Consider the following 86,182-nt stretch of genomic DNA (forward strand, 5'->3'; position numbering starts at 1 on the left):
CCCGCCTTCAGTCCGCGCTCGTGTGGCTGGTTCAACTCGATCCAAGCAGTCCCCCTGCAATTTGGCGGCTGACAAAGACCAAATGTGGGAGCCGTCGAGCTTCAGCGAGGCCGCGATAGCGGTGGGTCAGGCACCATAAATGTCGACTGTGCCGACGCCATCGCAGCCTCGCTGAAGCTCGACAGCTGCTACGGCTACGATGCCAGGGCCACGCCACGCTCTTCCAGCAACTGCACAAAACTGTTCAGACTCTGCGACACCGTACCCCGGCGCCAGATCAGCCAGGTATTCAGAATCCGGAACGTATCGGTCAGCGGCCACACACTCACCGCCGTAAACCCCGGCATGCTCTCCAGCATGCTCCGCGGCATCAGCGCCAACCCGGCACCGGCACTCACACACGCGAGCATCCCGTGGTAGGACTCCATCTCAAAGATCTTCCCCGGCACCGCGCCATCCTGTGAAAACCAACGCTCGAAGTGATGCCGGTACGAACAGTTAGAACGAAACGTGTAGATGCTCTCCCCGCTCACATCCCGCCCCCGGGTGATCGGCGCGTGATGCAACGGCGCGATCACCACCATTTCCTCCTCAAACACCGCCACGCCCTCCAGCGTCGCGTGCAACACCGGCCCATCGACAAACGCCGCTGCCAGCCGCCCCGACAACACACCCTCGATCATCGTGCCGGACGGCCCGGTGGTCAGGTCCAGCTCGACCTTGGCGTGCTTCTGGTTATACGCCGCGAGCAATGCCGGGATGCGCACCGCCGCCGTACTCTCCAGCGAGCCCAACGCAAACGCGCCCTGGGGTTCCTCCCCCGCCACCGTCGCCCGGGCCTCTTGCACCAGATCCAGAATGCGCCGCGCATACCCGAGGAAATTCCACCCGGCCGGTGACAAACGCAATCGGCTCTTCTCGCGAATAAACAAGTCCACGCCCAGGTCCTGCTCCAATTGCTTGATCCGCGTGGTCAGGTTCGACGGCACGCGATGGATCAATTGCGCTGCAGCGCTGATGCTGCCTTGCTCGGCAACGGCTTTGAAAATTTCCAGCTGGACCAGATCCAAGTCATTCTCCAAACGTGAACGTATTGCTTAATATTATTCAGTTTCCGAAAAAGATACAGCCCCGTACGCTGGCCTCCATCCCATTCACTGCGCAGGACGGTGCCATGAACTCCATTTCCTCCCAGACCCACGCGTTGTCGATCAACCCCGCCAACGGTGAAACGGTCGCCAGCTACCCGTACGAAACCGAGGCGCAGCTGGATGCCGCCCTCACCCGCTCGATCAACGCCTTCCGCAACGGGCGCAATACCCCCGCCGCCCAGCGCGCCGAATTGCTGCTGGCCCTGGCCAGCACCCTGCGCGACCAGGCCGAAGAAATGGCCCAGATGATCACCCTGGAAATGGGCAAACCCATCGCCCAGGCCCGTGGCGAAATCGAAAAATGCGCGCAACTCGCCGAGTGGTACGCCGCCCACGGCCCGGCCATGCTGGCCCCGGAAGCCACCCTGGTGGACAACGGCACCGCCCAGATCGAATACCGCCCGCTGGGCCCGATCCTCGCTGTAATGCCGTGGAACTTCCCGGTGTGGCAAGTGCTGCGCGGCGCGGTGCCAACCATGCTCAGCGGCAACACCTACGTGCTCAAGCACGCGCCTAACGTGATGGGCAGCGCGTACCTGATGAAACAAGCCTTCCAGCGCGCCGGCTTTGCCGATGGCCTGTTCGAAGTGATCAACGTCACCCAGGACGGCGTGTCCAAAGCCATCGCCGACCCGCGCATCGCCGCCGTGACCCTCACCGGCAGCGTGCGCGCCGGCATGGCCATCGGTTCCCAGGCCGGGGCCGCGCTGAAAAAATGCGTACTGGAGCTGGGCGGTTCCGACCCGTTCATTGTGCTCAACGACGCCAACCTCGACGAAGCCGTGCAAGCCGCCCTGATCGGCCGCTTCCAGAACTCCGGCCAGGTGTGCGCCGCCGCCAAGCGCCTGATCATCGAAGAAGGCGTGGTGGAAGCCTTCACCGCCAAATTCCTCGAAGCCAGCCGCAACCTGGTGATGGGCGACCCGACCGCCAGCGAGACCTACATCGGGCCGATGGCCCGCTTCGACCTGCGGGACGAACTCGACGGCCAGGTCCAGGCCACCCTGGCCGAAGGCGCCACCCTGCTGCTGGGCGGCAGCAAAGTCGAAGGCGCGGGCAACTACTACGCCCCCACCGTGCTGGCCAACGTCACCGACCAGATGACCTCGTTCAAACAGGAACTGTTTGGCCCGGTCGCCTCCATCATCACCGCCCGCGATGCGGACCACGCCGTGGCCCTGGCCAACGACAGTGAGTTCGGCCTGACCGCCAGTGTGTTCACCACCGACCCAGAAAAGGCACGCAGCATCGCCAACCAACTGGAAACCGGCGGGATCTTTATCAACGCCTACAGCGTGTCCGATCCCCGGGTCTCGTTTGGTGGTGTGAAAAAGAGCGGCTTCGGGCGGGAGTTGTCGCACTTTGGTGTGCGGGAATTCTGCAACGCGCAGACCGTGTGGCTGAACCGCCGCTAAGCAAGCGCTGCAAACGATGGCCCGCCCTGCGGGTCATCGTGTTGTCTGGTTCAGCACCGTCACGTACGCACCGAACATATCCGCCATGGCGTCCGCATAGGCGGTGATTTGCGCCTCGGTGCGCGGGCTTCCCGAGAATTCCTTCGCCACCGAACTGAAGGTGGTGGCGATCAAATCGCAGGCCAGGGCGCGGGTGGCTTCAGGCACCTGCGGCAGCAGTTCCAGCATGAACGCCTGGAAAATCTGTTGCCCTTCTGCGCGAACCTCATGGGCTTCGGGCGCATCACGGTACAGCGGCGCGGCGTCGCTCAGGGCGACGCGCATCTGCGCCTCCTCACACTCCGAACGAATAAACGCATGCACCAACGCCCGCAACCGCTCAAGGGCCGGCTGGCTTACGTCCTGCAGAATGCGGCTGAGCATCTGCGAGGTTTGCTGCCACTCATCGGTCTGCAGCCGAAACAGGATGGCCGCCTTGTTGGGAAAGTACTGGTACACCGACCCCACGCTGACACCGGCCTTTTCCGCGACCCGTGCGGTGGTGAAACGGCTGGCGCCTTCCTTGGCCAAAACCTGAATAGCCGCTTCGAGAATGGCCGTCACCAACCCGGTGGATCGCGCCTGTTTGGGCTCTTTGCGTGAGGAAATCTGCGAGGTCTGGCGATCGGTCATGGGGCGTTCCTGCTGCCGTTGGAATGCGAATAGCGAATGTGACGAATTGTTCGCATACTTTAAATGCGACGAATCATTCGCATACTAGCCCGGCGCCTCACGGCGCTCAACCTGCAGCAGGACATCCCCATGAATACGCTTACCTCGGCCCCGATGGCGGCCCTGATTGAACGGCTGTACACACAGGCCGATGCCGCCACCAGCCCCGTCATCAACACAGTGACCCACGAAGAACGCGACCGCCTGATGCGCAGCAAGACCGACTACCTGGCACTCTACGGAATGCTGAAAGACCTGTGGTTGCCCGTCTCCCGCGACACCGGCACCCTGCTGTACATGCTCGCACGCAGCAGCAAAGCGCAGGCCATCGTCGAGTTCGGTACTTCGTTCGGCCTGTCCACCCTGCACCTGGCGGCCGCCCTGCGGGACAACGGCGGCGGCACGCTGATCAGCAGCGAGTTCGAGCCCTCGAAGATCGCTCTCGCCCGGCAACACCTGGAGCAAGGCGGCGTGAGCGACCTTGTGGAGATCCGCCAAGGCGATGCCCTGGTCACCCTGGCCACCGGCCTGCCCGACAGCGTCGACCTGCTGCTGCTCGACGGCGCCAAGGCGCTGTATGGCGACGTGCTGAACCTGGTGGAAAGCCGCCTCAAGCCTGGCGCGCTGATCATCGCCGACAACACCGACTACTGCCCCGACTACCTGGCCCGGGTGCGTTCGCCGGCAAATGGCTACCTGTCGGTGCCGATCGGTGACGACGTCGAGCTTTCCGTTCGCCTGGGCTGATGCCCGTCAGAGGATTCAACTCATGTCTGGATTGGTAAGCCCAGTGGTACTGAAATTACTGCCCATCACCCTGGCGGTGTTTGTCGGGTTCCTGATCATCGGCATGCAACTGCCGGTGCTGCCGCTGCACCTGCACAACACCTTGGGCATGGACACGCTGGTGGTGGGCGTGGTGATCGGTGCGCAGTTTGCCGGGGCACTGTTGTCGCGGTCCTGGGCCGGCAATTTTGCCGATATGCGCGGCCCCAAGCGCGCCATGCTCGCGGGCATGCTGGTGGCGGCCAGCTCCGGCTTGATCTACCTCGCGTCCCTGGCGTTTGTGGCGTCGCCGGTGGTCTCGGTGTGGGTGTTGCTCGCCGGGCGCGTGGTGCTGGCGCTGGGGGAAAGCCTGATCGTGACCGGCTCGATGGGCTGGGGTGTCGGGTTGGTGGGGCCGCAAAATACCGGCAAGGTCATGGCCTGGATCGGCATCGCAATCTACGCCGCGTTTGCCCTGGGCGCGCCCCTCGGGGTGGCGGTGAATAGCCAGTGGGGTTTCAGCGGGATCGCCGTCGGGACCATGGTGATTCCGCTGCTGGCACTGGCCATCGTCGCCGGAGCGCAAGGCGTTGCGCCCACCAGCCAGCGGCGCACCTCGTTTTTCAAGGTGCTGCGCTCGGTGTGGGTACCGGGGTTGGGCCTGGCCTTTGCAAGCGTCGGGTTTGGCGTGATTACCGCGTTTATCGCGCTGCTGTTTGCCACCAAGGCCTGGGGCAATGCGTCATTGGCGTTTACCGCCTTTGGCCTGGCGTTTATCGGCGCGCGGATTTTCTTTGGGCACCTGCCCGACAAGATCGGCGGTGCCAAGGTCGCGCTGGTGTGCGTGATAATCGAAGCCGCCGGTCAGCTGTTGATCTGGGGCGCGGACAGCGCCTTGACCGCCTACCTGGGCGCGGCGCTGACCGGTTTCGGCTACTCCCTGGCGTTTCCCGGCTTTGGGGTGGAGGCGATAAAGCGCGCGCCGCCCCAATCCCGCAGCCTGGCGATGGGTGCGTATGTGGCGTTCCTGGATATTTCGCTGGGGGTCAGCACCCCGCTGATCGGCGCCTTGGCCGGCGTGGCCGGAGTGGCATCGGTGTACCTGGCGGGCGCGGTGGCCGTGGCGCTGTCGGTGATCGTGGCGCTGGCGTTGCTTTTCAAGGCGCCAGTGGCAGAGCGCGAGGTTTATACTTCGCCACCTCGCCCTTAACCCACATCACCCGAGATACCCGATGAGCCTTTCCCTCTCTACAACCCCTGCGCGCAAGCCGCTCGCGCCCCTGCTGGCGTTTGCCATCCTGCTGTTCGGCGCCGTCTTCCTGCAAAACAGCGTCGGCTCGCGCCAGGTGCTGTTGCTGGTGGTCGGCGCCGCACTGGGTTTGACGCTGTACCACGCCGCTTTCGGCTTCACCTCGGCCTGGCGAGTGTTCATCACCGACCGGCGTGGCGCGGGCTTGCGTGCGCAGATGGTGATGCTGGCGATTGCCGTGGTGCTGTTCTTCCCCGCGCTGGGGGCCGGCACCCTGTTCGGCCAACCCGTGGTCGGGCTGGTGGCGCCGGCCGGGGTTTCGGTGGTGTTCGGGGCATTCATCTTCGGCATCGGCATGCAACTGGGCGGCGGTTGTGCGTCCGGCACCCTGTTCACCGTGGGCGGTGGTAACGCGCGCATGCTGGTGACGCTGTTCTTCTTTATCTGTGGTTCGTTGATCGCGACTCACCACGTCGACTGGTGGTTCTCGCTGCCTTCGTTCCCGGCGGTTTCCATCGTCAAAAGCTTCGGCGTGGTGCCGGCCTTGCTGCTGAGCCTGGCCGTATTTGGCATCATCGCAGCAGTCACCGTGCGCCTGGAAAAAGGTCGTCACGGGCAACTCGAAGCCGGCGTCACCAGCGAACACCAGGGCCTGCGCCGCTTCCTGCGCGGGCCATGGCCATTGGTGTGGGGCGCGATTGGCCTGGCCCTGCTCAACTACGCCACCCTGGCACTGGCCGGGCGGCCATGGGGTATCACTTCGGCGTTCGCCCTGTGGGGCGCCAAGGTTGCCGGCGGGTTGGGCCTGGACGTAGGCAGCTGGGCGTTCTGGCAAATGCCGGGCAATGCCAAGGCCCTGGCGGCGCCGGTGTGGGAAGACGTCACCAGTGTGATGGACGTCGGCATCATCCTCGGTGCGCTGTTGGCTGCGGGATTGGCCGGGCGTTTCGCTCCAAGCCTGAAGATTCCGGCACGCTCGCTGTTCGCCGCGGTGATCGGTGGGTTGCTGCTGGGTTATGGCTCGCGACTGGCGTACGGCTGCAACATCGGCGCGTACTTCAGCGGGATTGCCTCGGGCAGCCTGCATGGCTGGGTGTGGTTGGTGGCGGCGTTTATCGGCAATAGCGTGGGCGTGCGGTTGCGGCCGTTCTTCTTTGCAGGTGAGCGTCCGCAAGTAGCGTTGAGCGGTTGCTGACTCGTTCCCACGCGCAGCAAAGGAATGCCGCCGGGGACGCTCTGCGTCCCGCACTGGGTGACGCGGAGCGTCACGGGATGCATTCCCACGCAGAGCGTGGGAACGAGCAGCATCATCGGCTTTTTGAAATCACTCCGCTCATGTACTGATTCAAGTCGCGGAAGTCCTGAACTTTCCAGGTGAACGGTGACAACTTCACACCGTTCTCCCGCAACGTTCTGGGAATCAGGTCGCCATTTGGACGAAGAATGACGGACGACACGATAACGCCCGGATAATCACTCAAGCGTTTTTTGAAAGTAGCCGTTGTCAGGTCAGGCGTAGGCGGATTGCTTTTATTCGCCAAGGGTCCCGTGCCTTTGATATCCGCGCCGTGGCACATGGCGCATCGCTGCAGATAAATGTTTTTCCCGTTAGCGTTGTCCGCAAAGGACAGTGACGTTTGAACCAGCGATAAAATCCCCAGCGACGCGATGAACGACTTTCTTATTTTCATCTTTCCATGTGGCCTTGTTGTAAAAATCCAATATCAACCAACCGAGCGTAAACGACCCGTTATCCACTCGCGACTGTAAGCCAGCACGCGGCCCGACATCGCCGTCGGAAAATGAATAAACCCATGAGCCGCCTGCGGTAACAAAAACACCTCGGACCCCGCCCATCGCTCGGCCATCTGCAGCGTGTCGTCCAGCAACGGGTCCAGCTCCCCCACAAACATCAGCGCTGGCGGCAGCCCGGCTAGGTCGCCATACAACGGTGACAACGGCGGCTGCCGGCGCTGCTCGTCACTCAGGCCCGGCGTCAGCAAACGCAGCGCCTCCACCATGCCCGGCCCGTCCAGCAGCAGCGTTTCGCGTCCTGCCGTGCGCACGCTCGGCGTACCGGTCAAATCGTAGACGCCGTAATACAGCACCGCCCCGCTCACCCGCGCCAGCAATTCGGGCGATTGCTTCAGCGCCAGCAGCGTGGCCGCCGCCAGATGCCCACCGGCAGACTCGCCGACAACGATCACCGGCAGGCCGGCGAACTCCTCACAGTCCGCCAGCAACCAGCGCGCCGTGGCCAGGCAGTCTTCCAGAATCCCTTCGACCGGCGTATTCACCGCCAGCCGGTAATCCACCGACACCACCGCCACCTCGCACGCATTCACCATGGCCACGTTGAGGTCGTCATTCATCTGCGCATTGCCGATCACCCAGCCGCCGCCATGGATATCCAGCACCACGCCTTTGGCCTTGCCCTTCGGCCGGATGATGCGCACCGGCACCGAGCCCACCCGCCGGCTTTCAGCCTGCAGGCCATGCTTGAGCAACTTGTTGCCGGCCACCATCTGGCTGGAGCGCAACAGCGCCTGGATCACCCGGGGCGTCACGCGGTTGCGGATGCGAAAGCGCGGCATCCAGGCGAGCTTCTGGTTAAAGCGCTGCATTTGCGCCAGTTCATGTTCTTCAGCAGGCCACAGCGTGTGAGTTCCCAATTCGATATTCCCTCTATCTCTGAAAGAGATGTTCACCTTGGCCAGTGTGCGTGGGCATCATGGCAATGATGTTTCCGCCCTCTGCCCACGTCGCCAGGCTCAGCGGTTATTGCGCAGGATGGAGAAATTCAACGCTGCCGCAACGCTCAGCCACACCAGGTACGGGAACAGGATCAGCCCGGTGATCAAATCCAGCCGCACCGTCAGCAGCACCATGGCGGCCACTACCAGCCACAGCAGCGTGATGATCACCATCCCGGCGAAAATCCGGTGGGCACCGAAGAACACGGGCGTCCACAGGGTGTTGAGTGCGATCTGCGCAGCCCATAGAGCCAGCACGATTTCGCTGCCGGGGATCAGAGTCAGGCGGTAGCCGGCCCAGGCGAGCAGCAGGTAGATGATCGTCCAGGCAACCGGGAACAGCCAGTTGGGTGGGGTGAAGCTGGGTTTGACCAGGGTGGCGTACCAGTCGCCCGGTTTGAAGATGATGCCGGTGCTCGCAGCGGCACCGCAGGCCAGAAGAAAAATAAACAACGTCACCATAATCGGTCCTTAGCTGAGAGCAGCTGCCTGGAGATAAAAGCCTTGACGGCGGTTTCAGGGTTGGACGCCCCGCGCAGCAAAAAGTGTATTTTTCTTTGCTCCGTGCCCCGCCACAGATGCCCTAGCTGAACGCGATGTAAACAGGCTCCTGCTCCACCGCCGACTGCTCACAAGCACGCACCAGATCCCGTACACAATAAAGTCGCCAGCCCTTGCCCACGCCCCACTTGGCAGCCACATCATCAAGGGATGCCGCTTCATCCCGCGTGGCCCGCTCCCAATCATCGTGGCCGATCTCGGCGATCAAGCGTGTTTGGTAGCCCTTCAAAAAGGGAAGCAAGCCCTGCGCATGATCAACCTCCAGCAGCACAACGTCAGCCGAGTCCAGTTGCTGCCTGGCCGCCTCGACCCAGTCCCGCGCCTGCAACGGCAGCGCGTCCAGCACCGCCTCAAAGGCCGACCCCGACTTGTCGCTGCCCTGAAACGAACCACACCCAATCTCGCCACCCGCCATGTCGCTCTCCTTGATAGTGATTCATACGCGCTGGGTTACTGCCGGCGACTACTTTTCCGGACAGGGATTGAACACTTCCGTCGCCGCCACCGCAGACACATACGGAATTTTCGTACCTGGAATGATCCCGACGGAGTAGGCATTTTTGCCGGTTTCACGCACATAGGTCTTGTCGGTGGTCAGATCGCCCGGCTGGTTCTCACCGAGCAGGTAATCCAGAAACTGGATTTTCACCGGCGTATTGAACTGCCCCTCGGCCGTCAGCGGAATGATCTGAGCAGCCCCCGCCCGAGTGAACGCGAAAAACGCCGCGGCGGCTTCACGGCTGCGGAAGGTTTTCACGCACAGCACATCGCGGGTACGCAGTGTGATAAAGCGCTGATAACGGCCACCGGAATAGGTGCTCAGAATCAAGCCATCGTCCACCAGAACGCCCAGCCCCTGAGTGGCACGGCACTGGCCATCGCCGCCATTCTCCGAGCCGTAGGGCAAGTAGCACCAGTTGGTCTGGCTCAGGGCCCGCACCGAACCGGGGGCAATCTGTAGGTCGTGCTCGATTTGCTGCCGGGCTTCGGGTGTTTGATACGGAATGCTGCAGCCGCTGAGGATCAGGGCCAGTAACACGTACAACAGGCGATAAGAGCGCATAGGTTTTCCATAACGGGCACGGCAGGTCGTTGCGCGCGTTGCCAGGGGGTCATTCCTTTGAAAGCTGCGCAGGTTTTGTCACATTCTACGACAAGTACCTTTCGGCGAAACTTTATGGAAATACAGATTTCGGAAACGTCCGACTGGCAATTGTTCGCGGCCACCGCCGAAGTGTTGGAGCACGGTTTGAAAGGTGAATGGACCGTAAAGGCCGATGGGCTGGTGGTTGCATTTGCGGGATAAAGGAGACTTTGCGTAGGCCGTAGCACCTTGCTCCTTTGCCTACGCTTGCGTCAGAATCCGCCGGCTTGTGCACCTGGTTGGTCATCTCTAAGGTTGCTCGGTCGCTGAAAACTCAGTGATCGGGTTTAGTAGCCCTAGGGTCAATTACACATAGTGCATGAGCTGCATCTATCAGACGTTCCTGTCTGTGCTTGATGGTGGCTGTGCGTAGGGCGCCTTCGGGTGCGCCGGCTTTGTGTAATTCCCCGGTCTACTAACCTGCGTACAGCTGCCACCCTCTTGTGTAGTAGCGAAAGGGTGTCGGCCCCATTCAGGAATTGCACCATGTTCAAAGTAACGCCGAATCCTCCGAATAAACCGGATCTAAAACTCCACCAGGCTGCCCAGCGCGCCATTGATCACTACCTCAATCCCGGCACCGAGACAGTCCCAGAGACAACCGCCCTCTTCAGCGTCACCTCCGGCGTCAGCAGCGAAATCCTGATCGCCAACAGCTACGAAACCGTTTCCTCCGTCAGCGCCCTGCTGCTCGACCTGTCCGACGAACTGACCGGCAAAGACCGCGACGTGGCATTGGCCATTCACCAACTGAGCGAATTGAGCGTACTGCTGATCGGCAAACTGATGGATCGCGAAACACCTCGGGCATAGAGCCCAACGCAGTCCAGCGGGACTAGCCCTTCAACTCACCCAACCGATTACTCGCCGCGTCGTCGTATGTCATATACAGCGACGCGGCGAGAGGCGCACGGTGCATTCAGCCATTGCTGAACCCCGCCTGGTTCGTTGTAATGGGCCTAGTCGAAACCCAACAGGTGATTCATGGACGCGGATCCGCTATGCCTAGTATTTGTACCAGCCCTCGTAGCCGTTCTCACCGCCGCTGAAGACAGAAAGGGTTCACCTCTTACCGAGGCTGAGGTCTGCAATATTCGAGACCAGGCGGTTTGTATTACCCTGCCATTCAGCGTGGCGCTTGATATGGAAAGGGAACGCGGCTATCCGGATATAGTTGCGGAGAACTGCTGGAGTGAATGGCAAAGCCGCAAATGTCATTGATTGATGTGGTCAGAATCACTTCACGTCTTTTCTAAAAGACTGTATGTGATGGTTGCCTAACTCAATTTTAGCGAGCGTGCTATGCCTGAATTAAAATGTTTCTTTCTTGATCATGACGTTGATATTGATCCAGATCCTCAGGCATATGCTGAGTTCTTCTTGAACTATCAATCTTCAAAGTGGCAGAAAGGGTCCGGTGATGGAGTATTTAGCTATATTAGTGACGAAGGTGACAAGTCCGAGCTATCAGTGCTAGAGAATAAAGAGTTAGGTATTTCAGTTAGATACAACATCCGAATATCCGGAGAACGAACAGGCGCTGAGTTTTATTCAGTGGGTACACTGAATAAAATTAATGTCGTTAAGAATTGTGGTGATGATCAGTTCGTACCTGAAGGCTCATTTTTAAAGCCCGATGTAGCATGGTTAGCGGTGGAAGATTTTTTAAAGAATCCGAGAGTTAAATCAGCTCGGATAACATGGTTGAATTCTGATGATATTTCCTGGCCCGACAGGTAATGAAATGACTTGATATGCCTGGATAACCCGGCACCACGCTGAACAGAAAGGGGCTTTATTTTTTCGATTAAAAAACCAGACTTCTTTTCCTTCTTGATCACGGCCTGAATCCCGCTACCGTCCCAGAGACGACCGCCCTTTTCAGCGCACTCTCCGGCGTCAGCAGCGAAATTCTGATAGCCAACAAACACAAAACCGTTTGCTCAGTCGGTGCCCTGCTGCTCGAGCTGTCCGACGAACTGACCGGACAGACCGCGATGCGGCACTGACCATCCACCAACTGAACGAATTGAGCGAATTGCTGATCGCAAACTGATGGACCGCGAAACACCTCGAAGCTAAAGCCGAACGCGGTCCAGCGGGACTAGCCCTTCAACTCACTCAACCGATTACTCGCCGCGTCGTCGTATGCCACATACAGCGACTCGGCGATTTGGCTTTTGATAGCCTTGGCGCTTTCCAGACCCAATACAAAACCTTCAGCCTTCCCGCCTGCGCGGTTGAGGTCTTCTTTGGTGTCAGCACCGGTGATGGCGTCGAGGAGCTTGATGGCGTGAGGGCCTACGCCTTTTGGGAGGCTGATTTGGTCGATGCTCATTGGGATGCCTCGGATGAGGTGCGGGATGGGGTGATGCGGGGTGAAGAGGTCATGGGCGATACCTTGAGATTGAGGTCGGTAGCGCGTGGAACCACTGCCGGGGGGGCCATGGTAGACCGGTATGGGAATTAAAGGGCTGGTTTCGGCCAAAAGCTGCCTGTCGGTTGCCCACGCTTTGACCGATGGGGTAGATGAAATTTTGAGTATCGCTAGAGTCTCATCGTCATTGCCTAACTGTGCCATCCAGGGGCGACGGATCGACTGTATGCAATAAGCGTCTGATCGGTACACCCTCGGGCAATTGCACGGAGCTGAAGATAATCCGGCCCTTGACCTCGGTGCTCAGCTTCGCCAGTCGCCGCTCCGGCACGTCGTAGATAAAGGCTTGCCGGATCAAGGGATGGTCCATACAAAACGCCAACAGATTGAATCGAAAGCTTGTCGCCAAGCTAGCATTTATCATTACCAAGTCGAAAACGCTGTCGCCGTACTCCAGTAGATTTAGCATTTCTTCCAAGCTCGATACAGGTGCTATGGCGTAGTAGCCCTGGTAGTTGAAGTCTCGCTCCAACCGCAAACGTTGAAAGTGTTGCGGATCGGCAATCATGATACGCAAGGCTTTATTGGTCATGGGAGGCTCCTAGCGACCTGCGCCGTTCGCTGTAGCCAACGTAGCAGGTCGGCGCCGTCCATTGGCCGGGCGTGCCAGTAACCCTGACCCTGGGTGCAGCCAAGCTCCAAAAGCTCTCGATGTTGCTCGGCGGTTTCAATGCCCTCGACTACCACGGACATGCCCAGGGTGCTCCCCAAGGCTAGGGTGCTCCCGATCACAGCTCGGCAACGGGGCTCATCATTGAGGCCACGGACGAACTCAGCGTCGAGCTTGATTTCGTTAAACGGTAACTGACACAGGCGCTGCAACGAGGAAAAGCCTGCACCGAAATCATCGATCGACAAGCGACACCCCATCATGCGCAGCCGTATCAGGTTTTCCAGGCACATCGCCGGTACTTCGAGTAATCCGCTCTCGGTCAATTCGAAGGTTAAGCTTGAGCCCGGAGTCTGGTTTGACGCCAATATCCGCTTGATCTGCGACGTCAGCTCAACACTGGCAAGTTGGCTCGCTTGAAGGTTGAACGCAAGGTCCAGAGCCGCGCCCTGGCTCCTGATCTGCCACTGCAAGCTCAGCGCCTGACGCATCAGGCTGAACAGCAGTTCATCGATCAAGCCACAACGCTCAACCGTCGACAGAAACACAGCGGGCGCGAGCAGGCCCTTGGTGGGGTGATTCCAGCGCGCTAGGACTTCCACCCCCAATACCTCGCCGGTCCGCAAATCGAATTTGGGTTGATAATAGGGCTCCAGTTGCTGATCGATAAAAGCATGTCGTACCTGCTCTTCGCTCGCCTCCTCTACACACGCCGGGATGGACTGCGCGGACCGCCGCCCGCTCAGATACGCCTCTAGAAACTGACGCAAAATATCTGCGTGCAAAGGCTTGGCAACATCACCGAGCATATTCAGCCCCAACAGTGAGCCCATCTGCCTCACTGCGCGACGCACATCACTTGGCATGCAACTGCTGATCAAGACGGCGCCCAGTTGCCCGGCGGTACCAGCACGCTGAATGAACTCAAGGCCATCCATACCTTCCATTTGCAGGTCGCACAACACTACATCTACAGAGCCAACCGCTTGCAAGAGGGTCAATGCTTCCACACCATTGCCGGCCTCCAGTACCTCGGCGCAGCCCAATTGTTTCAGCAAGCTGACCGCTACGGAGCGCTGGAACAGGTGGTCTTCAAGCACCAGGACACGAAGTGGCAGGCTAGGCATTTTGGTTCACTCGGCTACAAAGGAATACGCCCATTTTCGAGGATTGACCTCTAGGATTAGCGTGGAAAATGGCCGAGCTTTTGTAGGAATTTTCCCAAAGGATCTTCTGCTCCAGACACAAAAAACCGCGCAGAACACAGTCCGGCGCGGTTGACCTGATGAACTACTTGTAGGTAATCGTGAAATTCGCGGTAGCGTTGGCTACGCCTGGTTCAGGGCCAATGGTGCTGCCGGCGGTCTGAATATATCGAGCCCCGAACTGCAGGGTGGTAACACCGTCGCGTACTGGCATTACCGGTGTATCCACACCCAATGGCAACGGCGTGCCATCTTGCTTGAGCACTTGTACGGCAACCCCCTTGGCGGTCGATTCTGCGTTGAGACCCATCACGCCATTCCCTGCGTCAACAATTGCCGAACCGCGGACGCCTTCAAGGCGGATATTGGCGTTATTGCCCTGGAAGTAGTTCCAGGCCTGGCCCGAGACGTAAGTGCCGGCCAGGCAGTTATTCAAGGTGATGGAGAAGTTCTGGGTAGTGGTGGTGGTGCCAGGACCGTTGAATACTCTGCGCTCCCAGGTGCCCATGGGCACGTCAACGATGTTGCCGGTCTCCTGGGGCAGGCTACAGCCGGCTACGGTGATGCTGCCATTCAAGACGCCGGTGGCCCAGCGCTCGGGACCGCTGCCATTGTTGATGTCAAAGGAGTAGATCTCCAGTCCGTTGAAGTCATGACTACCCGCACCAATTGGACCGGTCTTGACCAGGAAGATGCTGATGCCCGCGACCGCCCAAGACCCTCCGGGACCACAGCTTTCAATGCTGATGGGAAAGGTGCTATCGCCGACGCGGCACCAGTAACCGACCCCACCATCGTAATTGACTATGGCGCCTACCCCCGGAATATTGGTGCTGTACACCGACTCACCCAGGCCCTTGCCAACGGCCACCGGTACACTGCCGACCTTCGCGCTCAAGACATTTCCCTGCGCGGTAAAGAGTGTGGAGGTCGTGCAGGTTACGCCTTTGTTGACTGAATACTTCCGGATACCAATGGTCGAGCCAACCGGCGCATCCTGGGGAATATACAAAGCCCCAACGTTGTAGGTCAGCGTCGAAGGGTTTATGTCGCATTCCGCCCAAGCCAACTGGCCCACACACATCTGTAAAACACCCAACACGATCAAAGCCAAATACTTGTTCATCACAACCTCACAAAGATGCTGTCATTGATAGAGAACGGGGGGCTCAAGGCGCAACCCGGCACAGCGCTTCCATCACGCGATAACCATCGGTGATCGGCGCCTGACTGATATCCAGTTGAATCTCGCAGCGTTGCGAGGCTTTCTCGCCCCACTTCATGCTGTAGGTTTTGCCCTCGCCTGCCGACAGCAACACCTGTCCACCCTGTCCTACCACGCCCACGCTGGTGCCCTTGTCGTCCTCGACAGTGGTGCCAAACGGCAGTAGTGAACCGTCTTGCATGCGGACGTTGAGCACGACTTTTTCCGAACGGCTCGCGGCGAATTTGGCTTTCACCACGGCGCCACGACGCGGCACAACATTGGTCACGCCTTCGGCGATGTCGACGTTGGTGTCCAGCTCGCTGGTGTCCACGGTCACGCGGTTCTTGCGGTACGGCGTGACATACGGCACCAAGGCGTAGCCCTGCTTGTTGGTGAGGATGCCCGGAGCGTTCTGCACGCCAACATTCGGGGTATCCTTGACTTCCACCAGGGCCACGGTTTCGCCCAGGGTCTGGCCGAACTCAATGCCTTCGCTGTGGGCCAGTACCGAACCCGAGGCGCTGATCGAAGCTTGCTTGTAACCTTGGCCAACACTCACGCCGGCGCCCAACTGTGCAAACGGTGCGCGGTAGCCGATCAGGGCCGAGCCATTGTTACCGGTGTTTTCCACGCGGTTGGCGTCGACGTTGTACGTCATCTCGCCATTGCGTCCGCTGATGCCGGCACGCTGATCAAGGCTGCCATCGTTGTTGCGGGTGACGCTGAACGTACCGGTGCTGCGGGTCTGGCCGAGAGGCATCGATACGGTGAACACCACCTGATTGCTCTGGCCATAGTTGTCGGTCAGGGTCTTGCTGGCGTAGACGCCGTAGGTCACACCCTTGACCTGAGTGTTGAAGCCCAGTTGCATCTGTTTGTCTACACGGGACGAGCCCCAATAGTTCTGCTGGCTCACGTTTAGGTACAGCGAGCCGTAGCTGTCCAGTGCCTGGTTGACGCTTGCCTCGACCTTGCTGCGCTTGGAGATGTTGGCGTAGTCGTTGGGCTGTTGCAGGCTTACCGCTTCGGAGAAGTCACGGTAGCCTTCAGTGGAGTAGCGATAGCCGGCGAACCGCACCGATGTGCCGGTCTCAAAAGCCTTGCCGTAACGCACGCTGACGCTCTGGCCTTTCTCGCTGCCCGCCTTGGCCGACCGCGCGTTGGGAATGTCGGTCTGAGCCTGAGTCACGTCCACAGATACCGCGCCGAGGCTGCCCAGGCTCTTGCCGACACCCACCACACCGGCACGATAAAAATCTGCGCCGAGGGCGCCTCCGTAAAGAGTCAGATCGAATGGCAAACCGTAGGCCAGCGACGCCTGGACAAACGCGGGGTGTTCACCGCCCTGTGCGGCATTGTATTGACCAGCGGTGAAGCTGTAGCGCCAGGTTTTTTCCCGAAGCATGTTGGCCAGAGTCGCATAAGGCTGGGTGAAGCGACGCTCACGGCCATCGGCTTCGGTGATGATCACTTCCAGGTCGCCACTGCCGGAGGCCGAGTTCAAATCGTCGATCTCAAAGGCACCGGGCGCCACGTAGGTGGTATACAGCGAATAGCCGTTCTGACGCACTTCCACCTTGGCCTGGGTTTCGGCAATACCGCGAATGATCGGCGCATAACCCTGCATCGAGTCGGGCAACATGCCCATGTCCGAAGCCACTTGCATACCGCGAAACGGCACGCTGTCGAACACATCGCCAGGCGTGAAGCTTTCACCGACGGTCAGGGTGCCCTTGATGGCAGTCAGGTCGCGCTGGGCGTAGGTGTTGCTGCGCTGCCAGTCGCGGCCGCCTTGGTCATCCTGGCGGAACGAGGAGCTGGAGCGAAAACGCCAGTCGCCATAGTTAAAACCGCCGGTGGCATACAGGTTGTACTGGTGGCCGCTCCCCCGGGCATCGCTGCTGGTTTGCGCAGCCGAGAACTGATAATTGAGCATTGCCGCATTGATCCCCCGGTCCCATTCCTGCGGGTCCACGTAGCCAGCGGCATCGCGGCGCAAGGCGATCTGGGGCACACTGATATCCAAGACCAAGCGGCTCGCATCGAAACTTACCGAGGCTCCTTCAATCAGGCTTTCCAGGTTGACGCATTCCGGCAGGATTTCACCCGGGGTGACGAAGCCATCAAGCTTGATCCCAAGTTCCTTGAGGAAGTCTTCAGACAGGCAAGCCTTCACGTCACCACTATCGGCGTCCTTGGCAAAGGTCATGTCGCGGCGGCCAAAGAAGCTCTGGTTCAGGCGCACCGCCACCGGGTAAGTGCCGGGGCCGATGCTGCCACTGTTGGCGATCGCGTCCAGGTCGAGGTTAGGGCCGGCACTGGTGCCGCCAAACGACTGCATGAAGCTGGAATCAAACTTCGCAGGCTCCCCCGCTTGCGCCAGGCTGCCGACAAACGCGGCCAGGACAGCAACGCACAGCGGCAAAAGTGCAAAGGGCACGTTTGAATGGCTGATACTCGGGATATGGATTCGCATGGCAATACTCAATACGAGCCCGTCGCACCACACAGGCGGCACGCGGTTTCGTTCGCAGGTAAAAGGGATGGAGCGTGTTAGCGGGGGCTGCCCAGCGGGGCTTTTTGTGGGTCGGTGTAGCCGCCGTAATCGTTGATGGCGCTGAACTCGACCTCTCCGCTGGTGCCGGTAAAACCTCGTAGCGAATAACGCTGGCTGCTCATTGGCGCGACCATCGTCGGCTCGTTGACCTCGACCGAGCGGCCACTGGCGTTGACCTTCACGCCGATAAACGACACATGGAACGCCGACGGGTTATTGACCACCAGCACCGGCTTGCCCTGCGTCTGCACCAGGCTCCACTGCAACTTCGGCAGCGCGTCCAGTACCGAACCCTTGAGGCCGGCAGGGCGATAAAACAGCTTAATCCTGGTGCGCATAGCGATCTTCAGGGTGTTCTCGTCGCCGGCACTCGCCACCGGGATTTCCTGGGCGTTGAAATAAAATACCGACTCGCGATCCGCCGGCAGGTTGCCCGGCACCTTCTGGATGCGCACTACTTGCTCTTTACGTGGGTCGAGGCGAAACAGCGGCGGGGTTGCCACAAACGGCGTCGGGGTGCTGTTGTCATCTGCCTCGGTGTTAACCCAGGTTTGCACGGCATACGGCTGGGAGGTGGTGTTGCTCACCGTGATGGCGGCGTCACGCTTGCTGCCATCAAACACTACCCGTGTACCGCCGAGCATGATGCCGGCCTGGCTGACGCTGCTGAGCAAGCTCGCACCAACCAGCAGTGCCGCCAGGGACAGAGTTTTGAAGGGAAAGGCTTTCATGTCGATCATCCTCTTGCCGTTGGGATGGCAGCCGGAGCGCGTTGCTCCGGCTGTGCATCGAGGGGCTTACTGGTAGTCGATGGTGAACGCTGCCTTGGCGTTGGCCGGACCCGCAGTGGAAGCACCGGTAGCGATGTAGTTGGCGGTGAAACGCAGTGGCTGGGTCAGGTCGGCGTAGGGCGAGGAATCCAGGCCCAGTTGCACGTCCTTGCCTTGGGCGTCCTTGATCTGTACCGCGACGTTGGTAGCTGCGCCGGCGTCCGGGGCTATGCCAACCCATTGGCCACTGGCACCAGCGTTGCCGCTCAGGGACAGGAACTTGACCACGGCTTTCTTGCCGGCAACGGTGCAGCCAGGGGCCGACGTGTCGATGGTCAGGCTAAAGGCGCCGCCGCCTGCGATGTCGCCTATTTTTGCCAGGGAGGTGGCAGGTACGTTACCCAGGCTCACATCACCGGCACCGGCCGAACCGTTCAGGTCGCTGACCACTACCGGGCAGGTGTTATCGGTGACGCTACCGATGAAATTGATTTCGCCATCGGCGGCCATCGCGGCTTGGGAACCTGCGGCGAGGACTACAGCGGCAACCAGACTTTTCAGAGCAAACTTGTTCATAGCGGTATCCAGATAATAAGTGGTAGGGAGTCGGCCCGCTGGGGCCTTGACCTCATGTTGGTAGCGCTGCCGGTGGCAGGTTTTTCGCTTCAACGGGTTCATTATCGGAATTGGAGGAGTGACAAAATGTAGGAAGCAGCTATTCGATTTGTAGGAAATTTCCCAGTGATTTTTCCAGCGTTCAGCGGCGTTTCCAGGTGCAGGAAACGCGGCTGAACGCGACGTCGTGAAGGGCTAGTAGTAATTGATGGTGAAGGTCGCGGTGGCATTCGCCGGGCCGGCGGTGATGCTGTCTGCGGTCTGGATGTAGCGGGCTTTGAGCGGAATGCTGTAGCTGGCGCCTTCTTGAGCAAGAGGGGTGATACCGCTGGCATGCAACGTAGCTAATGACAACGGAGAACCACCGCTATCAGCAACTTGCAGGCCGACTCCTGTGGCTGCGGGCGAGTTGCCTTGAGCACTGGGGTTAAGGCTTAAGATGCCTAGGGATGGGTTGATCGCGGCCAGAGTCGGATCAATACGTACTTGCAGAGTGTTGTTCTTACGTGAGCCAAGATTGCTGCTGGAGCCATCGTCCGCCCAACGCGGCCCGGTATCCTGATAATAGCCATTGAACGCAGGACAGTTGTTCAGTGCGATATTGAAATCCTTCCACTGAGTGAAGGTGTTCTTGCCGGAAAACTCGTTGGTCAGATGCGTGCCCATTGGTACGTTTACGTCCGGGGTTAAACAGGTACGCGAGACGATGTTGATGCTTCCGGAATAGTTGACCCTCATAACCTCAAGACTGTTGCTGGAGATCCAGGTCTGCGAAACCGTCGGCAGCGAGGCTCCCTGGATAGTGCCTGCTGTGACCTCACCGATTTTTATGAACGAAAGATCAAATGACAGCGTGTTTGAAATGGTCCACACACACTCAACTTCATTGTTGCCACAATTACCAATGCTGGTTGAGGTTGGCATAGCATTGCCGGCGTACCAGACGACGACGCCAATGCCCTTGACCCCGGACTCGTAAACCTTGCCCCCGTAAGGAACACCCACCCAACTGGACAAAGGCATAGGTGTGACAGACGGCCAACGCCTGGTCTCGATGTTGTAAATACCAGGCGAGCAGCCGAACCTGACGGGTGAAACTTGCGTGAACGTTTGTCGATAGATCTCCGCACCTAACGGTACATCCCTGCCGACAGTAAGATTGCCGCCCAAAAGCGGTTGAGTGCGAATCATCGGGGCCGTATCGCTGTAAAAGTTGCAATCCGCCATAGCCATCCCTGTCACCAACGACAGCCCTATCACGGTCACACCGGCTTTCAGCCCCCTTATCCACTTCATTATCTGCTCTCCCGTGCGTTGCTCACTGAGGCAACGCGACTATCCAATTGATCGACCGCACACACCGCATCCACTTGGCGCAATGTCTTGCCGTCACTTTTCCCCGCAGGCAATGGCAACGAGCATTGCTGCCCCGCTTGCGTGCCCCAACTGATCAACAACCGCCGGGCATCTTCCTTCACCCGGGCATAGAGCTGACCGCCCTGGCCGACCACGCCCACCGATACGCCTCGGTCATCCACAACACTGGCGCCAAACGGTAGCGGGCTGCCATCAGCCAGGGTCACGTTAAGCAGCAGGGCCTGACCATTACTGGTGCCGTACTTGAGCGCCACCACGGCACCGGCCCGCGGCGCGACTTGCTGGCTGGTTTCAGTCAGTTCAACGTCCAGGGACGTGCCCAGCGGATCGATGGCTACCTCGTTCAATTCATAAGGACGCAGGTACGGCACCACGGCATTGCCGCGACCGTCGAGGCGCAAGCCAGGGAAGCCCACCACCTTGGCACCCTCAGCGCCCTTCGCACTGACCACCGCCATGGTTTCACCGCGATAAGGGGTAAAGGTCACTCCGCTGGGGTGTGCCACGACACTGCCGCTGGCATTCAGGGACAGGCTGTTATAGCCATCACCCTGGCTGACGGTGGCGCCGACAATGGCTTTAGGGCCGGTATACTGGCCGTTGACCGAGGTATTGTTGGTGTGGCTGGCGCCTTCATGGCTGCCGGTCAGGCTGTAGTTGTACTGGCGGTCTTCACCGGCCGTGCCGCTTAAGGTCGTTTGTTCGCTGTAGCTGCCGTGGGTATCACGCAGTACACGACCCGACAATTGCGGCGAGTTGACCGAACCGCCGAACTCCAGTGGCATGCTGACGGTGAGCAGCAGGCTGTTGTCCATCTCGCCCAGGCCAATGCGGCTGCGGTTGGCACTGATGCCATAGCTGACCTGCCGTACCTGTTTGTTGTAGCTGAACTGGTACTGCACGTCCCGTCCCGGCTGGTTCCAATAGTTCTGGGTAAAACCACTGAACGCCACCTGGCCCCAGGGCCCCAGACTCTGGTTGGCCGTCAGGGTCAATCGGCTACGCGGGCGCCCGTAAAGGCTGGTGTCCAGGCCGTTGCGCTCGGCATCCAGCAACTGCATCGCGTTGCTGAAATCCAGGTAGTTCTCGGTGGAAAACCGCGTCGCCGCCACGGCAAAGTTACTGCCGGTACTGAGGATGTTTTTGCTGTAACTCATGCGCACACTCTGCCCGCTGGCCTTGCCGCTCTTGAGGTCGGTCTGGGCCTGGGTCAAGTCGATTCCCATGGCACCGATCGGCGTACTGAACGCCAGGCCGCCAAGCAGCGCGCGGTAATCATCACTGCCCTGAACACCGCCATATCCGGTGAAGATATTGCTCAGACCCAGTTGGTAGGTACCTTGCACCAGCTTGGCCTGGCGCTCGATGTAGTTATTGCGGGTTTCACCAGCAGTAACGTTGAAACGCGAAGTGCCGGGGCGAAGTAACTGCGCGGTGGACGCGTAAGGCACTATGAAGCGTTGCTCGCTGCCGTCAGCCTCATAGACGGTTACTTCCAGGTCGCCGCCGTAGCCGGTGGAATACAAGTCGTCGATGACAAAGGCCCCCGGCGACACTGTCGTCTCATACAGCAGGTTACCGGCCTGGCGCACCGTCACCCGTGAGGCAGTGCGGGCGATCCCGCGAATCACCGGGGCATAACCGCGCTGGGATTCGGGCAACATGCGGTCGTCGGTGCCCAGTTGCACACCGCGATAGGCCAGGGTGTCGAAAATCTCGCCACTGGTGTTGGCTTCGCCGACGGTCAACTGGCTCTTGAGCGAGGTAACGTCACGCTGGGCGTAGGTATTGAGGGTTTGGTAGTTCTGCCCCGTATCCTTCTGCCAGTTCAACGAACCGTTATGACGCAGGCGCCAGTCCCCCAGGTTCAAACCGGCGTTCAGGCCCAGGTAGGCTGAGTCGTAATTGCCGGTGTTGGTGGTGTTGTGGTTGGCGTTGAAGGTGTAGCTCAAGGTCCCGGCGGTGACGCCACGGTCCCACAGTTCAGGGCTGACATACCCACGTGCATCCCGGCGCAGGGCAATTTGCGGGATGCTGATATCCAGTTGCTGGCTGGAAGGCGAAAAGCTTACCGTAGCACCCTCGATCAATTGGCTCAGGTCCAGACAGCTTGCGCCGCTCTCCAGCTCGGCCGTGGCCTGGGTCGACAGCTTGTGCAGGTCCACGCCAATGAGCTCCAGCAAGCCACGGCTGAAGCACACCACCGGATGGCTACCGTCTTCGGCGGCATTGATGCGAATGTCCTGGCGACTGACCAGCTTGCCATTGACCGCAACATCGGCCCGGTAATCACCTGGCAGCACGGGGTTGCCCTTTTCGTATTGAGTCAGGTCCAGGCTGCGAGAGTCCTCAGGCAAAAAGGCATCGTTGAACTGCACGTCTTCAGCCCAGACCAACGGAGCCAGGCATATACCCGGCATTACGGCCAAAGTCTTGAGAATCAGCACCGTCAGCGGATTTAGGGCAAAGCGGCGGCTCACCTGCGGGCAGTGGCCCAGGCGTGGGATAGTCGTCATAAGTCACTCGTGCGCTAGAACATTCGCGGGTGTATCAGGGTTTGAGCGCCTGCTTGATCGGCATCAGCGCGCCGTAGTCATTGATCGCGTTGAACTCCACCTGGGCAGCGGCACCTGGCAGCGACTTGAGGCCCGGCAAGGCAAACACCTGGTTCTCGCCGGGGTTGATCATGCCGTTGTCGCTCTCGAAGCGCTGGTTGCCGACGGCAAGGGTCAACTCCACCAGAGAGACGTGAAACGCCGTCGGGTTGAATGCTTGCAGCGCATAACCCTGGCCCTGGGGGATAACCTTCCATTGCACCTGCGATGGCGCCTCGGCAGCTGTGCCCGGCAGGCCGTCGGGTCGATAGAAAATCTTGATCCGCGAACGAAAGGCCATTTGCAGCACATTCAGGTCCACCGGGCCCTCGGCCTTGGGCGGGATTTCCAGCACGTTGAGCCAGAACACTGACTCCTTGCCCGTTGGCAGTGCCGCCCCCGTAAACATCAGGCGCAAGCTCTGGCCCTTACTCGGGTCGATCCTCGAGACCGGCGGCGACAGCACAAACGGTGCCTTGGAACTGGTAGGACTGGACTGCACGTCCCCGGTATCCACCCAGGCCTGCACCAGCGCGGGGTGCAAGCCGTTGTTGTTCAATTTGACGGTGATTTCTTTCTGGCCCGCCGGGTAAATCAAGCGGGTACCGGTGATCACCACACCGGCCATGGCCTGGGAACAGACCAGCGTGGCCAGCACTAACCACGCGCTGCGACGAAGATTTTTCAGACAGGACATAAAACACCTCATCAGCCCGACATCGGCGCGCCGGGTCGCGGCGCGCTGACGTGAACGCGGCTTACTGGTAGTCGACGTTGTACGTCACGGAGCTGACCACAGTGCCTGGGGTGGTGGCGCCGGTAGCGAAGTACTGCACGGCGTAAGGCATGTTGGCTGCGCCATTACCGTCGATGGTGTTGCGGGTGGTCTTGGTGCGCTGGTTGGTGTTACCGGCCTGGATCACCGCGCCGCCTTGGGCGTCAACCAATTGCAACTGCACGTTGGTGGCGGTGCCAGTCATGTTGTTCAGGTTGCCGCTGATTGGGTCGACTGTAGCGCCGGAGTTGAAGAAAGCGGCCGCGGTGGCGGCGGTGCCAACACAGTTGCTCAGTTGAATGTTGAAACCGGTACGGCCTTCAGCCTGGCCGGCAGCAGTCAGCAGGCCGGTAGAGATGGTTGGCAGGGTCACGGTGGCAACGGCAGGGGTGACCACGCCGTCTACCGCGATGGTGCAGGTCTGGTTAACCAATTCACCGTTGAAATTGATGGTGCCGTCGGCAGCGTTGGCGAACTGAGCGCCAGAAGCGCAAACCAGTGCAGCAAGCGTGAGGGCTTTAGTTTTCATGGTGCAACTCCAATGGGAAAGTTTTAAACACGGTCGCCAAGCGCTGATGAGTTGCCAGGTGCTGAATGCGCGCTGGAATAAACAAAGCATCTGCTGTGTGCGACGGGTTTATCTTCCTTTCATGGAGTTTTGAGTCATGTAGTACCAATCCCTCGGGCGTGTAGGAAGTTTCCGAAGGCGCGTCAGTCAGCTGTCAAGCCAGATACTCCTCCAATCGCTGATCCAATTGCTCCATAGCCTGCTGCAAGTTATCCACCGCTTCGGTCAGCAATGCCGAGTTCAGCCCCTTGCAGGCGGTCTCCAGTTCTTCACAGGTATGGATTAGCCGTCGGGCCTTGATGATTCTCGCCCCACCCTTGACCCGATGGGCAAGGTCTCCCAGACCGGGGAGATCATGTTGGGTAAACAGTTGCATCAACCGCGACATATCTTGCTGATTGCTGGTTGCGAGGTCTTGGAGCAGACTCTTGATCGAAGCTGCGTCGCCACGGCTGAGTTGTTCGAGGCTAGTCAGGTCAATATCGTCGAGGGTTTCGCGACGCTCTTCCTCGGTGGGCACAGGCACAGTGTCAGGGGCCAGGGGAGCGAGCCGCGCACTGAGGTCCTGGAGGCTGATGGGTTTAAATAGGCAATCGTCCATCCCTGCCTCGATGCAGCGGTCTTTCTCTTCTGGCTGGGCATTGGCAGTCAGGCCGAGAATCAGCCCCGGTTGTAAGCCCCTGGCGAGTTCCTCGTCCCGAATCGCCCGCGCTAGTTTGTAGCCATTCATCAGCGGCATGTTGCAGTCAGTGATCACCACGTCGAAATGTTGACCTCGCCAAGCACGTAGCCCGTGGGCGCCGTCTTCTGCGTCGGTAACCCGGTGACCGAGATAGTTGAGTTGCTGCGCCAACAAAAGGCGGTTCGCCGGGTAATCGTCGATTACCAAGATATTCAAGACCTGTGGTGTAACGGGCTGAGTTACATCAGCAGCGGCCGGCTCCTCCAACGTCATTAAGGTTGGCAAGCTGACCCGCACTTCCACTTGAGTGCCCTGTCCCAGCACACTGCTGAGCACCAAGGTGCCGCCCATCATTTCGCTCAGTGTGCGGCTGATCATCAAGCCCAACCCCGAACCGCCCCGGGCTGATTGTGCGTTGTTGCTCGCCTGGGCAAACGGACTGAACAGGCGCTGCTGATCTTCATTGGAAATACCTATCCCAGTGTCCTCGACCCGCAGGCACACCGCCAGGCGCTCGTCATTACTGTTTGGCTCGGCAACGACCCGCAGGTGCACCTGCCCTTCGCTGGTGAACTTGATAGCATTGCTCAACAGGTTGGACGCGATTTGCTTGAAGCGCAGCGGATCAACCAGCACATCACGGTTTACGGTGGAGTCGAGGTCGAGGATCAGGCGCAATTGCTTCTGTCGCGCCAGCCCCTCGAAAATCCGTACCACCGACTCCAGTAACTCACGCAGGTTGGCGCGTTCCGGAGCCAGCGAAAGCCGACCGGATTCGATACGAGCAATGTCGAGGATGTCGCCGATCAGATCCAGCAAACCCCGGGCGGCTCCGGATGCGACCTCGATAGAAAACCGGTCCATAAAGCCTTGATCGGCCTTTTTTAGGGCCAGTTCCAGCATGCCGATGATGGCGTTCATCGGTGTGCGAATTTCATGGCTCATGGTTGCCAGGAACGTGGTCTTGGCACGGCTGGCATCATCGGCGCCTTCCTTGGCCTCACGCAACGCTTCAAGCAAATGCTGGCGCTCGCTGATGTCGATCCAGCCACCGATCATGCCAGTGACGACGCCATCGCTGTCACGATACGGTAGCATCCAGTGGTAAATGGTCAGTACATTGCCGGTCCGCATGGTCAGGGAGCGGTCCTGCACTCTCGGCACTCCCTCCTCCATGACCTGCAAGTAGTCTTCGTGGTAAGCCGCTGCCTCGCTGGCATTCTTCAGCACACCTTCCACCACGGTTTTACCGAGCACTTCTTCGCGCTCCACGCCAAACACAGAGAGGTAGCCGCTGTTGCAAATCATCAGGCGGGCCTGGCGGTCACGCACGTAGATCGGATGTGGCGTGCCATCGATCAATACCCGCATGAACTCCATCTGGTCATTTAGGGCCAGCTGCGCTTGTTTGCGCTGGCGCATCAGCATCCTCAGGTAGGCGATCCAGCCTAGAGCTACCACCAACAAAACGACCGCTATAGCGAAGCCCTCCAGGATTACCGTGCGATTACGCAGCCAATAACTCTCATCTACAGCAATTTCGCTGCGCCAGCGGTTAGTCACCTCGTCCATTTCTTCCGGAGGGATACTGAGCAGGGCTTTTTCGAGGATCGAATACAGTTCCAGAGAGCCACGAGGAGTGGCGAACGCGGTGAGCGCTGATTGAGTGCCGACGGTGCTGGTTACGCGCAATTGGTCACGGTACTGGCGAGAGATCATGTAGTGCGCAGTGATCAACGAGTTGACCGCGGCATCTGCTTGACCATTGGCCACCAGGGCCATCGCCTGCTGGGCATTGCTCGCGTCTACCAGGATGATGTTGGGGTACTGCTCGATCAACAGGTCACGCACCGGGTTGCCATGAATCAAGGCCAGGCGCTTGCCGGCCATCTCGTCCAGTGTCGCCGGGCTGCCGGATGCATTACGGCTGACCAGAACGTAGGGAGTGTTTAAGTAGGGCCGGGTAAAACGCAGCAACCCTTCGCGTGCGGCACTGGGCGTTAGGGAGATCAACAGGTCAGCCTTGTCAGTCCTGACCTGCTCGAGCATTTGCGCCACCGAGTGAGTGCGCTGAATATCGAACTTCAAACCTGTACGCAGGGCGACCTTGGCCAGCACATCCGCGCTAATACCACGGAACTCACCCTCCTGATTGAAGAACGAAACTGGCAGGTAGGTCTCATCGATCGCCACACGCAGCCGTGGATGAGCATTCATCCAGCGCTGCTCATTGGCGCTGAAATTCAACACCGTGCGTCCTGGCATGCTGGCGCCGCCGGCGCTCCAGCGGCGCAGGATGGTCATGCGTTCAACGGAGGGAATCGTCGCCAGGGCGCTGTTGATAATGCGCAAGAGGCGCTCATTACTACGGTCCAGGGCAAACGAAAAGTTACTGACTTCCATGCGGGAAAAGTCAGCGAGCTGCACGTTGTTCAGGTAGTTCTTATTGATCAGGTAGTGCGCGCTGATGGAGTCGCCCAGGTACACATCGGCACTACCAAACGCCACGGCGCCGATCGCGCTTAGGGTCGAGGGATAGAGCTGCAAGGTGGCCTTGGGGTAAAACGCCTTGACGGCCTCGGGAGGCAGGTAGTGATACAGCATGGCGATTTTCTTGCCTGCCAGGTCCGGCGTCAGGGCCTGGCTGTTGGCAACCTGGGTGACCAGAGTTGGTTGGTCCTCGGCGTACGACGTCGACATCAACAGGTCGGCGTCGGCTTCCTCATAGCCATTGGAGGTGCCCAAGAAGTCCACGCTGCCATTCTTCAGGGCCTGGATCACCTCGGCACGGGACGCAAACCGGCGCACCTCGATGGGGGTGCGCAACAGCTCGCTCAACAGTTGCGCATAGTCCGCAGTTAGGCCCTCATAGTCATGGCCGTCACTGGTGATACCAAAGGGCGCATAGTCGGGCGCGGAGGCACCAAGCACCAGCACGCCCTTGCTCCTCAGCCAACTCCAGTCCTGTTCCGATAGGGAGGCACCGTAACCCTCCACATGTGAGCGGCCCAGTACTTGATAGGTTTCTACCGGCCCATCAGCCAGAACCGTGCCGTTAAAGGTGCCGACCAGCACGATTGCCATCAACCATCTACGCAAGGATGTTCTCATTCAGACCAGTTTATTGCGTTTGGCAAAGTCGGCGAGGTACACCACCGATTTCACGTTGAGCTTTTCGATCAAGCGAGTTTTGTAAGTGCTAACCGTCTTGTTGCTGAGCAACATCGTGTCAGCAATTTCCTTATTGCTCAGTCCTTGAGACAGCTGTTGCAGGATCATCAGCTCTCGGTCAGACAGTTTCTGGATCAATTCTAGGTCAGTGGTCTCGGCATCACTTCGCCGCACCGAACTACTGGCTAAATTGGGAAAAAAGGTATAACCGCCCATTACCGCCTTGATCGCCTTGACCAGTTCGCTGAGGTCGTTGAGCTTGGAGATATACCCCGCGGCCCCGGCTTTCATACAGCGCATGGAATAGAACAGCGGTGACTGGGAGGTCAACACTACAATCTTACACTTGAGACCCAAGGCACATATCCGCGCGATGACCTCCAGCCCGTCCAGCTTGGGCATAGCAATGTCCAGCACAATTAAGTCTGGTTCATGTTCCCGCGCCAGTTGCAACGCGTCCGCGCCGTTATCGGCCTCGCCCACTACCTCAAAGCCCTCTCCCGTCAGTAGCATTTTGACCGAGGAGCGAATAAAAGGATGATCGTCCACAACTAAGGCTTTATGCATAGGAGCTCCTGTGTGACACACCAGATTCAGCCGCTGACTAAAAATATATGGCGTAAAAGCCATGGCGAAACTGACCTGTCTACGCGTCGTTTAAAATACACGAACGCTATTCAATTGTAGGAAATTTATAAAACTTACAGCACTAATTGATGGAAGCCTCCAAGCCTGCTTCATGGGCCTCGATCCAAGGCAAAAGCCGGTAGCCCTCCATCGGCCGAGCCAGATAAAACCCCTGGCCAAACTTACAACCCATTTTCGTGACTGTGTCGCGAATGCGCTGACTACTGACCCCTTCAATCACTAGGCTCATATCCAGAGACTGAGCCAATGCTAGCGTGCTAGCAATCATCGCTTGGCTGCGAGGCTCGCGTATATTTCGGACAATCTCGCCATCAAGCTTGAGCTGATTGAACGGCAGCTGGCATAGCAACCTGAGGGACGAAAAACCCATACCAAAATCATCGACGGAGAGGCCGCAGCCCGACATCCGGAGACGCAGCAAGTTGTCCTGAATTCGTGGCGAAATATCCAGCAAACCGTTTTCCGCCAATTCGAACATCAAGGTATTACCTGGAAAGTCATGTTGTCCCAGAGCCCACTGAATATGCTCGACCAACTGATCGCTGATGAGCTGGGAAGCATGCAGGTTGAACGAGAGCTCCAGTTGCACCTCTTGCCGACGTAATACCCCTAAAAGATTCAGGCCCTGCTCCAGAAGTTGCTTGAACATCTGGTCGATCAAGTCATAGGCCATGACAGCTGCGAGAAAGTCCGCCGGCAGTAGCAGGCCCTTGGCGGGGTGCTCCCAGCGAGCTAAGGCTTCAACTCCAGCCAACTCGCCGGTATCCAACTCAAATTTGGGTTGGAACCAGGCACGAAACTCACCGAGTGCTAATCCGCGATGGATCTCCTCTTCACTGGGCAGAGGCAGGACCGATGGTTGGAGGGCAGGAGGGGCACGTCGATGGGCATAACGATGAAGCATCTTGCTAAGCGCACTGATTTGCACCGGTGGTTTCATGACCCCCAGCAGTTGTAAACCTGAGAGCGAATCCATCTGCTCCAAGGAGCGGCGAAGCTCCGGCCTTAGTTCGCTACACAATGCCACAGCACGCACCATGCCCGACCGGGCAGCGCTCCGCAGGAAGCCTAGGCAATCCAAGCTGCGGTCCGCCAGATCGCATAGCACGATGTCGACACCACCTGACTTCTGAATCTGCTCCAGGGCCTGTTCGCCATTACTCGCTTGAACCACATCGCGCACGCCTAAGTGATCAAGCATTTTGATCAAGACGCTGCGCTGGAATCGTTGGTTCTCCAGAACCAGGACGCGGGGGTGGGCCATGCTTATCAACCACTTTCAGGTACGAAGAATCTGATAGTGGACGTGAGCAGGCTGAGTAAAGGAAGGAAATGGCCTTATGTTGTGTAGGAAATTTCCCAAGCAGCAAGGCTCCCGTTAACTTCGTGGATCCTGATGTAGCTAGGGTGGGCGGCGATACGATTGAGGTTGGGGCGAGAGTGAATGTTTTTGACCGAAATCGGCCAATTCAAAAACGCAATGAGAGATCAATAACTGCTTTCATCAGAGATTTTCAGATCTGAGTCTCGCTAAGCCTTGCTTGATGTGGCCTGCGTTTTCGCTAATCGTATGCAAAGCTCCTCGGACATTTTCGCCCTTCTCGCTTGATCCCTGCTTCTCTGCATGGAGTATCAACTCCATTAGCGCCGCCTCCAGTGCTAGCTGATTTTGATACATCCTTTCAAGTAGGTCTGACAAAGCCTTCGATGCGCGCGACCTTGGTATGGTGGGGATGTGATGCCATTCTGTTGAAAGCTTTCAGCTAGTAGAAAGGTTTGTCGGATCGCTACGGATTGCGCGCTCATGATTAACATCGACCTTTGTCAATACGACGAAAGGCACGATAAAGCTGTGACTGGTCTGTGTAGCGGCGTTCTGGAGCAAGCCCCTTGTACTGGTAAGCGCATGACCTGCGCTCAACCGCTCTTGGCCGATTGCTGCCCGTCACTAGCGGCAGAAATCGGCCAAAAGCTGCCGTCGCATGCCTACGAAACCAGGTGTTCGGTCCACGAACTGCTGGGGGCAGATTGAATACGGCGTTTACATTTAAGGTCACGGGCACGATGTCATAGGCTATGGGTCGACTCCAACCGGCCGAGAGTTAGAGGCTCGGTTTGGATCTAGTGTTATCCATAGCTTCGGTCCGGAAATCAGGTTTTTCCAAGCTGAACGAATGTCAGTAACAGTTGCTTTATTAACAACTTCAAGAAGCTCTTGGCGCGTGCTAAAACTGTAGTCTAGTCGTGATATGTCCGTCCAGTAACCCTCAGTCATTTCCATTAACCCACCGTGATCAAGTTTCAATTTATTAGATGCCCCGCTTTTCAACTTGTTGAGCTGTGTGTCATCCAATTCACAAAACTCTCTATCTAGCGAAGCAAGGAATTCCAAAACTTTAGACTGGATATCGCCACTTCCATAATTGCTAGACTGTATTGATAATATTAAGGCTGGTTTACGCCAGTCACTGCTCGGATATGCAGAAACCGCATAACCTATTTGCTGCTGGGTTCTTATCTTTTGAAAAAAACGGCTAGCAACAAATTGACTGATCAGCATTGAATGGGCCTGCGCGCTGAGCGTACTGCTCGAAAAAGGCACATATGTAATAAGTACGCTATCGTGAGATGATGAACGGACACGAATGGGCGGTAAATTTTCGTCTAAAGTGCGAGGGCCGGAGTAAACAAAATAGCGGGTCCGTGCTGTGGTTTTCAAAACCTCATGAATCATAGACCCTGTTTTCCGGGCGGTATCCAAGGATAAATTGCCTACAACTAGGGCATCTGAATGTATATCTTCTAGCCATCTATCACGCCAGCGATTAAAACTGTCTATCGAGGCTTTATTGAGTTCAGAAAGGCTTTCATTAGATGGCCAGTTTTCGGGGTATATTGCAATTCGCAGAGCATCATTTGCAGCAGCTAAAGGCATCTTACTCTCTTGAGACCTCCAATACCGCTCCATACGAGCCACGACAGTATTGAACTCATGACGATTTATTGGCTCATTCATTAACGTCCGCAACACCTCCTGCAGGAGCAGATCCTGGTGCTGACGCAAACCATGTAGGCCCACCTCGATACCCTGCTCAGCTATTTTTATTTCACCGAACAAACCTGCGTAAGATGCCTGTTGAAGAACATTTTGCATACGGTAATTCAGCCAAGTTATAAGCAATGCAAGATTTACATGGTCCTCCAGGCCCACTTCAGAATTACTTTTTATAGAAATTCTCCATGCAGTCATCGGCATATTGAACTCTTTTTCGGGGCGATACCAAACTCGGGTTCCAGATTTATTAAAAATTGACAGCGGTTCAGATTCGTTAACGTCAACCAGATTCAAATCATCCACAAGGAACGGATTTTTTTTAGGAAGAGAAAATGTGTAGATTTGAGTATGACTAGGCAACGTGGTGTCTTGTTGGATACTGTAAGGTACATCTAGCCATTTAGAGACGTGATCGGTCGGAGCGGCCTGCGACTCCCATACCAACAGAGTATTGCTAGAGGCCATATCCGACAACAAAGAATCAATCCTTTGGGGGGCGATACCATTCATTCGAAACGGCCCATACAACCAGTCCTCAGGTTCATAGCGGCGCATATTGCTTACTAATGACCTAGCCATAGCCAAGGGGGGCTTTTTCTCTTTATACAAAAAACGTTGCTTGCTCAAAGCAGCGAGCTCATCATATCTCCAACGATCTAAACCAGCCGTTCGAACTAACTCAATGGAGTCATAGATAGCCTCTTTGATAGCGCTAATTTCTGGAGGAGCACCGGCAGCCATCTCGATATGGACACCTATTATAGATTGATTTTTGCGCCACTCCATCACGTTAACACTAACCTGTTTCGCCAACCCATGTCTCTGTAGCTGAGATTGCAAGCCCCCCTCGTTTTTTGCATTGAGCAATGAGAGTATAAAGTTAAGCGGCTTGCTGAACTCATCTCCGGCCTCATTTCGAACAGTAAGAATTAACGTTAGCTTGTTCCGTGAATCTTTTGGCTGCACATGTACGATTAGCGGCTCGGCATTTTTTTTCCACAAGTCGATATGATCGGGTGTGGGCAAATTTAAGCCACTATTGAAGCTCAGAAAATTATGCTCGACTAAATGCTGAAGCTCATCTAGAGACTGGGGCCCGCTTACAACTAATTTTATCCTTTCCGAAGAATAGTAGAGCTTGTGAAACCTTGCGACTTCACTTGCGATTTTCTCGGAATCACCACCTAACGTTTTTAAGTTCCCGATTCGAAAGCGCGCCCAAGAATGACGCGGACTAACGGCATTGCCAACTGCTTCCAGAAAACGAAATTTTTCATTGTCTGAGAGCATCCGATATTCTGCATCAATAGCCTTTCGTTCAGACTCAACGTATGTTCTATCAAATAATGGCTCACTCAGAGCAGCAGCCAGATGGGCCATTGCTACGGGTAGCGCTGGTGCTGGAACATGAAAATAATAATCTGTATATTGCCTATTGGTTTTAGCGTTAAAAGTGCCTCCAACAAGGCCCATTAATTTGGAGATTCCATTAGGATCAGGGTAGCGCCTACTGCCTAAAAAGACCATATGCTCGGTAAGGTGCGCCAATCCTGGTAGAGACTCAGGGTCCTGATCGCTACCTGCATTTACTGTTATCGCAATAGCTGACTTAGTTGCAGCATGATCATTCACAAGTAAAGCGATAATGTTATTCTGTAACCGTATCGACCGGTAGTTATTTCTGTCACTCGGCGACTTTATAGGTTCCGGTAATATCTCACCTTTCGCGCCTGCACAAAGACATACTAAAAAAATGGAGAGCAGATAAGTGTGCGCCCTAAAATTCATGTAAAATCCGCCAGTTAAAATCCAGATATTTATCACCACTGAAAAACAATAGCAGGCCATTATTTGAGCGATAGATCACACATGTTGCTCTAGCTCAGAATTTTTTTCACCCAAGCAGATAACTGCACTAAAATATTCAACAATTTCAACCCAGCTTCCGAACATTACAGCTTTCCGAAGTCGGATCTCATATCCTCCTCGGGAAAAAAAGTTAATTTCTGCTAACGGGATGTATGCATCCCCTTTTAAACCACAAATATAGTTAAATAAAATCCTTGAGATTCTTCCATTACAATCGATAAATGGATGGCATGCGACAAAAGAGATCGATACCATGATAGCTAATAGCAACCGCGACCCCCTCCAATTATCAATGCACTTTTGTATTGATTTCAGAGTGCTTGGTATACTTTCAGGCGAAGGGTATTTAATTCGAACATGATGACTATCTGAATTAGTATAAACGTCCACAGCGCGAATTTCAGAAGCAGCACCAGATAGTTCTGAGGCTATGGCTAGAATAGTATCTATTAATTGTAAAGAGCAGTTTTTATTAAGGTAATCAGAACTTAAGTGGGGCAAGACAGTTAGGATTTTCTTTTCCTCGACAGCCCGCATCGATGGGTACTCTGTATGATTTCTATCAGCATAATATTTGCTCAGATAGTGCTCAAAGCTATAGTCTTGGCAGACTGCTACTGATTTTGCGACTTCAAGCGAATCGGGCCATTTTGCGGATCTAGCTAAAGGTAGGACTTCCGCTGCATGTAGTAACAAAGGCAAACTGCCCAACGCGTCCCAATTAACTGAGTTGGGGTCCAAAGGTTTCCATGCAATGGTATTTAAAGTACGAATAATCACTTTTTTGCATGCTCCACTGGAAAGATAAAACAGATATGTTCTACCTCCGTTTTTGACTTGGCCTTGAGAAACACTATTACAATAATTGTTCGTTTGGAAAGTTGAGTTGCTACTTATCCACTCCTTATCGTCTACTGCAATGCAAGACAGAAAACTAATAATATCTAAATCCACAGACCAATAGCTTAGGAGCCATCTAGAATAAGACAATCTCTGAACCGATGCATGGCTCACTGCAGTGAGCCATGCATTTGAGTCAAAAGCTAACGGTGTCCCCCGGGGACACGTCCCCAGGATCGTGCGCCATGCCGTCATCTGGATGTTCACCTGGATCGTGAGATATATCATCCCCCCAATTTTCATCCGCTCCGTTGGTATCATCACCCCCAGATACCAAAATGAGTTCTTCTGCTGTCAATTCACGCATCTTTATATCCTCACGTAATATATAAATTAAAATTGATATTCCATCTGAGTATATTTGGTTTTTACCTCCTCGCCGTATATTGATGAATTAAGTATCTATAGATTGAAGGCCACAATAGAAATTGCCCACCAGGTTAAAGTCTATTTAGGGCATCTAGATCGATCACGCGACTGAAATTATCTTCTAGGTCATCATGAGAGATAACTATTACAGTTTTATCAAGGTTTAATATGTGTTTCAGTATGTTTTTTTTACTATCTAAATCCAAATTGCTAGTTGCCTCGTCAAGCATTAGCACAGGCGCGTCTTCGGCCAGTGCTCTTGCTAATAATATTCTTTGTTTTTGCCCCGCAGATAAAATATTAGCGGCCCCCGAAAGAAGAGTGTTATAACCCATAGGCATTGTAATAATATCATCATGAATACACGCCGCTTCTGCTGCACTAAATACATTGTCAAAGCTTATGTTCGAACGTGAATATATTATATTGTCCAGTATAGTGCCCGATACGATCTGATCGTCTTGCATCATGATGGAAAAATGAGATCGAAATGAATCGGGACCTGTTTCTTCGAGCAGGAAACCGCTTAACATTTGTTTCCCGGAATTTGCCTTTAAATTTCCGCTTAATAAAGAGATTAGTGTGCTTTTGCCTCCCCCCGACTTTCCTCGAAGTAAGATTTTTTCACCGTACCTTATCGAGATATCGCAATTGTACATAATCCATTTCGTTGAAGGTGAATGCCTAAAGCAAACATCTTTCAATGCGATATCGGGTTTCTCAAGCCTGATGCGCCTTCTAAATTGAGTCACTTCAGCTGGGTAACTATATAAATCTTCAAGATTGTCCAGATGATACTGATTTTCGTGCTTGTGGATGAAGTAGTTAGAAATGGAACTCAGATTAACGAAGAACCTTGAGCTAATAAGCAAATATGCAAAAATCCCACCGATGCTTAGGGAGCCATTGGATATTTGGCCTGCAGCTATCACAACGACGAAAATCCTATGCAGATTCAATAACAAATTTAGCAACCCTACGCTTTTTAGTGTGATGCTTTGGGCGGTTGCATCATAATAGTTATAACTAGAATAATTCGCGAAGAACCTTTCTTTGCTTTCTTCCTGAACCCTGGCAGACTGTATCTGCTTTATATTCCGTATCGTGTCTAGGACTATATTATCTGAGCGAGTTTTCATCTTGCTCTTCTGCCGCAACGCATGTCGTTGGTTTTTCGAGATAAATACTACACTCACCCCATACACAATCCCGAATGCAGCTGTGCACAGCGCTAAGTGGATTGAGATAATTGATGATACTATCAGAGCTGCGACAATCAGCCATGCAGCTACAAGTGCCGTACTACGATATTTGTGTTCAAAACTTACAATAGCTAGAAGGGACGTGAACTTCGAAATTATGTTGTTCGATGTCCTCGTTGAAAAAAACGAAACGGGCAAGCTAACGGCTTTCTGAAACGTTTCATATCCTAAAGAGTCTGCTAATGACCTTGCCGTGTTGACAGTGTTTTTTAGATGGATTGTTTGGAGCAGATATTGAATACAGCATAATGCACCAAATAACATCGCAATAACGAACATAAGGTTTTGGTCATTGCTCTCCATTACCTGATCCACTGCTAGCTGAATATAAAAAGGTGATGCTAGCGTAAGGAGCTCTATTACTATGGGTAACACGTAAATCAGCAACGATTTATCACGTTTGAGCCCGGGCTGAAATATGCCTACCTTACGGGCTGAGCCTGAAGCCAACTTACAATCTGCTGTGTAAAAAAGCTCAGTAGCTATACCAGTAAAACTTGCTGAAAACTCACTTCTGTTAAACCGATAAACGCCCTCGGCAGGATCATAAATTGTGAATCTATTTTTACTTGCCTTTGTAAGCACAACAAAATGATTCATGCGCCAGTGAAGAATGCATGGCAACTCTAACGTACGAACTTGTTCCAACTCAAGCCTTAGATGTCGGTACCTGAAACCAATCTTAGATAACAAATCTGACAAGTTCTTTAAATTTATTCCGCGTCCCCCTGTTGCAAAGTCAGCACGCAGGGAGTTAAGTGAAATGTCTACTCCATAGTGCTCGCAGATCATTGCTACACATGCCAATCCGCATTCAGATTGTTCTTGCTGGCGTATGAGCTGAAAATTTTTAATATTCATTTAGTTTTCCTTGCCCCGCCTGTACTACAGAATTTATCAATGGATCAAATATCCATCTGATAAGAGAGTGCTCTTCAAGCATTACTGAGGCTCGACCGGTAAGTCCGTCTTTTTGGTAGTCTATCTCCAGATTCGAGTTGCTAGATTCAATTATCTTTATAGTCGCTAAATAACCGGGCTCTTCGGCTTGCAAACCTAGCGTACGCAATACCTCTTTCGTGCTGGTTACTGTATTATCAATTTGTATTATTTCCGCCTGAGCTGTTCCGAATTTTGTAAACGGGTAAGCATCATATCGCAGAGTGACTTTCTGTCCGAGATTAGCTAATGCAGCTGCTTGCTTAGGTATTAAAATACGTGCAGTCGGTTCTCCTTTTTCTGCTTCAACCACAATAAGGCTGTCCGATTTCCTGATGCTACTTCCCTTTGAAGCACTCACTGCCGCGACGACGCCATCAAAATCGGCGACAATATATGATAAGATTTGGCTTTCAATATCAATCAGCTCTCGTTCAATCTCTATAGCCTCAGATCTATTGTGGTTGATCTGAATTTCTAGTTCATTTTTATATTGCTTTGCCAGGTTGGGAGCTTCAGAGAGAAACTGCTGCTCCTTTATCAAGTTTTGTTTTGCATAATAAGATAAATTGTCGATATTCAAGACTTTATCTTTAAGATCCTGAATATAACTTTCGGCTACAGCGCCCTCAGCCAGCAAATGATTACCTACCACAATTTTTGATTCTAGAATTTTCCGCGCACTGACTAAGCCATGCACTCGGGCCTCCAACTCAGCGGCCCGTAATTCCGAAAATTTAGATTGGAGCCCTAGCTTTTCTATACTAATTTGATAGTTCTGGGAGTTTTTTACAGACAATTCATTTAGCTGTATAAGATTTTGACTAAGAAGATTTCTTTTTTGAAGATTGGTAGAACCGCTCCGTCCGAATTGCTCTCGTGTGTAGGCTATTAGTTTTTGCCCTCGATGAACGAAGTCTCCCTGCTCCACAAATATCTCAGATATCACACCTTCTGATGTAGCCTCAACACGCTGCTTTCCAGACAGTGCTATTGTGATAAAATTTACGTCTACTCTTCTAGTATAGGGTTGCAACAAAATAAAAAAAACACATAGCATTAAAGCTATCGAAGCTGCCCATGGCTTAATACTGCCAATCCTTTCGGATCTTGCTGCGACGCTCGTATTTTCTAATGTGTTGGGTAGAGATTCTTTTCTAAATAACTTCGCTTGATCTTCCATAATCGACATAGCGGTTCCAAATACCAAGATCCCTAAATGACTAACTATCTTAATGGCAGCTTGCTGCGGATTCCTATCGCACTCTTCAACCTTACTGTTGGATATGTTGCAGTATTATGTCCACATGCTTGCGATTGCATTACAATTGAAGATTTTTTGTATCTATGGCCAGGCCAGCATTGTGATTTATTTGATTTTTATGCGTCGAATGTTTTTTATAGCGGCTTAAGGGTAACGTTCATGAATTCGAGTTGCAGTGTTGTATGCAGATAGGATACCTTGGCTCCCTGGAAGCTCTATTAGTTTTTTGGTGAAGATACAATAAATAGGTGGGGTCATGATTAAGCTTTTAATTGTCACTGTGCTTTTGGGAACAAGCACATTGTTTTCTCTGTACGCTAGCGCATTGTCTCCTGAGAGACAGGCCGCTATCGATGCATGCAGAGCGGAAACAAGGTTAATTCATGTTCGTATACAGTCTGCACCACGAGCATTTTCAAAGCCTGAGGAGACAATCGCTGTTTTGATTCAGGGCGAAAAGCCTCCTCCATCAATGAAGCATCTCGATGGTGCGGAGCTCTGTTTTTATTCGGTACGAAAAAAGTACGTGCAGCTTATTGAATGGGATGCCTTAGGACGAACTAAAAGGCTGCGCAGTCCGATAGAGCCTAAGCAAGATTTATAGTTTTCTTGTTTTTTATCCAATACGTTATTATTGCAAAGTTACTATGTTGATACTCGCGTACCCAGACTATCCAAAGCACACAACACTTTTTGACTGGTTGAAAAGCATCCCCGCTGGTGGCGATAAAACCACACGACTCGCGCGAATTTTCTCTGCGATTCGTACTGAGGCAATCTTGAGCAATGGATTGATGATGCTGATTTACGGACCAAGAGCGTGGGGATTTTCGATGAACCGGATCCCAAGAAGCTCGACTTACTACTCCGCTCCCTGGGACGAGGCTTTGCTGGGGGCTACTTGAACGCTATTCAGCAAAAGCGGATTGAGCATTTTCTTCAAGAGGAAGCGTTAGCCTTCAGCAGTTGGTTTCGGCCTGTGAGTCCAAATGCTCCACAGACGAGACCGATGCTACCTGATCCTGATGATTCTATTGCTCTCAATCAAGCCCCAGATCCTTATGATGACGATGATCGACCCACGTCCCGGGGCGCCTATCCCAGAGTCTAGATTGAAGCCTAAATCGTCCCTGGCCTCTTAGGCACCTGGAATGGCGGCTTAGGGTCGAAAGAGGTCGTTCATGAGCGTCAGCTACCGGCCATAAGCAGCCATTAGTATATGGTCGTTATCTATCCATTGCTGACGCTCGCAAGGGGCGGCTATCAGTAACAGACAATAACTCGAAGGTGCCCGCGAGCCCAAGAACGACTCCGTCACAGACGGTCTGGAAACTGAGCTGGTTATGGACACCGAGCTTGGGTTTTTGACACAACGGAACTGGTCTCTAAACCGCAGCTGCCACGACGACTTTGCATGTTTGGCCACCCCGTTTGCTTCAATCGAGTGTCCGTAGTGTTTCAACGATAAGTGACCGCACCCAGCGATGGCCTGCGTCGCGCTGAGTTCGTTCATGCCAGGCCAAGATTTTTCTGAAGCCTGGAATTTCAACAGGCGGCTCTATTGATTTGAGCCCGATGTTGTTCACTGCCAATCGACGCGGCACGACAGCGATTATGTCGCTGTACGTTAGAATTTCTGGAAGTACCAGAAAGCTGGTCACCGACACTGTCACTCGACGTGATCTTCCAAGTTTTTCCAGAGCATCATCCGTCACTCCATGAAAACCGCCCCCTGCCGGGGAAACCAAGGCGTGATCCAATGCGCAGAATCGATCCAGTGAAAGCCTGCCATTCAGCGCATCTGGGTGATCAGTGCGCATTACGCATACATAGCTTTCATCAAAGAGTGCGATAGCATGCAATCCTGGTGTTACCGCTTCAGGGGTAACCAATGCGAGATCGATCTCACCTCGATCCAGCTGATTTTGAAGCTCTTGATGATCCACGGGCTGGACACTAACGCGGATGTTCGGCGCTTGTATTCTTAGCGCGTTGAGAAACGGTACGACCACTGCACGCAATGCATAGTCGGTCGAAGCAATCCTTATCGTCATGCTCGCCGTCAACGGATCAAAGCTTTGCGGCTGAAGCATACCTTCAATATCTGCCAGCAATTTCTTAACCGGCGCTGCAAGCTGCTCTGCACGCGACGTCGGCACGATGCCGCGCTGGGCGCGCACGAACAGCGGATCGGCGAAGCTTTCTCGGAGCCTGCTGAGCATGCCGCTCACAGCAGGCTGGGTAAGCGATAGTCGATTTGCGGCTCGCGTAACGCTACGTTCATCAAGCAACGCATCCAGTGCTTTGAGGAGGTTGAGATCTAGATTTCTGATATCAGGATTCATGATGCGCAAAATAAAACATAGCGATTGGTCTTATTTCTAGCCTACACCCATCATGGTCTCAATTCATCAACTGAGCGCTGCATAACCATGAATCAGATCATTTGGCCTGAGGGCTACCTGCCAGGTTTTACCGAAAACTTTGTCTCTAACGAGGTCATCATCGCGGGATTGAGTGCCGCACAGGTATGGCCTCTGCTCACCCAGGCGCAGAGATGGCCGTCGTACTACGCCAACTCGGCAAACATCCAGTTTCATGATCACATCGGGCCGGATCTGCAAGACGGGGTATTTTTCTACTTCGAAACGTTCGGCTTTCCGGTCGAGGCTTTATGCAATGAGTGCGTGCCGCCAACTCTAACCTCTCCAGGACGAATTGCGTGGCATGGCTGGTCGGGTGAGGGTGACGCTCGGCTGGACGTTCACCATGCCTGGCTTATTGAAGACCTCTCTGGTGGACGAGTGCGCATCCTGACTCAGGAAACACAGAAGGGTAAACCAGCGGAGAATCTCGCCAAGGCCAAACCCAATCCGATGATCAACGGTCATCAGGAATGGCTGGACGGCTTGGTGGGTGCGGCACGCTTGTCTCCCAGCCTTTAACCTCTGAATTTAGTCTTTAGCCGTGGGCCTCAGATGCGGTCAGATTAGGCATTCTAAGTCCGGCCCCAGAGCATCCGTGTCTCAGCTCTGGGGCGATTCGACAAAAGCCTGACGACTTCCCTGCGTTATCCGCAATATTTGAACTTCATTCCAACGGCAGCGGACGATCAATGATCACGTGCTTCATCACCAACGTCGATGTCAGACGCTGTACGTTGGGTAACCTCGACAGTTCCTCATCGTATAGTTTTTGAAATGCAGGAAGATCTGCTGTCACCACCATCAGCAGGTAATCAGGATCGCCAAAAAGTCTCTGAGCTTGGACGATGTAAGGAATTCGCGGTAAAGCATCTTCAAAATCAGCTACTGCTTTTTGGTGTCCCTCTCGGAGCGTCACGAATACCAGGGACGAGAAATTGAGTCCTAACTCAGTCGCGGATAGTTGAGCTCGATAACCCTTGATCACTCCCAGATCTTCCATCGCCCGAACGCGTCGATGGCATGGAGACAAACTTAGACCTACGCGGTCGGCCAGCTCCGTCAGTGACTGACGGCCATCTTGCTGCAGTTGCGCAAGAATCTTCTTGTCTACACGATCCATTAAGAAAAACCTTCTAATTCGTTTAGCTTCTACAGGTATCTTCGAAAGATAATACCACTTCGCTTTCATTATCCTTCTATCACGGTTTTTCAGGGCCAAGCGGCGCTTTGAATTGATGGAAGAGGAAGGATTTGATCGTGAGTGTTTCTCTGATTATGGCGTTTTGGGCCGTATCATTTTTGTTTGTTATCACGCCTGGGGTCGACTGGGCCTACGCGATTTCGGCAGGTTTGCGAGGCCGCGTCTTACCCGCCGTAGTCGGCATGCTTTCCGGCCATCTTGTGGCCACGCTGATCGTCGCCGCAGGTGTGGGGGGAGTGCTGGTCAAAATTCCCTATGCATTGCTGACGTTAACGCTGATGGGGGCGGCCTATCTCTTATGGCTCGGCCTCAACATGTTGCTCAAGCCTTCGCTGCCTGCTCAAGGGACATCCCACGATGAAGGTGCCTGGATGGCCTGGGCGATAAAAGGACTATGCGTCAGCGGTCTCAACCCGAAAGTCCTATTGTTGTTCCTAGCGCTACTACCTCAGTTCACTGATGCGTCAACCGCATGGCCAGTAGGGGCTCAGATTGTCGCTCTAGGCCTGATTCATGGTGTCAGTTGCGGTGTCGTCTATCTCGCGGTCGGCTATGGCGCTGGTGCGGTGCTTGCTTCACGACCAGCAGCGGCAACCAATGTGAGTCGGATATCGGGAGCCGCGATGATCGTAATCGCTGTGGTTCTAGCTGCCGAGCGGCTGGCCATTTGAATTGAGGAAGTGAAATGTCTGATCAAATCAACGCCCCCTATAACAGCCCTCCTCGCGCAAGGGTACGAATTCCACATTTACAGGACATGAAGGCACGGGGTCAGAAATGGGCCATGTTGACTGCTTATGACATGTACGCCGCGTCAGTGTTTGAGGCGGCAGGAATTCCAGTGCTGCTCGTAGGCGATTCCGCTGCCAACAACGTGTTTGGACATAACTCGACATTGGCAATAACAGTTGACGAGATGCTTCCTCTTGTCAGGGCGGTTTCGAGTGCTACCAAACGGGCGTTGGTCATTGCCGATTTGCCCTTTGGCTCTTATCAGGGATCGCCTGAGCAATGCTTCCATACCGCAGTGCGCTTCATGAAGGAAGGCGGCGCTCATGCCGTAAAGCTCGAAGGTGGGATCGAGATGCTTGCGCAGGTAGAGATGTTGGTAGCCGCTGGCATACCAGTTATGGCCCATATCGGTTTTACCCCACAGGCAGAACATCAGCTGGGCGGATACCGCATCCAGGGCAAAGGCGAAGACGCGGAGCGGTTGATTGATTTGAGCGTTGCCTTCGAGCGTGCTGGGGCGTTTGGCCTGCTGATAGAGATGGTGCCAGGCGATGTAGCAACGAGGATCACCGAGACAGTCTCCATCCCTACCGTAGGAATTGGTGCTGGTAATGGCTGCGATGCACAGGTGCTTGTCTGGCAGGACATGGCGGGGCTAAGGGATGGTCAGTTGCCGCGATTCGTCAAGCAGTATGCGGATATGAGAAAGGTGATGAGTGACGCTGCTCAAGCCTTTGCTAAAGATGTCGAATCGGGCTCATTCCCTGGGCCAGAACATACTTTTTAGAGCATCGGAGATCGCAATGAGCACACTGCGCCAGAAGGCGATAGCAGGCCTGGAGGAAGGTGACACTTTTGAAATCAAACGCACTTTTTCGGACGCAGACATCGTCCAGTTTGAAGCGCTATCGCGCGATCACAACCCAGTGCATTCCGATGCCAAGTATGCAGAGGCTAAAGGCTTTGATGGTGTCATCGCTCACGGTTTGCTTACTGCGACATTGATCACAGAGATCGGAGGGCAGTTGGGGTGGTTGGCTACCTCCATGAATCTGCGCTTCAAGCGCCCCGTTTATATCGGGGATGAGCTTACATGCGTGTGGAAAATTATGGGGATCGATGAGGGTAATCGGGCTCAAGCCGAGGTAATCGTGACCAACAGTAGCGGCCTGGCTGTCTTGCTCGCGGAAACGACAGGGTTAATTCCCAATGACGCCGAGAGAGAACTACTTGTATCAATAACGATTGATGAGACCTAGGCCTATCAGGGCGATGCAAAAACACCTTTTGTAGAGAATTTACAGATGCATGGCTTACTAAAATTAATTATTCGACCGGGAACGGAAATGGCAGACGCCGGCTTTCTCGTTTTAGCCGCTTTCGTTGGTTGCGCAGCGGGACTATTGCTGGCCTACAAAGTGTCGATCTTGGTGGGATTGCCCTTCGCACTTTGTGCAACCGTAATGCTTCATCTCACCTGGCGGACGCCAGGTTTCTCTCCCCAAATGACACAAAAAAAATCGGGCCGTGCTGACGTATAGCGTAACGGGAATAGTGGGGCCGTCTGATCGGTGCAATCAATCAAAGACCTGCTAAATGATTCCCCTTTTAATGGGCAGTTTTATGAATCGCGTATGACTGCTTTTGGCCGGTTAGCGACGGCCTGACCTCGACCGTCGCTATACATGGTCAAACCTCAGTCTGTTCTGCCATCTCCAAGGCGTCATCGACCTCAATCCCCAGATATCGAACAGTGCTCTCCAGCTTCGTATGGCCGAGCAGCAACTGAACCGCCCGTAAGTTTTTCGTTCTGCGATAGATTAGTGATGCTTTCGTACGTCTCATTGTGTGAGTGCCATACATGGCTGGATCAAGGCCAACGGCTTTCACCCAGCCTTTGACGATACGAGCGTATTGACGAGTGGATAAATGGTCTGAGGTATGCAGCCGGCTAGGGAAAAGGCAGTCCTCGCTGCGTAGCTGGGCTTGATGTATCCAAGCCGCGAGAGCAGACCGTGTTTGCTCAGTGATCTCAAACTGCACAGGCCGCTGCGTTTTCTGCTGCATCACCATGGATCGTGATGATACGTGCTCGCCATGAGCGACATCGCGCACGCGGAGCTTGGTTAAATCGCAGGCTCGAAGCTTGCTGTCGATGGCCAGATCGAAGAGAGCCAGATCTCGGGCTCTTTCCGCAATTTGAAGCCTTACTCGGATGGCCCAGATATCTCTCAGTCGGAGTGGGGTTTTCTGCCCGACCAGTTTTCCTTTGTTCCAGGGCTGACGGCTGCAGGTAGCGATGATGTTCATGACAAGTCCTCCACGTGTGGAAGGACAAGGATGGCTAATAGCAGCAACGGTCGCTAACCGGCCAGAAGCGGACGGTCGCGACTGGCCGAGATCAGCCCGTCACGAATGGCTGCTCTCGGCCCAGACTGAGCCAAAATTGAAGTTGGCGCTTCTATGCCAAATCTAAAATTTATCGGCTGGATGGCAGACCGAGATTTTGCGTAGAAACGCGATTTGCGGCTCTAATTTGGACACCCATCGCGCTGAAAAACGTTTTTACTGTTGGCGCTGATGCAACTTTGATTCAGGCTGCTGATTTTGACTACCCCATCTTCAGCAGCTGAAATCCCGCACAAGACCATCTTTTACTGAGTATTCGGGTGAGTCAATGCATTCTGGCATGAGTCAAAGTCGCTCTAGCGCTAACAGGGTTATCCAGTGATGCTCAGGATGAAGCTTCAGCAAATGCCGCCTCAGCCACGCAACCTCCTCATCAGGCAGCGTCGGCAAGATCTTGTGAAAATCCTCCTCATCCTTTGCCCGCGTACGCAGGGCTTTGAACAAAAGGATCGCCGCAGGCCTTAAATATGGAATGCTTTCACTGCTCAAACACAACATTTCTTTACGGGAAAACCGGATAGCCCCATCCCTTTTGTAAACCCATACTTCAGGACTTCCCGATTCAATCATCATGTCTAACCGCCAAGCTTGAGCAATTGGGTCGAAACACCACACCTGCTGAATGTCTTGACCTGGGATTTGACCCGAGGGAAGAAAAGTGAGTATCCCGTCCTTCGCGGTGTACATATCGAGATCGCCAAGCGCGTGCCGGAATTTTGGAAAATCGTCTCGCAACATGGTGAGCTCTATGTCTTCATGCTCCCTAGTCTTTTCGCCGAGCCATAGATCAAGTGCCCACCCGCCTACAACGCACCATGGAAGCGAGACGCTCTTCAGGCGAACCGCTAACTCGGCAGGAGTCCACGAATCCCATAGATTTTGATCCGGCGCCAAAGCTCTTTCCGTCATAATCTGATCTCCGGTTGCTCTGAACACTACGCTGTCTAAGACAGGTCTTCTCAACGCTCTGACACCTAGTAAGTAGATAAGAACCCAACCGGCCAACAACGGCCAGAAGCAGTCGGTCGCGATCAGAAAGGTTTGACGACAACGAGTCGCTCTCGCACTCTGTTTATAACCCATTCATTCATCAGGTTCCCGCATGTCATTAGCGACCGTAGTGCTGCTCGACTCCTGGCCACAGCCAAGTACGTCGCCTGAACCAGTGGTGTTCGCCACGGACACGCAACTATGTTTACGGTATTACACCACCGGAGAAGAAATAGCTGTGGTTCATTTTCCGCTAGTAAAGAAAATCCAATTCGGTTCGCCAAACGACGAAGCTTTGGGCGGCCATCCGCTCATTGGACTTGGCCTAAAGCATTACCAAATTCATCGAATAGATAATTCGCCTTGGTTAGCAGAGCTTGAGCAAAGGAACGCCATTCATCCTCGACACGACAAACAGCGGTTCATGAAAGATGCTATCCACTATGTCTTTACGTTTCAGGACTCTACCTTGGAATGCATCGTAATCGAGGGGGCGTTCTGGCATCCCAAAGTGCAAGTCTTTACCTCGGAGCAGGAGGCAAAGGATGGCTGGCGCACACTGGTGAATGACGTGGGTGCATTAACCCAATAGTCAGGAGCGGATGGCTGCGTTGGGTCGGAAGCGGTCGGTCATGAGCGGCCGCTTCTGGCCGATTCTGTTGAAAAAGCCGTACTCGCTTAGCCAAGGTGACCGCCTGCATCAATGAATAGCTTGCGGAGTTTTTTTCGAGCCGCCTCTGAAAGACGCTGTGAATAGCGTTGAAACTCTTCTTCGGCTGTATCGGGCTTGCCGTTCATGGCCAATACAAACGCGTATGCAAGAGGATGTTGTATGTAGTTGTAGAAACCCAGGCCACCCGTCGACAAATGCTGCTTGACCCGCTCGAAAGCACCAGGCAGGGCGGCTATCGAACGAGCCTCGTCCCAAAACGATTCAGCTTTTGGAATGGCAGCCCGGAGGATATTGGGTGCGCTGGTTGCTATGGCATCAGGTCCGTAGCTGCATGAGATATCAAACGCTCGATCGCGCACATCGAAAGTCAGATCAGGTCGTGCTGATTTTGACGTCCTGTGCCATTTGATTTCATTGCCGGAAAGATGGGGAACGAAGTCCAGTGACAGAGCCCATGACGGCGCTAGCGCGCCGCCTTTCCACTGCTCAAGGCGAAAGAGTTGGCGAATGGGAGCATCGACGCTACGAAGCCAGGACAGCGGGCCCTGAACTTCGAATCCTAACGGCTGTAAAAGTGACTCTACGGTTGGCGAAACAATTTCGTGGATCTGATCTATTCGCACTATCTCGAACGTTTTTCCCTGCATCGGCGGCCCCATGCTCAAAAGTAATCCCATTTCGACAACTTCGGTCGTTGGTTCGACCTCAGATAATTGATGGAGTCTTCTTCATCCTCATTCGGGAATCAAGGCACACGAAACTTCTCTCGGCGAACTGTCTTTTACATCTGGCAGATAGTGAAAACGTGGTCTGACCCCTTTTCCGTTGTGGTCCTTGCGTAGAAATCACCCACCCCCTCCCTGGATAGCTCCCCGCCTTACCTGGCCCAAATCCTGCCTGCATCACTCCCACCCAGTCGCTACTGACTACGCGGACGACTCTTTTGAGCCCCGCCGCCCAATCCCCGCCCCCGATAATCAAGCATCCCCCTACCACCGCCGAGGCCTTCCCCCATGACGAGCCCATCCACCGAACAGGTCAGCCCCCAAACCCTGCGCAGAGTGATCATCGCCGCCGGTATCGGTAACTTCGTGGAGTGGTTCGACTTCGCCGTCTACGGTTTTCTCGCCACCACCATCGCCCAGCAATTCTTCCCCAGCGGTGACGCCAGCGCGGCGTTGCTGAAGACCTTTGCGGTGTTCGCGGTGGCCTTCGCCTTCCGGCCCCTGGGCGGGATTTTCTTTGGCATGCTCGGCGACCGGATCGGGCGCAAACGCACGCTGGCCATGACGATTTTGCTGATGGCCGGCGCCACCACGCTGATCGGCCTGCTGCCCACCTATGCCGCCATCGGTGTAGCGGCGCCGATTCTGTTGTCGTTGATTCGCTGCGCCCAGGGTTTTTCCGCCGGGGGCGAATACGCCGGGGCCTGTGCCTATTTGATGGAGCACGCGCCCAGTGACAAGCGCGCCTGGTATGGCAGTTTTGTGCCGGTGTCGACGTTTTCTGCGTTCGCTGCGGCGGCCGTGGTGGCGTACGCCCTGGAGGCTTCGCTGTCCGCCGAGGCAATGGGCAGTTGGGGCTGGCGCTTGCCGTTCCTGATCGCGGCGCCGCTGGGGCTGGTGGGGCTTTACCTGCGCTGGAAGCTGGATGAGACGCCGGCCTTCCAGGCGGTGAAGCAGGAGCACGCGGTCGCGCACTCTCCCCTCAGGGAAACCTTGCGCAACCATGGTGCGGCGATCTGTTGCCTGGGCGCTTTTGTGTCGCTTACGGCGTTGTCGTTCTATATGTTCACCACCTACTTCGCGACGTATCTGCAGGTGGCGGGTGGCTTGAGTCGGGCGGTGGCGTTGCTGGTGTCGCTGATTGCGCTGATTTTCGCGGCGGCGATCTGCCCGCTGGCGGGGTTGTATTCGGATCGGGTGGGGCGTCGGGTCACGGTGATGACGGCGTGTGTGTTGTTGATTGTGGTGGTGTACCCGTCGTTCCTGATGGCCAGTTCCGGGTCGTTCGCGGCGTCGGTGGTGGGGGTGATGTTGCTGGCGGTGGGCGCGGTGCTGTGTGGGGTGGTGACGGCGGCGTTGTTGTCGGAGACCTTTCCGACACGCACGCGGTATACGGCTTCGGCGATTACCTACAACATGGCGTACACGATCTTTGGCGGTACGGCGCCGTTGGTGGCGACGTGGTTGATCAGTACCACCGGCAGCAACCTGTCGCCGGCGTTTTATCTGATTGCGGTGGCGGTGCTGGCGTTGGCGGGCGGGTTGGCGTTGCCGGAGACGTCGCGGATTTCGCTGCATGAGGTGGGCGTGGAGGAAAAAGGCGCAGCGCCGGTGTTGTCGCGCTAGGTTCGGCTGGTGTGAACGCAATGCCCAATCCAACAAAGATCAACTGTGGGAACGGGCTTGCTCGCGAATGCGGTCTGTCAGTGAAAAATGTGCTGACTGGCCCACCGCATTCGCGAGCAAGCCCGCTCCCACATTGGTTTTTCTTTGCTTGTTAGATCTCCACTTCCGGACTGAACAGTGTGGGCGTCAGCCGGCGTAACTATTTAGCCACTTCCCCAATCGCCCGCGCCGCCTGAGCCAAACGCTGCGTGGCGACGCGGATTTCCTCCGAATTGAGCGAGGCGAAGCCCAGGCGCAAGGCATTTTCAGGATGATCAAACGGTGAAAACAGGCGACCGCTGCGCACCACCAGGTCCAGCTCCAGCGCTTTTTCAGCCAGTCGGTCGACGTTGATTGAGTCGGCGAACCTTACCCACAACGCCAGCCCGCCTTCGGGTTCCTGCACAGAGATCTGCTCGCCAAAAGCTTCCAGCAAACAACTGAGCAGGGTCTCCCGACGCCGACGGTATTCCCTGGAAACCCGCCGCAGGTGCTTCTTCAATTCGCCATCGTTGATCAGGTCCGCGAGCATCCGCTGCATCACGGCATCGCCCTGGCCCAGGCTCACCGCCGCCGTACGCTCAAGCACTTCGATGAGGTTCGACGGTGCAACGATGTAGCTGCAACGGAAGGTGCTGCCCAGGGACTTGGACAGCGAGCCGATGTAGATCACATGACGCTGCGCGCTATCACTGGCCAGAGGCAAATAGGGCCGTCCGGCAAAGTGATACTCGTGGTCGTAGTCTTCCTCGATGATGCAGAAGTCATGCAGCCGGGCCAGTTCCAGGAGCTGCTGGCGACGTCCGGCACGCAGGCTGACGGTGGTAGGAAACTGGTGATGGGGGGTGACGTACATCATCCGTACGTCATGCAGGCGGCACAGCTCGGCGAGTTGGTCGACCCGGCAACCTTCGTCGTCCAGGTCCACGGTGACCAGTTGCGCACCCAACTGGCGGAAAATCTCCCAGGCCGGTGGGTAACTCAGGCGTTCGACCACCACCACATCACCGGGTTTGAGCAGCGCGCTGGCGGTCAGGTACAGCGACATCTGCACGCCTTGGGTCAGGCAAATCTGCGGCGCGCCGACCGTCAGGCCGCGATTGTGGCGCAACATTTCGGCCAGGGCATTGCGCAGGTACTGGCCGCTGCCTTCGCTGCCATGGCGCACGGTGTTGGTGGTAAAGCTGTTGCGCAAGGCATTGCGGTAATAGCGGTGCAGCACGGCTTGCGGCAGCAAGCGATGGTCACAGGCACCATTGTCGAAAAACAGCGCGCCGGGCCGGTGTTGCAGGGCTGTCACCTGTTCGCCCGGGGTGAAATAGGCCGCCGCAGGCGCCTCCCGCAATGCCGGGGCAAACGACTTCGGGGCGCGGGTGGCCGGCACCGCGCCTGTCGCCAACTGCGAACTGACGAAGGTACCGCGACGTTGAAGGCTGACCAGCCAGCCCTTGGTCACGGCCTCCTCGTAGGCAAGGATCACCGTCTTGCGGTTGACGTCCAGCAGTTGCGCCATCTCCCGCGTGCCGGGCAACAGCGCTCCGGGGCGCAGGCGGCCCTCGACAATCGCGCTCACCAAGCCCTCGACGATCTTTCTGTAGGACGCCTGCGGCTGCTCCCCATCGAGTTTGAGCAACGGGCGCCATTTGCGAAGCTGGACCATATGAATTATCCAAAACTGGAGGTTCTCCTGGTCCTAGTCTACCGCAACAATCGAGCCTCAATTGCCCCGAGGTGTTTATGCAAAACCGCCATGTCGTTGAATTGTTGCCCTCGGGCAAATCCTTCGAAGCTGCCGATCAATTGCTGCTCGACGCCATGCTGGCCAGCGGTCTCGCCGTACCCTTTTCCTGCCGGCGCGGCGCCTGCGGGTCGTGCAAGGTCAAGGTGGTGTCGGGCCAGCACCGGGAAAAGCTGCGCACACCCGACACCCCTGCCGCCTCCTATCCGCTCGCGGCTGACGAGATGTTGCTGTGCCAGAGCCATGCCTGCAGCGACATGCGCCTGGAAATCCCCGGCTGGTCACTGGACACGCCCGCGCTGGAAGCCAGCGCACAGGTGATCAGCAAACGCGCGTTGAGCGCCGACATCGTCGAGCTGGTGTTGCTGACTGCCCAGCCACTCGAAGTCCGGGCCGGCCAGTACCTCAGGTTTCGCCTCGACGATGGCGACAGCCGCTGTTTCTCCGTGGCCAATCTGCCCGCGCAGGACCAAGGCCGGTTGGTGTTTCATATTCGCCAGGTCAGCGGCGGCCTGTTTTCCGAACGCATCCTGCCGACCCTGCAAGTGGGCGATGCCGTGAAACTCGAAGGCCCCGTGGGCGCCTGCACCTGGCAACACGACGATGAGCGCCCTGTTGTGCTGTTCGCCACCGGGACCGGTTATGCCGGTATCAAGCCCTTGCTGCTGACGGCCCTGGCCCGCCAGGCCGAGGTCACCCTGTATTGGGGTAACTCGGCACCGGCGGACTTCTACGACGTCGAGTTTCTCGAACGGGCCAGCCAGGCCCATCCACGCTTTCTCTGGCATCGGGTTTTGTCGGCAGACGCCCGCGTACAGCAGGTCGCGTTGACACAGCCCCATGACTGGGCCGAGAGCCAAATCTACGCCTGCGGCAATAGCACGATGATCAACCAGGCCCGCGAAGCCTGCCTGGCGGCAGGTGCGCAGGCGCATCGTTTTGTCGCCGAAGCCTTCGTCCCCAGCGGTGCATTGACGCCAGCGGAGTCGCTCAACACGCGGCACCCGGTGCTGGAAAAAGTCGGCCCGCGCTACTCGCTGGACGGCATGCTCGCCGCCCGCGAGCAAACGGTCAGGGCCCTGGCCGCCATCGCCGATCAATTGAAAGTCGGCATGACCACGGCGCAAGCCCTCGCAATGGCCAGTGAGACATTGCAGGCCATGGGCGCGTCTCACACCTGGCATCCCACCTATATTCGCTTTGGCGAAGACACCATCCGCACGCCCCGCCAAGGCATCGACCTGCTGCGCAAGCTGCGGCCCACCGATATCGCCGTGGTCGACCTTGGCCCGGTGTGGGATGGCTATGAAGGCGACTATGGCGACACCTTCGTCTTCGGCGAGCACCCATTGCATGACGCTTGCACGAAGGCCCTGCATGAAGTGTTCGACGAGACCCGCGATGCCTGGCACCGCGGGCTGACCGGGCGCGAGCTGTACGACTTCGCTGAGGGTAGCGCCCTCTCCAAGGGCTGGCGCCTTGAGCGCAACCTGGCCGGACACCGCATCGCCGACTTCCCGCATGCCCTGTTCGGGCAGGACAAGCTGGCTGAAGTCGAGATCGTACCGAGCGAGATGGTCTGGGTGCTGGAGATACAGATCTGCCATCCCACACAACCGGTCGGTGCGTTCTTCGAGGATATTCTGATTGGCGAGGCCAACGGGGGCGTGTAGGGATGGGCCGTACGGTGGACCCGGTGAGTCCAGAGCGGTAACGTTATCCGGGCATTATCACCTCAGCAAAAAGGGAGTTTGCATCATGACCGACGACACAAAAACAAAAGGGCCAGCGTCGTACTTCCCCTCCATCGAAAAAAACTATGGGCAACCCATTAGCCACTGGCTGGATCTGCTCAAGGCCGCCAGTTCCAGGAAGCATATGGAGCTTGTGGCCTTGCTCAAGACTGAACACGGCATGGGCCATGGTCACGCCAATGCGTTGGTTGCGTACTTCTTGGCGGCTGAAAAAGGCAATTGATCCACCTCCCGGCGGGCGGTGAACGTGCCTACCCGCCGGGCGTTGCGGCTGTCTCTTGCAGCGTTCGTTCAAGTCGTCGCAGGTGAGCATTCACGATGAGTTTGTGCGCTGGCCCCACTGGCAGCATGTAGAGGCGCCCATAGGTGTTATGGGTGACAACCGACGAGGTGATCGTGAGTACACGGTCAGCGATTGAAAGGCAGATCATCACATCCAGGTGCCGGTCACGCTCGGTCAGCACCAGCATGTCGGGCGCGCTGCGTTCCACCAGGAAGAAGTCCAGCCGGTCGCCGACCTGCACAGCCTCGCGCAAGGTGCCGGAGAACCCACCGATGCGCTTCACACCAAACAACGAGGAAATGGCATCCCTGATTCGGAAAGCCACCTGCATCAACGGCCCCGGTTCGCCGGTCATGATGTTCCAGGCATCCAGCGCGGTGATTTCAGTAGGCAGCGGGGCTGACCGGGTGTCGTAGTAATCAAGCTCTGACGGTGCACGCAGCGTGTGAACAACATCGGTAGTCGTCAACATTATCTTCCCTGATTGCTCGGTTAGAGCGGCTGACCTACATCAATACGATTCCCGTCCGGGTCTTCGAACACAAACGCCCGCAACCCGTAATCCTGATCCTTGAGGCGCTTGATGATCCTCGCCCCATGCTGCACGCAAGCGGCGTGCAGCCTGTCGACATCGTCCACCATCAGGTGGGCAATCGTGAACGCGGCGGCTGGGTGGTTGGGTTGCAAGGTCAAATGCAGCTCGCCCTGGTCGCGCTGCAGAATCATGAAGCCGATCGGGTTTCCATTTTCGAATGCTTTCGTAAACCCCAGGGCCCTGGTGTAAAAATCATGGGCCCTGCCCATGTCCTTTACGGGAAGCGTTACTGCAATTCGTCCGAAACGGACGCCATGATCAACGACTGCGCTCATCGCAGAACCTCAACGTGCAAGCACCATGACACCTGCCAGGCGGTGCTGGTGAGTGTGAAGCGCCTTGCCAAACCTGAAGGAGCAGGACGGTGCCTGCGAGGCAGAGGTTATTTTGCGTAGCTACCGAAGTAAAGAGAGATACGAGGGTCGTTGCCGGGCAATGATCAGCAGGCGGTCGTTCACCTACGATTGCTCGGAGTCGGACCTGAGCCCCAAATCAGCAAGATTGATCAAGCGGACTGAAAGGAGGGCGAAGCGCATGCGTTTATTCTCGCCCCCTGCCTCTAACACGGTTTCAGAGATGAAACGCCGGCCCCGCCTCTGCACCTTGTGGAGGCGCTTCAACCTTCACCTTCAGCGCAATCAACAGTGCCGCCAACAGCATCAAGATACCTGCCGCGACAAAGACCCCGCCGATACCACTGAAACTGAACATCGCGCCGCCTGCCGCCGCCCCGGCGGCAATCGCCGACTGCACTGAAGCCACCACCATGCCCCCGGCGCTTTCGGCCTGGTCAGGCACTGCCCGCGCCACCCAGTTCGACCAGGCCACCGGCACCCCGCCAAACGCCAGGCCCCAGAGCATCAACAACCACACCTGCCCGGTCACGGTTGCCGGCAACAGCGCCAGGGCGAGCGCCGCAACGCCCACCAGCGCGGGCATCAGCACCAATGTTCCACGCGGCAGACGCACCAGCAGCCAGCCGGCCAGCAGCGTGCCGGCAAAGTTTGCAACGCCGAACCCCAGCAACATCAACGCCAGCCCCTCGGCACCCACGCCAGTGGTGCTTTCCAGGAATGGCCGGATATAGGTGAACAGCGCAAAGTGCCCGGTGTGCACCAGCACGCACCCCAACATGCCCACGGCAATGCCCGGACGCAGCAGCACTTCCAGCACCGTCCTCAAGCGGGCGGTCCTGCGGGGTGCGAGCGGCGGCAGGGTGAACAGCTGGAACACCAGGGTCACGCCGCCCACTGCGGCGGCGGCGAGAAACGCGCTGCGCCAGCCGTACAGCCCACCCAAAAAGCTGCCCAGCGGCACCGCCACGACAGTGCCCACCGCGATGCCGCTGAAGATGATCGACAAGGCACGCGGCAGCAGTGCCGCCGGTACAAGCCGCATCGCCACCGCCGCCGCCATGCTCCAGAAGCCACCCAGGGCGATGCCCAGCAGGACGCGCATCAGCAGCAACACCGTGAGGCTCGACGAGACCGCCACCAGCAGGTTGGAGCAGATCATCAGTGCGCTGAAGCACAACAGCACCACGCGCCGGTCGATCCCGCGGGTCAGGCCCGGTACCAGCAGCCCGGCGAACAACGCCACCACCGCCGTGACTGTCACCGCCTGCCCTGCCAAGGCTTCCGAGACGCCGAGTTCGGCCGCCATCGGCGTCAACAAACTGGCCGGCAGGTACTCCGCCGTGAGTAATCCGAACACGCCCATCGCCAACGAAAACACCGCCATCCAGGCCGGTGTCGCGGGCGCCACATCTGCACCGGTTACGGCGTCACACACACAACTGCTCATCACTGGTCACCCTCCAAAAGTTATCGCGACCGCCAGTCTAGGTACGCAGGGCAGGATGATCTATGATGCAAAATCTTGAATCCTTTACCGAAACCCCGAAAATGATGCCTCCAGAACCGTTCGACGTGTCCTCTGACCTCATCAACGAGCTGCTGCGCGGCATGCGCCTGCGGGGCGTCGAGTACCGCCGCATCCAGGCCGGGCCGGCGTTTGGCCTGGGCTTTGCGGCCAAACCCGGGCATGCGTACTTCCACCTTGTCGCCGCCGGCGGCGTCACCCTGCGTACCGAGGACGGCACGCAGTACGAACTGACGCCGGGCAACGCCGTGTTCATCTCCCACGGGGGCGCCCATCAGTTGCTCTCCAGCCCGGAGGTGCCGGTGCAGGACATCGACAGCTTCAACGCCGCAGCCCTCGGCGATGCGGTGTGTGCCGTGGATGCCCGCGCCGATGCAGGCGTGGCTCAAAGCACCCTGCTCTTCAGCGGCTGCATGGAGTTTGAACTGGGGAGTTTGCACGGCCTTGGCCGCCTGATGCCGGACCTGATGCTGATCGACGCCAAGGGCCAACGTTATCCGGGGTTGATGCCGATCCTGGCGGCCATGGAGCGTGAAGTCAGCAGCGCCCGCATCGGCTTCGCCGGCATTCTGGCGCGCTTGGCGGACGTGGTGGCGGCCATGGTTGTTCGGGGCTGGGTCGAATGTGCCTGCGGGAATGCGTCCGGCCTGGTGGCCGCGCTACGCGACCCGCGCCTGGCCAAGGCCCTGCTGGCGTTGCATCAACAGCCTGGGCGCGACTGGACGGTGGAAGAGCTGGCGGCGCAGTGTCATACCTCGCGCTCGGTGTTCGCCCAACACTTTCAAACCACGATCGGCACGCCACCGTTGCGCTACGCCACCGAACTGCGGATGCGCCTGGCCAGCCAGTGGCTGACGCTGGAGCGGCTGCCCATTGAAACCGTGGCGCAACGCCTTGGCTATAACTCCCAGGCCGCGTTCAGCCGGGCATTCAAGCGCGTCACCGGGCAGCCGCCGGGGGCCAGCCGGAGGTCTTGAGCCGCTAGGAAAAGTGCGTGATCAACATTTCTCGCACTGCACTGACCAGCGAAGCCTCTCCCGGACGCGGCGGTAACAGGCTGAACTCGACATCGGGCAGCGCCGGAAGCGTTTGAATCGACCGGCATGCCTCGGCCCCGGCAGGCACGGCCGAGCTGTTCAGGCACGCCACACCCAGCCCCGCCAGCAGTGCCGATTGCAGGCCCGCCACCCCGGACGCGGAATGCGCAATGACATACGGCACCCCGCGCGCATCCAACAGGTCGATGGTGAACCGCTGCAAGCTGCAATCCTGGGGAAGTACCACCAACGGCAGCGGCGCCACGAGTTCGTGCTGTGCGTCGAACCCACTGAGTGCCACCCACCGCAGGGCCTCTCGTCGTACGGGAATGCCTTCGGGAAGGCTGCGACCGTCGAGGATGCGCATCGACAGGCCAATGTCGAATTCGCCGCTGTTGGCGCCCTTTTCGATTTGCAGGCTCTTGCGCACCGAAACATGCAACCGAAGCTGCGGATATCGCGTGCGCAAACCCTTCAACATGCCCGCGATGGCGCTCGGCAAAAAATAGTCGGTGATGGCCAGGCGCAGTTCGCCGCTCAAGGTTACGCCGCGCATATCCTCAAGCACGCAGTCACTCAGCGCGAGCAATTCACGCGCATGTGCCAGCAGGCGCTCTCCGGCAGGTGTGGGGCTCACGCCTTTTTTGCCGCGCTCCAGCAGCGTCACGCCGGTGAAGGTTTCCAGCTTGCGAAGTTGCTCACTGAGCGCGGACTGGGAACGGCACAACTTGGGCGCGGCCGCCGAAAGGCTGCCGGATTCCAGGATGGTGACGAAGGAGCGCAGTTGCTCAAGGTCAAAGGGGCGCATGTCTAACCTGCGTTTTTTCCGATAGATATCATTATATCTTCCCGCTTTTCAGATCCGAATAATTTTCTTAATCTGGCACCTCACCCTACCCTTACGAGGAATTCGCCATGCCAGGCATCACCCTGAAAATATCCGGAGAACGCAATCCAGAACTGGTCCGCCAGCTCGTCCCGCAGCTCACTGCACTGACCTGTGAAGTGCTCGAGAAACGCCCGGAGCAGACCTTGCTGATTCTCGATTTTGTGCCGCACGACCAGTGGTTCATTCATAACCGCTCGCTGGCCGAACACGGGCGCAACGCATTCCGCCTGGAAGTCACCGTGACCGATGAGACCAACACCAAGGCGCAAAAGGCGCGTTTTCATCGTGAGGCCTACACGCTGTTGGCGGAGTTGATCGGCAACCTGCACCCGCACTCCAATGTGCACATCATCGACTGCCGGGCCAGTGCCTACGGCTATGAAGGGGTGACTCAGGAGTACCGCTATCAACACACTTGATAGGCCCGGAAAAAGCCGCGCATGCATGTCGATCAGGTCAATGCGCGGCTCATCAAGTCCGTGAACAGTTGCAGAACCCGCGCATCATCCACGCCCAACAATCGGTCACCCACATAGCATTCGGTCTTGCACCATCCCGGTCCATGAACGACAGCACGCCCAGCCGCGACACCAGGTAACGCCCCGGCAAAAGGACCGTTGACGCGGGCTTTTATGACAAAAAATTCATACAGCTAAACTGTACAGTTTTTCTGCACGCATGCTAATGTCCGGGCATGAACAAACCTTCCATCACCTCCGAAACCCAATCCGCCGCCCTGGCTGCCGAGCTGCGCATCTCCCTGGGCAAGCTGATACGCCGGCTGCGGGAACAAACCCATCCGAACGATTTCACTTCCGCCCAGAAGTCGGTGCTGCTGCGCCTGGACCGAGACGGGCCCAGCACCGTCTCGGCCCTGGCCCGGGCGGAGAGCGTGCGGCCGCAGTCCATGCGCATCACCGTGGCCGGGCTGGAAACGATGAAAGCGATCAGGGGCAAACCCGACCCCAGCGATGGGCGCCAAACCCTGATCGAGCTGACTCCCGGCTTTCGTAAGCACCTGATCGCCAGCCGGGCGGCCAAGGACGATTGGCTGCTGCGGGCGCTGCAGGAGCAACTGTCTGCCGAAGAACAAGCTGAACTCGCGGCAGCGGTAAAGCTGCTGGAGCGCCTCGCCGACTTTTGAGCCCCCTACCCGTTCGAGGACATCCCATGGCCGTCACCTTGCTGGATCCCAACACCGCGCTGATCATCGTGGACTTGCAAAAAGGCATCGCCGAATACCCGTTCATCCACCCCATCGGCGCCGTGGTGGAACGCTCCCGTGCACTGCTCGACGCGTTCCGCGAGCGCGGCATGCCGGTGGTGCTGGTCAACGTCACTGGCTTCGCCCCCGGGCGCACCGAGCGGCCACGGCGCATCGATGTATTTCCACCGGGATGGGCCGACCTGCTGCCCGAACTCGATCAGCAACCCGGCGACATTGGGGTGACCAAACGCACCTGGGGTGCCTTCGCCAGCACTGATCTTGAGGCGCAACTCAAAGCACGCGGCGTGACCCAAGTGGTGATCACCGGCGTTGCTACCGGAACCGGCGTGGAGTCCACCGCGCGCCAGGCCTACGAGGCCGGCTTCAACGTGACCCTGGCCGTCGACGCCATGACCGACGCGAACGCCGAGGCCCATCACTACAGCCTGAACCAGGTATTTCCGAAGCTGGGGGAAACCGGCACGGCGCAAGAGATCATCGGCTTGCTTGAAACAAGGGGGGCGTGACGATGCAATGGCATGAGCTGGTGTCTTATTTCTTCGGCGGCGTATTGCTCGCCAACGCGCTGCCCCATTGCCTCAGTGGCTTGATGGGCCAGTCCTTCCAGACGCCGTTTGCCAAGCCGCGCGGCCAGGGGCGGTCCTCCTCGACGCTGAATGTGCTCTGGGGTTTTCTCAACCTGGTGATCGGCTACGTGCTGGTCTGCCGGGTCGGGGACTTCGACCTCAAAAGCACCGCTGATGTGCTCGCCCTCGGGCTCGGGGCCTTGGCCCTGAGTGTATTCCTGGCGCAGCATTTCGGGCGCTTCAACGGTGGTCATTCCTCAGGGCCGGTGTGAGTTCGATGGGCATTTTCCGCTCGCTGCGCAGCGTCAACTACCGCATTTGGGCCGCCGGCGCCCTGGTGTCGAATATCGGCACCTGGATGCAACGCACGGCCCAGGACTGGCTGGTGCTGACCCAGCTCACGCCGCATAACGCGTCGGCCGTCGGCATCGTCATGGCGTTGCAGTTCGGACCGCAATTGCTGTTGCTGCCCTGGACCGGCTTCGCCGCCGATCACTACGACAAGCGCAAGCTGCTGATGGTCACCCAGGGCGTGATGGGCGTGCTGGCGCTGATGCTGGGGGTGTTTACCCTGACCGGCATCGTGCAGCTGTGGCACGTGTATGTGTTCGCGTTTTTGTCCGGCTGCGCCTCGGCCTTCGATGCACCGGTGCGGCAGATATTCGTGGCGGAGCTGGTGGGCGAAGCGGACCTGTCCAATGCCATCGCGCTCAATTCCACCTCGTTCAACATGGCGCGCATGATTGGCCCGGCGGTGGCCGGCGTGACCATCGCATCGGTGGGCACCGGCTGGGCGTTCCTGCTCAATGGCGCGAGTTTTTTCGCGGTGCTGGCCTCGCTGTTTCTGCTGCGGGTTTCCGGCCTGCACACCAGCCTGCGGGCGCTGCGCACCAAGGGCAGCCTGACTGAAGGCCTGCGTTATGTGTGGGCGCGGCCGGACCTGATGGCGATCCTGATCATGCTGTTCTTGATCGGCACCTTCGGCATGAATTTTCCGATCTTCATCTCGACCATGGCCGTCACCGTGTTCCACGCCGATGCCCGCGGCTATGGCCTGCTGACGTCGACCCTGGCCATCGGCACCGTTGCCGGGGCGCTGCTCGCAGCCGGTCGCGAGCGGCCACACTTCAAGGCGTTGTTGATCGGCGCGCTGGTGTTCGGGGTGGGCTGCACGCTGGCGGCGATTGCCCCGAACTATTGGTTGTTCGCCGGGGCGCTGGTGATCATCGGCGTGGGCGCGCTGACCTTCAGCAACACCACCAACAGCCTGATGCAACTCACCACCGAACCTTCCATGCGCGGCCGGGTAATCGCCCTGCGGGTGGGCGTGGCCCTGGGCGGCACACCGATTGGCGCACCGATTGTGGGCTGGGTGGCCGACCATCTTGGCCCGCGCTGGGCGTTGGCGGTCGGCGCGGCCTCGGGCATCCTGGCGGCCGGCGTGGCGGTGTACACCATGACGCGCAAGCTGGATCGGCCTAAAAATATCTGATGGGCAACACAGCTCCCACAGTTGATCTTCGCAGGCTCGCACAGTTGATCGTTCCCACGCTCTGCGTGGGAATACATCCTGTGACGCTCCGCGTCACCATTGCGCAGGACTTGAACCTTGCATCGTCAGCTGGACGCAGAGCGTCCGAGGCGGCATTCCCACGCAGAGCGTGGGAACGATCAATATCTGAAGGGCAACACGAATCCAGTGTGGGAGCTGTCGAGCTTTAGCGAGGCTGCGAAGAGGCCCTGTCAGGCAATAAAGATGTCGCCTGCCAGTCCGCCATCGCAGCCTCGCCAAAGCTCGACAGCTCCCACAGTTGATCTTCGCAGGCTCGCACAGTTGATCGTTCCCACGCTTTGCGTGGGAATACATCCTGTGACGCTCCGCGTCACCATTGCGCAGGACTTGAACCTTGCATCGTCAGCTGGACGCAGAGCGTCCGAGGCGGCGTTCCCACGCAGAGCGTGGGAACGATCAATATCTGAAGGGCAACACGAATCCAGTGTGAGAGCTGTCGAGCTTCAGCGAGGCTGCGAAGAGGTCCTGTCAGGCAATAAAGATGTCGCCTGCCAGTCCGCCATCGCAGCCTCGCTAAAGCTCGACAGCTCCCTCAGTTGATCTTCGCAGGCTCGCACAGTTGATCGTTCCCACGCTCTGCGTGGGAATACATCCTGTGACGCTCCGCGTCACCCCTGCGCAGGACTTGAACCTTGCATCGTCAGCTGGACGCAGAGCGTCCGAGGCGGCATTCCCACGCAGAGCGTGGGAACGATCAATATCTGAAGGGCAACACGAATCCAGTGTGGGAGCTGTCGAGCTTTAGCGAGGCTGCGAAGAGGTCCTGTCAGGCAATAAAGATGTCGCCTGCCAGTCCGCCATCGCAGCCTCGCTAAAGCTCGACAGCTCCTACAGTGGATCTCTCGCGTATCATCACCCTCCTCGCTCCTCAAGGAATCCCCATGTCTTCAAGCAAACGCGACAGCGCACGCATCGAACGTCGCCTGGTCGCGACCCTGACCGAAGCCTGTGAAATCGCCAAGGCCGAAATCACCGGCTTCGACTGGCTGACCCACGAAGTCGACTACCAGGCCTTTGCCCAAAGCCTGCTGGTCATCTGGGTATTCGATACCAGGGCGAACCGGGAACTGGCCCTATCTACCGGACTGGACCTGCGCATGCGCGAGCTGACGGCCACCGCGCTGGAGGATGCCGGGGTGGATCGCCCTTCTTCGGACCACCACGTGCGCTTCGACTCCGAGGAAGAATGCCACCTGCAGCATGGCGGCGATTGGCGCCTGCGCCTGCTCAAACTGTATGCGGTAAAGGGGTAAAGCCTTGGCTAAAGATATCGAGAACCCGTGCGTCTCAACCTGCCAGCTCAGTGGTGAGCTGTGCGTGAGTTGTGGACGCACCAAGGACGATATTCGTAAATGGAAAAAGATGAAGCGGCCAGAGAAGATGGCCGCTGTGCAGCGCGCAACGTTGCGCTTGAAGACGTTGAAAAAGGGCAAGTGACGCACCCGGTTTCAGGCCGTCAAGTACGCCCGACTGACCCCGTCACCGGCAAATTCCCGAGCAACTTGAGCCCGGTAGTCTTCACAAACGTCGCGTAGTCCATCGGCTTCTCGATACGGGTTTCAGCGTTGGGCAGAACATACGCCCAGGCGCGCTTGGACGACACGTCGTAAACCAGCTTGAACAGGCGAGTCGGCACCCAGACCTTGTTGTCGCCAATGGTGCTGTAGCCCGGGTCAAACAACGGGCCGGTGAACACGAACACATTGCCGTCGGCGCGCTTGGCAAACTTGCGCACGTCCGCCTCGACCTTGCTCCAGATCTTGCGGTTGTTGGTCGGGTCTTGCGGGACCATGTTCGACAGCGCAAAGGACTGGGCCATGGCGTTGGTGCTCGGCGCATCCGCCGCCGGGGATTGATGGCCACGGTCCACGGCCGGGTGTTGGCCACGGTAGTCGCTCAACTCGGCGCGCGCGCCTTTGGGAATACGCGGGTCGGGGTAGAACTGGTTGGTGCGTTCTTCGCCTTTGGCATCCTTCAACTGGCCGGCATTCAGGCGTTCGACCACCACCAGCGGGGTCTTGCTGGTTTGCGAGTACAGCACCGCGAAATTATCGGAACACAGCGCCAGGGGTTTCATGGTGGCCGGCACGGTGGCCGTGTTGATCGGTTGTGCGGCCGGGAACAGGTCGGCGCAACTGTCGAACGATGGCTTTTTCTGTTGGCTTGAATACAGACCCAGGGCCGCGCCCTGGCTGATGGAGCCCGAGCGGGAGGTATGGGATTGAGGTGGTGTGATGAGGTCCAGCAGGCCACGGGCTTGCGCCCCGGTGGAGAGCAAAACAAGGGCCGACAGCCCAACTGCAATTTTGCGTAAGTGCATGGGTTAAATCTTCAAAGTTCGATTGCGGGGCTTATGGACCCATGGATCTGACTTTAGTGCGAAGCAGCACCGCAAAATACCCTGAACACGGTTTACGTAAGTGACTGATAGGTTTGAAGATAAGCTCGCAGCATGCGGGTCACCTGCTGTTCCAGGCCGGCTTCAAAGGCCGCAGATGCATTGCCTTCAAGCAACGCCCGAACCGGTCCCACCACCGCGCTGAGCGAGATGGCGGCGGTAAGGGATGGGTCTTCAAAACGGGCATCCGACGCCGTCGCCAACATCGCTGCAATCGCGGCCACCACCCGCTTGTTGATCCGCGCCACAAGCTCCGCACCGCCCCGCTCACCTGCGATGGCATACAGGGCTTTGGACGCCGTCGGGTCCATCAGCTTCACGGCGAGAAAAGCCGTGACAAACCCCGATGCCATTTCCGCCACCGTGGTGCCCTGGTGTTGATCGCACGCCTGCTCGACGGTCTCGGCCACCTGCACCAGATGCTTCTCCAATACCGCAGCAAGCAGTGCATCGCGGTTCGGATAGTACTGATAGAGACTGCCCACCGACATGCCCGCCCGCTCGGCCACGCGGGTCGTGGTGCAGCGGACCAGGCCCTGAGCGGTCAAAACCTGAAGGGTTGCCGTGTGCAGCGCTTCCACCGTCGCCGCCGACCGGGCCTGGACCGCTGATTTTCTTGGCTTTAACGACGCTTTGAGAGGGCTCATGGAATGCGAATTCTAAACCTGAAGGATCCTTCATATTATAGGCTTCCTCCCGTCAAGCAAGAGCTCCGACCATGACCACCAGCACATTCAATCTCGGCGATCGCACCGTCAACCGCATCGGCTACGGCGCCATGCAACTGGCCGGCCCAGGCGTGTTTGGCCCGCCCAAGGACCGTGATGCAGCGCTGGCCGTACTGCGCGAGGCCGTCGCTTGCGGCGTGAACCATATCGACACCAGCGACTTCTACGGGCCGCATGTCACCAATCAGATTATTCGTGAGGCACTGCACCCGTATAAAGACGATCTTACGATCGTCACCAAGGTAGGCGCCCGCCGTGGCGACGATGGCGCCTGGTTCAACGCTTCGTCGAAGGCCGAGCTGACCCAGGCCGTGCACGACAACCTGCGCAACCTGGGCCTGGATGTGCTGGACGTGGTGAATGTGCGGGCCATGCACGGCGTGATGGGCACTGCCGAAGGCTCGATCGAGGAACCCCTGAGTGCCATTGCCGAGCTGCAACAACAGGGCCTGATACGCCATATCGGCATCAGCAACGTTACCCCGACGCAGGTCGCCGAGGCGCGAAAAATCGTGCGCTTCGTGTGCGTCCAGAACCTGTACAACATCGCCCACCAGCACGATAACGCGATGCTCGACGAATTGGCCCGGGACGGCATCGCCTATGTGCCATTCTTCCCGCTGGGCGGGTTCTCGCCAGTGCAGTCAGCGGTGTTGTCGAACGTCGCACAGCGCCTCGGCGTCACCCCGATGCAACTGGCCCTGGCATGGCTGCTGCGCCGTTCCCCGAATATCCTGCTGATCCCGGGAACGTCCTCGGTCACCCATCTACGGGAAAACATCGCGGTGGGCGAGCTGGATCTTTCGGACGAGGTACTCGCAGAGCTGAACACCCTCGCAGGCTGACCCTCACGCCAGCAGTTCTGCGATCCACCGCGCCTGCTGGGCGACCTCTTGCATCTTGTCCTCGGGCACCGCTTGCCGCGCCTGGGCGAAGTCGCTCAGGGTCTGCTGTTTGTGGCGCAGGATGCGCTGCCACTTGAGCAGGAATTCCGGGCTGCGGGCCTGCATTTGCAGCGGGCCGAAGTACAGTTCTTCGGCGGTGTAGGTCACAGGCCCGGCGTGCTCGGCAACGATGATTTCGTAGAAGAATCGGTTCTCCCGCAGCAGCTCTTCGCACACGATGCGGTAGCCGTTTTCCATCAGCCATTGGCGCAACGGTTGCTCGCCGCCGTTGGGCTGCAGCACCAGGCGCTCCCGGCCGTTGAGGCGCGCCTTGTCGCTGTCGAGGATGTCGCGGATGGTCTCGCCGCCCATGCCGCAGATGCTGATCGCGGTGATCCCGTCTCCCGGCTCGATCGCCGCCAGGCCACTGGCCAGGCGTACGGTGATGTGTTGCTCCAGCTCGTTCTCGCGCACCGTGCGCTCGGCTGCGCGAAACGGCGTCAGGGCCACCTCGCCCGCCACCGCCGCCACGATGGCGCCGCGGCGCATCAATGCCACCGGCAGGTAGCCGTGGTCGGAGCCGATATCCGCCAGGCGCGCCCCGGCGGGGACGTGCGTCGCCACGCGCTCAAGGCGCATGGACAATGTGTGTTCGTTCAACTGCCGTTCCTTTTCGGTAATACCCTGGCCATTGTATTGCGGGTTCATCAAAGAGGAACGTCACTTTGGTGAGCGCCGTCAATCAGTGGCCGCCAGTCTTAGCAGTTCCTTGCGCAACAGCGAACGATCCAGCACCGCCATCCCGGCCTGCCAGTCGATGGAAAGCAACTGGCTCAGTTTTTCCTGGCTGACCTTGGGCTCAGCCAGGAAATAACTTCTGCACTCGCGGATACTGATGAGATTCACCAGCCAGTCCTCCCCCTGCGCCGCCAGCCAATCAGCGATGGTCGAGCGATGCTTTCGTATCAGCGCACCGGCATCCCACACCGTCATCTGCGCAAAAACCTGCGGCAGGTTGCTGTCGGCTTTCAGCCACTTCAGGTCACCCGCCAACGCGCCTGCAAGGTCTGACTCGATAGTGGCCTGGCACTCGGAGAAATACCGCTCAGGCCAGTCTGCCGCGAGTTCGGCCAGCAGCGCGAGGGTTTCATAAGCCCGAATATCCGCCGCGGATGTCAACTGCCCGGTAAAATTCAGGGTATTGTCCAGGATTGCCGTGGCCAGCAGCGCGGCACTGTGCTCACTGATCAGCGGCAACAAACCGGCCGCTTCCCAACGCAGGAAAACCTGCGTCGCTGCTGCACCGATCAAACGGATGTCTGCGGCACTTCCCAGCCTCTGCGCCCAATAGGTTTCAAACCCCGGGTGATGGTCAATCACCTCCACCACCTGATCGAGCACGACCACCGGGTCGAAGTGGTGGAAGTCCGAGATATCCACCATCACAAACTCATCGCCGGGCCCGGGTCGGTAATCATCCAGTGATGATAGCCAGCCGAGCACGGTCCTGGAGATGCTGGCATTCAGTGGAGCACTGCTGACGGCACGCGCCTCGATTCCCTGACGATTCAACAACTCGGCATACGCAATGCAGCAGGCGTATGCATCGATGTCCAGATACGCCGAGCCGGAGGTGACTACCCTCATCGGAAAAACTCCATGATTTCATATTTTTGGCAGGCAAATTTCACACGCCTTTATGACGAAAACATGACTAAATGGACAGAACAACCCTGGAGATTCGAGCAATGACGTCATTTCGCGTTCGCGAGCTGAGCAGTACGGACACTGAAGCATTGCTGGCCTTCGAAGCCCGTAACCGTGACTGGTTCGAGTCGCATATCGAGGCGCGCGACCCATCGTTTTACTCGGTGCAGGGCGTCGCCGAGCATATTGACGGTTATCTATCAGGCCTGGCCACCGGCACATGGCACCCGTTCGTGATCGAAGACGCCAACGGCGAAATCGTCGGTCGCGCCAACCTGAAAAGCATCGACTCGCCAAAGGGCTCTGCCGAAGTCGGCTACCGCGTGGGTGAGCGCTCGTGCGGGCAAGGGCTGGCAACCCTGGCGCTGAACCATCTGATCCGCGAGGCACAGACGCGCTGGGCACTGACCCACCTGGTGGCGTACGTGTACCCCGAGAATGTGGGCTCACAAAAAGTCCTCACCCGCTGCGGTTTCGTGCCCGACCAGCCCGCACCGGACGGCAAGCCCCAGGGCGAAAACCGCTTTGTCCTGACATTCCAGGCCTGAAGACCCGGCCCCCCGGCGAACCTTTACCCGGTAAACACCGTCCGAGCTAGGGCATTGATGCTTACCGCTCGCCGCGAGGTTTCCGTTTGAAAGCTGCCATCATCAAAAAATACCGCCTGATCGTCAAGACCATGGGCTATGTAGGCTGGGCGCTGTTCTGGCTGCTGCTCTGGGATATCGCCGTCACCGTGGACTTCATGCTGTTCCTCAACAGCAAGATCAACCTGCCGCTGATGCCCCTCACCCTGCTCGGCTCGGCGCTGGTGGTGCTGATCAGTTTCCGCAACAGCAGCGCCTACAACCGCTGGTGGGAGGCACGCACGTTGTGGGGGGCGATGGTCAACAATTCCCGCAGCTTCGCCCGGCAAGTGCTGACGCTGCTGGATGACCCGGACAATGAGGTCAACCCGATAAAGGCGACCTTGCTGCGCCGTCACGTGGCGTATGTGAACTGCCTGGCGGCGCACTTGCGGGGCCAGCCTTGCCCGGAAGAAATCCGCGTCTTCCTGCCGGCCAACGAGTTCGCCCGCAGCACCAGTACCAATAACTTTTCCAACGACATCATCAACGGCTCCGCAGCCCTGCTGGCCCAGGAATACAAGGCCGGGCGCCTGGACAGCATTCGCCTGGCACGGTTGGAGTCGACCCTGGTGGATTTGTCCAACAGCCAGGGCGGCATGGAGCGCATCGCCAATACGCCGCTGCCCTACCCTTACGTGTATTTCCCACGGCTGTTCATCTCGCTGTTCTGCCTGATCGTGCCGGTGGGCCTGGTGGAATCCCTGGGCTGGTTCACCCCGCTGGCGTCCACGGTGGTGGGCTTCATGCTGCTGGCCATCGAACGCATCGGCACCGATTTGCAAAGCCCGTTCCGCGACAGCGAGCACCAGATCCAGATGGAAGCCCTTTGCGAAACCATCGAGAAAAACCTGCAGTCGATGCAGCGTGATTCCCTGGGGGGCGAGCGGATCAGTTAATCCTTGCCGGGCCGTTAACAAAAAAATCCAGCCAGTGGTGAATTATTCAGTGTCCGCATGTATCTGACCCATTAAGCGCATGCCACCAAAACAGTGGCATCGAAATGGACCTGCGGCTGAGTATTCCCATGAAATCACGCAAGAAAACCGTCAATCCGATTGGATTGGATGACATCACCATCGTCGACGACGCCAAGATGCGCAAGGCGATCACCGCCGCTGCGCTGGGCAATGCCATGGAGTGGTTCGACTTCGGAGTGTATGGCTTTGTCGCCTATGTGCTGGGCAAGGTGTTCTTCCCCGAAGCGTCTCCCAGCGTACAAATGATCGCGGCCCTGGCGACCTTCTCGGTGCCGTTCCTGATTCGCCCGCTGGGCGGCCTGTTCTTTGGCCGGCTGGGGGACAAATACGGCCGGCAAAAGGTCCTGGCGGCGACCATCGTGATCATGTCCCTGAGCACCTTCGCCATCGGGCTGATCCCCTCCTATGACTCGATCGGCATCTGGGCGCCGATCCTGTTGCTGCTGGCCAAGATGGCCCAGGGCTTCTCGGTGGGCGGTGAGTACACCGGTGCCTCGATCTTCGTCGCCGAATACGCCCCGGACCGCAAGCGCGGCTTCCTCGGCAGTTGGCTGGACTTCGGCTCCATCGCCGGCTTCGTGCTCGGCGCGGGCGTGGTGGTGTTGATTTCGGCGGTAATCGGCGAAGACGCCTTCCAGTCCTGGGGCTGGCGCCTGCCGTTCTTCCTCGCCCTGCCGCTGGGCATGATCGGGCTCTACTTGCGTCATGCCCTGGAAGAAACACCGGCCTTTCAACAGCACGTGGAGCAACTCGAACAAGGTGACCGCGAAGGCCTGGCGGGCGGCCCGAAAGTCTCGTTCAAGGAAGTCGCCACCAAGCACTGGCGCAGCCTGATGACCTGTGTCGGCGTGGTGGTGGTGACCAACGTCACGTACTACATGCTGCTCACCTACATGCCGAGCTACCTGTCGCACAACCTGCACTACAGCGAAAACCACGGCGTGTTGATCATCATCGCGATCATGGTCGGCATGTTGTTCGTGCAGCCGATGATTGGCTTTGTCAGCGACAAGATCGGGCGCAAACCCTTCATTCTGTTCGGCAGCATCGCGCTGTTCTTCCTCGCCATTCCGGCGTTCATGCTGATCAACAGCGGCAAGCTCGGGCTGATTTTCTCGGGGCTGCTGATCATTGCGGTGGTGCTCAACTTCTTTATCGGCGTGATGGCGTCCACCCTGCCGGCGATGTTCCCTACCCACATCCGCTACAGCGCGCTCGCCAGCGCCTTCAACATCTCGATCCTGATTGCCGGCCTCACGCCAACCGCCATGGCCTGGCTGGTGGAGACCACCAACAACCTGTACATGCCGGCCTATTACCTGATGGTATTCGCCGTACTGGGGCTTTTCACCGCCCTGACGATGAAGGAAACCGCCAACAAACCCCTGCGCGGCGCGGCACCGGCGGCGTCGGATCTCGAGGAAGCCAAGGAGCTGCTGCAGGAGCACGAAGACAATATCGAGCAGAAGATCGAAGACATCGACGCGCAAATCGCCGAGCTGGAAGCCAAGCGCGAAAACCTGGTGCAGCAACATCCACGCATCAACTGACGCAACATATTTGGAAACGAATAGCGGGTGAACTAACGCGCAAGCAGCACGCTCCTTCCTTAAGCGCAGTCAGCGCGGCCCTGATGAGCCTCATCAGGGCCGCTCAACGATAAGGAGCCGCCCGTGACCGACACCACCACCCTCACCTACCGCTGCACGCCTGGTCCGCTTCACGCGACCTTGCTGGCCGGTACCGTCCCGCTGTTTCTCGGCGCCCTGCTGAGCGACATTGCCTACTACCAGACCTACCAGATCCAATGGAGCAACTTCGCCGCCTGGCTGATCGCCGGCGCCCTGCTGTTCTGCGGGCTGGCGGGGTTGTTTGCACTGGTCAACCTGCTGCGTGCCGACCGCAAGGCCGGGCGCCCCACGGTGTACTTCCTGCTGTTGCTGGTGACCTGGGCGCTAGGCCTGGTGAATGCCTTTGAGCATGCGAAGGATGCCTGGGCCGTGATGCCTTCGGGCCTGGTGCTGTCTGCCGTCGTGACCCTGCTGGCCTGCGTGACCACGTGGGTCGGGCTGACCAACCTGCGCTCGGGAGGTGCCCAATGAAGCCTTCCAGCACGCTGACCGTTTTAAGCATGGCGATGTTGTTGAGCGCCTGCGGTGGCGAAGCCGACAGCACTCAAGCTCGCGGCCCCAACCCCAAGCTGCCGGAACCCCAGCGCGGCCTGTTGCCCAGCATGAAGATCGCCGAACCGGTGGCCTGGGGCGAGCAGAAACCTACGGTGCCCGAGGGTTTCAACATCACGGCCATCGCCACCGACCTGCGGATCCCGCGCCAGACCCTGGTGCTGCCCAACGGCGACATTCTCGTCGCCGAAGGCCGGGGCGGCAGCGCAGCGAAACTCAAGCCCAAGGATGTGATCGCCAGCGTGATCAAGGCCGAGGGCAACACCAAGGTCAAGGGCGGCAATCGCCTGACCCTGCTGCGCGATGCCGACGGTGACGGCACCTACGAGTTGAAAACCGTGTTCGCCGAAAACCTCAACGCGCCCTACGGCCTGGCCTTTGCCGACGGCAAGCTGTACGTGGCGAACCAGGATGCGCTGGTGCGCTTCGACTACGAAGACGGCCAGACCAAGGCCGGTGGCCCGCCCACCACCGTCACCGAGCTGCCCGCCGCGATCAATCATCACTGGACCAAATCCCTGGCGATCAGCCCCGACGGCTGCTCGCTGTATGTGGGCATCGGGTCCAACAGCAACATCACCGAACGCGGCATGGAGGTCGAGATCGACCGGGCGATGGTCTGGCAGATCGACGCCGCCACCGGTGCCCACAAGCCTTATGCAACCGGTTTGCGCAACCCGACGGCATTGACCATTCAACCGGGCTCCGGGCAGGTGTGGGCGGTGGTCAACGAGCGGGATGAACTGGGGCCGGACCTGGTGCCGGATTACCTGACCTCGGTGCGCGAAGGCGAATTCTACGGCTGGCCCTACAGCTATTGGGGCCAGAACGTCGACACCCGCGCCCAACCGCAGAACCCGGCCAAGGTCGCCGCCGCGATCAAGCCGGATTACAGCCTGGGTTCCCACGTTGCCGCGCTGGGCGTCGACTTTTCCATCCCGGCCATGGGCGAGAAATATGCCGACGGCGTCTTCGTCGGCGAGCACGGCAGCTGGAACCGGGACAATCCGGTGGGCTACAAGGTGATCTTCGTGCCGTTCAGCAATGGCCAGCCTGCCGGTGAGCCGCTGGACTTCGCCACGGGTTTCCGCGGGGACGATGGCAAGACTCGCGGGCGGCCGGTGGGGGTCACGGTTGATCCGAAGGGTGCGCTGATCATTGCCGATGACCTGGCCAACACGGTGTGGAGGGTGACGCGCAATAAATAAGGCCTGAAGCGGCCGATGTGGTTGCCTTCCTGTGGAGCGCGGCGGTACCTTCGCCGCACTCACGAACAGGAAGGTAACCGCAATGCCAGACACCACCGACAACGGCTTCTATGATCGCGCGGACGCGCACATCGAGCTGTCCAACGAGCAGTTCAGGGCGTTCGCCGACCTGGGCAAAGTCAGCGCCTCGATGATGTTCGGCACCACACGCTTCAATGCCTGGGTCAGCGCACGCAGCTTTAAATCCGGCGAAGAAATGGCCCAGGCCCGTGAGGCGATGCTGAAGTATTTCTGTGATCAGTACCGGATGATGCTTGAGGATAATCTTGATGATCACATCAACAATTTCAGCAAGTACATGCTCGTTAAGGGCAGTTGAACCCGCCCGCACAGGGCGGTGTGTCGACCTGTGATACCCGGCGCTCAAATTGCAACGAAGTGGCCCGCGGCGACCTCGCGGTAACTGATCGGCGGAGCCTTGTAGCCCACCTCGTAAATCCTGCTGGGCACGCTCTCCTCCATCAGGCTGAACGGCTTTCTGGGCACGTTCAGGTCCGCCGAGGGCACCGCGCTCAGCAACCTTTGGGTGTAAGGGTGCTGAGGCTGCTCGAACACTGACTGGCGTGGCCCGATCTCAACGATGCGTCCGTGGTACATCACCCCGACCCGGTGGCTGACCCGCTCGACCACCGCCAGGTCATGGGAAATAAACAGGAATGAAATGCCCATCTCGCGCTGCAGGTCCTGCAGGAGATTAATCACCTGGGCTTGAATGGACACGTCCAGCGCCGAGACGGCTTCATCGGCGATGATCAGCTTCGGAGACAGAGTCAGCGCCCGCGCGATGCAGATCCGCTGTCGCTGCCCACCCGAGAACTCGTGCGGATAGCGTTGTGCATGCTCCGCCGACAGCCCCACCTTCTCCAGCAATATTCGCACCTGCTTTCGTGCTTGCGCGCCATGTGCAATGCCATGAACATGCAGCGGCTCCAGCAGGCTGTTCTCGATCGTGAGACGCGGGTTCAGGGATGCATAGGGATCCTGGAAGACCATCTGGATATCGCGGCGCAGCGAGTTCATATCGCTCTTGTTCAACGTCGTAAGGTTCTTGCCACCGAAAACGATATTCCCGCCCTGTATCGGCATCAGCCCGGCAATCGCACGAGCGCTGGTGGATTTCCCGCACCCGGACTCGCCCACCAGGGCCAGCGTTTCACCTGAGTAGATATCAAAGTCGATGCCTTCGACGGCATGCACACGGCGCCGGACCTTCCCGAGGAGACCACCTTTGAGGTCGTACCGAATGGACAACGACTCGACTCTGAGCACCGGCGGACTCTGGTAGTCCGGGGCCACGCCAGGCGCAGGTTCTGCACCCGCTGCGACGTCATCATCGATCAAGGCAAATTTTGCGGGAAGTTGAGTGCCACGCATTGAGCCGATTTTTGGAACAGCCGCCAGCAATGCCCGGGTGTAGGGCTGCTTGGGCTCCTGCAGCACTGCCCTTGCCGGACCTTGCTCAACGGTCTCGCCTTTCTTCATCACCATCACATGGTCTGCGACTTCCGCCACCACGCCCATATCGTGGGTGATAAAGATCACACCCATGGCCAGGCTATCTTGCAGCTCCTTGATAATCCGCAGGATCTGCGCCTGCACCGTCACATCCAACGCTGTGGTCGGCTCGTCGGCGATCAGCAGTGTGGGCTCGCAGACCAGCGACATCGCAATCATGATCCGTTGGCGCATGCCGCCGGAAAGCTCATGGGGAAACCGGTTCATGACCTGCTTCGCATCCGGAATACGCACCAGGTCCAGCATGCGTAATGCCTGGGCTTCGGCTTGCGCACGGCTGCACCGCTGATGCAGCAAGATGCCTTCGATGAGTTGCGCGCTGATCTTGAAGACCGGATTCAGCGAAGTCATGGGCTCCTGAAAGATCATCGACATGGACGAGCCCCGCAGTGTGCGCATGACAGACTCGGGCGCCGCCACCAGGTCGACAATCTGGTTATTCCTGGTTTGCAGCTCCATCGAGCCCGAAAGCACCCGTCCGCCGGCGCGCTTGATCAGGCCCATCATCGCCATTGAGGTGACGGATTTGCCGGAGCCGGACTCACCCACGATCGCCAGCGTCTGACCGCGCATCACCTCGAAGGACACATCGCGCACCACCGGCGTCTCGCGCCCTCTAGTGCCGAAGCCGACACTCAGGTTTTTCACCCGGGCTACCAAATTCTCGTTCATGGGGCGCTCCTTTAATCGACGATCGCCGAGATGGCCGCGTCAAGGTCGGCACGGGATTGATCGACCTTGCGCCGGCTCTGCGCAACCCACTCACGGTCCTGCTCCAGTTCGTTCTGGGCGATCGACAATAATCGCCGGACCTCGTCCGGGCCGACGCCGCCCGCGGAAGTGCGGGTCTCGACAAAACGGCGCGGGTTCAAAGCATCGCGGACCTGGGCATCCGAGTAGCCCAGGGTTGAGCCGACAGTTTCCACGCTGGCTTGATCCAGTGCGGCGCCGGTCACCCCGGCAGGAGCCACGCCCTCGTACAGACAGTTACGCACCAGGCGGGCCACGATGTGGTGGACCTGGCGGAAAGAGATGCCCCGGTCCCGAACGATCACATCGGCGAGGTTGCTGGCGGTGCACCAACTCCCGGAGAGCAGGGCTGTCATCCGGTCCTCATGCACCACCAGGGTTTCAATGATGCCGGTAAACAGGTCCAACATGCCTTCGGTGGTGGCCAGCGCATCATGGATCAACGGCAGGTCGCGCATCGCCTGGTCGCCGGTGCCTTCGGACCGGAAAGTGGCCAGGGCCGTGCTGAGCCAGGTCACCGATCCACCTGCAGCTTTCTTGATGGTTTCCAAGCCGCTGGGGTTTTTCTTCTGCGGGAAAATACTGCTGGTGCCGCAATAGCCGTCGTGGCTTTCCACCGTTCCAAATTCGACGCTCGACCAGATATGCAGGTCGGTTGCCAGGTCGTTCAGGTCGGCCATGACAAAGGACAATGCGCCAATCGTCTCTGCTGCGTACCATGCTTCGCGGCCCAGCTTGGAGTTTTCTACCAGGCTGTCGAACCCCAACAGGTGCGTGGTGCGCCCACGGTCCAGCGGCCAGGACGTGCCGGCCAGGCCGACGGCACCAAGGGGGTTGCGATTGACCCGGGTGTAAGCGTGCATCAAGCGGCTGAAGCTGTCGTGCAGCCTCGACGTAAAACTCAAAAGGTAGTGGCCGAACACCCAGGGCTGGGCATGCTGCATATGGGTGTAGCCGGGCATGATGGTGCCCGAATGCGTGGAGGCCTTCTGAATCAACGCCACCTGGAACTCATTGATACGGTCCAGCACCGCCAGGATGCGCTTGCGGTCGTACAGGCGGCGTACCGTTGCCCCTTGGTCTATCCGGCTGCGGCCGGTGTGCATCTGCCCGGCCGAGTCTTCGCCGATCCGGGAGAAAAGGTACGATTCAACCTGAAGCAGGAAGCTGCCTTTCTTTACATCAAACGGGAAGTCGGCGGGAACCATGTCCCGAATCAACCGCAGCTCCGCGAGGATGGCTTGCCCGACCGACACAGAAAGAATCTGCTGTTCAACCAGCATCACGGTGTGCGCCAGGTCCACTTCGACAAACTCGTGAAACTGACGTTTCTCGGTCTCAAGTGCCGGAATATCATGGTACTTGACCATGCGTTCAGCGGGAGGAGCACTCAGGCGAGCGTCGGTTAACAGTGTTTCGTTGGCATGTAAATTCGACATTTAAATCACCGCTCAATAAGTTCTACATTCGTCAAATCGATGGTCCCTTCATAATCGACATCCAGGCCATTCAACGCTTTACGCACACCAATTATTTGCTCCTGGTCAAACAGCGGCAGATTGTCCGGGTCTTGTTCCCATAGAATCTGCTGAATCTGGCCGTAATAGGACATGCGTGTTTTTTCATCCAGTTCACGCGAGGCCAACTGAAGTAATTTGTCTACCTGAGGGTTGCTGTAACCCGTGAGATTCTGCGGGTCGCCGCTGGACAACTTTCGACGCAAACGAATATCCGCGTCAGATATGCCCGTTCCCAGTAACCACATGTTTGCGTCATTGCTACCTTTGCCCGTGCCCTTGCCCGGCTCGGGACGATACAAGTTCTTTTGATACGTTGCCCATTCCCATACCTTAAACTCGGTCTTCAGCCCCACGGCGTTAAGATAGCCTTGGACAACTTCCGAGACCTGGCGATCTTTGGTATAGCGTCCCGCCGGGGTCCATATAACTACGGTGCCTGGATAACCGCCTGGATATACCTCGTTAATTATTTTTCTTGCCGCATCAGGGTCGTACTTCACCGGAGGGAATTCACGTCGGGCTTGCGTACCCTCCGGAAATGGGCCAGTGGGTACTTTTCCATATCCCAACAACACTTTGTCGACCAATGCCTGGCGATCAATCGCCATACTCACCGCCCTCCGTATGCGCGGGTCATCAAAGGGCGGTTTGGTCAGGTTCATTTCAAAGAACACCTGGAATGTGCTGGGTACCCGCAGCAAGGTGGATTTATTCAGTTCCTTTAATTCAATAGCCGCCTCGGGCGATAAATTTGCCGCGATATCCGCATTGTTCGTTCGCAGCTCTATGACTCGGGAAGAATCTTCCCTGACCGGACGGAACACGATGGTTTCCGGTTTTGCCGTTGTTCCATAAAAAGCGTTGTTCTTATGAATAACGGCCTGGTCGTTGGGTATCCAACTATCAAATACGTAGGGCCCGGTACCGACGGGATGGTGCCCATAAGCCCGTCCATATTTAACGACAGCGGCCGGACTGCTGATTGACGAAGATTCTTTTGCCAGTAACTCCAACATTGTGGGTGACGGATTTTTTGTGGTGATGCGTAACTCATTCGGCGCTAGCGCATCCACCGAAGCTATATCCGCATAGTAGGACCGGTGCGGAGAACCGAGCTTGGGGTTCATGATTCGGTCCAGGTTAAACTTCACCGCTGCAGCATCAAACGCCGTGCCGTCATGAAAGGTAATTCCCGGTTTCAGGATAAAAATCCATTGCCGTCCATCCTCGGACCTTGACCATGACTGCGCCAAATCAGCTACAAACGTGTTATGCCCGTGACCGTCCCATGCGACCAACCGATTAAACAGGTGATTAATCACGTTATAGGAAGGCACACTGCGCGAAATCGCTGGGTCCAGGGTATCGATATCAGCGCCTTGAACGAATGTCAGCTTCTTCAGGTCTTTGGCGTTGGCAACAAACGATAGGCCCGCCGACAGTCCAAGGATGCCGACAACAGCGAAACTCCGTATCAATACTTCCAGGCAATTCAGACGCCGCATAATCTTTCTCGCTTGATAATTCTGGTGGACACACAGGGCGTGTTTAACCGCGCCGAACTCATTTATGCGTTACGTGATTTCGGGTCGATGTAGTCTCGCAACGCATCCCCCACAATGTTGAAACTCAATATGGTCAAAACCAGTGCAAATCCGGGCGCAATCAATACGTAGGGATGGGTGGTCAATAACGGCCGCGACTCGGCAATCATCGAGCCCCACTCCGGGGTGGGCGGCGGCGGGCCAAGCCCCAGAAAGCTGAGCCCGGAACCAATGAGGATTGCTTCAGCCAGCGAGACGGTGGCCTGGATAATGACCAGCGAACCGATATTCGGCAGGATATGTATCAGCAGCAGCCGCAGATCGCTGACGCCAATCGACTTGGAGGCCAATACAAACTCGCGGTTTCTCAATGCCATGACCGGCCCGGCAAAGAAACGCACGTAAATCGGGATCGTTGAAATGGCGATGGCCAGTGTCAGGCTTACTATGCTGTTGCCCGCCACCGTGATGACCAGAATGGCAACCAGTGTCCGGGGAAATGCAATCATCGAGTCCATGACCCGCATCACCACCCCGGCGATGGCGCCGTTGTAATAGCCACACGCCGCACCTAAAGCGATGCCAATGACCATCGCAATGCTGACACTTGAAACTGCGACGGTGAGCGTAATTCGTGCCCCCCACACGACTCGACCCAACAAGTCACGGCCCAATTGGTCCGTGCCGAGCCAGGAACTTGCACCGGGCTCGACAAGGGACGTTGATAAGTTGATCTTGGTGACCGAATCCCAATCAAACAACAAAGGGGCAGCTATCGCCGCAGCAACCATCACCAGGATCACGATCAATGAAGCAAACGCGAACCAGCGCTTATTGGAAATAAGGAAACTGACAAAGCCCAACCGATATTTTTTCGGAAGTTTCATATCGGCCTCAGTTGTAAGTTACGCGAGGGTCGAGGACGCCATAAACCAAATCCACCATTAAGTTGATAATTACCACCACCGCGGCAAACACAAGAACTGTGCCTTGGACGACATAAATATCCCGAGCCATGATTGCATCAATCAAGAGCCGCCCCATTCCCGGCCAGGCAAATACTGTCTCGACAATAACCGCGCCACCCAGTAACCGGCCGAAGTCCATACCGAATACTGTCACCAATGGAATGGCCGCATTGGAAAGTGCATGCTTGAGTACTACCTTGTAACTCGGTACACCTTTCGCATAGGCAGTACGAATATAATCTTCCCTCAGCACATCCATCATGGTGGATCGGGCCAGCCGTGAAAAAGTTGCAACATACGGCAAACCAAGTATCAAGGCCGGTAATATCAGGTGTTGCAGCCCGCCTCTGCCGGTCGGCGGCAACCATCCGAGGTTGGCTGAAAAGATCAGCATCAATATCAGTCCCAGAAAGAAGCCAGGCATTGATATGCCCAGAACTGCAACGGTGGTCAGCGAACTATCAAGGAAGCCTCTGGGCTTCAAAGCGGCCGCAATACCGAGGGGAACGCCAATGATGACGGCAAGCAACATTCCGGCAGCGGTCAGTTCAATCGTGGCGGGAAGAGTTCTGGCTATACCTTCGAGCACGGGCGTGAATGTCTGGAATGACTCGCCAAAATCACCCACGACAACTTTCCTGACATAAATAAGGTATTGATTGATTAGCGGTTTATCCAATCCGTAGTTTTGCCTTATTTGCGCAACATCTTCCGCTGTTGCATCCGGACCTGCTGCCAGCTGCGCAGGATCTCCCGGAATAAAGTGCATGACCAGGAAGACCACAATGGAGACTCCCAGCAGCATCGGAAGCAGAAGTAACAACCTGCGGACGGTATAATTCAGCACGCGCTATCCTCTTTTTTATTTTTACTTAAGCGGCACCCGATATTAATAACGGGAACTGCTTTTCTTTGGTAAAACCACGCAACTAAATCATCGCGCCGTTACATGCTTATAGCAAACCGGTAACAGGTTGGACGCACATAACAAAATGTTATACGCTCGCAAAAATGCGCCCTCCAACATTCGATCGAGAGCCACAATGAAACTCAATCCTCGCCAATTGGAAGCTTTCAGGGCGGTCATGCTCACCGGAAGCATGACTATCGCCGCCGAGGCACTTCAGGTCAGTCAACCGGCCATCAGCCGGCTCATCCGCGACCTCGAAATTGTCCTTTCCCTTCGACTGTTTCGCCGTGAAGGCAATCGCCTCATTCCCGGGGCGGAAGCACAGGTGTTGTACGCGGAGGTGGACAAGTTTTATCAAGGCATAGAACGCATCGAGCGGGTTGCAGAGGACCTTGTGACGCTGCGCACCGGCACATTGAGGATCAGTTCAATGAGCACGCTGGGGCTCAGTGTGGTGGCTGAGGGGGTATGCCGATTCGCGCGAAAGCACCCCGAGGTCAGAACCTCGTTGGATGTGCGCAACTCGGTGGGCATCCTGGAACTGACGTCTGCCAACCAGATCGATATTGGTTTTGTGCAGATTCCTTCAGGGGAATATCCCGGGATCCAGGTGATCAACCTGCCACCCATCAGCGCGGTGTGCGTGATGCCGGCCAACGATATGTTGGCCACCAAAGACGTGGTGACCCTGGAGGATTTGCACGGGCGACGCCTGATTACCCTGAACGCCAACAATCCTTTGCAGCGACGCATCACATCAGCCATGGAGGCTCGGGGTGTTGCAGGCGTCTCCAGCGTTGAAACCACCGCCGCGCACTCCGCCTGCGGAATGGTGTCCGGGGGGCTCGGCATCACCGTGTGTGATCCATTCACCGCCTCCTACTCGAAATACCCGGGCCTTACGTTCAGACCGCTGGACCAGGACATACCCTTCGAGGTTTCGATGGTATTTCCGGGTCACCAGCAGCGCTCCAAGCTCGCCTCGGATTTCATGCAGGTCATGGAAGGTATCTTCAGGTCGGAGTTTATTTCCATGATTCCCCGTGAAGCGTACTGATCGCGAGTCACTTCAGTTCGGTTGAGTAATTCAGCGGCACCCATTGCCACGCGGCGCCCTGACCACGCAAATGCCCCAGGCCGGGAAACGAGAGGTGCGCCGCGCCGACCAGCGCGCCCTCTTTCGCAGCCAGGCTGAACACGGTCTCGCGGGCAGTGGTGGCGGCTTTCTTGTCCGTATCAAACTCGATAGTCACCGACGGGTCGGCAAACTGCACGGCACCGGCGTGGATCAGATCACCGGCGACAATCATCTTCTGGCCTTTGCTCTCAACCAGGTAGCTGGTGTGCCCCAGGGTATGGCCATAGCTGGACAGCGCCTTGAACCCCGGCAGGATCTCCCCGCTGCCCTGGAAAGGCTGGAACTTTCCAAGCGCGATATACGGGTTCAAGGAAGCCATTGCACCCTTCGCGAACTCGGGTACGAAGCTGTTGGCGTCGGCCGAGGCAGGCTCCAGCCTCGCCGGCGAGAGCCAGTAATCGGCGTCACGCTTGTCGGCGTGTACCGTGGCGTTCGGAAACACCATCACCCCTTCGGCAACCAGCCCACCCACGTGGTCCGGGTGCATGTGCGTGAGAAGGATGTCATCGACCTGCTCCGGCTTGTAGCCGGCTGCCTGCAGGTTGGCCGCGAGCTTGCCCAGGGTCGGCCCGAAGAGCGCACCAGCGCCGGTATCGATCAGGATGAGCCGAGTGCCGGTATTGACGAGATACGCGTTCGTCGAGGTCTCGGTGGGCACCCCGAGGAACGCCTTGCGCAGTGCGGTAGTGGTCTTGGCAGCCGGCTCATTCAGCAATTTGTCGAACGGTGCATCGATGGTGCCGTCACTCAGCGCGGTGACCTCGAAATCTCCAAGCATCGTGCGATAGTAACCAGGGGCCTGGGTTTTGACTTGGGGCGCGGCGGCAACTGCCACCGCCGGTGCCGCGATGGCTCCCAGTGCCAGGGCAGCAGCAAGGGCCGTGTAATTCAACACGCGGGTAAATGTCAGCTTGGTCATGGTGCAGCTCTCCAGTTGGAATCGGCGGCATCCTATTCAAGCGTTTTTTATAGTTGAAATCGAAACTCCGCATGCCAGGTATGTGTGGCGTAGATACCTGCCAGGGCCTGATGTCGTCAGGAAAGCACGCAGAGCTTGAGTTGTTCGCGCAACCAGAGATGTGCCAGGTCCTTGTCGAACCGTGGATGCCAGGCAGAGAACAAACTGAAGTCGCGCACCTCGAGGGGCAGAGCAAGGGCCGCCAGCGAGCGCTCATAACGGCTCAGGAAACGGGACGGAAGCACACTTACACAGTCGCTGTTCTGCAGCAGCAATGGAACGATGCTGTAGTAAGGCACCGACACCGCGACACGGCGCGCACGCCCCTTCTGCGCGAGCACATCATCAATAAAACCGTGAAAGCTGTTCACGGCACCCGACACCACCACATGCTCCAGGCCCAGGTATTCCTCCAGCGTTGGTGGCGCGGATCCGCGAGGGTGATCGGCGCGCTGGGCCATCTTGAATTCTTCCTGCAGCAGCAACTCGTGCGACAGGTTCCCGATACGGCTGTGTGATACCAGCGCGACGTCAATCTCGCCGCTTTCCAACTGATCGCCAAGCAACACCTGGTCGATCGCACGTATCGAAACCCGGATGCCCCCAGGACTCGCAGCCTGCACAAGCTGCACCAGCCGGGGCGCGACGATCGCAGCGGCGTTATCGTTCGCGCCAATCACAAAGGTCCGGTCCGACTTGGCAGGATCAAAGCATGGAAGGTCACCGACCACCGTCCCCAGTACCTGCAACGCCTGGCGCAACGGCTGACGCAAATGTTCGGCACGTGCTGTCAGCACCATGCCTTTTCCGGACTGAGCAGGCATCAATAAAGGGTCGCCGAACAGGTCACGCAACCGCGACAACTGCGCGGATAACGCCGACTGCGTCAGGTTGAGCTTCGCCGCCGCCCGCGTGACGTTCCTCTCCTCAAGCAAGACGCTGAGGGAAGTCAGGAGCGCGAGGTTGTGTCCAGTCAGGTTCATCGGGTTGATCCACTGCCATCTCTCAAGGTGACGTTAATGTAATCAGATACTGCCCCGACGTCACAGGCCTCCCTTGGCCATCCACCAACGCATATTGCTGCTGGTAATAGCGGTCTCCCCGGCCACTGTCGGCGACCAGCTTCACGTTCACGGCGCTGTGGTCGAGGGCCGTGACCGAGCCCACCGGTTGCACACTGCGCACGCTGATGGCGCTGCCGCGTGCGGACGTAGGGCAATTGTTGAGTTTCATCCCGTTGGCCACGGCGAGCGGTGTGCAAGACGCTTCGACGATGCTGCCGTGAAACGAGATGACTCCCTGCCCCACCGGGCTCGCGGCCATGCAGGCACCGGACAGGCTGAACAACAGGCCAACATGGATTGCAGACATTCTCTTGATGCGCATGCCGATACTCCCGGGGGTGATAAAGCCTATGCCCCGGGATATCGGCCGAGCAGCAGGTTATTTTAAGATTTGTCTGATGTTAGAAGCGGTTTTTCCAAAGACTTTGGAAATATCAGTGCCCGCCGACCACAGGTTTACCGTGGGCCCGGTGCCCCGGCTTGAAGCCATGGAGTCGCGCGCACCACACAATCGCGAAGCCCACCGCCAGCAACACCAACATTGCCCATGGGAAAGACGCCACGCCCCAGGTATCCAGCAACACGCCACCCACCACGCCGCTTCCGGCAATCGCGCTGTTCCAGGCCACCACATTCAGCGACAGCGCCACGTCCGCACCATCCCCGGCTGCGTCCGCCAACGCGGTTTGCAACAGCGTTGCAGCGCCACCAAAACTCAAGCCCCAGACCGCCACGCCGAGGTAAATAACGCCCGGCACTTGCGCGAGAAAACCGAACGCCAGGCACGTCGCCGCAAAGCCCGCCAGGCTGACCAGCACCGTCTTGCGCAACGCCACATCCACCAACCGGGCAGTCACCCAAATCCCGAGCAGCGCCGCTATACCAAACACCAACAACACCAGATCCACACGGTCCACCAAGCCCGCCGGAGCCACGAACGGCGCGATGTAGGTATAGAGAATGTTATGGGCGAGCATCCATGAGATCACCACCGCCAGCACTGGCCGCACACCCGGCGTGGTCAGCACCTTGCGCAACGGCATGCGCTGATGGGCCGACTGGCCGGGATAATCCGGCACTTTCACCAGTACCCAGACAATCAACACCAGGGTCAGTGCCGACATGATCCCGAACGTGGTGCGCCAGCCCACCAGCCCACCCAGCCAGGTGCCCAGCGGTACGCCAAGTGACAGGGCAATCGGCGTTCCTACCATGGCCAGCGCCAACGCCTTGCCCTGCTGATGTGGCTCAACCATGCGCCGCGCATAGCCGGCCAACAAACTCCAGGCCAGCCCCGCTGCCATCCCCGCAAGGAATCGCGCCAGCAGCGTCAGCCCGTAGTGGGACGACAGCGCGGTGATCGAATTGAACAGCAGAAAACCGACGATGGTCAGCAGCAGCACATTGCGTCTACGCCAGCCGCGAGTCGCGATGGTCAGCGGGATCACCGCCAGCACCGAGCCCAGCGCATACGCGGTGACCATCTGCCCGGCCATGGAGGCTGAAACTCCCAGCCCATCGCTGATCAGCGGCAACAGGCCCGCCGGCAGGGTTTCGGTGACGATGCAGATAAAACCGGTCATGGCCAGGGCGAGCAAGGCGCCGATGGGCAAGCGGTCGGGAACGGCGTCTGCCGATAAAGTGGTTGAGGGGGTCACAGGGAAACTCCTTGAGCGAGAAGACTTAAATACCGATCGATATAAATGTTGGGCGCCCCGCGCAGCGTTGTCAACGACTTATGTATCGACTAGTATTTATCTCATCACCCAAGAGGATTTCCACATGGCACAGATGGGTCGCCCCCGCACCTTCGACCGCGATCAGGCCGTGGAACAGGCCATGCACCTGTTCTGGCAGCACGGTTACGACGCGACGTCCCTGAGCCAGTTGAAAGCCGGATTGGGCGGCGGCATCTCCGCGCCGAGTTTCTACGCGGCGTTCGGCTCCAAGGACGCGCTGTTCCAGGAGTGCGTGCAGCGTTATCTGGCGACGTTCGCCCAGGTCACCGAATGCCTGTGGGATGACAGCCTGCCACCGCGCCAGGCCATCGAGACGGCGTTGCGCCAATCGGCACGCATGCAGTGTGAAGAGGGGCATCCCAAAGGCTGCATGGTAGCCCTGGGCGTGATGAGCGCGCCCTCCCCCGAGAACGCACAAGTCACCCATGGGCTGACCCATTCGCGAGAGCGCACACGGGCGGGCATCGTGCATTGTGTCGAGCGCGGCATCCGGGCGGGCCAGTTACCCTCCGAGACCAACGCCCGTGCCATGGCCACGGTCTACGACAGTTTCCTGCAGGGTGTGTCGATCCTCGCCCGGGATGGCGTCGACGCTGATGCCATCGATACTGCCATCGGCCAACTGATGCTGACCTGGGACTTATCCGCCGCTACAGCGCCGCCCATTCGGCGCGATGCTCCAGCAGAAAATCCACAAATGCCCGCACCCGATGGGGCACATAGCGGCCGTGGGGATACAGCAAGGTAAACGGCCGTGATCGCCCGCCGTAAGGCTGTAAGACCTCTACCAGGCTGCCGTTGGCCAACTCCTCCTCGACGATGAACTTGTAGGTCTGGAATAACCCCGCGCCGTGCTTGGCCAGGGTTACGCCACCCAGCACATCGTCAGAGCAGCTGTAGCCTGCTTCCCCGGCAAACTCCCGCTCCTTGCCGTCCACCTGGAACAGCCAGGAAATGCGCCGCCCGTTGCTCGGCAATTCGTACTGGATGCACTCATGGTTCGGCAAATCCTCCAGGGCATGGGGCGTGCCGGCACGCTTCAGGTATGACGGCGTCGCGACCACCACCAGCCTGGCGTCTTCCAGCAACCGCGCAATCAGCGTCGAGTCCGGCTGGGCCCGCACGCGAATGGCCAGGTCATAGCCTTCGGCGACGAAATCGATGTTGCGGTTGCTGATGTGGATATCCACGCTGACTTGCGGGTACAGCGCACGGAATTTCGGCAGCAGCGGCAGGATCCGGTGATGGCCGTAGGTGGTCGGGATGCTGATGCGCAACAGCCCGGACGGCACCGATTGCGCGCCCATCATTTCCTGCTGGGCTTCCACCAGTTGCGTCAGCGCCTGGCGGCATTGCTCGAAAAATGTCCGGCCGCCATCGGTCAGGCGGATGCTGCGGGTGGTGCGCACAAACAGCCGGGAGCCCAGGCGCTCTTCCAACCGCGAGATGCTGCGGCTCACCGCCGCCGGGGTCACGCCTGCCACCTGGGCGGCGGCGGTAAAGCTGCTGGCCTCGGCAGCCAGGCAGAACAGTTCGATGCTGCCCAGCTGCAAATCTTCGAAATGGCGCTTCATGATGGATTACACCGGGTATCTGCTTGGGGGCTCACCCGCTCTATTTATCAGCAAGGGCCGCATAAATATAGGGGTCCTACCTGGCCCGTGCTTGCTTTCATTCCACGCACACCGCCCACAACTTCCGTGGCAATGCTCCGTCGTTGCACCTTGCGAACTCCATCAACAACCAGCCGGTCGTGGTCAACCGATCACCGAATACCGACCGTGGTTCGCAGATCGACTCCCTGCAAAAAGGCGTGTATTTCCAGGACCAGATCAAGTTCGACGAGGCCACCACCTCGCGCGCAGGGTTGGTGTACAAGGCTGACAACGGCCTGGCACCGTACCTGAGCTACAGCGAATCGTTCTTCCCGGTAGCGGGTGTGAGCAAGGCCGGGCAAGTGTTTGTGCCCACCTAAGGCAAACAGTACGAGTTCGGTGACTCACCGCTGGTAGGCCAACAACGGCTCACTCAGCGGTTCGGGGCGTCAGGCATATGGCGTTGGGGGCGGTGATTGGGGGCATATCCGTTGGTTTTGTTACGGCTACTATTGGTTCCGCTCTTACAGCGGCTCACTTTTGAAAAGCGCAAAAGTAAGCAAAACGCTCTTGCCCCACCACTCGGCACCTCGCTTGGGCTCGGTGTGCCCTCAGCTCCGGCAGCACGAAGCGGGCCGCCGCGACGGGGCGTCCCTGCCCCGTCGCGGCTAAACCGGCGTCCTGCCGGTTTACCCGCTCCGTACTGCCTACGTTCGGCC

Annotated in this window: 84 protein-coding genes; 34 read left to right on the forward strand and 50 right to left on the reverse strand. The window is 57.5% G+C overall.

Annotation, left to right across the window (positions count from 1 at the left end; translation table 11 throughout):
- Positions 1 to 194: 194 nt before the first annotated feature.
- A complete protein-coding gene (locus tag HX824_RS11170) occupies positions 195 to 1,070 on the reverse strand; it encodes a LysR family transcriptional regulator (protein ID WP_177051075.1) in 876 nt (291 codons plus the stop codon).
- A 104-nt stretch (positions 1,071 to 1,174) separates the two neighbouring features.
- On the opposite strand from HX824_RS11170, the gene HX824_RS11175 reads away from it, so the two are divergent.
- The gene (locus HX824_RS11175; protein WP_177054544.1) at positions 1,175 to 2,566 is read left to right on the forward strand and encodes an aldehyde dehydrogenase family protein; all 1,392 of its coding nucleotides are present in this window, start codon (positions 1,175 to 1,177) and stop codon (positions 2,564 to 2,566) included.
- 33 nt (positions 2,567 to 2,599) lie between these two features.
- Here HX824_RS11175 and HX824_RS11180 read toward each other — a convergent pair whose 3' ends face one another.
- Positions 2,600 to 3,238, reverse strand: coding sequence for a TetR family transcriptional regulator (locus HX824_RS11180; RefSeq protein WP_102605762.1), 639 nt, complete (start codon positions 3,236 to 3,238; stop codon positions 2,600 to 2,602).
- A gap of 129 nt (positions 3,239 to 3,367) precedes the next feature.
- Between HX824_RS11180 and HX824_RS11185 the strand changes: the two genes are divergently transcribed.
- Genes HX824_RS11185 through HX824_RS11195 form a run of 3 tightly spaced genes read left to right on the forward strand, consistent with a single transcriptional unit; the run spans position 3,368 to position 6,486 of the window.
- Positions 3,368 to 4,024: an O-methyltransferase gene (locus tag HX824_RS11185; protein WP_008438792.1), complete on the forward strand. Its 657-nt coding sequence runs from the start codon at positions 3,368 to 3,370 to the stop codon at positions 4,022 to 4,024.
- A 22-nt stretch (positions 4,025 to 4,046) separates the two neighbouring features.
- Entirely contained in the window at positions 4,047 to 5,252 is a 1,206-nt protein-coding gene (locus HX824_RS11190) for an arabinose transporter (RefSeq protein WP_134326066.1), read from the forward strand.
- A gap of 22 nt (positions 5,253 to 5,274) precedes the next feature.
- A complete protein-coding gene (locus HX824_RS11195; protein ID WP_177054545.1) occupies positions 5,275 to 6,486 on the forward strand; it encodes a YeeE/YedE family protein in 1,212 nt (403 codons plus the stop codon).
- A gap of 112 nt (positions 6,487 to 6,598) precedes the next feature.
- Here HX824_RS11195 and HX824_RS11200 read toward each other — a convergent pair whose 3' ends face one another.
- From HX824_RS11200 to HX824_RS11220, 5 genes are all read right to left on the reverse strand, one after another.
- Positions 6,599 to 6,982, reverse strand: coding sequence for a cytochrome c (locus tag HX824_RS11200; RefSeq protein WP_008438795.1), 384 nt, complete (start codon positions 6,980 to 6,982; stop codon positions 6,599 to 6,601).
- A gap of 33 nt (positions 6,983 to 7,015) precedes the next feature.
- Positions 7,016 to 7,915: an alpha/beta hydrolase gene (locus HX824_RS11205; protein ID WP_177028927.1), complete on the reverse strand. Its 900-nt coding sequence runs from the start codon at positions 7,913 to 7,915 to the stop codon at positions 7,016 to 7,018.
- 147 nt (positions 7,916 to 8,062) lie between these two features.
- The gene (locus HX824_RS11210) at positions 8,063 to 8,503 is read right to left on the reverse strand and encodes a TspO/MBR family protein (protein ID WP_076016149.1); all 441 of its coding nucleotides are present in this window, start codon (positions 8,501 to 8,503) and stop codon (positions 8,063 to 8,065) included.
- A gap of 124 nt (positions 8,504 to 8,627) precedes the next feature.
- Positions 8,628 to 9,020 (reverse strand): hypothetical protein, encoded by a 393-nt coding sequence (locus tag HX824_RS11215; protein ID WP_134326063.1) that lies wholly within the window; start codon positions 9,018 to 9,020, stop codon positions 8,628 to 8,630.
- Positions 9,021 to 9,068: 48 nt separating this feature from the next.
- A complete protein-coding gene (locus HX824_RS11220; RefSeq protein WP_134326062.1) occupies positions 9,069 to 9,668 on the reverse strand; it encodes a hypothetical protein in 600 nt (199 codons plus the stop codon).
- A 114-nt stretch (positions 9,669 to 9,782) separates the two neighbouring features.
- Between HX824_RS11220 and HX824_RS32550 the strand changes: the two genes are divergently transcribed.
- From HX824_RS32550 to HX824_RS11230, 4 genes are all read left to right on the forward strand, one after another.
- Positions 9,783 to 9,911, forward strand: coding sequence for a hypothetical protein (locus HX824_RS32550; RefSeq protein ID WP_256346977.1), 129 nt, complete (start codon positions 9,783 to 9,785; stop codon positions 9,909 to 9,911).
- A gap of 324 nt (positions 9,912 to 10,235) precedes the next feature.
- Complete coding sequence (locus tag HX824_RS11225) at positions 10,236 to 10,562, forward strand: DUF6124 family protein (protein WP_134326061.1); 327 nt, start codon at positions 10,236 to 10,238, stop codon at positions 10,560 to 10,562.
- A gap of 171 nt (positions 10,563 to 10,733) precedes the next feature.
- Positions 10,734 to 10,970: a hypothetical protein gene (locus HX824_RS32555; RefSeq protein ID WP_083853257.1), complete on the forward strand. Its 237-nt coding sequence runs from the start codon at positions 10,734 to 10,736 to the stop codon at positions 10,968 to 10,970.
- Positions 10,971 to 11,051: 81 nt separating this feature from the next.
- A complete protein-coding gene (locus HX824_RS11230) occupies positions 11,052 to 11,489 on the forward strand; it encodes a hypothetical protein (RefSeq protein ID WP_157222886.1) in 438 nt (145 codons plus the stop codon).
- 364 nt (positions 11,490 to 11,853) lie between these two features.
- On the opposite strand, the gene HX824_RS11235 is transcribed toward HX824_RS11230, so the two are convergent.
- The 20 genes from HX824_RS11235 to HX824_RS11330 all read right to left on the reverse strand — a co-directional run bounded on the left by HX824_RS11235 (position 11,854) and on the right by HX824_RS11330 (position 40,968).
- A complete protein-coding gene (locus HX824_RS11235) occupies positions 11,854 to 12,087 on the reverse strand; it encodes a hypothetical protein (protein ID WP_008438825.1) in 234 nt (77 codons plus the stop codon).
- A gap of 223 nt (positions 12,088 to 12,310) precedes the next feature.
- Positions 12,311 to 12,718: a chemotaxis protein CheY gene (locus tag HX824_RS11240; protein WP_102605769.1), complete on the reverse strand. Its 408-nt coding sequence runs from the start codon at positions 12,716 to 12,718 to the stop codon at positions 12,311 to 12,313.
- On the reverse strand, positions 12,715 to 13,923 hold the full coding sequence (locus HX824_RS11245) for an EAL domain-containing protein (RefSeq protein WP_102605770.1): 1,209 nt from the start codon (positions 13,921 to 13,923) through the stop codon (positions 12,715 to 12,717). The genes HX824_RS11240 and HX824_RS11245 overlap by 4 nt, the downstream gene beginning before the upstream one ends.
- A gap of 163 nt (positions 13,924 to 14,086) precedes the next feature.
- The gene (locus HX824_RS11250; protein ID WP_177051068.1) at positions 14,087 to 15,127 is read right to left on the reverse strand and encodes a fimbrial protein; all 1,041 of its coding nucleotides are present in this window, start codon (positions 15,125 to 15,127) and stop codon (positions 14,087 to 14,089) included.
- A gap of 43 nt (positions 15,128 to 15,170) precedes the next feature.
- Positions 15,171 to 17,684 carry a fimbria/pilus outer membrane usher protein gene (locus HX824_RS11255; protein WP_177051067.1) on the reverse strand — a complete coding sequence of 838 codons (2,514 nt, stop codon included), beginning with the start codon at positions 17,682 to 17,684 and terminating at the stop codon, positions 15,171 to 15,173.
- A gap of 77 nt (positions 17,685 to 17,761) precedes the next feature.
- Complete coding sequence (locus HX824_RS11260) at positions 17,762 to 18,496, reverse strand: molecular chaperone (RefSeq protein ID WP_177051065.1); 735 nt, start codon at positions 18,494 to 18,496, stop codon at positions 17,762 to 17,764.
- Between the two features lie 66 nt (positions 18,497 to 18,562).
- Complete coding sequence (locus HX824_RS11265) at positions 18,563 to 19,111, reverse strand: fimbrial protein (RefSeq protein ID WP_102605773.1); 549 nt, start codon at positions 19,109 to 19,111, stop codon at positions 18,563 to 18,565.
- Between the two features lie 234 nt (positions 19,112 to 19,345).
- Positions 19,346 to 20,446 carry a fimbrial protein gene (locus HX824_RS11270; protein ID WP_177051063.1) on the reverse strand — a complete coding sequence of 367 codons (1,101 nt, stop codon included), beginning with the start codon at positions 20,444 to 20,446 and terminating at the stop codon, positions 19,346 to 19,348.
- A complete protein-coding gene (locus tag HX824_RS11275; RefSeq protein WP_256346978.1) occupies positions 20,446 to 23,043 on the reverse strand; it encodes a fimbria/pilus outer membrane usher protein in 2,598 nt (865 codons plus the stop codon). Before HX824_RS11275 ends, HX824_RS11270 begins: the two co-directional genes overlap by 1 nt.
- 34 nt (positions 23,044 to 23,077) lie before the next feature.
- Positions 23,078 to 23,818: a fimbria/pilus periplasmic chaperone gene (locus tag HX824_RS11280; protein ID WP_177028872.1), complete on the reverse strand. Its 741-nt coding sequence runs from the start codon at positions 23,816 to 23,818 to the stop codon at positions 23,078 to 23,080.
- A 61-nt stretch (positions 23,819 to 23,879) separates the two neighbouring features.
- Complete coding sequence (locus tag HX824_RS11285) at positions 23,880 to 24,425, reverse strand: fimbrial protein (protein WP_102605776.1); 546 nt, start codon at positions 24,423 to 24,425, stop codon at positions 23,880 to 23,882.
- A gap of 193 nt (positions 24,426 to 24,618) precedes the next feature.
- Complete coding sequence (locus tag HX824_RS11290) at positions 24,619 to 28,257, reverse strand: transporter substrate-binding domain-containing protein (protein ID WP_177054546.1); 3,639 nt, start codon at positions 28,255 to 28,257, stop codon at positions 24,619 to 24,621.
- On the reverse strand, positions 28,258 to 28,884 hold the full coding sequence (locus HX824_RS11295; RefSeq protein ID WP_102605778.1) for a response regulator transcription factor: 627 nt from the start codon (positions 28,882 to 28,884) through the stop codon (positions 28,258 to 28,260).
- Between the two features lie 142 nt (positions 28,885 to 29,026).
- Positions 29,027 to 30,229 carry an EAL domain-containing protein gene (locus HX824_RS11300; protein ID WP_256346981.1) on the reverse strand — a complete coding sequence of 401 codons (1,203 nt, stop codon included), beginning with the start codon at positions 30,227 to 30,229 and terminating at the stop codon, positions 29,027 to 29,029.
- An 810-nt stretch (positions 30,230 to 31,039) separates the two neighbouring features.
- On the reverse strand, positions 31,040 to 33,808 hold the full coding sequence (locus HX824_RS11305; protein WP_177054547.1) for an insulinase family protein: 2,769 nt from the start codon (positions 33,806 to 33,808) through the stop codon (positions 31,040 to 31,042).
- A gap of 75 nt (positions 33,809 to 33,883) precedes the next feature.
- Positions 33,884 to 34,843, reverse strand: a complete 960-nt coding sequence (locus tag HX824_RS32905) for a Fic family protein (protein ID WP_157222887.1) — start codon at positions 34,841 to 34,843, stop codon at positions 33,884 to 33,886.
- A gap of 82 nt (positions 34,844 to 34,925) precedes the next feature.
- Entirely contained in the window at positions 34,926 to 35,096 is a 171-nt protein-coding gene (locus tag HX824_RS11315; protein WP_157222888.1) for a hypothetical protein, read from the reverse strand.
- A gap of 133 nt (positions 35,097 to 35,229) precedes the next feature.
- On the reverse strand, positions 35,230 to 37,281 hold the full coding sequence (locus HX824_RS11320) for a peptidase domain-containing ABC transporter (protein ID WP_134326296.1): 2,052 nt from the start codon (positions 37,279 to 37,281) through the stop codon (positions 35,230 to 35,232).
- The gene (locus HX824_RS11325; protein WP_177054548.1) at positions 37,271 to 38,551 is read right to left on the reverse strand and encodes an HlyD family efflux transporter periplasmic adaptor subunit; all 1,281 of its coding nucleotides are present in this window, start codon (positions 38,549 to 38,551) and stop codon (positions 37,271 to 37,273) included. Before HX824_RS11325 ends, HX824_RS11320 begins: the two co-directional genes overlap by 11 nt.
- A gap of 1,508 nt (positions 38,552 to 40,059) precedes the next feature.
- Positions 40,060 to 40,968 carry a LysR family transcriptional regulator gene (locus tag HX824_RS11330; protein WP_008430215.1) on the reverse strand — a complete coding sequence of 303 codons (909 nt, stop codon included), beginning with the start codon at positions 40,966 to 40,968 and terminating at the stop codon, positions 40,060 to 40,062.
- An 87-nt stretch (positions 40,969 to 41,055) separates the two neighbouring features.
- Here HX824_RS11330 and HX824_RS11335 point away from each other — a divergent pair, with 87 nt between their 5' ends.
- Positions 41,056 to 41,568 carry an SRPBCC domain-containing protein gene (locus HX824_RS11335; RefSeq protein ID WP_003212637.1) on the forward strand — a complete coding sequence of 171 codons (513 nt, stop codon included), beginning with the start codon at positions 41,056 to 41,058 and terminating at the stop codon, positions 41,566 to 41,568.
- Positions 41,569 to 41,713: 145 nt separating this feature from the next.
- Here the strand turns inward: HX824_RS11335 and HX824_RS11340 are convergent, their stop codons facing one another.
- A complete protein-coding gene (locus HX824_RS11340; protein WP_003212635.1) occupies positions 41,714 to 42,169 on the reverse strand; it encodes an Lrp/AsnC family transcriptional regulator in 456 nt (151 codons plus the stop codon).
- Between the two features lie 131 nt (positions 42,170 to 42,300).
- Here HX824_RS11340 and HX824_RS11345 point away from each other — a divergent pair, with 131 nt between their 5' ends.
- From HX824_RS11345 to HX824_RS11355, 3 genes are read left to right on the forward strand one after another with little or no spacing between them, the layout of a single operon-like run.
- The gene (locus HX824_RS11345) at positions 42,301 to 42,921 is read left to right on the forward strand and encodes a LysE family translocator (protein WP_003212633.1); all 621 of its coding nucleotides are present in this window, start codon (positions 42,301 to 42,303) and stop codon (positions 42,919 to 42,921) included.
- A 14-nt stretch (positions 42,922 to 42,935) separates the two neighbouring features.
- Positions 42,936 to 43,769 carry a 3-methyl-2-oxobutanoate hydroxymethyltransferase gene (gene panB / locus HX824_RS11350; protein WP_008430222.1) on the forward strand — a complete coding sequence of 278 codons (834 nt, stop codon included), beginning with the start codon at positions 42,936 to 42,938 and terminating at the stop codon, positions 43,767 to 43,769.
- Positions 43,770 to 43,785: 16 nt separating this feature from the next.
- On the forward strand, positions 43,786 to 44,241 hold the full coding sequence (locus HX824_RS11355) for a MaoC family dehydratase (protein ID WP_003212629.1): 456 nt from the start codon (positions 43,786 to 43,788) through the stop codon (positions 44,239 to 44,241).
- 430 nt (positions 44,242 to 44,671) lie between these two features.
- On the opposite strand, the gene HX824_RS11360 is transcribed toward HX824_RS11355, so the two are convergent.
- Together HX824_RS11360 and HX824_RS11365 are read right to left on the reverse strand one after the other, a co-directional pair.
- On the reverse strand, positions 44,672 to 45,292 hold the full coding sequence (locus HX824_RS11360; protein ID WP_177051056.1) for a tyrosine-type recombinase/integrase: 621 nt from the start codon (positions 45,290 to 45,292) through the stop codon (positions 44,672 to 44,674).
- A 384-nt stretch (positions 45,293 to 45,676) separates the two neighbouring features.
- The gene (locus tag HX824_RS11365; protein ID WP_371319413.1) at positions 45,677 to 46,474 is read right to left on the reverse strand and encodes a nucleotidyltransferase domain-containing protein; all 798 of its coding nucleotides are present in this window, start codon (positions 46,472 to 46,474) and stop codon (positions 45,677 to 45,679) included.
- A 19-nt stretch (positions 46,475 to 46,493) separates the two neighbouring features.
- Here HX824_RS11365 and HX824_RS11370 point away from each other — a divergent pair, with 19 nt between their 5' ends.
- A complete protein-coding gene (locus tag HX824_RS11370) occupies positions 46,494 to 46,973 on the forward strand; it encodes a hypothetical protein (protein WP_023659022.1) in 480 nt (159 codons plus the stop codon).
- An 86-nt stretch (positions 46,974 to 47,059) separates the two neighbouring features.
- Here the strand turns inward: HX824_RS11370 and HX824_RS11375 are convergent, their stop codons facing one another.
- Positions 47,060 to 47,731: a hypothetical protein gene (locus HX824_RS11375; RefSeq protein ID WP_008438842.1), complete on the reverse strand. Its 672-nt coding sequence runs from the start codon at positions 47,729 to 47,731 to the stop codon at positions 47,060 to 47,062.
- A 336-nt stretch (positions 47,732 to 48,067) separates the two neighbouring features.
- On the opposite strand from HX824_RS11375, the gene HX824_RS11380 reads away from it, so the two are divergent.
- On the forward strand, positions 48,068 to 49,405 hold the full coding sequence (locus HX824_RS11380) for an MFS transporter (protein WP_177009656.1): 1,338 nt from the start codon (positions 48,068 to 48,070) through the stop codon (positions 49,403 to 49,405).
- A gap of 199 nt (positions 49,406 to 49,604) precedes the next feature.
- Here the strand turns inward: HX824_RS11380 and HX824_RS11385 are convergent, their stop codons facing one another.
- Complete coding sequence (locus tag HX824_RS11385; protein ID WP_177054549.1) at positions 49,605 to 51,104, reverse strand: PLP-dependent aminotransferase family protein; 1,500 nt, start codon at positions 51,102 to 51,104, stop codon at positions 49,605 to 49,607.
- Positions 51,105 to 51,181: 77 nt separating this feature from the next.
- Between HX824_RS11385 and HX824_RS11390 the strand changes: the two genes are divergently transcribed.
- Both HX824_RS11390 and HX824_RS11395 read left to right on the forward strand, forming a co-directional pair.
- Positions 51,182 to 52,855, forward strand: a complete 1,674-nt coding sequence (locus HX824_RS11390; protein WP_177054550.1) for a M24 family metallopeptidase — start codon at positions 51,182 to 51,184, stop codon at positions 52,853 to 52,855.
- An 85-nt stretch (positions 52,856 to 52,940) separates the two neighbouring features.
- Complete coding sequence (locus HX824_RS11395; protein WP_003214516.1) at positions 52,941 to 53,159, forward strand: DUF4287 domain-containing protein; 219 nt, start codon at positions 52,941 to 52,943, stop codon at positions 53,157 to 53,159.
- A gap of 28 nt (positions 53,160 to 53,187) precedes the next feature.
- Here the strand turns inward: HX824_RS11395 and HX824_RS11400 are convergent, their stop codons facing one another.
- The 3 genes from HX824_RS11400 to HX824_RS11410 form a co-directional block, all read right to left on the reverse strand.
- The gene (locus HX824_RS11400) at positions 53,188 to 53,691 is read right to left on the reverse strand and encodes a DUF2867 domain-containing protein (protein WP_102368493.1); all 504 of its coding nucleotides are present in this window, start codon (positions 53,689 to 53,691) and stop codon (positions 53,188 to 53,190) included.
- Between the two features lie 20 nt (positions 53,692 to 53,711).
- On the reverse strand, positions 53,712 to 54,089 hold the full coding sequence (locus HX824_RS11405; protein ID WP_003214518.1) for a glyoxalase/bleomycin resistance/extradiol dioxygenase family protein: 378 nt from the start codon (positions 54,087 to 54,089) through the stop codon (positions 53,712 to 53,714).
- Positions 54,090 to 54,384: 295 nt separating this feature from the next.
- Positions 54,385 to 55,617, reverse strand: coding sequence for an MFS transporter (locus HX824_RS11410; protein ID WP_177051046.1), 1,233 nt, complete (start codon positions 55,615 to 55,617; stop codon positions 54,385 to 54,387).
- Positions 55,618 to 55,682: 65 nt separating this feature from the next.
- On the opposite strand from HX824_RS11410, the gene HX824_RS11415 reads away from it, so the two are divergent.
- Positions 55,683 to 56,672 carry an AraC family transcriptional regulator gene (locus tag HX824_RS11415; RefSeq protein WP_008438855.1) on the forward strand — a complete coding sequence of 330 codons (990 nt, stop codon included), beginning with the start codon at positions 55,683 to 55,685 and terminating at the stop codon, positions 56,670 to 56,672.
- Between the two features lie 4 nt (positions 56,673 to 56,676).
- On the opposite strand, the gene HX824_RS11420 is transcribed toward HX824_RS11415, so the two are convergent.
- Positions 56,677 to 57,540, reverse strand: coding sequence for a LysR family transcriptional regulator (locus HX824_RS11420; protein WP_134326054.1), 864 nt, complete (start codon positions 57,538 to 57,540; stop codon positions 56,677 to 56,679).
- Positions 57,541 to 57,647: 107 nt separating this feature from the next.
- Between HX824_RS11420 and HX824_RS11425 the strand changes: the two genes are divergently transcribed.
- From HX824_RS11425 to HX824_RS11455, 7 genes are all read left to right on the forward strand, one after another.
- The gene (locus HX824_RS11425) at positions 57,648 to 58,040 is read left to right on the forward strand and encodes a tautomerase family protein (RefSeq protein ID WP_003214522.1); all 393 of its coding nucleotides are present in this window, start codon (positions 57,648 to 57,650) and stop codon (positions 58,038 to 58,040) included.
- A 275-nt stretch (positions 58,041 to 58,315) separates the two neighbouring features.
- Positions 58,316 to 58,765 carry a MarR family winged helix-turn-helix transcriptional regulator gene (locus tag HX824_RS11430; protein WP_003214523.1) on the forward strand — a complete coding sequence of 150 codons (450 nt, stop codon included), beginning with the start codon at positions 58,316 to 58,318 and terminating at the stop codon, positions 58,763 to 58,765.
- 26 nt (positions 58,766 to 58,791) lie between these two features.
- Positions 58,792 to 59,355 carry an isochorismatase family protein gene (locus HX824_RS11435; protein ID WP_177054551.1) on the forward strand — a complete coding sequence of 188 codons (564 nt, stop codon included), beginning with the start codon at positions 58,792 to 58,794 and terminating at the stop codon, positions 59,353 to 59,355.
- Between the two features lie 2 nt (positions 59,356 to 59,357).
- The gene (locus HX824_RS11440) at positions 59,358 to 59,687 is read left to right on the forward strand and encodes a hypothetical protein (RefSeq protein ID WP_102368490.1); all 330 of its coding nucleotides are present in this window, start codon (positions 59,358 to 59,360) and stop codon (positions 59,685 to 59,687) included.
- Positions 59,688 to 59,692: 5 nt separating this feature from the next.
- Positions 59,693 to 60,907 (forward strand): MFS transporter, encoded by a 1,215-nt coding sequence (locus HX824_RS11445; protein WP_008438863.1) that lies wholly within the window; start codon positions 59,693 to 59,695, stop codon positions 60,905 to 60,907.
- A 962-nt stretch (positions 60,908 to 61,869) separates the two neighbouring features.
- Positions 61,870 to 62,241, forward strand: coding sequence for a hypothetical protein (locus HX824_RS11450; protein WP_177054552.1), 372 nt, complete (start codon positions 61,870 to 61,872; stop codon positions 62,239 to 62,241).
- 4 nt (positions 62,242 to 62,245) lie between these two features.
- Positions 62,246 to 62,425: a DUF1289 domain-containing protein gene (locus tag HX824_RS11455; RefSeq protein WP_003207939.1), complete on the forward strand. Its 180-nt coding sequence runs from the start codon at positions 62,246 to 62,248 to the stop codon at positions 62,423 to 62,425.
- Positions 62,426 to 62,444: 19 nt separating this feature from the next.
- Here the strand turns inward: HX824_RS11455 and HX824_RS11460 are convergent, their stop codons facing one another.
- Both HX824_RS11460 and HX824_RS11465 read right to left on the reverse strand, forming a co-directional pair.
- Entirely contained in the window at positions 62,445 to 63,308 is an 864-nt protein-coding gene (locus tag HX824_RS11460) for a DNA/RNA non-specific endonuclease (RefSeq protein ID WP_003207938.1), read from the reverse strand.
- 92 nt (positions 63,309 to 63,400) lie between these two features.
- Positions 63,401 to 64,033 carry a TetR/AcrR family transcriptional regulator gene (locus HX824_RS11465; protein ID WP_023659027.1) on the reverse strand — a complete coding sequence of 211 codons (633 nt, stop codon included), beginning with the start codon at positions 64,031 to 64,033 and terminating at the stop codon, positions 63,401 to 63,403.
- 71 nt (positions 64,034 to 64,104) lie between these two features.
- Between HX824_RS11465 and HX824_RS11470 the strand changes: the two genes are divergently transcribed.
- A complete protein-coding gene (locus HX824_RS11470; RefSeq protein WP_008433296.1) occupies positions 64,105 to 64,959 on the forward strand; it encodes an aldo/keto reductase family oxidoreductase in 855 nt (284 codons plus the stop codon).
- A gap of 3 nt (positions 64,960 to 64,962) precedes the next feature.
- Here HX824_RS11470 and HX824_RS11475 read toward each other — a convergent pair whose 3' ends face one another.
- On the reverse strand, positions 64,963 to 65,658 hold the full coding sequence (locus HX824_RS11475) for a tRNA (adenine(22)-N(1))-methyltransferase TrmK (RefSeq protein WP_008433294.1): 696 nt from the start codon (positions 65,656 to 65,658) through the stop codon (positions 64,963 to 64,965).
- Positions 65,659 to 65,736: 78 nt separating this feature from the next.
- Positions 65,737 to 66,645: a bifunctional oligoribonuclease/PAP phosphatase NrnA gene (locus HX824_RS11480; RefSeq protein ID WP_008433292.1), complete on the reverse strand. Its 909-nt coding sequence runs from the start codon at positions 66,643 to 66,645 to the stop codon at positions 65,737 to 65,739.
- Between the two features lie 101 nt (positions 66,646 to 66,746).
- On the opposite strand from HX824_RS11480, the gene HX824_RS11485 reads away from it, so the two are divergent.
- The 6 genes from HX824_RS11485 to HX824_RS11510 all read left to right on the forward strand — a co-directional run bounded on the left by HX824_RS11485 (position 66,747) and on the right by HX824_RS11510 (position 72,081).
- Positions 66,747 to 67,253, forward strand: coding sequence for a GNAT family N-acetyltransferase (locus HX824_RS11485; RefSeq protein WP_008433290.1), 507 nt, complete (start codon positions 66,747 to 66,749; stop codon positions 67,251 to 67,253).
- A gap of 86 nt (positions 67,254 to 67,339) precedes the next feature.
- A complete protein-coding gene (locus HX824_RS11490) occupies positions 67,340 to 68,230 on the forward strand; it encodes a bestrophin family protein (protein WP_177054553.1) in 891 nt (296 codons plus the stop codon).
- 128 nt (positions 68,231 to 68,358) lie between these two features.
- Positions 68,359 to 69,861, forward strand: coding sequence for a glycine betaine/L-proline transporter ProP (proP, locus tag HX824_RS11495; RefSeq protein ID WP_177054554.1), 1,503 nt, complete (start codon positions 68,359 to 68,361; stop codon positions 69,859 to 69,861).
- 123 nt (positions 69,862 to 69,984) lie between these two features.
- Positions 69,985 to 70,413: a DUF2231 domain-containing protein gene (locus HX824_RS11500; protein ID WP_003207924.1), complete on the forward strand. Its 429-nt coding sequence runs from the start codon at positions 69,985 to 69,987 to the stop codon at positions 70,411 to 70,413.
- Positions 70,410 to 71,702 carry a sorbosone dehydrogenase family protein gene (locus HX824_RS11505; RefSeq protein ID WP_177054555.1) on the forward strand — a complete coding sequence of 431 codons (1,293 nt, stop codon included), beginning with the start codon at positions 70,410 to 70,412 and terminating at the stop codon, positions 71,700 to 71,702. The genes HX824_RS11500 and HX824_RS11505 overlap by 4 nt, the downstream gene beginning before the upstream one ends.
- Positions 71,703 to 71,784: 82 nt before the next feature.
- Positions 71,785 to 72,081, forward strand: a complete 297-nt coding sequence (locus HX824_RS11510) for a DUF3144 domain-containing protein (protein WP_003207921.1) — start codon at positions 71,785 to 71,787, stop codon at positions 72,079 to 72,081.
- Positions 72,082 to 72,125: 44 nt separating this feature from the next.
- Here the strand turns inward: HX824_RS11510 and HX824_RS11515 are convergent, their stop codons facing one another.
- The 5 genes from HX824_RS11515 to HX824_RS11535 all read right to left on the reverse strand — a co-directional run bounded on the left by HX824_RS11515 (position 72,126) and on the right by HX824_RS11535 (position 78,906).
- The gene (locus tag HX824_RS11515; RefSeq protein ID WP_003207919.1) at positions 72,126 to 73,949 is read right to left on the reverse strand and encodes an ABC transporter ATP-binding protein; all 1,824 of its coding nucleotides are present in this window, start codon (positions 73,947 to 73,949) and stop codon (positions 72,126 to 72,128) included.
- Positions 73,950 to 73,960: 11 nt separating this feature from the next.
- Positions 73,961 to 75,466, reverse strand: a complete 1,506-nt coding sequence (gene argH, locus HX824_RS11520; RefSeq protein WP_023659030.1) for an argininosuccinate lyase — start codon at positions 75,464 to 75,466, stop codon at positions 73,961 to 73,963.
- A 5-nt stretch (positions 75,467 to 75,471) separates the two neighbouring features.
- Complete coding sequence (locus HX824_RS11525) at positions 75,472 to 77,052, reverse strand: ABC transporter substrate-binding protein (RefSeq protein ID WP_003207917.1); 1,581 nt, start codon at positions 77,050 to 77,052, stop codon at positions 75,472 to 75,474.
- 62 nt (positions 77,053 to 77,114) lie between these two features.
- Complete coding sequence (locus tag HX824_RS11530; RefSeq protein ID WP_008433279.1) at positions 77,115 to 77,978, reverse strand: ABC transporter permease; 864 nt, start codon at positions 77,976 to 77,978, stop codon at positions 77,115 to 77,117.
- A gap of 7 nt (positions 77,979 to 77,985) precedes the next feature.
- Positions 77,986 to 78,906 (reverse strand): ABC transporter permease, encoded by a 921-nt coding sequence (locus tag HX824_RS11535; protein WP_177054556.1) that lies wholly within the window; start codon positions 78,904 to 78,906, stop codon positions 77,986 to 77,988.
- A 196-nt stretch (positions 78,907 to 79,102) separates the two neighbouring features.
- Between HX824_RS11535 and HX824_RS11540 the strand changes: the two genes are divergently transcribed.
- A complete protein-coding gene (locus HX824_RS11540) occupies positions 79,103 to 80,026 on the forward strand; it encodes a LysR substrate-binding domain-containing protein (protein ID WP_087692926.1) in 924 nt (307 codons plus the stop codon).
- Between the two features lie 7 nt (positions 80,027 to 80,033).
- Here the strand turns inward: HX824_RS11540 and HX824_RS11545 are convergent, their stop codons facing one another.
- The 4 genes from HX824_RS11545 to HX824_RS11560 form a co-directional block, all read right to left on the reverse strand.
- Positions 80,034 to 81,026, reverse strand: coding sequence for an MBL fold metallo-hydrolase (locus HX824_RS11545; RefSeq protein WP_003207912.1), 993 nt, complete (start codon positions 81,024 to 81,026; stop codon positions 80,034 to 80,036).
- A 116-nt stretch (positions 81,027 to 81,142) separates the two neighbouring features.
- A complete protein-coding gene (locus HX824_RS11550; RefSeq protein ID WP_003207910.1) occupies positions 81,143 to 82,048 on the reverse strand; it encodes a LysR family transcriptional regulator in 906 nt (301 codons plus the stop codon).
- A 22-nt stretch (positions 82,049 to 82,070) separates the two neighbouring features.
- Positions 82,071 to 82,451 (reverse strand): type 1 fimbrial protein, encoded by a 381-nt coding sequence (locus HX824_RS11555; RefSeq protein WP_003207908.1) that lies wholly within the window; start codon positions 82,449 to 82,451, stop codon positions 82,071 to 82,073.
- Positions 82,452 to 82,563: 112 nt separating this feature from the next.
- A complete protein-coding gene (locus tag HX824_RS11560) occupies positions 82,564 to 83,787 on the reverse strand; it encodes an MFS transporter (RefSeq protein WP_177009643.1) in 1,224 nt (407 codons plus the stop codon).
- Between the two features lie 124 nt (positions 83,788 to 83,911).
- On the opposite strand from HX824_RS11560, the gene HX824_RS11565 reads away from it, so the two are divergent.
- Positions 83,912 to 84,616 carry a TetR/AcrR family transcriptional regulator gene (locus HX824_RS11565; protein ID WP_177054557.1) on the forward strand — a complete coding sequence of 235 codons (705 nt, stop codon included), beginning with the start codon at positions 83,912 to 83,914 and terminating at the stop codon, positions 84,614 to 84,616.
- On the opposite strand, the gene HX824_RS11570 is transcribed toward HX824_RS11565, so the two are convergent.
- A complete protein-coding gene (locus HX824_RS11570) occupies positions 84,519 to 85,442 on the reverse strand; it encodes a LysR family transcriptional regulator (RefSeq protein WP_003207904.1) in 924 nt (307 codons plus the stop codon). The genes HX824_RS11565 and HX824_RS11570 overlap by 98 nt on opposite strands.
- Before the next feature lie 143 nt (positions 85,443 to 85,585).
- Between HX824_RS11570 and HX824_RS11575 the strand changes: the two genes are divergently transcribed.
- Positions 85,586 to 85,843 (forward strand): hypothetical protein, encoded by a 258-nt coding sequence (locus HX824_RS11575; RefSeq protein ID WP_177021321.1) that lies wholly within the window; start codon positions 85,586 to 85,588, stop codon positions 85,841 to 85,843.
- Positions 85,844 to 86,182 lie beyond the last annotated feature (339 nt).

The sequence above is a fragment of the Pseudomonas sp. D4002 genome, from assembly GCF_013385665.1.
Lineage (GTDB): Bacteria > Pseudomonadota > Gammaproteobacteria > Pseudomonadales > Pseudomonadaceae > Aquipseudomonas.

What these genes read in the sequence shown, in the direction of transcription:
- HX824_RS11175 (WP_177054544.1), top strand. Translation starts at nt 1,175, where the DNA reads ATGAACTCCATTTCCTCCCAGACCCACGCGTTGTCGATCAACCCCGCC.
- HX824_RS11180 (WP_102605762.1), bottom strand. Translation starts at nt 3,238, where the DNA reads ATGACCGATCGCCAGACCTCGCAGATTTCCTCACGCAAAGAGCCCAAA.
- HX824_RS11185 (WP_008438792.1), top strand. Translation starts at nt 3,368, where the DNA reads ATGAATACGCTTACCTCGGCCCCGATGGCGGCCCTGATTGAACGGCTG.
- HX824_RS11190 (WP_134326066.1), top strand. Translation starts at nt 4,047, where the DNA reads ATGTCTGGATTGGTAAGCCCAGTGGTACTGAAATTACTGCCCATCACC.
- HX824_RS11195 (WP_177054545.1), top strand. Translation starts at nt 5,275, where the DNA reads ATGAGCCTTTCCCTCTCTACAACCCCTGCGCGCAAGCCGCTCGCGCCC.
- HX824_RS11200 (WP_008438795.1), bottom strand. Translation starts at nt 6,982, where the DNA reads ATGAAAATAAGAAAGTCGTTCATCGCGTCGCTGGGGATTTTATCGCTG.
- HX824_RS11205 (WP_177028927.1), bottom strand. Translation starts at nt 7,915, where the DNA reads ATGCAGCGCTTTAACCAGAAGCTCGCCTGGATGCCGCGCTTTCGCATC.
- HX824_RS11215 (WP_134326063.1), bottom strand. Translation starts at nt 9,020, where the DNA reads ATGGCGGGTGGCGAGATTGGGTGTGGTTCGTTTCAGGGCAGCGACAAG.
- HX824_RS11220 (WP_134326062.1), bottom strand. Translation starts at nt 9,668, where the DNA reads ATGCGCTCTTATCGCCTGTTGTACGTGTTACTGGCCCTGATCCTCAGC.
- HX824_RS32550 (WP_256346977.1), top strand. Translation starts at nt 9,783, where the DNA reads ATGGAAATACAGATTTCGGAAACGTCCGACTGGCAATTGTTCGCGGCC.
- HX824_RS11225 (WP_134326061.1), top strand. Translation starts at nt 10,236, where the DNA reads ATGTTCAAAGTAACGCCGAATCCTCCGAATAAACCGGATCTAAAACTC.
- HX824_RS32555 (WP_083853257.1), top strand. Translation starts at nt 10,734, where the DNA reads ATGGACGCGGATCCGCTATGCCTAGTATTTGTACCAGCCCTCGTAGCC.
- HX824_RS11230 (WP_157222886.1), top strand. Translation starts at nt 11,052, where the DNA reads ATGCCTGAATTAAAATGTTTCTTTCTTGATCATGACGTTGATATTGAT.
- HX824_RS11235 (WP_008438825.1), bottom strand. Translation starts at nt 12,087, where the DNA reads ATGAGCATCGACCAAATCAGCCTCCCAAAAGGCGTAGGCCCTCACGCC.
- HX824_RS11240 (WP_102605769.1), bottom strand. Translation starts at nt 12,718, where the DNA reads ATGACCAATAAAGCCTTGCGTATCATGATTGCCGATCCGCAACACTTT.
- HX824_RS11245 (WP_102605770.1), bottom strand. Translation starts at nt 13,923, where the DNA reads ATGCCTAGCCTGCCACTTCGTGTCCTGGTGCTTGAAGACCACCTGTTC.
- HX824_RS11250 (WP_177051068.1), bottom strand. Translation starts at nt 15,127, where the DNA reads ATGAACAAGTATTTGGCTTTGATCGTGTTGGGTGTTTTACAGATGTGT.
- HX824_RS11255 (WP_177051067.1), bottom strand. Translation starts at nt 17,684, where the DNA reads ATGCGAATCCATATCCCGAGTATCAGCCATTCAAACGTGCCCTTTGCA.
- HX824_RS11260 (WP_177051065.1), bottom strand. Translation starts at nt 18,496, where the DNA reads ATGAAAGCCTTTCCCTTCAAAACTCTGTCCCTGGCGGCACTGCTGGTT.
- HX824_RS11265 (WP_102605773.1), bottom strand. Translation starts at nt 19,111, where the DNA reads ATGAACAAGTTTGCTCTGAAAAGTCTGGTTGCCGCTGTAGTCCTCGCC.
- HX824_RS11270 (WP_177051063.1), bottom strand. Translation starts at nt 20,446, where the DNA reads ATGAAGTGGATAAGGGGGCTGAAAGCCGGTGTGACCGTGATAGGGCTG.
- HX824_RS11275 (WP_256346978.1), bottom strand. Translation starts at nt 23,043, where the DNA reads ATGACGACTATCCCACGCCTGGGCCACTGCCCGCAGGTGAGCCGCCGC.
- HX824_RS11280 (WP_177028872.1), bottom strand. Translation starts at nt 23,818, where the DNA reads ATGTCCTGTCTGAAAAATCTTCGTCGCAGCGCGTGGTTAGTGCTGGCC.
- HX824_RS11285 (WP_102605776.1), bottom strand. Translation starts at nt 24,425, where the DNA reads ATGAAAACTAAAGCCCTCACGCTTGCTGCACTGGTTTGCGCTTCTGGC.
- HX824_RS11290 (WP_177054546.1), bottom strand. Translation starts at nt 28,257, where the DNA reads ATGAGAACATCCTTGCGTAGATGGTTGATGGCAATCGTGCTGGTCGGC.
- HX824_RS11295 (WP_102605778.1), bottom strand. Translation starts at nt 28,884, where the DNA reads ATGCATAAAGCCTTAGTTGTGGACGATCATCCTTTTATTCGCTCCTCG.
- HX824_RS11300 (WP_256346981.1), bottom strand. Translation starts at nt 30,229, where the DNA reads ATGGCCCACCCCCGCGTCCTGGTTCTGGAGAACCAACGATTCCAGCGC.
- HX824_RS11305 (WP_177054547.1), bottom strand. Translation starts at nt 33,808, where the DNA reads ATGAATTTTAGGGCGCACACTTATCTGCTCTCCATTTTTTTAGTATGT.
- HX824_RS11315 (WP_157222888.1), bottom strand. Translation starts at nt 35,096, where the DNA reads ATGCGTGAATTGACAGCAGAAGAACTCATTTTGGTATCTGGGGGTGAT.
- HX824_RS11320 (WP_134326296.1), bottom strand. Translation starts at nt 37,281, where the DNA reads ATGAATATTAAAAATTTTCAGCTCATACGCCAGCAAGAACAATCTGAA.
- HX824_RS11325 (WP_177054548.1), bottom strand. Translation starts at nt 38,551, where the DNA reads ATGTCGATTATGGAAGATCAAGCGAAGTTATTTAGAAAAGAATCTCTA.
- HX824_RS11330 (WP_008430215.1), bottom strand. Translation starts at nt 40,968, where the DNA reads ATGAATCCTGATATCAGAAATCTAGATCTCAACCTCCTCAAAGCACTG.
- HX824_RS11335 (WP_003212637.1), top strand. Translation starts at nt 41,056, where the DNA reads ATGAATCAGATCATTTGGCCTGAGGGCTACCTGCCAGGTTTTACCGAA.
- HX824_RS11340 (WP_003212635.1), bottom strand. Translation starts at nt 42,169, where the DNA reads ATGGATCGTGTAGACAAGAAGATTCTTGCGCAACTGCAGCAAGATGGC.
- panB (WP_008430222.1), top strand. Translation starts at nt 42,936, where the DNA reads ATGTCTGATCAAATCAACGCCCCCTATAACAGCCCTCCTCGCGCAAGG.
- HX824_RS11355 (WP_003212629.1), top strand. Translation starts at nt 43,786, where the DNA reads ATGAGCACACTGCGCCAGAAGGCGATAGCAGGCCTGGAGGAAGGTGAC.
- HX824_RS11360 (WP_177051056.1), bottom strand. Translation starts at nt 45,292, where the DNA reads ATGAACATCATCGCTACCTGCAGCCGTCAGCCCTGGAACAAAGGAAAA.
- HX824_RS11365 (WP_371319413.1), bottom strand. Translation starts at nt 46,474, where the DNA reads ATGGGTTATAAACAGAGTGCGAGAGCGACTCGTTGTCGTCAAACCTTT.
- HX824_RS11370 (WP_023659022.1), top strand. Translation starts at nt 46,494, where the DNA reads ATGTCATTAGCGACCGTAGTGCTGCTCGACTCCTGGCCACAGCCAAGT.
- HX824_RS11375 (WP_008438842.1), bottom strand. Translation starts at nt 47,731, where the DNA reads ATGGGATTACTTTTGAGCATGGGGCCGCCGATGCAGGGAAAAACGTTC.
- HX824_RS11380 (WP_177009656.1), top strand. Translation starts at nt 48,068, where the DNA reads ATGACGAGCCCATCCACCGAACAGGTCAGCCCCCAAACCCTGCGCAGA.
- HX824_RS11385 (WP_177054549.1), bottom strand. Translation starts at nt 51,104, where the DNA reads ATGGTCCAGCTTCGCAAATGGCGCCCGTTGCTCAAACTCGATGGGGAG.
- HX824_RS11390 (WP_177054550.1), top strand. Translation starts at nt 51,182, where the DNA reads ATGCAAAACCGCCATGTCGTTGAATTGTTGCCCTCGGGCAAATCCTTC.
- HX824_RS11395 (WP_003214516.1), top strand. Translation starts at nt 52,941, where the DNA reads ATGACCGACGACACAAAAACAAAAGGGCCAGCGTCGTACTTCCCCTCC.
- HX824_RS11400 (WP_102368493.1), bottom strand. Translation starts at nt 53,691, where the DNA reads ATGTTGACGACTACCGATGTTGTTCACACGCTGCGTGCACCGTCAGAG.
- HX824_RS11405 (WP_003214518.1), bottom strand. Translation starts at nt 54,089, where the DNA reads ATGAGCGCAGTCGTTGATCATGGCGTCCGTTTCGGACGAATTGCAGTA.
- HX824_RS11410 (WP_177051046.1), bottom strand. Translation starts at nt 55,617, where the DNA reads ATGAGCAGTTGTGTGTGTGACGCCGTAACCGGTGCAGATGTGGCGCCC.
- HX824_RS11415 (WP_008438855.1), top strand. Translation starts at nt 55,683, where the DNA reads ATGCAAAATCTTGAATCCTTTACCGAAACCCCGAAAATGATGCCTCCA.
- HX824_RS11420 (WP_134326054.1), bottom strand. Translation starts at nt 57,540, where the DNA reads ATGCGCCCCTTTGACCTTGAGCAACTGCGCTCCTTCGTCACCATCCTG.
- HX824_RS11425 (WP_003214522.1), top strand. Translation starts at nt 57,648, where the DNA reads ATGCCAGGCATCACCCTGAAAATATCCGGAGAACGCAATCCAGAACTG.
- HX824_RS11430 (WP_003214523.1), top strand. Translation starts at nt 58,316, where the DNA reads ATGAACAAACCTTCCATCACCTCCGAAACCCAATCCGCCGCCCTGGCT.
- HX824_RS11435 (WP_177054551.1), top strand. Translation starts at nt 58,792, where the DNA reads ATGGCCGTCACCTTGCTGGATCCCAACACCGCGCTGATCATCGTGGAC.
- HX824_RS11440 (WP_102368490.1), top strand. Translation starts at nt 59,358, where the DNA reads ATGCAATGGCATGAGCTGGTGTCTTATTTCTTCGGCGGCGTATTGCTC.
- HX824_RS11445 (WP_008438863.1), top strand. Translation starts at nt 59,693, where the DNA reads ATGGGCATTTTCCGCTCGCTGCGCAGCGTCAACTACCGCATTTGGGCC.
- HX824_RS11450 (WP_177054552.1), top strand. Translation starts at nt 61,870, where the DNA reads ATGTCTTCAAGCAAACGCGACAGCGCACGCATCGAACGTCGCCTGGTC.
- HX824_RS11460 (WP_003207938.1), bottom strand. Translation starts at nt 63,308, where the DNA reads ATGCACTTACGCAAAATTGCAGTTGGGCTGTCGGCCCTTGTTTTGCTC.
- HX824_RS11465 (WP_023659027.1), bottom strand. Translation starts at nt 64,033, where the DNA reads ATGAGCCCTCTCAAAGCGTCGTTAAAGCCAAGAAAATCAGCGGTCCAG.
- HX824_RS11470 (WP_008433296.1), top strand. Translation starts at nt 64,105, where the DNA reads ATGACCACCAGCACATTCAATCTCGGCGATCGCACCGTCAACCGCATC.
- HX824_RS11480 (WP_008433292.1), bottom strand. Translation starts at nt 66,645, where the DNA reads ATGAGGGTAGTCACCTCCGGCTCGGCGTATCTGGACATCGATGCATAC.
- HX824_RS11485 (WP_008433290.1), top strand. Translation starts at nt 66,747, where the DNA reads ATGACGTCATTTCGCGTTCGCGAGCTGAGCAGTACGGACACTGAAGCA.
- proP (WP_177054554.1), top strand. Translation starts at nt 68,359, where the DNA reads ATGAAATCACGCAAGAAAACCGTCAATCCGATTGGATTGGATGACATC.
- HX824_RS11505 (WP_177054555.1), top strand. Translation starts at nt 70,410, where the DNA reads ATGAAGCCTTCCAGCACGCTGACCGTTTTAAGCATGGCGATGTTGTTG.
- HX824_RS11510 (WP_003207921.1), top strand. Translation starts at nt 71,785, where the DNA reads ATGCCAGACACCACCGACAACGGCTTCTATGATCGCGCGGACGCGCAC.
- HX824_RS11515 (WP_003207919.1), bottom strand. Translation starts at nt 73,949, where the DNA reads ATGAACGAGAATTTGGTAGCCCGGGTGAAAAACCTGAGTGTCGGCTTC.
- argH (WP_023659030.1), bottom strand. Translation starts at nt 75,466, where the DNA reads ATGTCGAATTTACATGCCAACGAAACACTGTTAACCGACGCTCGCCTG.
- HX824_RS11525 (WP_003207917.1), bottom strand. Translation starts at nt 77,052, where the DNA reads ATGCGGCGTCTGAATTGCCTGGAAGTATTGATACGGAGTTTCGCTGTT.
- HX824_RS11530 (WP_008433279.1), bottom strand. Translation starts at nt 77,978, where the DNA reads ATGAAACTTCCGAAAAAATATCGGTTGGGCTTTGTCAGTTTCCTTATT.
- HX824_RS11540 (WP_087692926.1), top strand. Translation starts at nt 79,103, where the DNA reads ATGAAACTCAATCCTCGCCAATTGGAAGCTTTCAGGGCGGTCATGCTC.
- HX824_RS11545 (WP_003207912.1), bottom strand. Translation starts at nt 81,026, where the DNA reads ATGACCAAGCTGACATTTACCCGCGTGTTGAATTACACGGCCCTTGCT.
- HX824_RS11550 (WP_003207910.1), bottom strand. Translation starts at nt 82,048, where the DNA reads ATGAACCTGACTGGACACAACCTCGCGCTCCTGACTTCCCTCAGCGTC.
- HX824_RS11555 (WP_003207908.1), bottom strand. Translation starts at nt 82,451, where the DNA reads ATGCGCATCAAGAGAATGTCTGCAATCCATGTTGGCCTGTTGTTCAGC.
- HX824_RS11565 (WP_177054557.1), top strand. Translation starts at nt 83,912, where the DNA reads ATGGCACAGATGGGTCGCCCCCGCACCTTCGACCGCGATCAGGCCGTG.
- HX824_RS11570 (WP_003207904.1), bottom strand. Translation starts at nt 85,442, where the DNA reads ATGAAGCGCCATTTCGAAGATTTGCAGCTGGGCAGCATCGAACTGTTC.